Here is a 115,343-nt window from a genome sequence, read left to right as displayed (position 1 = left end):
TAAGAACGAATTTTCCCTTTTTGCAGCATGCTGACATTATGCGTCTCGTAATAAGCTGTATAAACATAAAAAAAGCAAAATCCCGCCAAAATAGCAAGGACAGTTTGATACCGTCTTTTTACTCCTGTATATATCAAAACAGCAAATATGGATGCCAGTCCATAAATGGAAGGCTGAACAGAAAAAGTAATGCCAAAGGCTGCAGAAGCAGCAAAATAAACTATTTCACACTGCAAAAACCTCCATTCCAGGAAGCGGATGATTTATTTTACAAGCTAACTTTTTTAAGCATACTCAATAAGCTCTTAAAATTCAGAAATACTTATATGCAGTCCAAATGCAATTTCATGCATTTTCTGATTATTGTGGCCGCAGCACAGTTTCTTTAAGTTCAACTTGTTCGACTTTTACGCCTGCCTGCTCAAATAACTCAACAGCATAAGGATGATTTTTATAGTCAAGTGCATAATAAACACTTTTGATGCCAGCCTGAATAATTGCCTTGCAGCACTGAAGACAAGGAAAATGAGTCACATAAATCTCTGCTCCGTCAGTGGGAGCCCCAAACTTTGCACACTGAATGATCGCATTCATTTCTGCGTGAATGGTACGGACACAATGATTATCAATTACATAACAGCCTTCATCAATACAATGCACTCCTCCTGCAATCGATCCGTTATACCCTCCTGCAATAATCCGTTTATCCCTGACAATGGTAGCTCCTACTTCAAGCCTCGTGCATGTGCTTCTTAAAGCAAGCAAATGGCTTTGCGCCATATAATATTGATCCCAAGAAATTCTGGTCACGTTTTCCCCTCCGGTACGATTTTAATTGTCTCTCTCTAGTCTAGCGATCCTTTCCAGTCTTCGTCAAAGGTTAATTAATACACTTAATTGACTGTCACCTCGTCTTTTAGCTTTTCAAAGGATTTATCTCCAATACCTGTCACATTCGTAAGTTCTTCAATTTTTTTAAAGCCTCCATTTTCTTCCCTGTAAGCTATTATGGCTTCAGCTTTTGCAGGGCCGATACCGGTCAATGTCTGCAATTCCTCCGATGAAGCTTGATTTAGATTTACCTTATTATTTGTACCTTGAGAAGACAAATTGCCGCTGCTAGGAGGAGCTGCTTCAGGAGAAGAAAGATCTTCACCCGGAACAGGGACATATCATATACGACGGTTCCATCCTGAAGGACTGAAGCAAGATTAACAGCTTTTTTATCTGCTTTTTCAGTCAGGCCGCCCGCTATGGCAACTGCATCATTTACTCTGGATCCTTTTTTCATTTCATACACTCCCGGCGAACGGACAGCACCTTTTACATCAACGACGAGAACACCTGAATCTTTGGAAGCTGCCTCTGCATCTGTTCCGTTCACAGCTGGTTTCGGAAAGGAGGTTTGCTCCTTTTTCCCTTCACCATTAAAAGATATGGCAGATTCCGTTTCCTCCTGATTGGGAGGTACTTGTTTTTTTGTATCATCCGTTTTTGTCATTTGAAATAACAGGACTGCAATGACTGCACCTATAGCAGTCCATAAAAGCCATTTATTCTTTTGAATAAATTCCATAAGAAGCTCCTTTCAGATCATATTTGCGAAATTTGAACATAACTTTTATGAGATAGATTGTTTTAAAAGGAGGGGAAAAACCATTGAATACAGGATTTATTGGGACAGGAAACATGGGGAGAATTTTAATCGAAGCATTCATAGAAGCAAATGCACTTAATCCCTCTTCCATCCGTATAACGAATCGAACGAAAGAAAAAGCCGAAGCAATAAAAAGCATATATCCTGAGATCCGGGTGGAGGAAAGTGCAGAAGAAGTTATTCATCATAGCGATCTAATCTTTATTTGTGTAAAGCCTTTGGATATTCACCCCCTTATTAAAAAAGTCTCTCCGCTCCTCAATAAGAGCAAAATACTCATCTCGATCACAAGCCCGATTTCAGTCAATCAGCTTGAAAGCAGTGCAGCATGTCAGGCAGTCAGGGCCATACCAAGCATCACGAACAGGGCTCTTTCAGGTGTTTCTCTCGTCACATTCGGAGAAAGGTGCAGCGCAGGCACACGTCAAATCGTTCAAACCCTGTTTGAAAAAATTTCCACTCCAGTACCAATTAAAGACGACATTACCCGTATTGCATCTGACATTGTTAGCTGCGGACCTGCTTTCTTCAGTTACTTATTGCAGCGGTTTATTGAAGCAGCTGTCAGCGAAACAAAAATTGATAAAGAAACAGCAGAATTACTGGCAAGTGAAATGCTGATTGGAATGGGAAATCTATTGGAAAGCGACAGGTTTACCCTGCCAGCCCTTCAGCAAAAGGTGTGTGTGAAGGGTGGAATTACCGGAGAAGGAATAAAAGTATTGGAAAAGGAAACAGGGAGAATGTTTGAGCACGTTTTTCAAAGCACCCACGCGAAATACTATGAGGATATCCATGAAATAGAGGAGCAGTTCAGCAGAGAGACTTCATAACTTATTCGGCCTCAAGGACCGATTTCCTCTTTGTCAGAAAAATTTTTTAATGTTTTTTTAAGTTTAGCTGCTCATTGGCATTTCAAGAATTTTTCTGCAATAAAAAACCCATCAATTATTTTTCGATGGGTTTTTTGCCTGCTATAAAAAAAATTCTTTCAGCACGATCTAAAGGAGACTCTTTAAGAAAATCAGCATGAACAGCTATTACGCTGAAGCCTTCTATCGCAAGCATTTCTTTATATTGCTGCACTGTAAACGTCCTTTGCTTATGAAGTTCATCGAACCTTTCGTAGCGCCCGTCTTCTTCCTCAATAAAAAAGGTCAGCTCATGTTCAACTGAGAGCGGATATTCTCCTTCAAAGCAGTTCCAGATATAACTGGCTTCTTCTCCGGCATCCGCAAATGTTGCTCCTGCAAAAATGTTCGACATTTTGTAAGGAGAGTGCACATCAAAAATGAGAAGACCATTTTTTTCCAGATTTCCGAAAGCCTGTCTAAAGGCAGCCTGTACATCGTCCTCCGTTAGAAGGTAATTCAAAGAATCACAGCAAATGAAGATGCCGTCAAATAATGGGGAAAAGCCGGACATATCCCTCATATCCATTTGATAAAATGGTATGCTAAATCCCTTTTCAACTGCTTTCTGGTGAGCTACAGAAAGCATTTCTTCGCTCAGGTCTGCTCCTGTTACGTCAAAGCCTGCTTCTTTTAACAGTACTGCAATTTCGCCTGTCCCGCAGCCCGTATCCAAGACCCGTTTACCGCCATTTCCGTACCTGTCCATGCAGGACTGCAAATAGTCTCTCCATTGCCCATAAGGAGCCTCTGACATCAGCTGATCATATACAGAGGCAAACCCGCGGTAAATCATTGGTTTAACTCACCCGTGAAGTCTTCTTGCGGGGCATCTCCCCAAAGCTTCTCAAGATTGTAGTAGCTTCTTTCGTCTTTATGGAAAATATGGGCAACCACATCTCCAAGGTCGACAAGAATCCATCTGGCTTCGTCAAAGCCTTCCATTCTTTTAATTGTGATGCCATTTTCATCAGCCACATCTTTGATTTCTCTGGCAATGGCCTGTACTTGTTTGTCTGAATTCCCGTGGCAAATGAGAAAGTAATCGGCAATAAGCGAGATCCCTTTCATTTTTAATGCAACGATATCTTCCGCTCTCTTATCATCAGCTGCTTTTACAGTGATCGTCAATAATTCTCTTTCATTCATTCTGTTTTCATTCCTCCTGTTTTATGCTTGCATGTTAATGGCTTCAAGTCCGATTGTCTTTATTTAAAACCAGATCATTATAGGTTTCGATCGTGTCAGGATAAACAGCCTGATTTTTCTTCAGCAGAAAAACAATCGTGTTTTTCAGCGCCAAAATAAGGGCTTCATCAAGGTTTTTTTCTGCAAGCTTCCTCGCTTCTTCCACTCCCGGAAAATGACGTCCTGGCTCAATATAATCCGCTACAAAAATAATCTTATCTAAAAGAGACATTCCTTTTCTGCCTGATGTATGGTACCTTATAGCATCCAAAATTTCCGGATCATTGATGCCCGCTTCTTTTTGGACAAGATAAGCTCCAGCTGGTGCATGCCAAAGTTCTCCATTATAAAGAAGAAGATCCTTTTTCATATCTTGCTCTTTAATGATTTCTATCATTTCTTCTTTCGGCCTAAATTTTGCGTAATCATGAAAAATGGCAGCCGTTTCTGCCTTTTTCGTGTCCCCCCCATATTTATCCGAAAGCTTGATGGCTGTTTCCATTACTCCGACCGTATGCTTGTAGCGATGTTCTGTTAAGTGTTCTTTTACAATCTCTAATGCCTTAGAACGTTCCATACAATCGCTTCTCCTCTATATATAATTTTACCTTTTCCGGAAGAAGAAAATCAGTTACGTACCCTTCACTGAATCGCTCCCTGAGCATAGTGGAAGAAACCTCAAACTGAGGAGCTTCCACTTCTATGACTTGAAAATGGCTAATGGTCTCATATCCAGGCCGCTTGACCCCTACAAAACGAAGCATAGAAACCAATTCATTTATCTTATACCATTTTGGCAAATATTCAATCATGTCTGCACCGATAATAAAGTAAAATTCTTTATCCGGATGCCTTTCTTTCAGCAGCACAATGGTGTCATGCGTGTAAGAGGGTCCCTGCCGTTCAAGTTCAATAGGTTCTGTTTTAAAGCCCTGCTGACCTTTAATGGCGAGTTCCAGCATCCGAAGCCTGTGGTGGCTGCCTGAATGGTCCTCATCCTGTTTATGGGGAGGAATTTGATTTGGCATAAACCATATCTCATCCAATTCCAGAGCCGCTTTCACTTCATTTGCCATGAGCAAATGCCCGTTATGCGGGGGATCAAATGTTCCTCCAAAAATGCCTATCTTTTTCATGATGTCAGGTCCCACCTGTTATTTGGGAAGTACAATCTGTTTGTTTTCCCTGGATTCTTTATAAAGTATAATGGTATTGCCGATTACTTGGACAAGATCTGCTCCAGTTCCTTTCGTCAGTTTATCTGCTACTGTATTGCGGTCTTCTTCGCAATTTTGCAGTACGCTCACTTTAATTAATTCTCTAGCTTCCAAAACATCGTCAATTTGCTTGACCATATTTTCGTTTACCCCGCCTTTTCCTACTTGAAAAATAGGGTTCAAATGGTGTGCTTCTGATCGTAAAAAACTTTTCTGTTTGCCTGTCAGCATAGTGTTCCTCCTAATTTCTTCATGACAATGTCATGCATTTCTTTAACATCAGGGAATAGGCCTGTCCAGTGTTCAAAGGCAAGAGCTGCCTGATGAACAAACATTCCAGTCCCATCTAAAATTTTGCATCCTTTTTCTTCAGCCTCTTTCAGAAAAGCTGTTTTAATCGGGTTATAAATAATATCCGTTACAATAGCTGATGATTTTATGTTTTCGAGGCTTAAAGGCTTTGCTTCCACATGAGGATGCATACCGATTGAAGTTGTCTGTACGATAATATCATAGTTATTCAGCTCTTTTTCGGCATTCTGCAATGATAATGCCCGGCTTTTGGCTTTTACAGGGCATTCCTCAATAAGCTTTTCCGCTTTCAAAACAGTCCTGTTGCACAAATCTATTTCTCCGGCACCATAAGCAGCCAGTGAGAAATAAATAGCTCTTGCCGCACCTCCAGCCCCGATAATTAAGATTCGGCTATCATGAAGCGAAGCGGACAAATAAGGCCTCAGAGAAGAAATAAAGCCTTTCCCATCTGTATTATACCCAATCAGTTTTCCGCCTTCATTCACAACCGTATTAACCGCACCAATGGCTTTTGCTGTGCTCTCGATTTCGTCAAGCAGCGGAATTAAGGCTTCCTTATGTGGAATCGTTACGTTAAATCCTTTTACCCCAAGAGCTTTTATTCCTGTTACAGCATTCTGAAGATCCTTTTTTTCCACATGAAATGCGTGATAAGATGCATCAATATGTTCAGAGCGGAATGCTTGATTTTGGATGGCAGGAGACATGGAGTGGCCGACAGGGCAGCCGATCACTCCGAATACATTTGTTAACGTTCGGCTATTTGTCATATTAACGACCTTCTTAATGTAACATGAACCCCTTTAGGTGCATAAGCAACGACTTTTTTCCCTGGATCATTGACTGTAATCCAGCCAAGCCCCGAAAAAACAATATCCGTTTTTTCTTCTTTAATCATAAATGGATGGGGAATAAGCTCAGGAAACTCCGCAGCCTTTTCTCCGCGCGGCGGCTGAAGCAATTCTCCTTTATGTTTTTCATAAAATTCATCCGCCTGCTCCTGCTTCGTGCGGTGAATATAAAGTTCATTTGGAATATAGCAAACAAAGGAAGCTCTTCCTCCGCTTATGTAGTCAAAACGGGCCAGTCCGCCGAAAAAGAGAGTTTGCTGTTCATTCAGCTGAAATACAGCCGGCTTTATTTCTTTTTTGGGAGATAGCAATTTCAGATCCTGCTTTTCTATATAATGGGCCATCTGATGATGGTTAATAATCCCCGGTGTATCATATAGAGCAGAGCCATCATCAAGGGGAATTTCGATCAGATCAAGTGTTGTTCCCGGAAAATGGGAAGTTGTGATGACTTCTGCTTCACCGCTTACTTCTTTAATGATCCTGTTGATGAAGGTCGACTTTCCTACATTGGTGCACCCAACAACATACACATTTTTTCCCTCACGGTAATGCTCAATGGCGTCAGCAATTTCTCTGACTCCTTGTCCTCTGGAAGAACTTATCAGAAAAACATCAAGCGGCTTTAAGCCGTTTTCTTTTGCTTCTCTTTTCATCCATTGAATAAGCTTCGGTTTCTTTACAGATTTCGGCAAAATGTCTGCTTTGTTTCCAACAAGCAAAATCGGATTGCCTCCAACAAAACGCTGAATGCCTGAAATCCAGCTTCCATTAAAGTCAAATATATCAACGATCTTCACAATAAGTGCATCCGTTTGTCCGACTCCATGCAAAATTTTCAGGAAATCATCATCGGTTAAGGGCACGTCCTGAATTTCATTGTAATTTTTCAGACGGAAGCAGCGCTGGCAAATGATCGGATCTCTTTCAAGGGCTGCTGGGGGGGCATATCCCGGTTCATCAGGGTGCTGTGTCTGAATATGAGCACCGCATCCTATACATACAAGCTCTGTCACTTCGTTTGTTCCTCCCATTGAATCATACCTCTTCGCTTTAGCGTATTCATGATTCTTCTTTCAATTTTTCTATTAAACCTTGTTATCGCGCCATCAGAAGATGCTACAGGAACTACGAGAATCGTATGAAAACCGTTTCTGTTTCCGCCCAGTACATCTGTGAGCAGCTGGTCTCCAATGACCACAACGTCATCTTTAGTCAATTGCATATCTTTAACAGCTTTTCTAAATGCTTTGCCCATGGGTTTTCTGGCTTTATAGATAAAAGGAATGGTTAAAGGGTCAGAGAATGATTTTACACGTTTTTCAACATTATTGGAAACGATTGTTACCTGAATGTTGTTTTCTTTCATTCCTTTAAACCATTCAATCAGCTTGGGGGTTGCACTTGGGCGGTCCCATTCAACAAGCGTGTTATCCAGGTCAGTAATAATTCCCTTAACATTTCTTTCTTTAAGCTTTTCAGGCGTAATTTCAAATATATCTTTAACAAACTCACCCGGCAAAAAATACTTTAACAAGAGCACACACCTCAATAATGATATATTTCCGGAGCGCTTTATCCTTTCGACAGCTATCGGCAGCTTTTGATTTACGCTGTATTCTCAAAGCTGCTATTTCCAAGAAAAGAGCCTTTTTTAATCCAGCAGACCAATCTCATCATAAAAATTTTTCGACAGATAATGGGAATTTTTAACACCTGTGGATAAATTTATACACATTATCCATCCTTCTATTACACATTATTGTCCCATTTATAAACATGATACTCACAAGTTATCCACTATAGGCTGTGGATAAGAGAACGGTTGTTCTGGAAAATTATTCATGTTAGATTAAATACAGAAAGATACAACCTATCAAATTATGATGAAACTTATTCCTATAGAACCGGAACGGAGGTGAGTTGCCAATTATTTGGCTATCCAGTATGCGAAAATTATCGGACGAGCTGCTCATAGAATCCTATTATAAAGCAACAGAGATGAAGTTAAGCCACGATTTTATCGAATTAATTGAATGCGAAATCAAACGCCGCTCACTTATTCACGTATTGAGAATGTCACACTAGAACTCAATGCATGAAAAAGCGGTTTTTTTCTTGCATTTTTTATTGAATAAAATTTTCATACGCTGTTGATGTTTGCTATTATAACATGCAAACTCTCTGTACTCCATTGCCCTTCAAAAGACACTTATTATATTGTAACCTTTTTCTATTTTTGAACTGAATCAAAAGCACTGCTTGATTTGATATTCTCATACAGCAGTCTCGCGCCCTTAGGGGTCATATGATAGCCCGAACTGTCAATCATACGTGATTCAATAAGGGTCTTATCAGTTGCACCGCCAGCTTTTTTGACCATCTTGCTCCAATTGTCAATCAGAAGAACCCCTTCTTCTTTTGCTGTTTTCTTCATAACGCTGTTATAGGAGTTATGCCAGTTTCTTGCCCCGCCCTTTGGCAGATATAATGCAGGGTTGTGAGTGCGGTAATAATAAAGCTTGTCTGCCCCTGTTCCCTCAATAACAGGAAGACAGGTCATTAAAACAGGCTTTCCTCCGTTTTCCCTTATTTTATGAATAAAATATAAAAGGTTTTCCCTGTAGCGTTCCTTCGATACCCAAGGTTTTTTGTTTGATTGTATTAACGCATCATTTGTTCCAAACATGATGAAAACAACCTTAGGCTTTCTATTTATGACATCATTCATAAACCTTTTTCTTGCATGCTCTGTTGTTTGTCCGCCAATCCCCTCATTATATATAAGCATCTTTCCCTTTTCTGATACCGAAAGCAAATTTACCCATTTTTCATTTGCAGGAAACTTTCTTACTGCCCAGTTGGCTTCTTGCGTATTGCTATCACCAAAAGCGACAGCTGAAGGAAGATTATCTGCTCTTGAACAGCCTGCAAACTGCAGTATAAAAAGAAAAAGAACTATACTTCTTTTCAATCGATGCACCTCCATAAACTATCAAAACTATAATACAGCCAGGCCAATGTTTCAAGATGATTTCAATCTGCAGGGAAAAGAATAACAGTTAGCCTATTATTGGCTGTCTATAAAATGCTGACAGACACGTACATGCTTCTCTTTACATACACTTGATTAATGGGCTGTCGCCTACATAAAGCCGTGGAGGTGGAGAAATGTCAGGACTCTTAACTGCATTAGGATATGTCATTAAGGAAATTGTTTTTCTTGTCAGTTATGTGAAAAACAATGCCTTTCCACAACCGTTATCTGCAGCGGACGAAAAAAAGTATTTGCTCCTTATGTCAGAGGGAGATGAATATGCCCGCAATCTTCTCATTGAGCATAATCTTAGGCTGGTTGCGCATATTGTCAAAAAATTTGAAAACACTGGGGAGGATTCAGAAGATTTAATATCGATCGGTACCATCGGTTTGATTAAAGCCATTGAAAGCTTTTCTCAGGGTAAAGGAACGAAATTGGCTACTTATGCTGCGCGCTGTATAGAAAATGAAATTTTGATGCATCTCAGAGCTCTTAAAAAGACAAAAAAGGATGTATCCCTTCATGATCCGATCGGCCAGGATAAAGAAGGAAACGAAATTTCCCTTATTGATGTTCTGAAATCTGAAAGTGAAGATGTGATCGATACGATCCAGCTTAATATGGAGCTTGAAAAGGTAAAGGAATTTATTGATGTGTTAGACGAAAGAGAAAAAGAAGTGATTACCGGGAGATTTGGACTGAATCTGCAAAAGGAAAAAACACAAAGAGAAATTGCCAAAGAACTGGGTATTTCCAGAAGCTATGTATCGAGAATTGAAAAAAGAGCTCTGATGAAAATGTTCCACGAATTTTACCGGGCCGAAAAAGAAAAGAAAAATCTGCCTAAAACCGAATAGGAATCTCAAAAAAAGAAATCGCCTCAACCAGGAGGCGATTTTTCCACTCTTCACAAAACTACGGACCGTCCTTCTCCACTGCAAGGCATGCTAAAATTCGTTCGCTTCTCATCTTATACTCCTCCTTTTTGATCATATTAAAATGTTCATGAAAAATTATAACCTGCTCATCACTTGAATCTGACGGTCCTTTGCTTTTTCCATTAATTGATGAACCTCTAAATCCCGATTAAATTGCTCTTCAGATCTTACCTTCTGACTGATTGATATTGTTATAAAAAATAAATTGATTGTCATATTAAATCACCTCCTTTAACTGAAACAAACAAAAAACGCCACAGGGAAATCCCCGCAATGGCGCTGTTTGATTTGTTCAAAATAAAACGCCATGAATTGAACATTCCTGTTCAGCCCATGGCGATATTCTTCAAGTTTAAAAGAGATGAAAAACATCGTTCGGATGAAGATTAAAAATGCTTCACCATGGCCGAATGGAAAATGTTCATATTAAATTGATCTTGTGATGCAATGCCATAATTTTTCGTCATTTGAATCGGCCTCCTTGGTTTCATTTTTCTTCACTTGTAAAGTATATCCAAAAATGGAATTTTTGTAAACAAAAAATGGAAAATTAGATATTTAGCCCATTGGTGGGCAAAACAAAACCCGCTGAAAATACAGCGGGCTATTCAGCTTCCTTATGAAGAAGCTTATTATATTTTATTGATTGCAAAAAACAAGACAGGGACCCTGCAAGTAGTAAGCAAGTCGTTCCCATCAGCATGTGCTGTTTAAAAAGTTCGTTTGAGGAATTCATAAAATGATAGCTGCCAGGGATTAAAATACCGACATATAAAAACACACCAACACACAATAACGCAAATCCATAATACTTAAAATCAGACATAAGTGCATTCAGTTTTTTCTTATACAATCTGTTCACCTGCCAATAAATGTTTTCTACTTAATACGATAACATATATTTGCAGTCTCTCAATCTTGTAAATAAAGGAAATCACTATGAATGCTGTTTTCGAGAGAGATTGTTGTTTTCCTTACATGCTTTTATCACGCATTTAAACTAGCATCAGGGCATCTTTTCCTCAAGTTTTTAACATGCCAATGGTTTCGAGTACTAAATATAGAGTCATGAGCAGCAAAGTTTAAGAAAAGAGCCTTTAAGAAAGAGCTCTTTTCAAGTCCTCTATTAAATCGTCTGCATCTTCAATGCCTACAGAAATACGCATGAGTCCGTCAGTAATCCCAAGTTCCTTCCGGCGTTCAGCAGGAATGGATGCATGTGTCATTTGGGCAGGAACAGAAATCAAGCTTTCTACAGCTCCAAGACTTTCAGCAAGGGTGAAATAATGGATCTTTTCAAGAATTTCCGCAGCTCTTTCCGCACTTCCCACATCAAAAGAAACCATGCCGCCAAATCCTCCGGATTGTTTTTTGGCAATTTCGTGGTTGGGGTGATTTTCAAGCCCTGGGTAATATACTTTGGAAACACTCTTGTGGCCCACAAGGAAATCTACAATTTTATGAGTATTTTTCTCAGTAGCCTCCATACGAAGACCAAGTGTTTTAATACCTCTCATCAATAACCATGAATCCTGCGGTCCAAGGATTCCGCCTGTGGAGTTCTGAACAAAATGGACTCTTTCTGCGAGTTCACTGCTGTTAACAACGACTAGTCCTGCAACGACATCACTATGTCCGCCAATGTATTTTGTTGCACTATGCAGAACAATATCTGCCCCTTGCCTGATTGGTGTTTGCCAGTACGGCGTACTGAACGTATTATCCACTATAGTCAGCAGGCTGTGCTTTTTGGCAAGATTTGCTGCAGCTTCAATGTCTGTTATTTTCAGAAGAGGATTGGTCGGTGTCTCAAGATAAATCGCTTTTGTATTTTCCTGAATGGCCTCTTCGATTGTGGAGAGATTGCTTGTGTCAACAAAGGTTGACTGAATGCCCAAGCGATTCAGCACTTTTGTCATTACACGGTAAGTACCGCCGTATACATCATCTGTCAGAACAACATGATCGCCGCTATTAAACAGCATCATTACTGCTGTAATAGCTGCCATTCCAGATCCGAAAGCAAAGCCTGCTTTGCCTTCCTCAAGATCAGCAATCAGCTCTTCCAGCGCGTGGCGTGTAGGATTTCCTGTACGGGAATATTCAAATCCTTTATGTCCGCCAATGCCTTCCTGCTTATATGTGCTTACTTGATATACAGGAATACTTACAGCACCTGTATGTTCATCTCCTACAATTCCGCCATGGATCATTTTTGTAAGTTTTTTCATGTTTAAATGCCTCCCTCATAAATCTTTTTACTCAAATAGCGTTCACTGCTGTCTGCAAAAACAGTCACAATGTTTGTTCCAGTTTTGGCATTTTCAGCCTCTATTAACGCTGCTTTCAGAGCAGCACCGCTTGAACTTCCTGCGAGCAGCCCTTCTTTTTGGGCCAGCTCTTTCACAAGAGTAAATGCTTCATGATCACTAATTGTATGAATAGCATCAAAATATTCTGGTTCCATATAATCTGGAAGAAATTCCATTCCGATTCCTTCTGTTTTATGAGGACAAGATTCGCCTCCGTTCAGGATGGAGCCTTCCGGTTCAACGATAACAGTCTTCACATTTTTGTTCTGTTCCTTTAAATATTTCGCTGTTCCCATAAAAGTCCCGCCTGTTCCAGCACCAGCAACAAATACATCAACATGCCCGTCAAGCTGTTTCCATATTTCAGGACCAAGCGTTTTATAGTAAGTATCAGGATTCCAGGGATTTGCAAATTGCTGAGGGCAATAGGAGCCTGGAATTTCTTTTAATAGCTCCTGGGCCTTCTTGATTGCCCCTTTCATGCCTTCCTCAGTCGGGGTTTGAACAACAGTGGCACCGAAAGCTCTCATTATGTCCTGTTTTTCCTGGCTGAATTTCTCCGGAACACAGACAACAACCTTCAGATCCCGGTGAATAGCAGCAAGTGCCAAGCCAATTCCTGTGTTCCCTGCTGTAGGTTCAATGATCGTTCCGCCCTTTTTTACTTTTCCTGTTTTTAATGCCTGCTCGATCAATTCTACACCAAGCCTGTCTTTAATGCTTCCGCCAGGATTGTAATACTCAAGCTTGGCAAACAGCCGCACACCCTCAGGCAGAGAAAACCTTGTGAGTTCAAACAAGGGGGTGGAGCCGATTAATTCTTCTATACCACGAACAATTTGCATATTTTCACCTTCATCAGCTAATCTATGAGCTTCCTTACCTGTTTTTCAGCTGCTCGACAATGCGCAGCACATGAGCAGCAGAATTGACAGCTGCTTTTTCAAGAAACTTATCAAACGAAACATCTGATTCTTTGCCGGCAATGTCAGAAAGTGCTCTGATCACTACAAAAGGAACCTGGAATTGATGGCAAACTTGAGCTATAGCAGCAGCTTCCATTTCCACAGCATAAATGGAATCAAATTTCGTTCTAACATATTCAACACGCCCAGGGTCGTTCATAAATGAGTCTCCTGTCACAATCAAACCTTTAACAATTTGAATGCCTTCTTGCGCATGAGATTCAAGAGATGCAATCTCAAGTAAGGATGTATCAGGCAAAAATGCAGGCGGAAGGCCAGGCACCTGGCCATATTCATAGCCAAATGCTGTTACGTCTACATCATGGTGGCGAACTTCAGTTGAAACGACAATATCGCCTACATTTAACTCACTGTGAAAACCTCCGGCAGATCCTGTATTAATGACATAGTCAGGTTTATATCGGTCAAGCAGCAGGGTGGTACTGATGGCGGCGTTTACTTTTCCGATTCCCGATTTGAGCAGCACAATTTCTGTTCCATTATAAATACCTTTTGTAAACTCGCTTCCCGCGATTGTTTCAGTACTTTTTTCTGTTAATTTATCACGCAGAATGGTTACTTCTTCTTCCATTGCTCCGATGATTGCTATTTTCATTTTTTACCATTCCTTCCTGAAGCTTTCCCCTTTTTACCTGTCAAAACAAGGCAGATGGATAAGCATTACTCCTTCACCGCTTCTATTATCCAGACAAAGGCATTCATCTGCACAAAGGAAACAGAAAACCCATTTTTCTCAAAAATGGTTTTCAACACATCTTGAGTTGAGTAGTATTCTGTTTCAAGGTCCTTCGCAAGATTAACGTATTGGCGCCTTCTGGACTCTTCTATTTTAGATTGATAAGCATCCTTATCAATGAACACAGTATCAGCAAAGACTATTTTACCACCTTTATCAAGAATGCTTCCATACTTATATACAGCCATCTCTTTTTCAGGGTCTGTCAGGTGATGAAAGGCATAAGTGCTGACGATTGAATCGATCTTTCCATCCGGCTCAGCAAATGCCAGAAAATCTCCATCAGTAATTTTAATATGAGCAGGCAGTTTTTTCAAAGATTGCTGCCTCATTGCCTGAGAGGGCTCCACACCATATACCGTCTTGTTTTTTTGTACCAGCTTTTCAGTCAAGTTCCCAGTACCAACACCAAATTCAAGAACATGGGTGCCTGATTTTTCAGCAACTGTTTCCAGAATTTGTTCATATCCCCGAAAAACCTCTCTGTATTCCTCATCATGCCCCGTAACAGCTGAATCATATGAATCTGCCCAAACTTCAAATACATTCAGAAATTCTCTTCCCATTTTTGCCACTCTCCACTAATTTATATAATTCCTATAAGTATAGTATGATTTTAAATTTGAACTGTTCCCAGATTACCATACAACAGACGATTTAAGCAAGAAATCAATATTCTTTTTCACTAATAATAGGCTTTTGATAAAATAGGATGGTACATAAAGGAGGCTTTGTGAAAAATGAACATTCAGCTGGATTTCATTAAAGATAAAATTGAGTTTTTTGAGGGGGAAGATTTAAAAGCACTTGAAAAGAAAGTGAACGAACAGATTGAGTTAAATAAAGCCATTTTGCTTGAAGTATCTTCTGTTTCCCACCAAATGCATCTGGCCGAGAACGGCCGCCGCTTTTATAGTGCAGTGGTTCACTTCAAAGCTAAGTAATCTAAATGGTAAAGGCTGTTTTTCGATTGTTGCTATTCGTAAGGGGCGGGATCTGGCTGAATGGAGATAATCTATTCGAGTAGGGGTGCTTCCAATAATGAGGTCTGATTGGCATGGAAATGCAAGGAGCCATGGCCATATTTACCGTCAATCTAGAAAGAATAATGAAGCTGGTGGGGGAAAAATAGGGTAAAAAAGAGAATTGAAAACATGAAAAAAGCCGTACTCATTCCAAATATATGGAATAAATACGGCTTTTTTGCTATTTAGGCCTACCAGGAAATCATCAAAAATCGGCAGATTTTCAGTGGCCTCATAAATAACGGGAAGTTTGTTAACAATTCCTTTGCACTTGATTAGAAACGCAATGATTAATTTGCTTTTTCTACATTAACAGGCTCCCAGCCCTCGTTTGTTACCCAGTGAAGAGTAACCTTATATTTTTCGGAGGTCGTTTTATCAGAAACGGTTCCTTTCGCATCATTAGGTGAACCATTGTTTCCAATAAACCACACTGTCATATTGTCTTCAGAGATGCCAGTGGCCATGCTCATAGCTTTTTTCATTTCAGCCCAATCCTGAGAGCTTTTCTCATATTTCGTAGTGTGAGGTTCAGATTGGGAAGTTCCCACAGGTTTCCAATCAGACTTTGGAGCTGGGCTTCCGCTCGTGCTATCGTCTTTTTTAGCCGCATCATCCTTAGCTGGATCATTCGCAGCCGATTTATCTGATTCAGTGTTTTGCTGATCGGATGTATTGTTATCGGATGCAGTTCCCGATTGCTTGTCTTCCTGATTGGTGCTGCTTCCTGAATCAGAGGATGGCTGCTTATTTGAATTCGTTTCAGAATTAGAAGTCTGCTGATTATTGTCAACCTTAGATGCCTGCTGTTTCCCGCTGCCTCCGAAGATAAGCTGTGAACCCACAACTATAATGAGGACAAAGATAACCCCTATTAAAACATTTAATATTACGTTTGTTTTTCTTCTCTTATCGCGTTTATCATATCGCGATCCCTTCATTCAATTCCACTCCTTTATTCACCTATCTTCTGTATCATTCTAACATCACTTCCCCATTCTAGCCAGAATGACCTTGATCACTGTTAAATATTTCCTTTACCATATCATAAAATACTTGATTTGCAGAGGTTTTATTGCCAGTCACTTCAAGCTCTGTTACGACCAGAGCATACCGTGGATTATCAGATGGGAAATACCCGGCAAACCATTTATTTATTAGAGACTGACCATTGGCATCAGCTTTTCCCGTTTCTGCTGTACCTGATTTCCCTGATACGGCGTAAGGAAGAGACTGGAATTTTCTGCCCGTTCCATTCTCACTCGTCACGACTGTTCTTAAAAGCTTTTGCAGCTTTTGGGCTGTATAGGCATCAATAGAAGAACCCTCTAAGTTCTGAGAAGGAAAATGAAACATAACGGTTCCGTTTTTGTACCGGATGTCCTCGACAATTTTGACCTCTTTCTTTTGTCCTCCTCTAGCAATCGTTGCCATCATGTTAGCGATGGCAAGCGGGGAAACTCTGACGCTTTTTTGGCCAATGGCTGTTTGAGCTATTGCTTTTTTTACCCGTTTATCCGCCTTATCACTCCAAACAGTTCCTTTTTTTTCATGAGGAAACTGCTGAAAGTTCTGGTAATGATAAACACTTCCAGTCCATCCTGCAGTAGATAGCAAACCGAGCTCGTCTGCTGTCCTCTCAATACTGTCTGGATCCTTCTGGATAAGTTCAGCGGCAATGGCGGAAAAAGTATAGTTACAGCTTCTGGCAAAGCTCTCAGAAAAGGAGAGAGGTCCTTCTTTGTGCTCTGGATTGTGTCCTCCATAAAGATCCAGGTCGCAATTATAGCTTTTAGAAGGATCATCGAGCCCATCTTCCACCGCAGCTGCTGCAAGTACTGTTTTAAAAACAGAGCCAGGAGTGAGTGGCTCCAGCATATAATTATGCTGGGTGTTTTTATCCGAAAGCTTTAAATCCGGCTTAGAAACCATGGCAAGAACACTGTTATTTGCAAGGTCTAAAAGGACGAGTCCTCCTTTTTGGAGACCATCCGAAGTTAAAATTTTTTCTGCCATCGACTGCATTTTTTTATCAAGGGTCGTCGTTATGGAAACAGGGTAGTAGGGACTCTGATCGGCAATGTATTTTACGTTTACGCCAAAAAGAGGATCTCCGATAGCATCCACATGATAAAGGAGCTTTGTTTCAGCTTCCGGGAGCAAAAATTCGTCAAAGGATTCTTCAAGTCCCATGGCACCGAGTTTTACCGAAGAAGGGAGATGTTTATCGGCATATTTTGATTGGAGTTTTTGGGGAAGCTGGGCTGTAAATCCAACTATATGGGGAACCTGAGTGACTTCAGGCCGGTGTTCCATGAGCACACCAAATAAACCAGGCACCTTCCACTTGTTGATTTCCTGAAGTTCCTGCTTCGAAAGTGAGGCGCCATCCTTTTTTCCAATAATGACAGGTTTAATAGCTGAAGCAAGCTTGTTATCGATTATTGATGGAGGCAAATGAAGCATTTCAGCAAGTTTTGATTCAGGCCAGTTGTAGTCTTTTAAAAAAGGAAACAAGATAACACTTGGTTCATTGGAAGACGTAAGGCTTAGACCATTCCTGTCAGTAAAACTTCCTCTGCCATCGTTTATCATAACCTCCTGTGTCCGCTGTTTAACACTTTCTTCGATCAAGTTGATATGATGTTTGGAGAAAGATTCGGTATTAAATAGTTGAATTTCTGCGAGGCGGCAAAGAAGAAGCAAAAGGAAGAAAAATATGAGTACACCAGAAAATTTGATCCGATTAAACGGTTTCATAAAAAAAACACCTCATCCATCAATATGGACGAGGTGTTTATTCACTAAACATCTTATTTGATATTTACGATTCTGACTTGCATTTCTCCGCCAGGAGTTTGAACATTTACTTCTTCCCCGACTTTTTTGCCCATTAGGCTTCTCGCAATTGGAGAGTCATTTGAAATTTTCCCTTCAAACGGATCAGCTTCAGCGCTTCCAACAATGGTATAGGACTCTTCATCACCATTTGGCAGTTCTTTAAAGGTAATCGTTTTACCCAAAGAAACCTGGTCCGAGCTTCCTTCATCCTCCTGGATGATTTTTGCGTTGCGGATCATGTTTTCAAGTGTGGTAATACGTCCTTCTACAAATGCCTGCTCTTCTTTGGCAGAGTCATATTCAGAGTTTTCAGAGAGGTCGCCGAAACTGCGTGCAATTTTAATCCGTTCTACAACTTCTTTACGTCTTACTGTTTTTAAATATTCAAGCTCCTGCTCAAGCTTCATTTTACCTTCTTCGGTCATTGGAAACACTTTTTCTTGCGCCATTATCAACCACTCCTTCAAGATACTTACTGTCCCCCACAAAGGTCTGTATGTAAAGTACTGTAAATAGACAAGAGCGAGGACAAGTCCTGTCCTCACGCTGCTAGATTCATTATAAAATGGATGTCAGCTTGCACATGTGAAAAAGGCAAGCGGTTTAAGCTTGCTTCTCCATGTGAATCATTTGCCATGAAACCTTTAACAGTCTATACATAATATGGTCACAGTACTCTTTATCTATGCTATGTTATTACAAAATAGCGTTTTGTTCAAGAATTGTTTGAATTTTTGTTACCATTATATCAATTGCCACATGATTTTGCCCGCCCTCAGGGATAATAATATCCGCATAACGCTTAGTGGGTTCAATAAATTGATTGTGCATGGGCCTTACAACAGACACATACTGCTCGATGACAGAGTCGATTGATCTTCCCCGTTCTTTAATGTCCCTTAGCAGTCTGCGGATAATCCTTAAATCTGCATCTGTATCAACAAAAAGCTTAATATCCATCAAGTCACGGAGCCGTTCGTCTTCAAGTATTAAGATTCCTTCTAGAATGATAACATCCTTTGGTTCTACTGAAATGACCTCTTCTGCCCGAGTATGAATTTGATAATTGTAGACAGGCTTATCAATCCCCTGATATTGCAGGAGCTGTTTCAAATGATCGATTAACAGTTCATTATCAAATGCCAGCGGATGGTCGTAATTCGTATTCAGCCTCTCTTCGAACGGAAGATGGCTTTGATCCTTATAATAATAGTCCTGCTCGATCATTAAAATGGAATGCCCTTTAAAATGTTCATAGATGGCTTTGGTGACACTTGTCTTACCAGAGCCTGAACCGCCGGCCACTCCTATTACTACGGGCTTCTTCCCCATATGTTCAGTACCCCTCTCACATCTTGATGTACCAGAATGCCGTTTGCAGTGTGCCTAGGCTTTACGCAGCAGCTTTTATTCTGTCATTTTTTTATACTAAGAGCTATGCCGTCACCGACCGGGATGATCGATGTATCATAATCGGGGTGGGCCATCAGCCACTCGTTGTAATAATGAATTTTTCCAACCAGACTTCGAATTCTTTTACTTTCGATCTTATCCTGTTCTTCAGCCACAAGCCCTTTAAACAGGACGTTATCCGTAAGAATCAGACCCTTTTCCCCAAGCATGAGTTCATATAAATTAAAAAAACGTTGATATTGGCCTTTAGCTGCATCAATAAATAGAGCATCAAAAGGTTTCTCAAGGGCAACCTGTTCAGATAGCTCAAGTGCATCTCCAAACAAAACCTTTATCCGATTAGAAAGGCCAGCTTCTTCTATTCGTTTGATTGCTTCTGAGTACCTTTCTTCATCCCGTTCAATTGTGATAATTTCAGCTTCTGGAAGTACTGAAGCCATTCGAATTGCTGAATATCCAATTGCCGTGCCGATTTCAAGAATTTTAGCCGGGCTATGAAGGCGCAAAAGCTGAAGCATGACATGGATTCCTGACTTTTCCATAATCGGAACCTGGTTCTTTTTTGCGTACTCTTCCATATCACGAATCCCTTCAGACTCAGCAGGGATCAGACTTTCGAGATACAGTGTTAATTTTTCCTCGTGCAAGACAATTTCCTCCTTGCGCAAAAAGAAGAGCTCTTTTACAAAGGCTCTTTTCTTAAACTTTGTTTTTTCATTCATTTTAATTGAATTTAAAGCCTTAATACAACTGAGAATTATAAGAAAAGATGCGGCGAAGCCAGTCTTTATGCGTGTTCTAAACTTATACGAATCGCAACAATCTTTGTGGAAACAGCCTTTACAAAAGAACTCTGCACATACTTTTACTCTGTTTAAAATAACAACTCGATATATTTTAGCATAAAAACAGGGGATTTAAAATACTGAGCATCCCCCGTTCCATTATTTTTGATTAGTAATTAGCTTTTCTTTCACTTTGTTATGATCTTTCAACGTTTTTGTAAAGATCACCTTGCCATCCTTAGCTGCGAGAAAATACAGATAATCTGTTTTCTCCGGATTTATCGCAGCATCAAGTGAGGTAGTACCGGCATTTGAAATTGGACCAGGCGGAAGCCCCTTGTTTGTATAAGTATTGTAAGGTGATTTTACCTTTAAATCCTTGAGGAAGACCTTTGATTTGTGAGCTCCAAGAGCATAAAGAACGGTCGGGTCTGTCTGAAGGGGCATTTTCTTTTCAAGGCGATTATAAAAGACACTTGATATTTTTCCCCTGTCCACTTTCTGGGTTGCTTCTTCTTCTATAAGAGATGCCATGGTCAGAAACTGATGAACGGTCAGCTTTTTTTGACTGATTTGGCTGCTGTATTGCCGGACAACTTCATCTGTCGGCTCTATCATCGTTTCGATAATTTTCTCAAGCGATGTATCTTTTTTGTCAAACGGATAGGTAGCTGGATACAAATAGCCTTCAAGAGGGTATTTGATTTTTTTATTATCTATATCCTTTTTCAGCGTTTCTGGATATTTTTTTCTAAGCTGATTGATAAACGTTTTATCCTGAAGCTTTTTCATAACCGTTTGCTCATTATAGTTTGTATTTTTTGCAATCAATTTTGCTATTTGCGACAGCTGCTGCCCTTCAGGCACTGTGATTTGAAAAGCAAAATTTTGTGATGCTTTACCTGACTCGAGCAAGGTAATCATATCATCCATTGTCATACTTTTATTCAGGATATATTCACCCGCACGAAATCCGGAGGCATTTTTAAACTTCACGTAATACTTGAAAATCTTTTCATCCCTGATTAATCCAGCTTCTTTAAACTTATGCGCAATATTTCCAACTGAAGATCCAATTGGTATCGACACTTTCACAGGCTTATCATTTGCTGAATCTACAGGTTTAAGACCTTGCTGTATGTATACATAAATTGCTCCTGCTGCAAGCACAAGTAAAATGACTGCGGCAAGAAGGACTCGGAAAACAATTTTTCGGATGGTTTTTGCTTCTGATTGTTTATTCAGGAGCATATTTTGATAGTCATTTTTATTTTTTTTGTTTTTCGGCATATTATGCCCCCTTTCCCATTCCGTCTATTATAATACAAAATTTGAGCTGTTTCGGCAAAAAATTCTTTTTCCTGCTTTAAAAGTCCCTGTCTTTTAGCTTTAATTAAGCCAAAAAAAATATAAAAAGCTGAGTGTACAGACACTCAGCTTTTCATAAATATCCTCTTTCCGCAAGTGCAGACCGTTTATTCTTCTTCCTCATTCTCGAAGAAAGTATTCAGCATTTCTTCAACCATATCCCATTCTTCTTCCGTTTCGATTGGTTCAAGATCTCCATCTTCACCATTATCATTCGGCACAAAGCTTGAAGCGTGGATTTCAATTTCATCTTCATCTTCATCTTCATTTTCGCTGCTGATCGGATAATAAAGCACATATGATTTACCGAAGCGATCTGATTCAAAAGTAAAAAGTATCTCGCAAAGCTGTTCGTTTCCTTGTTCGTCTACTACTGTAATTTGTTTTTCGCCATTTTCCATTTTATTCACCTCTTATGAACGTTTATTATTACGTATTATTCTGCTCAAAACAGAATGCTTCAATCCTGCAAGGTCAGCCCCTGCTGCTTACCTGAGGCTGTCCAAAAACCCTTGTAAAATCATGACTGCCGCCATCTTATCAATGACTTTGCGGCGTTTTTTTCTGCTGACATCCGCCTCAATAAGCATCCGTTCCGCAGCAATGGTAGTCAGCCGCTCATCCCAGAGAACAACCGGCAATTCGAAAGATTCCTTCAGCATTTCTGCGTAGCGCTGACAGGCTTCCCCCCGCGGACCGATTGTTCCATTCATATTCTTTGGCAAACCGACAACAATTTTTTCAACTTCTTCATTTTTAAGTATTTCGGAAAGTCTTGTAAGTCCGAATTCTCCATTTTCTTCATCAATCTTAATCGTTTCCAGTCCTTGCGCAGTCCAGCCCAAAAGATCACTGACGGCCACTCCGACTGTTTTTGTTCCATAATCAAGCCCTAAAATACGCATTTTATCCCTCGCGATGATGTTTAAGATACGATTTGACCAATTCCTCTATCAATTCGTCCCGCTCCAATTTTCTAATAAGATTACGCGCATCGCGGTGGCGCGGAATATAAGCAGGATCACCGGATAACAAATATCCAACGATTTGGTTGATCGGGTTGTAGCCTTTTTCTTCAAGTGCACTGTATACCGTAAACAAGACCTCTTTAACGTCCGTCTCAACCGATTCTTCCGAAAAGTTAAATTTCATTGTTTTATCGAACGAACTCACGCTTGCACCTCTTTCCCGGATTCTTGCATGATGAAACTGCGTGTCCAATCTTATTTAACATTTTACACTACAGAGGGAAATTATAAAACGGATTTTACCCATTCCTCCGCATAATTCAAAGCAGCATCCAGTTTTTCCGGATCTTTTCCGCCAGCCTGAGCCATATCAGGGCGTCCTCCGCCGCTTCCTCCGCAGCGCGTTGCCACTTCTTTGATCAGTTTGCCGGCATGATAGCCTTTTTCAGTTAAATCCTTTGTTACTCCGGCAGCAAGATTTACTTTACCATCTGATGCAGCTCCCAAAACGACGATGGCAGAGCCAAGTGTATTTTTGAGTTCATCCATCATTGTGCGCAGGCTGTTCATATCCTTTGCGTTGACCTTGCTTGCAAGAAGCGTCACACCATTGATCTTAACTGCTTTATCAACAAGTCCTGTCACTTCAGCATTTCCGAGCTTAGCTGTAAGAGATTCATTTTCTCTTTGAAGGCTCTTCATTTCAAGCAAAAGACTGTCTACACGCTGAGAAACTTCTTTAGGGCTTGTTTTCAGTTTAGCTGCTGTGTCTGAAAGAATAGCCAGCTGACCGTTCATTAACTCATAAGCGCCTTTTCCTGTAACGGCTTCAATCCGCCTTGTGCCTGCTCCAATTCCGGACTCTGAAACAATTTTAAAGATTCCGATAGAGGCAGTGTTCTCAACATGACAGCCTCCGCAAAGCTCAAGGCTGTAATCGCCAACTTGCACAACCCTTACAATATCTCCATATTTTTCTCCAAAAAGAGCCATTGCTCCCATGGCTTTTGCTTCTGCAATGGGTTTATGTTCGATGCGGACATTGATGGATTCCCAAATTTTTTCGTTTACGATTATTTCGATTTGCGTCAATTCATCTTCTGTTACCTGGCCGAAGTGGGAAAAGTCAAAACGCAGACGGTTCTCTGTCACAAGCGAGCCAGCCTGATTGACATGCGTTCCAAGAGTATCTTTTAAAGCCTGATGCAGCAAGTGAGTTGCTGTATGGTTTTTAATCACGCCTGTACGGCTTTTCTTGTTTACAGTTGCTTCAACAAGATCATTTGTTTTTAGAATGCCGCTTTCAACGATGACACTGTGAAGATTTTGTCCATTTGGAGCTTTCTTGACGTCCTTAACTTTAGCCGTTACTCCTTCATTCACCAAATAGCCTTCATCGGCAATTTGTCCGCCGCTTTCAGCATAAAAAGGAGTCTTATCCATAATCACTTGAACTTCCTGACCTTCATGGACTTCATCCACTAGCTGTCCTTCCTGCACAAGAGCAAGAATGCTCGAAGAGTGAACAGTTAGAGTATCATAGCCGATAAAGCTGCTTTCAACTGTCAGGTCTCCCAGAACGCCGCCTTGAACCTGCATGGAGCCAACTTCCTGGCGTGCCGCACGGGCTCTCTCACGCTGTTTTTTCATTTCTTCTTCAAAGCCTGAGTGATCGAGCTTCATTTCTTCGTCTTCCGCATACTCTTCTGTCAGCTCAACAGGAAAGCCGTACGTATCATAAAGTCTGAAAACATCTTCCCCTGGAATAACAGAACTTCCAGCTGCTTTTTGTTTTTTTACAACTTCAGAAAGAATAGCCAGGCCATCATTTAACGTTTCATGGAAACGCTCTTCTTCGTTTTTAATCACCTTTTGAATAAACGCGGATTTCGCTTGAACTTCCGGGTAAAAATCTACCATTATTTCACCGACAACAGGAACTAGCTCATACATAAACGGACGGTTGATGTTCAATTTTTTCGCATACCGGACTGCACGGCGAAGAAGGCGGCGAAGCACGTAGCCTCTGCCTTCATTAGAAGGAAGAGCACCATCCCCGATTGCAAAAGTCACGGTACGGATGTGGTCTGCAACGACTTTAAAAGCAGTGTCCTCTTTATCTGTTCTGTATGATTCACCCGAAATAGATTCTGTTGCTTCAATAATCGGCATAAACAGATCCGTATCGAAGTTTGTTGGAACGCTTTGAATAACAGAGCACATGCGCTCAAGACCCATGCCTGTATCAATGTTTTTCTTCGGAAGCGGCGTATAGCTTCCATCTGGATTATGATTGAATTCAGAGAACACAAGGTTCCACACTTCCAAATAACGCTCATTCTCTCCGCCAGGGTAGAGTTCTGGATCAGCTGGATCATTTCCATATTCCACGCCGCGGTCATAGAATATTTCAGTGTTAGGTCCGCTTGGGCCTTCACCGATATCCCAGAAGTTTCCTTCAAGTCGGATAACGTTTTCTTCAAGCACACCAACCGTTTTAGTCCATATTTCAAACGCTTCATTATCTTCCGGATGGATTGTTACAGAAAGCTTTTCAGCTTCAAACCCGATCCATTTCTCACTCGTTAAAAATTCCCAAGCCCAAATGATGGCTTCTTCTTTAAAATAGTCTCCAATGGAAAAATTTCCGAGCATTTCAAAAAAGGTATGGTGGCGTGCGGTTTTCCCCACATTTTCAATATCATTTGTACGTATGGATTTTTGAGCATTTACGATTCTTGGATTGGCTGGGATCACTCGGCCGTCAAAGTATTTTTTCAGCGTAGCAACTCCGCTGTTGATCCATAAGAGAGACGCATCGTCCTGAGGAACAAGCGGCGCACTCGGCTCAATAGCATGTCCTTTTTCCTTGAAAAAATCAAGGAACATTTGGCGGACTTCAGCAGATGTTAAAACTTTCATCAAAGATTCTCCTCCTTGCAGATATCAGGGTTTAATACAGGCAGAATGCAAAAAAACTCCCGTTCCTGTATAAATAGAAATTCTATTTGCACAGGGACGAGAGTTTCTCGCGGTACCACCCTGGTTATGGATTTATCCATCACCTTCATTCGGCCGTAACGCGGACCACACGGCAGGTATTAGCTGCACTCCGGATGAGCTTTCTGCAAAGTCTCTTTTAAAGGTTCTTTCAGCCTAAGGAACCTTCTCTCTTAAAAATAGACATCAGCATACTTTTTCCGTCATTGTGTTTACTATGTATAGGTGAATTATAGCTATTGGAAGCGGTTATGTCAATGCTGTCTAATTACCCTGATCCCGTGTTCTACAACAACTTTCAGAATGGCTGTAACCGGAACGGCCAGAATTAAACCAAGCACTCCGCCAAGCTCCCCTCCTGCAGCAAGAGCAAGCATAATAATGATCGGATGCATATGAAGGCTTCTTCCCACGATAAACGGTCCCAGAATATTCGCTTCAATAAACTGAAGAACCATAATTAAGATCACTACGACAATGACTGTATTCGTTCCCATGCTTGCAGCAATGATAAGGGCAGGTATGGCCCCAATAATCGGACCGAAATACGGAATAACATTGGTTACGCCGATGATCAGTCCAAGGATAAGAGCATATTGAACCTTAAAGAAAAAGAAGCCGATAAAAGCCAGCAGCCCGATAATAACACAAACAAAAAATTGCCCTCTAATATAGTCTCCAAGAGAATGATCTGCATCTCTTATAAACTCTTTGGCGGGTGAGCGCCATCTTTTAGGTGTCAAATACCAGGCTGTTTTTTTGATTTGTTCCACATCCCGCAGCATATAAAACACGAGGAAAGGGATCAGTGTTAAAATAACCACATAGTTAAATAAGGCCTGTATGCTCTCAATCAGCCTGTCAATAAGCTGTGCCAGCCATTCCTCTGATTTTGCAACAAGCCCTTCTATACGGTCATGAATGCCATCTGGCCAGTGATCCGTATGGTCGCGTATCATGGTCAGCCACTTTTCATAAATCCCCATGAGCTGAGGTATATTGCCTGAAAGCTCCATTAGCTGATTAATCAGAATAGGGATGCCTCTGTAAAAGCCATATCCGATCAAACCAAAAAACAGAATGTAAATAATGAAAATCGAAACGGAACGAGGAAGTCCCGTCCTGTGAAGTCTTTCAATAATGGGATGAAGCAAATAGGTGATAAAGGCGGAAACAATAAATGGAATAAAAATGGCTTCTGCCATCAGCCATAAAGGATTCCATAATTCGCGCAGCTTTAAGAAAAAATAAACACACAGCAGGATCAGCAAAATGATGCCTGCCCGCAATAAAACCTGTTTCTCCTTCACGATCATCCCTCCTGGAGATTATTGTTAGGGAAACAAGAGAGAAATATTCATGGGTGTTCCAGTAAGCAAAAAAATCCCCGTCATTTTGACGGGGATTACGGATTTTAAGAAAACATTCTTCTCATGCGCTTCTGCATTTTTTTCCAGTCACGCTTAGAGCCCATCCCATTTTTCAGATAATGAGCTGCAGCAGCTCCCACACCCATTGAAATTAATGAGGTCATCATTCGGTTCACGACGTATTCCTCCTTTAATTCCCTACATATTGACGGAACGATCTTCCTCACTGAACAGGTCGTCAAGGGAACTTAATGTTCCATCTTCTTCGACTTGATGGGTGAAAATTTTCCCTTTGGCAACGGAAAGCTCAATAAAGCAATTCCAGCAGTAATATTGGTTCACGCCAATTTTTCCGAGGTCCTTGTTTTGGCAATTTGGACATTTTAGCAACCAGGGCACACCTCACTCGATAATTGCATCCATGACGATGGCATCCTTGCTGACTGTAAAGCCTGAGTCAAGAGGGTGAGCTCTTTTTTTGCCCTCCGAAAGATCAGCAAAGAATCCGTCTGTCAGTTCATATGCTTCGATTGTGCCCAGTTCTGCTGAAAAATATACATCATTCAAAAGCCCAAGCTTGTCACCGCTGGAATTATATACAGCCCTGTTATATAGCGGTTTATGGGTTTCGAGAAACAGGTTTTCCCGAGAAGCAGCAACTGGCTTCAAATCTTCCCTGTGTGTAATGATGACTCCATCTGTACCAATAGAGTGAACAGCTTCATGCGGTATAAAGCGGTCTCTCTTTAAGAACCCTTTCCCCTCCATCAGAAAACCAGTTACCTGGTTATTGTGGCTGATGGCCAAATCGGAAATGCTTCCAATGATTTCTGCTGTAGCCAGTTCAAAAACAGGAAGACCCTTGATTTGTCGATATGTTCTCAAAGTGATCCCACCTTTCGAACACTAATAGGATTCATCCTTCTCCATGAAGTCATACGGCGTAATGTTTCCCATTCCAATATTTGCATCACCAATGTCAAAGGGCAGTTCTTTTTGCAGTTCATCCTCTATTTCTTCTGATTTTACAAGCCTTAGCGTGAGAGAAGTCTGCCTTCGAGATTGCTCTCTGTTTTCGATCCCGCGGCGAAGAGCTTCCTCTTCACCGCACAGAATAAGAAATTTTTTACTTCTTGTTATTCCGGTGTATATTAAATTTCGTTTCAGCATCCTGTAATAGCTTTTTACAATCGGCATGACCACGATCGGAAATTCGCTTCCCTGTGATTTATGGATTGAACAGCAATAAGCATGAGTAAATTGAAGAAAATCCTTCTTTGTATAAGTAACTTCCTTGCCGTCAAATGAAATAACGACCATATCTTCTTTTTCCGTATTTTCTTTTGCATAGAAAATGGAAACCACTTCACCCATATCTCCATTAAAGACATGCTCCTCCGGCTGATTAACCAGCTGAAGCACTTTATCTCCAACCCTGTAGGCAATATCGCCAAAAAGAATTTCCCGTTTATCCGGTGATTTTGGGTTAAACATTTCCTGCAGCAATTTATTTAGCTGATCGATTCCAGCAGAACCTCTGTACATTGGAGCAAGCACCTGAATATCCTTCGAAGTGAATCCTTTTTTCCTCGCATTATCAATGACTTGCTGAACCACTTCTTTAACATGCTGGGTAGAGCAGCGGATAAATGACCTGTCTTTCGTCGGCTTCAGGATGTTCTCTGGAAGCTTGCCTTCTTTTATTTCATGAGCCAGTTCAATAATAGATGAACCCTCTGCCTGGCGGTATATATCAGTCAGTCTTACAGTCGGGATGATTTCTGAAGCAAGCAAATCCCGAAGAACTTGCCCTGGTCCGACAGAAGGAAGCTGATCTTCATCACCTACCATTACTACCTGAATGTTCTTCGGAAGTGATTTTAGCAAATGATTGGCAAGCCAAATATCCACCATAGAAACTTCATCAATAATCAGAAGTTTTCCCTGAATGGGGTTGTCCTCATTTCTTTCAAATCCTTCTGCACCATTCCATCCCAAAAGACGATGTATCGTTACAGCAGGCAAACCTGTTGCCTCACTCATCCTTTTTGCAGCTCTTCCTGTAGGTGCAACAAGCAGCACAGGAAAAGGCTCATCTTTTTTATAATCTGATGGTTCAAGTGAGCAGCCGTGCAAATCAGAGTAGAGTTCGACAATACCTTTAATAACCGTCGTTTTTCCTGTACCAGGACCGCCTGTCAAAAGGAGCATCGGAGACATTAAAGCTTTTTGAATGGCATCCTTTTGAGAAGGTGCATATTGCACATTCATGCGTTCCTCAAGCTTTCCAAGGGACAAAAGAAATTCAGATTCAGGAAAAAGCTCGTCATATTCTGTTTGCTGAAGAATTTTTTCGATGTGTTTAGCTGTATTATTTTCAGCAAAATAAAGAGAGGGATAATAAACCCGGTTCTCTTCAATAATAATTTGTTTATCCTCAGCTAGATTGATCAATTCAGCTGAAATGTCGGTTTCAATCACTTCTTCCTGTTTTGACTGATCAAGGAGCTGCTTCGTTTCAATAATCAGCTGCTCAAGCTTTAAGTACACATGCCCATCCTGCAGAGAAGAGCTTTCAAGTGTATAAAGGCAGGCGGCTTTAATTCTTTCCGGATGTTTGCCTGACATGCCGACCTGGCTGCCAAGCTCGTCTGCTTTCACAAAGCCGATTCCTTCAATTTCTTTTACAAGCTGGTAAGGATTTTCTTCGATTTTTTGCAGCGTTTGATCTTGATAAGCTTTGTATATCTTCATGGACAGCTGAGGCCCAAATCCGAACTGGGCAAGTGAAATCATAATTTGCTCAAGACCCTGATGCTGACTTAAGGCTTCTGATAGCTGTTCTGCCTTTTCCTTTGTCAGTCTTGGAATTTTACTCAGTACGGATGGATCGGCTAGTATTTTATTTATAGCTCCGACCCCAAGCTCTTTGACAATCGTTTCGGCCGTTTTTTTCCCAATACCTTTAAATAGATCACTTGCCAAGTATTGAACGATTCCTTCTTCTGTATTCGGCATTTCTTTTTTGAAATGTTCTGTTTGAAATTGAGGACCGAATTTCGGGTGGACTTTCAGTGATCCATAGAAGGTATAGGTTTCTTCCTCCTGCAAAAGAGGGAAGTAGCCTGTTATTGTAATGTCTTTTTCTTCATATGAAATGTTATTTTCGTTCACTTTTAATTTTAGGACTGTATATAAGTTTTGTTCATTATGAAAAATGACGGCTCTTATCGTTCCTTTTACGAATTCCTTCTTATCGAATTCACCATCCATAGACAGCTGCAAAGGAGCTCCCCCCTTTCTTAAGGAATAATTATGTATGTATAGGGAAGCAAAAAGCTGCCCTGTTTCAATCTTATTGCATATTTTCGTTAATACTCTTTATCGCATTAAGGGCCAGCAAATGATCCGGCTGAACATTGAGTGCTTTATTCAGCATTTCTAAAGCCTCTTTTGGCTGATCTTTGAAAGCATAGCATATACCTAAATTATACCAGGCATCTGAATGGTTTTCCTCAAGCTGCGTCACCTTTTCAAGCTGTTCTATCGCTTCGTCGTAGCTTTCTGAAGAAGCAAGACTAAGTCCCAGCTGAAAACGGGCTTCTGTATCCTCCTCATTAAGCTCTGCAGCTCTCTGCAAATAAGGCAGAGCCAGTTTTGGCGAACCAGCCTGCATAAAGCTCATGCCAAGCATATAAAAAGCATCAGAGTGAGACAGTCCTTTATTGATTGCCTGCTGAAATTGATTGGCTGCTTCCTTATAATCTTGTTTGTCATAATAGATGGTTCCTGCCCCATAATAGGCTGTTGCTGCCTTTTCATCAAGCTCAATGGCTTTTTTATAAAATCTCATTGCTTTATCACTTTCTTGTACAAATGCAAGCAAATTTCCAAAGTTGATATAAATTACTGCATCATCAGGCCGTTCTTCTAGAGCCTCGGTAAAAAACTTCGCAGCTTCCTCAAGATTTCCTTCCTGCATTGCTTCAATTCCAAGCTGGTTCAGATCTTTCATTGTCTGCCTCCGTTTTTTCATTTGCTGTTTTCGCAAAGATTTTTGCTATTCGTAAGAGTATAAAACACTCAGAAAGAAAAGATAAGCTTCGTGGCATCTTTTCTTAAAGTTTTTGTCTAGATTGTAAGAAAAGAGCTTTTTCATTTGAAAAAACCTCAACTTAGTTGAGGTTTTTATATAGGTTTATCCAACATACCACAATTTTTCTTCTTCTTTAAATACTTCATCAATTGTTCCCCCGCCAAGACAAACATCACCATCATAAAAAACGACAGCTTGCCCTGGAGTAACGGCACGAATCGGCTCTCTGAAAGTAATACGAGCATTACTGTCATCAAGCATCGTTACTTTGACCTTGTTATCAGCCTGGCGGTAACGGAATTTTGCTGTGCATTCCAGATCACCCTCCGGTGCTTTTCCGGAAGTCCAGCTGATGTTGACTGCAAGAATGGATGTTGAGTATAAAGAATCATGATGAAATCCTTGATCAACAAACAATACATTTTTTTTCAGATCTTTTCCAACGACAAACCAAGGATCACCGCTTCCTCCTATACCAAGTCCATGACGCTGACCGATCGTATAGTACATCAAGCCATCGTGTTTTCCCATTACTTTTCCGCTGAGGGTTTTCATTTCGCCAGGCTGTGCAGGCAGGTAATTCCCAAGGAACTCTTTGAAATTTCGTTCGCCGATAAAGCAAATGCCAGTACTGTCTTTCTTTTCAGCAGTAGCAAGTCCTGCTTCTTTAGCCAATTCCCGCACTTTTGATTTTTCAATGTTTCCGATTGGGAACATGACCTTTGACAGCTGATCCTGATTCAGCTGATTTAAAAAGTAGGTTTGGTCTTTATTTTCATCTACTCCACGGAGCATTTTGAATTCTCCGTCCCGGTATTCAACTCTTGCATAATGGCCAGTAGCCAAATAATCTGCACCGAGCGAAACGGCATGTTCAAGAAAGGCTTTGAATTTAATTTCTTTGTTGCACATGACATCAGGATTTGGCGTTCTGCCTGCTTTATATTCATCAAGGAAATAGGTAAATACCTTGTCCCAATATTGTTTTTCAAAGTTTACTGCATAATACGGAATGCCGATTTGGTTGCACACTCGAATCACATCGTCATAATCTTCTGTTGCTGTACAAACGCCATTTTCATCTGTATCATCCCAGTTTTTCATAAAGATTCCAATCACGTCATATCCTTGTTCCTTCAATAGAAGAGCTGCAACTGATGAGTCTACTCCTCCTGACATCCCAACAACAACGCGAGTATCTTTTGGTGCTTTTTGCATGTAGTTTCACCTCTTTTCTTTCTAAGCTGTCAGGCTTTTTATGACCTTCGAAATATTTCCGGCAGCTGTTTTGATCTCTTCCACCGTATTTCCGAACCCGAAGCTAAAACGAATAGAAGAAGCAATTTTATCAGATTCCTTGCCGAACATCGCCACCAGAACATGGGACGGATCAATGGAACCAGCTGTACATGCAGACCCGCTGGATGCTGAAACTCCTGCTAAATCAAGGTTTACAAGCAAGGATTCAACATTTGTTCCTGGAAAATAAACGTTCAGCACATGGGGAAGATTGTTTTCCAGGCTGCCGTTTATTTCAAAAGCGATTTTGTTCGATTTAAACGTTTTTATCATCTCTTCTTTCAAACTTTGATATAGGTCAGCTTTTTCAGCACGGTTTTCTTCTGCAAGCTCAACAGCTTTTTGCAATCCGATAATGCCAGCTGAATTTTCCGTACCCGCCCTTCTTTTCAATTCCTGTTCGCCGCCGAACGCAATCGGAGATAATTTCACTCCGTTTTTAATATATAAAAAGCCTGCACCTTTAGGCCCGTTGATTTTATGGCCTGAAACGGAAAGCAGGTCTACCCCAAGGTCGTCCACATTAATAGGAAGAAGCCCGAATGCCTGAACAGCATCTGTATGAAAATTGGCCTGATGACTTTTTAACAGCTTCCCGATTTCGGCTATAGGCTGGATGCTTCCCACTTCATTATTTCCATACATTACGGTCACAAGAATTGTGTCTTCTGTTAGCGCAGATTTCAATTCACTAATTGAAATTCTGCCCTCGAGATCAACAGGAAGGTAGGTTACCGTGAAGCCCTGTTTTTCAAGGTAGGCACATGTGTGAAGCACAGCATGGTGTTCAATCTGAGTTGTGATAATATGATTGCCTTTTTCCCGGTTGGCAAAAGCTGTCCCGATGATGGCCAGATTATCAGCTTCTGTACCTCCGCTCGTAAAGACAATCTCTCTTGGTTTGGAATGGATGGCTTTAGCAACTGATTCCCTCGCCTTGTCCAAAAAACGTCTGCTTTCACGCCCATGGGCATGGATGCTGGACGGATTTCCGAATGTATCAGCCATAAACTGGGCCATGGATTGAATAACTTCAGGATGCATGGGTGATGTTGCTGCATGATCCAGATAAATACGTGACAAGCTGCGTCACTCCTTCATAAAAAATTGCTTCCGTATATAAACGGCGGATTAAATATAGAACATGTAAGATTCCTGATCTCCGTCCGTATAGCTTGCAAGATCTTCAAGAGTTGTGCTGTCAAGCACTCCTTTGACAGCATCCCTGATTCTGATCCATAACTCTCTTTTTGCAGGTTCTTCATCTTCAAGCACTTCAACAGGACTGATAGGACCTTCAAGCACTCTGATGATATCTCCTGCTGTAATCTGATCTGGTCCATTGCCCAGTATATAACCGCCGTATGCTCCGCGGATACTCTTCACAAGACCGGCGTTTCGAAGCGGTGCGATCAGCTGCTCCAGGTAATGCTCAGAGAGATCATGGGTCTGTGCGATGCTCTTTAACGAAGTTGGACCTTCCCCATGCTTTCTGGCAAGTTCTATCATAATCGTAAGGCCGTAGCGGCCCTTAGTTGAAATTTTCATGCATAACACCCCTATTTTTCCACAAACCAATCAAATGTATCATCTGATTTTCGTCTGTTACAAATTTGAATTTTGAATAGCTGTTTTATTTTCTGCACATTTTTATCTGATTTTTTTCCGATCAATTAAATAAGCCTTAGTTATTATAACATATAAGGGGTATTTCTAGCATGCCAGCCATTCAATCTGTAGAATTATAATGAATTCAGGTAAGGATTTCAAATTATTTGCATTTCAGCTCTTCTTTCAGCATAATAGCCACAATCCTATTATAATGGGAACAAGATTTTTTCAGGGCTTTGCTTAAGGAATAATTGATTGTATTTATATGAAGAGAAACGGTTTAAATAGATAAAAGATGATCCTATTAAATAAGCTCTATGCTGCTGTTTAGGAGAGATGAGATTGAAGCCATTAGCATTACGTATGAGACCAAAAAAATTAGATGAAATTATAGGACAACAGCACCTTGTCGGAGAAGGCATGATCATTAACCGGATGGTGAAAGCACGGCACTTGAGCTCTATGATTCTATACGGACCTCCTGGAATCGGCAAAACCTCCATCGCTTCAGCTATTGCTGGAAGCACCGATACAGCTTTTCGTATGCTGAATGCTGTTGTGAATAATAAAAAGGATATGGAGATTGTCGCAGAAGAAGCAAAAATGTCCGGGAAAGTCATATTAATTTTGGATGAGGTGCACCGCCTCGATAAAGCCAAACAGGATTTTTTGCTGCCATACCTTGAAAACGGGAAAATTGTTCTGATTGGCGCGACCACAAGCAACCCCTATCACGCAATCAATCCTGCCATAAGAAGCAGATGCCAAATATTTGAACTGAAACCATTAGAGCCAAAAGATATAGAAAAAGCTCTGCAAAACGCCGTTGAAAATAAAGAGGATGGTCTCGGAAAAGAGCAGATTGATCTTGCAGAGGATGCAAAATCCCACCTGGCCTTAAGCTCCGGCGGAGATGTCAGGTCTGCCTTAAACGCCCTAGAGCTTGCGGTCCTTTCTTCTGAAAAAGATGAGAACGGAATCATTCACATTAGTCTGAAGGATGCAGAGCAGTGCATTCAGAAAAAAAGCTTTGTGCACGATAAAGACGGTGACGCCCACTACGATGTTCTATCAGGCTTCCAAAAATCGATCAGGGGATCGGATGTTAATGCCGCTCTTCATTACTTATCACGTTTGATCGAAGCAGGTGATCTGGTCAGCATTGCAAGACGTTTGCTGGTTATTGCCTACGAGGACATTGGACTTGCAAGCCCGCAAGCAGGTGCAAGAACACTAGCTGCGATAGAATCCGCTGAAAGGCTCGGTTTTCCTGAAGCGAGAATTCCACTGGCGAACGCGGTAATTGAGTTATGTCTGTCACCTAAATCCAACTCTGCCTATTCTGCTCTTGATCAGGCACTCAATGATTTACGGAGCGGCGCTAGCGGTGAAATTCCGGCTCATCTTCGGGATGCTCATTATAAGGGAGCAAAAAAACTCGGGCGCGGACTGGATTACAAGTATCCGCATGACTATGAATCAGGCTGGGTCCAGCAGCAGTACCTGCCAGATAAATTAAAAGGAAAAAAATATTATCAGCCTAAAAAAACAGGTAAATTTGAGCAGGCACTTGCACAGGTTTATGAAAATTTGAATAAGAAACAATAGCAGCATGGTTATGACTGATTTGCTCGTTTTTGAAAAGAGCGAATCAGCCTTTTTAATTAGGGGATTTCTCTGTTAAAGTGCTACGTCCGCTAAATAAAAGTGAAACAAAGATTGATCAAAAATACCCAACAAACCCATATTTTACATGCTCCTCAACCGTGCCCAATAATGGAAGATTACGTAAAATCTTAATTAGTTGGAGATCAAAATAAAAAGACAGTAAAGGATATGCGCTTCCATTACTGCCTGCTCAATCGTTCAATTTCGATTCTGCTTTGCAAACTCAATTCCATTCCATCTCATAAAAAGATTAGCTTCAATTCCAAACTGATCCAATGCCTTTTGTACCGTTTGATTCACAATGTCATCCGTTGTTTTCGGCAGGTGGTAAAAGGATGGAACTGGCGGCAGAATGACACCGCCCATCTGAGTTACGGAGGTCATCAGATTTAGATGACCCAGATGAAGCGGGGTTTCACGAACGAGTAAAACTAATTTTCTTCGTTCCTTCAGACTTACATCAGCTGCCCTTGTCAGCAATTCATTATTATAGCTGTTCGCTATACCTGATAGTGTTTTGATCGAACACGGAGCGATGATCATGCCATCAACTTTAAATGATCCGCTGGAAATGGCTGCTCCCATGTTATCATTATCATATACCACTGAAGCCATTTCCAACACTTCATCTGCCTTATACTCCGTCTCATATTCGATCGTTTGTGCGGCTGTCTTACTTAGGACAAGATGACTTTCAATAGTTAATTGCTTTAAGGCTTCAAGGGTTCGAATGCCATAAATAGCACCACTTGCTCCTGATATTCCTACTACTATTTTCATATTATCCACCAAACCCGGATGCTGGAACCTTCTTACTCCATTCCTTTTCTAAATGTTCGTCTTTCAGCCCTAAAGACTCTGTATTAATGTACTGCTTAACATTCATATCATGATAACCAGGGATACCAATCCTTTTATATCGCATGGGTTCACTGTTTAGAGGGACCGTACAGTCAAATCCCATTTTGGATCCGACTCCATTATTCGCAGACGGATCCAGCTTCGAGCCTTGTGCAGCATGCACCGTAACCAAATCTTTCTCCGCTTGAAATCGTGTAGCAATTGCCCACTCTACTTCTTCCATATTAAAAATATCAACCTCATCGTCAACAACTACTACATGTTTGATATCAAAGCTGTTCGCAAATGCTGCAATAATGGCATTTTTTGCTTCTCCGTCATTTCGCTTCTTAATTGATACGATTGCATGATATCTGCACGTTCCGCCTGGACTCATATGAACCGCCTGGACAGATGGAACGGTTTGGCGGATACTCTGAATCAGACTAGCTTCTCTCGGAATCCCTCCCAGCAGCAGATGCTCATACCCAGCAGGAACAATCGTATAAAAAATCGGGTTGCTGCGATGGGAAATAGCTGTAATTTGAACAACTTCCTTATCCGAGCGGGGTCCATAGTATTTCGGAAATTCTCCGAATGGTCCTTCAGATTCACGGATATGAGGCAATATTTTACCTTCTAATACAATTTCTGCGTAAGCAGGGACATCAATGTCTACTGTCTCGCATCTTACCACTTCAAGCGGTTCTCCCCGAAGAGCACTTGCTATTTCCAGCTCATCTATCCCAAACGGAGTACTGGCCTGTGAGGCAAGAAGGGTAGCTGGATCGACACCGATTACAATGGCACATTCCAGCGGTCTGCCTTCTTCTTCAGCCTGTTTGTACAAGTGGTAGGTATGGCGCGGGAGCAGCAGCACGCCTAATTTGTCTTTCCCCGAAATTTGAAGCCGATGAATCGAAACATTTTGTTTTCTTGTTACAGGGTCCCTCACAATGAAAAGTCCCGCTGTGATGTATTTCCCTGAGTCCTCTTCATGATGTACTGGAATAGGAAAAGACCCCAGATCAATATTTTCCAATATAATATGTTTTTTAACAGGAGCTTCCTGCTGTTCAACATGGCGGCACGCAGCTGGAGCAGATGATGCCTGCTGAAATTTTCCAATTAGTTTGTCCGGATCTGTTTCAAGAGCTTCTGCAAAATGCTCTCTAGTCGAACAAATTCCGGATACTACTGGAATCTCATAATCTTCTACCTTTGTAAAATAGGATGCTTTTTTCCCATCCAGCTTTTTCGTTATGGCAGCTACCTCATATAAAAGGCTGACCTTCTTGTCTATAACCGCCAGTTTGCCGGTATCCTGCAAGTATTTCAGCCATGTTCGAAAAGATTTTGATCTCATTAAAATGCCTCCTATTGGTTAAAGACTAAATTTCAGGAGAAACAAGCGTTTTGAATTAACTTTGCAGCCGATCCCCAATTTTAACTTACTGTACGGATTCCAAAGATATCCTTTAAACGGCGGTCAAATAGTTTCATGACGCGATCACGTCCCTTTACTTCCTGCGGAGTAGGAATCTCACGTCCGTCTACCATAACCGGCTGATCGTAACGAATTAAAATGAATGGAAGGTATTCGTCATAGATTTCCCGAATACGCTTTGCATGCTTCGGATTGTTTGAGAAAATCTTCAGCATGCGCAGACCAAAACCAACATGGCGCCCTTCATCCTCTTTAATTCTAGCAAATCCTTCTGCAAGCCCAGGGAAAAGACCTTTGCTGCCATATACCGCTTCAAACACATCATAGCCTGCCATTGCCTGTACACCTTCAATGATTCCTTGATAATGCGTCAGCCCTTCAACCAAAACTTCTTCTCGCTGTTCAGGTCCTTCCTCCAAAACATCCAGCATCTGTCTGGCACGGTCGTCCAGTTTATGCTGCACTAAATTTTTCACGCCGGGAATCCGTTCAACACCAAGCACTTCTTTAAAATAGCGCAAAAAAAACTCAGTATGCTTAAACTCCTCTACTAATTGTGTACTAAGAAAAGCTTGCTGTTCGGTTGAGGATCCGAGCATTATCCAAGGACAAAATTTTAATGCCACGTTTTCTTCTGCATCAAGAAATCCCGTACAAAAGTGAATAAGGTAGTCTTTTAAATCATCATCGAGTGATTCAAAATCCAGTTTGTCCTTGCTTAAATCAATTTCTGCTGGATCCCATGTACCAAACCGAATAGCCTTCCGATATAAGTTCCATGCCACCTCGTCTGTACTTTTTTCAAGATTTGTCATTAGTTCGTCACTCATTACATTTACCTCCTAAATTTATAGTTTTTGGTTCTAATACAACCGTTTTAATAAATTCAGTACCTCTTCCTCACTAGGCAGACGTGGATTAAATTTCATCATTCCGCTTTTAAAAGAGTCATTTGCAATTTCAGGCAGCTTTGACTCCGGAACATTCACGTCACGCAGCCGGGTTGGAAGCCCTATATTTTTAACCATAGCTGCAACAGCTGAAGCTGCCTTTTCAGCTATAGGCAATTCCGCATCTAGCAGTTCTGCGATTTTCGCTGCTTTATCAGGAAGAACCTTGGCATTAAATTCGACTACATGCGGCAGCAATAATCCGATCGCGATCCCATGAGGAACATGACAATGGCCAGACAAAGCACTCCCAATGGCATGAGTTAGTCCCAGAAAACTATTATTAAAGGCCATACCTGCAAGTAAGCTCCCATGAGACATGCCAATTCTTGCTTCTTTATCCTGTCCATTTTGAACAGCACGCTGAAGATGATAACTTACCGCTGCCATTGCTTCTAAAGCCAAAGCATCAGATGCCGGGCGGGACTTTAACGAAAAATACGCTTCAATTCCATGAGCAAGTGCATCGATCCCGGTTGCAGCTGTCAATTTTTCTGGGAGTTTCATTGTCAACTCCGGATCAACAAGAGCAATAGTGGGTGCCATATAAGGACTGGTGACTGTCACTTTCACGTTGTTCGTCCAATCTGAATAAACGCCGAATATCGTTACCTCACTCCCTGTACCGGAGGTTGTCGGAATCGTTATGAGCGGAATTTCAGGAGCTTGTGTAATTTTGTTCACACCTGCATAATCCCCAATGCTTCCGCCATTACTGGCGATTACCCGAATACCCTTCGCCGTATCCATAGGGCTGCCTCCGCCTACTGCCACGATACAATCATAAGAAAGGGCTTTAAAGCGTTCAGATCCTCTATTAATCGTTTCAAGACTCGGATCAGGCTCGACGTCCAAATAAAGTTCTGACTGAATATTTGAGACCCGCAATGAATCTGTTAGCCGGTTCAATAATCCGGCCGCTTCCACACCTTTATCACTTACAAGAAATACGGTTTTTACTCCTAATTGTTCAAGTCTTTCACCAAGAGAGGATGCTTTTCCAAATCCGAACTCAATCAGTGTCGGAAGATGAAAGGAAAATTCGAAATCAGCGGATTTAACCGCACTGCTTGTACTCATAAAACGAACGCCCTCCTTCCTTTATTCCATTTCAAAGTGGATATGTTTCGTTTCACAATATTCCATTAAGCCTTCTATTCCGCGGGTCCTTCCTAAGCCGCTCTGCTTGTAGCCTCCAAATTCGGCTTCTGGAAAATTTTTATTATAGGTATTAATCCAAACTGTTCCAGCTTTTATTTCCTTAGACATTTTCATTGCACGGTTTAAATTGGCCGTCCAGACACCTGCAGATAAGCCAAAGCTGTTGTCATTGGCCAGTTTAAGTGCTTCTTCATCACTGGAGAATGTTTGCACAGAAAGGACCGGGCCGAATATTTCTTCTTTCACTACCCTGCAGTCGGATGGTAGGTCATCAATGATTGTCGGAGCGAAGTAATGGCCTTTATCGAAATCTCCTCCTGTTAACCGATAGCCCCCTGTTATAATGTTTCCTTCCTGCCTCCCAATCTGACAGTATTCTTCAACAATATTCAGCTGGTTTTGGGATACAAGAGGTCCCATATCTGCGGTTTCCAATAGACCATTTTCAACCCGCAAATTTTCAGCATACTGTTTTAAACGGGAGACTACTTCCTCTTTAATCGACTCATGAATCAGAACTCTTGAACCTGCCATACAAATTTGCCCTGCTGAAATAAAAATCGATTGGCCGATCACTGGAATGGCTTTGTCCAAATTTGCATCCTGAAAGACCACATTAGGAGATTTTCCCCCAAGCTCTAATGCAACCTTTTTGATGTTGCTTGCTCCCATTTCCATAATGGATTTCCCTGTGGAGGTATCGCCGGTAAAGCTGATCATGTCTATTTTTTCACTTGTTGCCATAGCTGCACCGATCGAGCTTCCAGGTCCTGTAATAATGCTGACGATCCCTTTTGGGAATTGATCTGCTTCCGCAATTAGCTTAAATATTTCGACAGAAATAGAAGGGGTCAGGCTTGCCGGTTTTACAATGACCCCATTTCCTGCCGCAAGTGCAGGAGCCAGTTCACGTATCATTAGGAGCGCCGGCCAATTCCATGGTGATATGATCCCCACTACTCCAATTGGCTCTTTGACGATGACTCCAAAGTTATTAGGCTCTAACTGCATCGAACGGCCAAATACCGTGCGGGCAGCGCCGGCAAAATATTTCAGTGTATCAATACAGCCCATTATTTCCATCCGGGATTCGCGTATCGTTTTCCCTTGATCCATCGTTAGGATTCGAGCAAGATCTTCCAATTTCTCTGTCATTTTCTGAGCTAATTCCAATAAAGCATCATAGCGCCTCTTTGGATTCACAGACCAATCACTCTGAAGGAACGCATGGTTTACCGCATCAATTGTTTCAGTCACATCTTTTATATTTGATTTCTGTGAATAGCTGATTAATTCACCGGTTGCAGGATTAAGAGATTCAATTCTCTCATTTGATTTGGTCTCAATCCACTCGCCTCCAACAAAGTTATAGTAAACTGGTATTTTTTGATTAAGTGAAATGGACATCATTTGCTCCCTTTCGTTTTGAATTTAAGAGTGTTGTGTTATGATTTACTTCGTTCTGCCTCTTCCTTCTGTTTATTTCAAGTTTCCTTTTGTTTCAGGTATGATAACGCTCCCAATAATGTACAGAAGATAGATTACAATGGTGAAATACATAAGGGTATGGGGAATATTTCCTACAGAACCGCTTGCTAACGTCACAAATGTAGGCATTATTCCTCCAACTGCAAACCCCATATTCCAAGAAAGCCCGGTACCTGTGGAGCGTATTGAAGTCGGAAAACGTTCGTTTAGGAAGATTAAAACAGGGGCATACGCTGCATTTCCCAAAAAAACGAGACAGATGACATTTAAGTAGATCGCAGATGGAGTGGCGGAATTTGCCAATGCCAGGAAAAAGTAAGGCAGACCCACAATATTAAGTAAACCTATGATCATAAAGGTCTTCTTCCTTCCGATCATTTCACTTAAATGTCCAACAATTAAAGCAGCAATGATGGTTACAATGCTGGCTGTAATTAAAACTCCCGACATCATCCCAGGAGATACATTGTTTACTACTTTTAAGAAGGTTGGAATAAATCCGGCTGTTAAATAATAACCGGATCCCCCGCCTATCACGATCAAAAGATTCACCATTAAGATTCGGAAATAGGATGTGAATAATATTTTCAAAGGTGTTCGTTCTTCAGAGGCGGTCTCTTTTTTTTCATTTTTTTCCTTTTGTAATTCAGCCCATAAAGGGGATTCATCAAGAGTACGGAACACAAAAAGTCCAGCAACCGAACCAATGAGCCCTGTAAAAAACATAAAGCGCCAGCCCCATTCATCAAATGCCTCACCTGGAAACAGTGCAGAAATTAAGGCAAATGCTAGTGAAGCAAACAAAGCACCCAGACCTGCTCCTCCGCCGCCGATCAATCCGGACATTAAGCCCCGATATTTTTGAGGAGCTGATTCTGTACCGATTGTATGGGTAGAGGCAACAACACCACCGACAAAAATACCCTGGACCAAACGCAATAGCAAAAAGATAATCACGGCAGCCACTCCGATTTGCGGAACAGTGGGAAGCAGGCCAAAAACAGCAGAACTTACGCCAACACCTACTATGGCCACTGTCATTGCCTTTTTCCTCCCATGTTTATCAGCATAGGATCCAAATAAAGCTGATCCGAGAGGACGCATAAGCAGCGTTACGGCAAAAGATGCGTAAACCGCCGCCAATGATAGGGTTGAGTTACCTGTTGGAAAGAATAGTGCCCCAATGGTAGGTGTAACGTATAAAAGAATAAAAAGATCGTACAAATCAAATGACCAGCCTAAGAGTGATGCAACCATGGCAGAAACCACTTGGCGATTTTTCACTTTATGATCCGAGATACTTTGTACAATTTCTGTCTGTGCAGTATTCGACATAACTTTTCCCCCTTATTGATTACGCACCTGCCTATGGCATATTTTGAATTTTCCGTAAATTATACTAATAAAAAAACCACGATACATCGTTGTGCTTATAGAAAAGTACAATGTTGTATATCGTGGTAAAGTGGCCAGTCATATGCTTTTAATCAGCTGCTTATCAGGTCAGTCATTATTTACCGGTAAAATTAGGTTTGCGCTTTTCAACAAATGCGTCTACGCCCTCTTTAAAGTCATCCGTGCATCTTAACATTCCATACGCCCTTCCTTCGATCTCCAAACCTGTGCTAAGCGGTCCCTCTTCTGCCGCATGTAAAACTTCTTTGCATACACGCTGTGCAAGCGGAGAGAAACGAGTTAATTCACTTGCCAATTGGTTGACTTCGTTTTCAAGATCGTGCTTTTCAACAACTTTTGTTAGCAACCCCCATTGATAGGCTTCCTCAGCAGGAATTCTTCTTGCTCGCATAATCATGTCTTTCGCCCGTGTAAGTCCAACAGCTTTGGCTACACGCTGTGTACCCCCGCTTCCAGGAATCATGCCTAAATTCATTTCCGGCAGGCCAAGAAGGGTATCATCGGCAGCAATACGGAAATCACACGCCATTGCAATTTCAAAACCTACACCAAATGTATAGCCTTGAAGCTGAGCAATAACTGGCTTTGGTGAGCGTTCGGGTGCAGCAACATTCACTCGCAGGCGGGACAATTCTTCTGGATGCGTTTCCATAAATTGCGGGATGCTGCCTCCTGCACTAAAACACCTATTTCCCTCTCCTTTTATAATTATGACCCGGACCTCATCGTCTTTATTAAGTCCCTCAAAAATCTCCGCAAATTGTTTGCGCGCCAGCATGCTGATATAGTTCATTTTTTCTGGACGGTCAAATACAATAGTAGCTGTTTGATTTTCTGCATTTTTTTCTACGCGAATGTGATCATATTGAGTAGTGGTTGTCATTGGAATTTCCCCTTTCAATTTTAGGAATGGCTGTTTTGTTTTTCGGGCGAGCTTCAATTACGCTTTTAGACTGTTGATGAAATGATAAAGTTAATAGTTATTAGAAATTTTAAGGGAAAGACCCTTAAAAATTAAACTACTTTTTCAGTATGGTACAGCTCAAATTTTCCTTCTCTCAGCATACGTCTGAGAACTTTTCCTACCGGACTTTTAGGTATTTCCTTTACAAATACATATTTCCGCGGGCGTTTATAATTGGATAATTGCGGATGGTTTTTACAAAATTCATCCAGGTCCCCAAAAGTAACACTTTGGCATGAAGGAACGACATAGGCCGTAACAATTTGCCCCCAGTGATCGTCTTCTTCCCCAACTACTGCTACTTCCGAAACTTTGTCATGTTTTGAAAGGACATCTTCCACTTCAATCGGATGGATATTCTCGCCGCCGGAAATAATCATGTCGTCTACCCGGCCTACTACATACAGGTCGCCATCTTCATCGAGCATTCCAATATCTCCAGTAAAATACCAGCCATCCCGAATGGCTTTTTTGGTCGCATCCGGCCGGTTCCAATAGCCTTTGAATGCTTCAGCGGAATCTAAATCGATAATGATCTCACCCACTTCTCCCTTTCCTACGAGATCTTCACAGGTGGAATGGCCGTCCGGGTCGGCCGTTACGATGCGAATTTTCTGATGAAATCCAGGCTTACCTGCACATCCAGGCTTTTCAAATACATTCGAATTAATCGTAAATGTATACACTTCCGTACTTCCATAGTGATTCACAAACACCTCGGGATTCAGCATTCGGATACACTTTTCGGTTAAAGCAGTAGTCATGTAGGCACCGGCATATCCGATCTTTTTCAACGCTGTCAGATCGTATTCATGAAAGTTCTGCTGGTTTAGAATGTCGTGATACAACGTAGGGATTAAGTAGAGACAGGTAATCTCTTCTTTGCTTAATAATTCAAGCGCTTCCTTCCCGTCAAAATCTGGGAGAATAACCAATTTTCCATTCAGAAACGCGATGGACAATAGGGAGCGCATTCCCATCGTATGATACAGCGGCATCGTTCCAAGCGTACTTTCACCTTCTCTGTATTGGTTTTGAATAATGTGGGCAAGTGCAGCTGAATATTCGTTTCTGTGGCTGCGGGGCACGCCCTTTGGCTTTCCGGTGGTACCTGACGTATACAGCATTAACGCAATATCTTCCTCTTTAATGACTGGTTTTTCATACGTTTGCGGACTTCGTGTAATGAGCTCAGAAAAATAAATGTCAGCTCCGTCAACTTCTCCCAAACCAATATAGACCGGCCGTTGATTAAAATTTGCTTTTAATACTGCTTCTTGACTGGCATCTTCGTATACAACCGCTTTTGCTTCCGCATCATTCACACAATACTCCACTTCTTTTGCTGAAAGACGAAAGTTGATTGGTGTATAAATAACTCCTAGCTTTTGCAATGCCCAATAGAGAATGACATTTTCATATCGATTTTTTAGTAAAACCATCACCCGATCCTGCTGTTTTATGCCAATTTTTTGCAGCGAAGCGGCTGTTTTGTCAATTTGCTGGTTTAATTGTGAATAAGAATAGCGTACATCTCCTTGAACAACAGCGGTTTTATTCGGAAAACGCTCGACTGCAAACTCCAGTAACGTCCCCAGCTTCATCGTTTCAACTCCTTTGTAAGACTTCCTCTTTGTTTTCTTGGATCGTTTTTTCGATCGCTTTTACAATTCCGTCATAGCCTGTGCATCTGCACAAATGCCCGGATAATGTCTCTTTTATTTCCTTTGCAGAGGGGCTAGGATGCTTATCGAGAAAGTCTGTCATGGACATTAAGATCCCTGCGGTGCAAAAACCGCACTGTAAACCATGGCATTCCACAAAGTTCTTTTGGAGAGGGGTCATTTCACCGTTACACGAAAGACCTTCGACCGTCTTTATCTCCTGTTGATGTGCCTGAACCGCAAAGATTAAACAAGACCTTACAGCAGTTCCACTCATGATCACTGTACATGCTCCACAGACCCCATGTTCGCAGCCCACATGCGTCCCGGTTAACCCGCATGTTTCCCGGATGAAATCACTTAAAAGCATTCTAGGTTCCACATACTCGATATAAGATTTACCGTTAATGGTGACTTGCACTTCATGTAAGGACATCTGCTCACCCCTTTGCTCTTTCATAAGCCTGTTTTAGAACTCTTGAAGTCAGTATTTTTGCAAGGTGCGTGCGGTATTCTGCTGAAGCATGCAGATCAGATTCAGGCTCCACGCGTGTTTCTACAATTTCAGTTACTTTGTTAATGAGTAAAGGTGATAACTTTTCGCCGCATAGTGCATCTTTTACATCCTCTATAAGAAGCGGAATGGCTTCAACCCCTCCTAGTGCTAACCTGACATCTGAGATCAGGTCACTATCATCCAGCTTTAGCTGGCAAGCTGCTGCAACTAGCGCAAAATCTCCATGGCGCCGTGAAATTTCCTGAAAAGAGCAGCCAATTCTTCCCTCCCAAATGGGGATCTGAATCTCGGTCAGCAGCTCAGTCGGCATCATATCGGTCGTTAAATACGTGAGGAAAAAATCCTCCGCCTGTACAACTCGTGTTTCATCTGCAGAAGCTATTTTTAATGAACCATTGAGCGTCATTAAGAGCAACGGCAGCTCAGCACTCGGATCTGCATGGACAATACTTCCTCCAATGGTCCCCCGGTTTCTCGTTTGCAAGTGGCCGATATACGGAACAGCCTCACTTAGCAAACCGCATTTTTCTTTAACAAGAGCAGACGTTTCGACCTTGCTTTGACGCGTCAGTGTTCCAATCCTTAATGTTTTATCATCCGCTTCAATAAAATTAAGATCATTTAACCCATTAATATCGATAAGACATTCAGGAGCCGAAAGCCGCATATTCATAATGGGCACCAAACTCTGGCCGCCGGCAATGATTTTCCCGTCAAAACCTGCTGTTTCCAGCAGCGAAAGAGCTTCCGGAACGGTTGTTGGGCGATGGTAGTCAAACTTGGCTGGTTTCATAAGACTACACTCCCCCTTTCTTTATGCATTTTGTTTGCTGCGTTTTAACTCTTTGCCTAATTTCTTGAAAAAGTCTTGAATAACCAGCTTGGCTACACCGCCTAGCATACGCTGGCCGACCATTGCCACTTTCCCGCCAACTTCTGCTTCATAAGAGTAGCTTAACAGCGTCGTATTCTCGCTCTCAGCCGACAAATCAATAATTCCTACAGCCTCAACGTTTCCTGGGCCGCCTTCACCTTTTACCGCTAATTTATAATGGGCAGGCTTCTCCAAATCTAAAATCTGAATCGTTGAAGAGTAATTTCCTTTAACGGCAGCAATTCCGATTGACAGCTCTGCTTCATACTTGTTCTCATCAATCAAAACTAATTTTTTGCAGCCCATAATGCACTTTTCCAATACTTCTGGATTAAGCAGCACCTCATAGGATCTTTCAATTCCAGCATCAAGAACTAAACTTCCTTTTCCTTCCATTACACATTCACCTCTTTGTATTTTGAGAATTCTTCAGAGTTAGTAAGCAGATTCCAAATTCGGTTAGGACTTAGCGGAAGTGTTTCAATCACCACATTATAAGGTTTAAGCGCATCACTAACAGCATTCGCAACCGCTACAGGAGCGCTCATTGTATTTCCTTCTCCAAGCCCTTTAGCACCGAGTGGCGTTATAGGCGATGGCGTTTCAATATGCTTGATCGTGACATTCGGAATTTCCGGTGCGGTAGGACAGAGATAATCCATAAACGTTCCTGTTAAAAACTGCCCTTTGCTGTCATAGACAAGCTCCTCATATAAGGCACCGCCTAAGCCATGGGCGAGTCCTCCAAAAATCTGGCCGTCTACAATCAGAGGATTTAATAGTTTTCCAGCATCATGAATCGTAATATAATCCATGATGTTTACCTCGCCCGTTTCCGGGTCTATCTCAACGGTTACCATATCAGCAACAAATCCATAGGTTACCGATGAATTAATTAAATCATTTTCATCTGGAGCCTTTGCGTCTTGTACTGTATAGTAATACGTTTCATAAATACCGGGCTCCATTCCCTCCGGCAGAGACAGCGGATTCCAGTGAGCCGATCCCGCTGCCCTTTTCAGAGGATACTTTTTATCAGAATGGCCTTTTACATAAAAAGCTCCATCCTTTAATTCAATATCCCCTTCATCCACTTGCAGATGATGCGAGGCAATTTTCATCAGCTTGTTTTTCACTTTGTTCGCTGCATAAAAAACGGCGCTTGAGCCTAATGAAGCAAATCGGCTGGAGTAGCTTCCAGATGCAATGGACCAGGCACTTGTTGAAGTATCCAGTTCCGCAACCACCTTAATTTGTTCTGTTGGAATGCTCAGAATTTCCGATACAATTTGAGCAGCAACCGTTTCATGCCCCTGTCCAGAAGGAGTCGTGCTAATTCGAACATTTACACTTCCCATCGGATCCATCGAGATAGTTGCAGCCTCCGCGCAACCCGATTTTGGAAGGGACTTCGCCCTTTCCTCGGGTGTTAATGCGACTGTAATATACCCCATGTTAGAACCAGATGGTTCTACGATACAGGCAAGCCCAACGCCAAAAATCTTGCCGTTCTTTCTGGCTTCCTCTTGCTTCTGTCTGAATTCCTTGTATTTACCGGTTTCTAATGCAAGCTCGAAGCCTTTTTCGTAATCGCCGCTGTCATACTTGCCCCCAGAAGCCGTTTGATATGGAAATTGATGTTTTTTGATTAAATTGGTCCGTATGACATCTGCAGGATCCAAATTCAGCTCGAAGGCTGCCTTCTGCATGATTCTCTCAAGCGGAAAATAGAGTTCCTGTCCTCCGTACCCGCGAATTAAGCCGGTCGGCAGTTTGTTGGTCATAACAGCATATGCATCAATAAATAGATTAGGTATGTCATAGGCTCCAGTTGAATTGGCATGTGTACGGTAAAGACAGGCAGGTTCAGGAGCCCTAATGTAGGCGCCAACATTATCGATCATTTTCATTCGCAGTCCTGTGACTTTACCATTGTTTTTCACTGCTGCTTCGATATAGGTAACCCGGTCCGTTCCGCTGGAACTGGCGGATAAATGCTCCTGACGGTCTTCAATCCATTTCACAGGACAGCCTGCTATCCGACTGGCGACCGCCATCAGGACCATATAAGGAAACGTGCCTGCTTTAATCCCATAGCTGCCCCCAATGTCTTTTGGAACAATGATTCTGAGTTTATTGCTTGGGATTTTCAATGCCTGGGCCATAATTGCCTGAATAACGAAGGGACCGTGAAAATTGGCATGGACGGTATATTGGTTTTCGCTGGATTCATAGTTTGCAATGATGCCGTATGTTTCTACTGGAGTCGCTGTATATTTAGGGAAGAAATACTTATGTTTTACGATCGTATCCGCTTCCTCAAAAGCCTTGTCTACATCTCCATAATGAAAGGTTCGATTATTGGCAATATTCGATCCTACATTTTCGTGAAGAATGGGTGCGTCATCTTCAAGCGATTTTTCAATATCAACTATTGGTTTCAGAGGACTGTATTTAACTTTTATTAATTCCATTGCATCTTCTGCAATATAGCGGTCCTTTGCGAGTACTACAGCTACTGGTTCACCAACATAGCGTACTTTTTCAATGGCAAGCGGATAGTAATGGACAGGCGCACTCACCCCTACACTGAAGGGTTTCACATACTCTTTAACCTGTTTGCCGGTAATAACGGCTTTAACTCCTGTGACTTGTTCCGCTTCTGCTGTATCGATCGAGGTAATATACGCATGAGGGTATGAACTTCTTAAAATTGCTGCATGCGCTGTATTCGGAGGTGTTCCCAAATCGTCAATGTATTTCCCTTGACCGGTCAGCAACCTCTTATCTTCTACTCTTGTAACCGATTTTCCAATCACTGAACTCATTTAAGAAACCTCCTTTCTCAATAAGTTCTTATAGTCTTTCATCGTATCGATATCAAACGGATACTCTTTATCCATTTCAACGTATTTCACAGACCGTGGATATTGCTTCATAACCGCTCTGCCTCCTTTATCCCCTCTTACATTGAGAAGATGGCTGAACATTTTTCTTGGAAACAAAACAGGATGTCCGATTTCGCCATGATACATAGATTGATAGATATATGGATATTCACCTTTTGCATATTCATCAATTAACCTGTTTATCTCATCCTCTGTTATTAGCGGCTGGTCCCCAAGCAGAAAAATCACTGCCTCGGCTTCGGCCGGTAATACGCATAGCCCTGCTTTAACGGAAGAAGAAAGACCATCGCCCGGGCACGAATTTAAGAACACCTTACTGACTCCTGGTACCATTGCCTCTTGAAGCAGCCCATCAATTTCAGAATTAATGACAACGACCGCTCCGTCCAATTCCGATGATAGAGAAGCTTGGATTACATTTCGGACCAGTGACTTTCCTTTGTACTTCAGCAGCATTTTGGGAACTCCCATTCTTTCAGACATTCCCGCCGCAAGAATAATGGCCCATATCTCTTTTTTTACGCTTGAAATGTCAATTCACCAGCCTTCGTGTAAATTGAAAAGTCTGTGCCCTTTACTGCTTTTAATGATTTACCGCAGCCGCCATGATGGATCATGACCATTTCTGACAGTACACTCAGGCCAATTTCCTCTGGTGTTTTTGAACCAATATCGAGCCCGATTGGACTATAAAGCCGATCAAGCGTCTTTCTTGAGAGATTTCCTTCGAGCGTGTCCAATAATTGATACGTTCTTTTTTTTGGCCCAAGAATGCCAATATAAGCGGCATCAGAGTCCAGCAAGTGTTTTAAAAGCATTTGATCCTGTTCGAAATGATGCGTCATAATAACAACAAATGAATTTTCTGAGATCGTCACATCAGGTTCTTTTCCTTTGGGAATGCAATATAAATAGTCAGCCTGCGGAAAGTAAAGTTTATTCACATATCCCGGACGATGATCCATGACAGAAACTGTCCAGTTTAATAGCTTTGCTCCATTTACGAGCGGAACCGCATCAGGTCCAGCCCCAAAAATCATCAAATGAGGATTAGGCGAAACAGCATCGAAGAACACTTTTACCGGCTGGCCGTTATAAATGATGGTGGAAAGTCCTTGAGTCCCTGTTAACTGATTGGTTTCATATTCCTGTTCTAATTGAGCTGGAATGTTATCTTCTATTCCTGGTGACAGTATCCATTTCTGTCCAATAATCTCTTGATTTTCGGCATCTACAATGGTGGCTGTAACCGTAAATTGAGTAAGTGCCAAATGAACAGCTTTCTTCATCAATTCTGCCTTCATAGGCATTTCTTTAGGATCAAAAGGTTCAAGAAAAATCTCCATCGAGCCGTTACAGCCTAGACCTAACCCCCAAAGGTCATCGCCATTATCTCTAAAATCATAATATAAGCGCTTACAATTTGATTGTTGTAAAAGCTCCTTAGCATGTTCGCCTAAATCACTTTCCACACAGCCTCCGCTCAATAGACCCGTCAGCTTGCCATCTTCAGAAATGAAACATTTTGTCCCCGGCTTTTGATAAGTTGAGCCTTGGGTTTGAATAATTGTTCCAAGCACACCTCTTATCCCGAATTTTTCACACCTCTGCAATTCATTATAAATAGGAAGCATTTATGCACCTCCTCTGGTAACCGTGACCGGCGATTCTGTACCTAAATAAAATTTATCCCTGTACTCACTTGGGGTAATACCGAGTACCTTTTTAAAAGTAGTAGCAAAATAGCCCGAATTTGCAAATCCGGTGTTGTTGGCAATGACATCAATAGGCAGAGATGACATTCTTAACAAGTCTTTTGCTTTCTGGACCCGTAAAAATGAGAGGTACTCCACAAACGTCGTTCCAGTTTCTTCTTTAAAAATCCGACTGAAGTAAGAGGGGCTTAAGTATACCTTGTCAGCCAACGCCTTTAGGGTTAGGGATTCACTATAATTAAGCTGAAGGTACTGAATGGCACTGCCTATCGGATTTTTCAAATCAGCTGTAAACTCCTCTTTGCCATTCTTCATCATGTGGTCCACCCGTTGACTGAGAACCGGGATCAAAACCCGGTCGAGCGTTTTGATCCATTCATTTTTAGAAAGCGGTTTCAATAAATAGCCCGCAAAACCCGCGTTAATGGATGATTGAACCAATTCAAACATCTTTAACTGGGTAACAACGATGATTGGTAACTCCGGATACAATTGAAGGGCGGTTTTGCCGAATGTCAATCCATCCATATCAGGCAATGACAAATCAATAATTAGGGCACTCGGTTTACTCTGCTTTAACAGTAATAAACCGCGATGGGCTGAACTGGATTCATAAATTGATAGAAAGCTGTATTTACTCTCTTCGATTAGGGATTGAATCTCCTTACGGCTTTCCTTGTCGTTATCTACAATGAGTAACTCTGACAATGCTGCCCCCCCTCACATATTAAGCTTAAGTGATATCTCTTTTTCATAGTTTTAAAATTGTCTTTTCATTTTTATAATATCTTTAATTTTTCGATTATTCATATAATAGGGTATAAATTTTATGATAGGTTTTAATTTCTTGTTTTCAAATGTATAAAATCTTCTTTTTATAGGTGTTAAAGGCCTTGAAGTAATAATTTTCCATGCAAACTTATAAGCAGAAAATTGCAAGTATGGTGACAAGAAAAGTTCAAAAAAGGCCTAATAAAAGAGGAATCTATTTGATACCTATATTATCCCTCAATCATTAATACTGCAAAAGCTGGATTGGAGTTTTGCCCCTGTTGAAGAAAATTTAGAAGAAAAAAAATTCACAGCAACTTCTTTATTTCACTCTTACACCCGATTGTTGGATGATCCCTATGACTTTTATTCATCAATATTATCAGAGATCCGTTTTTACCAATTTCTCACTTTTTCATGTATATCCCCCCTCCTGACTCGTTTTCTCCTCTAAAAAACCATATCCTTCGTATAATTGTCCGAATTATTATACAATTATCGTGACTATAAGGAGAGGGATGATGAAATGGAACGGCGAACATTTGGCAAAACGGATATGAAGGTGAGTGTGCTTGGTTTTGGCGGTGCAGAAGTCGGTTACTCAGAAGCTACTCCTGAAACAGTTGACCGCCTGCTTGGTACAGCACTGGATGCGGGACTGAATGTGATTGATACGGCTGAATGCTACAACATCAGTGAAGAATTAATTGGCAGCACAATGTCTCATCGAAGAAATGACTTCTATTTATTTACGAAATGCGGGCATTCATCTGGACTTAGCAGAGAAGACTGGGATCCAAGAATGCTTGAACTGTCGATTGACAGAAGCCTGAAGCGGCTGAAAACAGACTATGTTGACACCATCCAGCTTCATAGCTGTTCTGAAGAAATCCTCAGAAAAGGGGATGTTATTGAAGTCTTGGAGCGTGCCAAGGAAAAAGGAAAAACCCGCTACATCGGGTATAGCGGGGACAGTACTGATGCGCTTTATGCGATTAAAACCGGGGCTTTTGATACCTTTGAAACGTCTGTCAATATTGCCGATCAGGAAGCAATTGAACTTACCATTCCAGAGGCGGTCAAACGGGGGATGGGAATCATCGCTAAACGGCCGATTGCAAATGTTGCCTGGAACTATGATTCAAAACCGGATAACGATTATTATCATGAATATTGGGAGAGGTTCAAAGAGCTTCCCTACAATTTTCTCAAAGGGGATCTGACGGAGGCGGTTGAAAAAGCCCTGAGATTCACCCTTACTGTTCCAGGTGTTCATACAGCCATTGTCGGAACGGCGAAGGCCAACAGATGGATTGAAAATGCAGAGCTTGCGAATAAAGGGAATTTATCAGAGGATGAGTATCATAAGATCCGCTCTATTTTTCAGGAAGCTGTCCAGCCTGATTGGGTGGGGCAGGTTTAAAGACTGATTCATATAGCGATGAAATGGATTATTAAGATCAGCAAAACTTAGAAATATCCATAAAAAAGCAGGAGCCTCAACATGAGCAGCTCCTGCTATTCTCTATTAATCATTTACCCTCGCAATCGGTATATCTTTCAGCAGATCCATAATCACATGTCCGCCCATAATGAGCCCTGCTACAGAAGGAACGAAGGCATTTGAGGATGGAGGCATTTTAGCTTTTCTGATTTTTGCCTGGTCATTTCCAACCTCCTGGCGAACCTCTTCTCTAATTACAATCGGGCTCTCGTCAGAGAAAATGACAGGTATCCCTTTTCTTATGCCTTCTTTTCTAAGGCGCGTTCTGATCACCTTTGCAATCGGATCGGTATGTGTTTTTGAAATATCAGCAATTTTAAACCGTGTTGGATCCGTTTTATTTGCTGCTCCCATACTGGAAATGATCGGAATATTTCTCTTCAGGCATTCCTTCATTAAATGAATTTTGTATGAGATTGTATCAGATGCATCAATGACATAATCCAGCTTATGGCTGAAAAATTCTTCATACGTTTCTTCCGTATAGAACATTTTTAACGAAACGACTTCGCAGTCCTGATTAATGTCTTTGATTCTCTCCGCCATTAAGTCAACCTTAGGTCTGCCTACTGTTGATAATAAGGCATGAATTTGTCTGTTCACATTTGTAATATCCACATCGTCCTTGTCAACGAGAACAATTTTACCTACTCCGGATCTTGCAAGCGCCTCAGCTGAAAAGGATCCTACTCCGCCGACCCCAAGCACTGCTACCGTACTTTTTTTTAGTAATTCAAGCCCTTGTTTTCCAATGGCTAATTCATTTCGGGAAAATTGATGCAGCAAAATTCTCACTCCATTGTGTTCATAGTTTTTCTGCTCATCTAACAGAAACGTTTTTCTCCGAGTAAAAATATAACATAACTGAGGGAAATTGCAAAATGGCTTGTTCTTCTGCAATCAGTGTAAAACAAAAAGCCTGCATAAGCTTATCCACTCATGCAGGTTGTATTTATCGTTTGCTAAAAGTCCCAATCGTGCCGTCGCTGTAAATGCCTTCGCTTTGAACCCGCACCCAGCAAGTGGGTGCCCTGTTCCGCGGAATTGCAAGTCCCCTTTAAAGGGCGTTCGCTCACCTCGGAAACCTGGGCTCCCGTTTAAAAAATGTTCGGTCAAAACTAGGTGAACAACGTACACATCAGGACTTCTTTTGAATGACTTTAGAAAAGAATACCATAGGAAAAAAATTCTTTCAAGCCATATCCTTTTTCTCACTTTTGTTCTTGAAGAGCAAGACGAAGATGAAGCTCATCAAGCTGTTGGCTGCTTACCTCGCTCGGCGCATCGGTTAACAGACAGCTTGCACTTGCCGTCTTCGGGAAAGCGATTGTATCTCTTAAGTTGCTTCTGCCAGCAAGAAGCATCACAATTCTGTCCAGTCCTAGTGCGATTCCGCCATGAGGAGGAGTACCGTATTCAAAAGCTTCAAGCAGAAAGCCGAATTGTTCATAGGCTTCCTCTTTGCTGAACCCTAGGAGTGAAAACATTTTTTCCTGAATATCTTTTTCGTAAATACGGATAGAACCTCCGCCAAGCTCATAGCCGTTCAGAACAATGTCATAGGCTTGGGCTTTTATCCCTTCAGGATCATTCTCAAGCTTATCCAGATCTTCTCTTGCCGGCATTGTGAACGGATGATGCGCCGCATAAAAGCGGTTTGTTTCTTCATCAAATTCAAGCAGCGGCCAGTCTACAACCCATAGAAAATTAAATTTGCTTTCATCAATTAAACCTAGCTCTTTTCCAAGCTTCAAACGAAGAGCACCTAGTGAATCAGCAACGGTCTTTTCTTTATCGGCAACAAACAGAAGAAGGTCCCCTTTATCAGATCCAAGCACATCGATAAGTGCCTGCTGCTCACTCTCATCAAAGAATTTCGCAATTGGTCCTCTTAAGCCTTCATCTTCATGCTTCAGCCATGCGAGTCCCTTCGCTCCGTAAGTTGCAACAAATTCTGTCAGGGCGTCAATATCTTTTCTTGAATATTGATTAGCCGCATTTTTCACAGTAATCGCTTTTACTTTCCCTGCCCGTTCAACAGTGCTTGCGAACACTTTAAAACCGCTGTCTTTAACAAGCTCCGACACATCGGTCAGCTCCATTTCAAAACGGGTATCCGGTTTATCAGATCCATAGCGGTTCATCGCATCTTCATAAGTCAAACGCGGAAGAGGAAGTGAAATTTCCATGCCTTTTGTTTGCTTTAATACGTGAGCCATCATTTTTTCGGTTAGCTCCATAATGTCATTCTGGCTCATAAAGGACATTTCCATATCAATTTGGGTAAATTCCGGTTGACGGTCAGCACGCAAATCTTCATCACGGAAGCAGCGGGCAATTTGATAATACCGGTCAAAACCGGAAACCATCAGCAGCTGTTTAAAAATTTGCGGTGATTGCGGAAGGGCATAAAATTCCCCTTCATGAACCCTGCTTGGAACAAGATAGTCCCTTGCTCCTTCAGGTGTGCTGTTTGTCAGAATCGGTGTTTCAACATCCATGAAGCCATTTTCATCTAGAAAGCGCCTTACTGAACGCGTTACATCATGGCGCATTTTAAGCGTTTCAAATAAAGCAGGTCTTCTAAGATCAAGGTAGCGGTGCTTTAACCTTACATCCTCAGAAACTTCTTCTGATTTGTTTTCAATTTGAAAAGGAGGTGTTTTGGAAGCATTTAAAATCGTTACCTTTTCAGCCTGCACCTCAATCTTTCCTGTTGAAAGCTTAGTATTGATTGTTGCCTCATCTCTTGCAACAACGATTCCTTCAATATCAAGCACATATTCGCTTCGGACCTGTTCAGCTGTATTCAATGCTTCTTCAGAGCCTTCAGGATTAAAAACAATTTGCACAATTCCTGTGCGGTCTCTTAAGTCAATAAAAATCAGTCCTCCAAGATCCCGTCTTTTTTGGACCCATCCTTTTAATACTACTTTTTGCCCTATAGCTTGCTCAGTTACTTCACCGCAATAAAATGTACGTCCAAACATTTTCTTCTCTCCTTGCATCATGTATTTATACCTTTTCTTTCAGATAATCAGCCAGTTCATTAAGTGAGACATCTTTTTGTTCTCCAGTTTCCATATCCTTTAAAGCGCAAGCGTTCTTTTCCAGCTCGTCATCACCAATAACGGCAACGAATCTTGCCTTCAGCCGGTCAGCTGATTTAAATTGGCCTTTCATTTTTTTATTCTCGTAATCTTTTTCAGCCGTAAGGCCTGCTTTTCTGAGGTCCCGCAGCAATGATACGGAACGGTCTTTTGCCTGATCGCCCATTGTTACGATGAAGCAGTTAATTCCTTCAGCTATAGGAAGTTCAATGCCTTCTGCCTCGATTGCCGCAAGAAACCTTTCAATACTTAGTGCAAAACCGATACCCGGAAGTGCAGGGCCTCCCATTGATTCTACTAAACCGTTATAACGGCCACCTCCTGCGAGAGTCGTAATCGCTCCAAATCCTTCTGCATCACTCATGATTTCAAAGGCTGTATGATTGTAATAATCCAGTCCACGAACAAGATTTTTATCAACCGTAAACGGGATATTCAGATCGGTCAGATAACTTTTCACTTTAGAAAAATAACTGTTTGATTCTTCATTTAAATATTCCAGGATGGAAGGTGCTGCAGCCATCAGCTCATGGTCCCTGTCCTTCTTGCAGTCAAGAATCCGAAGAGGATTTGTTTTAAGACGGTTTTGGCAATCAGCGCAAAATTCTCCGATTCTCGGTTCAAAGTGACTGACAAGTGCTTCCTTATGAGCTTTTCGGCTTTCAGGGTCTCCAAGACTGTTAATCACAAGCTTCAAGTTTTTTAAGCCGGTACTTTTGTAAAGCTCCATTGCCAGAGAAATCACTTCCGCGTCAATTGCAGGATCATTGCTTCCGATCGCTTCAATTCCAAATTGCACAAATTGGCGGTATCTTCCCGCCTGAGGACGTTCATAGCGAAACATCGGTCCGATGTAATAAAGCTTCGTCGGCTGTTCAGGTGCAGCAAACATCTTCTTTTCGACAAAAGAGCGAACAGTTGAAGCAGTTCCTTCCGGGCGAAGAGTAATACTTCTGCCTTTCCGGTCTTCGAATGTGTACATTTCCTTCTGCACTATATCAGTTGATTCTCCGACACTTCTTAAGAAAAGCTCTGTATGTTCAAAAATTGGCGTTCTTATTTCTTTATATTGATAGGTTCTGCAAATATCACGTGCTTTCTTTTCAATAAACTGCCACTTTTCCACTTCTCCAGGCAGGATATCCTGTGTTCCCCTTGGTATTTGATACGCCATATTTATTACCTCCTTGATGCATTATCCTTAATCTATAGCCACTTCCATTTGGCGATGGCAAAAAAAGCAAATAAAAAAACTCCCATCCCTGCATTTTGCAGGGACGAGAGTTTGCTCCCGTGGTTCCACCCTAGTTGAAGCCTGAATACAGCTCCCACTCAATTCCGTTAACGCGTGACGCGTCCGCTTCCTAATAGGCAAATGCTTTTCAGAAGGGAACCTAAGAAGTGTTCTTTCACAAGGTCATTCTGGAGAAATGCTTTCAGCTATGGCATTTCCTCTCTTTCCAGCTGTATTCCCCGCTACTCTTCTTCCTCATTGGTTCATAAAGTATGTATTGCCTTTCGGCATGATTTTTTTATATAAGACTCTAATCTTACATTAATTTAGCATGTTCAGCCGTTTCTTATCCAGCTTTATCTAATCATACGAATCCACTGCCATTATGTCAAGAACGAGAAAGACGTTTCTTCCATTTTCTTATATCTCTTGAAGATGGAGAAAATTCTCCAGATAGTTCTAAAGGCTCGTTCTCAAAATCCCGAATCATTTTTTCGTGGAAATCTCCGCCAAAAAAGCCGTTCCCTTTTCCCTGAAGAAATTCTCCTTTTTCACTGTACCTCACATGGCAGCCCCCTTTATAGCAGTATTTGATGTTTATTGTAGCCAAAAAGCGAAAAAATATTGCAAAAGATTCAAGGGATGACAGGAAGGAAAAGAGAATTATATATATCGTTCAAAAAGTCTGGATAAAAAAAGGGACAAAAAAGAACCCGTCATTCCAATATACAGGGGGTAAAATATGATAAAAAAAGGACTTACAATCCTGGCATGCACAGCCATTATGGCTGCAGCGGCACCTGAAATGCCAGTAAAAGTGCATGCAGTTTCAAAAGAAGCGATTGTATCTGCTGATCATCTGAACATCAGGTCAGGACCTGGACTCGGCTATCCTGCAAAGTTACATGCAAAAAAAGGAGACCGATTTGAAATTCTTAACAGAGAAGGTGATTGGCTTAAAGTTCTGCTTCCAGGAAATCGTTCCGGATGGGCGGCTAACTGGCTTGTTAATGTTGAATCATCTAAAAAAACAAAAGCATCTGTTATATCGGATGCTGATGGCTTAAGAATGAGAACAGGCCCAGGCACGAATTATTCTGTAGCTGGCACTTTTCCAATGGGAGAGAAAGCAAGTGTTTTGGATATGAATGGCAGCTGGGTGAAGGTTTCTTATAATGGATTAGAAGGATGGATTTTATCTGACTACATCAGATCTTCTTCCGTTAAAGGGGCTTACACTGAAAATTCTGTTCAGAATGAAAACAAAACCGGTACGGTCACTGTACCTACTCTTAATGTGCGTGATACATACTCCATAAATGGCCGGATTATCGACACAATCGCTAGCGGAACAGAAGTAACCATCCTTGAAGAACAGGGCAGCTGGTCTAAAATTTCATACGGCAGCGGACAGACTGGATGGACTTCGAGCCAGTATATGCAAGGGTCCGGGAATGGAGAATCGAATAGCACTGATCAAAAACAATCGCTTAGTATCCGTAATGACGGAACGAATATCCGTTCCCTTCCTTCAACATCAAGCAGTGTGATTGCGAGCGCCAATGAAGGAGAATCTTATACAATCATCCAAAAAGAAGGGGACTGGTACAAAATTACCCTTACTGATGGAAGAACAGGATACGTCGCAGGCTGGCTTACTGATACTCTCGGAAATGATAGCGGATCAGCGGGACAACATTCAAGGCATTCATTAAGAAATAAAACAATTGTGATTGATCCCGGTCATGGCGGATATGACAGCGGAACAATCGGTTACAACGGAACACTTGAAAAATCAGTAACGCTTGAAACAGCCACCCTCCTTTATAATAAACTGAGAGCCGCCGGTGCAAATGTTATTATGACAAGAAGCACGGACACTTATGTAAGCTTGCAGTCAAGAGTTGAAACCTCTGATGCAAACCGTGCTGATGCGTTTGTAAGCATGCATTATGACAGCACTTTAGATTCAAGTGTTAAAGGATTTACCTGCTATTATTATAATACGGAAAAAGATCAAGCTCTTGCAGAAGCCGTTCATAGTGAACTCGCTTCACAGTCACCGAGTTCCGACAGAGGAATCAGGTTTGGCAACTTTCATGTACTGCGGGAAAATCACGAGCCTTCCATTCTTCTTGAACTTGGGTACTTAAGCAACAGTACAGAAGAAATGATTCTTTCCTCTGACCAATATCAAGAACAAGCAGCTCAGTCTGTTTTTGAAGGCTTGAATGATTATTTCAAGTAAGGATTTAAGAAAGAAAAAGGAAGCGCGGTATATTGCCGGCTTCCTTTTTTAGCCCTATTTACTTTCAACGATGAGCGTAACAGGTCCTTCATTTGTAAAAGAGACATCCATCATAGCACCAAAAACACCTGTTTCGACGGTAATGCCCTTTTCACGAAGAAGATCATTATATTTTTCATACAGCTTCAGAGCCTCATCAGGCCTTGCAGCAGCCATATAGTTCGGTCTTCTGCCTTTTTTCGAATCACCGTAAAGGGTGAATTGCGAAACGGAAAGAACGGCTCCGCCGACATCTGCAAGCGAGTGGTTCATTTTGCCATCTTCATCTTCGAAGATTCGCAAATTCACTGTTTTATCTGCCAGATAAATGGCATCCTCTTCTTTATCTTCATGCGTGACACCAACTAAAACCATCAGGCCACGATCAATTTTCCCTGTTATTTTGCCATCAACTGTAACTTTGGCTTCTTTTGCCCGCTGTATGACAAGTTTCACTTCATTGTCTCCTTTAGTTCATCATTCTTCGAACAGAGTAAATATCGGATAATTGCTTAATGCGTTCGACCACTTTATGCAGATGGCTGACATTATTAATGGAGATTGTCATATTGATGGTTGCTACCTTGTTGCGGTCAGATTTGCCTGAAACGGATGAAATATTCGTCTTCGTTTCATTCACTGCCTGCAGCACCTCATTAAGAAGCCCGCGGCGGTCATATCCGAGAATTTCAATTTCGACATTATATTCTTTTCGTCCGGTAATCTGGTGCTCCCATTCTACTGGAATTAGCCGTGCCTGTGCGTCAGCGGTTTTAACATTCGGGCAATCCTCCCGATGGACAGATACACCCCGGCCTTTTGTAATAAAGCCGACAATATCATCCCCAGGAACCGGATTGCAGCATTTCGAAAGCCTGATTAAGAGATTGTCGATACCTTTTACTCTTACACCAGCATCTCGTTTGCGTGGTGAAGGATACTGCTTGACCTCTGTTACAACTTCGACTAATTTCTTTTCCTGTTCAAGATCGCGAATTTTCCGCTGCTTTTCTGTCAATCTGTTAGCAACCTGAAGCGCCGTAATTCCGTTATAGCCTACGGCAGCAAACATATCTTCTTCATTAGCAAAATTGAATTTTTCGTAAACCCGCTTAAGGTTATCACTGCCAAGAACTTCTTTTAAATCAAAATCCATGTTTTTAATTTCTTTTTCTATCAGTTCACGGCCTTTTTCCACATTCTCTTCGCGTCTTTGCTTTTTAAAGAATTGCCTGATTTTGTTTTTCGCCTGTGACGTCTGGGCAAGCTTCAGCCAATCCTGGCTCGGACCATAAGAATGCTTGGAAGTGAGAATCTCTACAATATCTCCCGTCTTCAGCTTGTAATCAAGAGTCACCATTTTTCCGTTCACTTTGGCGCCAATGGTTTTATTGCCTATTTCAGAGTGAATTCTGTAGGAAAAATCAATTGGAACCGATCCCGATGGAAGTTCAATGACGTCTCCCTTTGGAGTAAAAACAAATACCATATCGGAAAACAAATCAATCTTTAAAGATTCCATAAATTCTTCGGCATTGGTGGTTTCGTTCTGGAATTCGAGAATTTCCCTGAACCAGGTCAGTTTTTTCTCAAGTGCCTGATGGTCGTCCATTTCCCGGCCTTCCTTGTATGCCCAGTGGGCAGCAACCCCGTATTCAGCGATGGTATGCATTTCAAGAGTTCGGATCTGAACTTCAAGCGGATCTCCTTTAGGCCCTATAACCGTCGTATGAAGGGATTGATACATATTAGGCTTCGGCATAGCAATATAATCTTTAAATCTGCCAGGCATTGGCTTCCAGCATGTATGGATGATCCCAAGCACTGCATAGCAATCTTTAATGCTGTTTACAACGATTCTGACTGCCAGAAGGTCATAAATTTCATTAAATTGTTTGTTTTGCAGCACCATTTTTCGGTAAATGGAATAGATGTGCTTAGGTCTCCCTGAGAAATCAGCATGGATGTTCACTTCATTCACTCTGTCGCGAACCTCATCAATGACTTCATCAAGATATTGCTCGCGTTCGGCCCTTTTCTTCTTCATCAGATTGACGATCCGGTAATATTGCTGCGGATTCAAATACCGCAGAGCTGTATCCTCAAGCTCCCATTTGATTTTTGATATCCCTAGACGATGCGCAAGGGGCGCAAAAATTTCAAGTGTTTCATTTGAGATTCTGCGCTGCTTTTCCTGAGGAAGATGCTTTAGCGTCCTCATGTTATGCAGCCGGTCTGCTAGCTTAATCAAAATAACACGAATATCTTGAGCCATTGCGATGAACATTTTTCGATGATTTTCAGCCTGCTGCTCTTCATGTGACTTGTATTTAATTTTACCGAGCTTTGTCACACCATCTACAAGCATGGCTACTTCATCACTGAAAGCTTCACTTATATCATCAAGAGTTACTTCCGTGTCCTCCACAACGTCATGCAAAAAACCGCCGGCTATTGTAGATGGATCCATTTCAAGATCCACCAGTATGCCGGCAACTTGTATGGGATGTATAATATATGGTTCTCCTGATTTGCGGAATTGTTCCTTATGAGCGTCTTCTGCAAATTCGTAAGCTTTTTTTATAAATGCCAAATGGTCATCTGAAAGATAGGATTTAGCCTTCTCTATGACCTGTTCAGCTGTTAATACTTGTTCATTAGCCATGAAATCACCTTTTTTTAAGAGAAAACTGTATTGTACCTATTATCAAGAAAAATTTTGAATATGTAAAGAGGCAGAGCGCGAAAGCACAAGCCATTTCTTGGAAGTTCAAAAATTCCTGCACGCATTTGAAAAATATTCCTTTTTGGCAGGCTTATTTTCGGACAGATCTAATAACATCTATAGAAAAGAGCACTCTGGCTGAGTGCTCTTTTCTTCATTCATTAATATTTCATTAACGTCATAATGTCGTAGCCATCTAATTTTTTGCGTCCGTCCAGATAGCCCAATTCGATAAGGAAAGCGATTCCAGCAACCACTCCGCCCAATTCTTCCACCAATTTAATGGTTGCTTCAATCGTTCCGCCTGTAGCAAGCAGATCATCTGTAATTAATACACGCTGCCCTGGGCGAAGCGCATCCTTGTGAATGGTTAAAACATCTTTGCCATATTCGAGGCCGTACTCTACTTTTACCACTTCGCGGGGAAGCTTTCCTTCTTTGCGCACTGGTGCAAATCCTACTTCAAGGGCATAAGCAACAGGGCAGCCGATAATAAATCCGCGAGCTTCAGGTCCTACAACAAGATCAATTTGTTTTTCTCTTGCATACTCAACGATTTGGTCTGTTGCATACTTGTATACTTCCCCTTTATCCATAAGGGTCGTAATATCCTTAAATTGAATGCCGGGTTTAGGATAATCCGGAACAATCGTTACATACTGTTTCAAGTCCATCTTTCTTTTGTCCTCCTCATACGTTAACAAGCGGTGCAGATCGCCGTAAGCGGTCATCGAACCAGGTTTTCAGTTCGCTATAGGAAGAATAAAGCAGCCTATTTTCAAGTTCAAGCTGTTCTTTTTTCCTTTGATAAGTAACCGATTCAGATAAATCACGCTTAGATGTTTCCCGTTTAACAGAAATCATGCCATCGTCTATTGTAACAAAATCCAGTTCAAAAAACACCTTAGACATAAATTCTATCGTATTTTTTGTCCAGCCCTTATGTTTAGCCAGCTGATCCCCATGCTTTCTGATATCAAAAGGACCTTTTTTTATCAAAAACGCATAGAACCACTTAAAATGCTCCCTCGTTGGAAGAGTCGAAAAGAAATGCTGTTCATCCTGACGAAAAACAGTATAGATCCGGTCAGGCAGTCCGTTTGAAAAAACGCCCTGCAAATCATTCATATGCTTGGGTGTGTCCAAAAAGACAGCAAACTTCCCTTCTAAGCGGACCATTGCAGCGTCACCATTATTCAAAACAGAATGAATTTCGGCCTGAAGTCCCTGGCTTTCGATAAATGCAGCCGTTTTATTCTGAAAGGCAATAAGGATTGCTTTTTCATCTGGAATCTGAGCAAGCAAAGCAGGAAGCTTTTGAGCGCCGCGGAAATCAAAAAGCTGCCATTCTTTTATGGATAAATCCTTCAGCATCAGCTGTGGTTTCCTGAAATTATTCCACTCATTAATGGATAATTCCCCGATTAAGGAGGCGGTTGACAAAGGCGCGATTTCATCCTTTAAGTAGCCGAATCCAAATCCGACACAATCGAGCTTATCCTCTTCACTCTGAAGAATCATTTTAATATGAGTCTGATTTGAACCTATTTTACGCATTCCTTCAAGCGAAATATCTTCAATCATGATGACTGGTTTTGGATTAGTGGCGCCAAATGGAGCAAGCATATTCATTTCTTCTATGGCAGATACACTGATTTCTTCAAGCTTGCAGACCCTGTCCACCATCGTAACCGGTTTAAAATCTTCTTCTGTCAGGCGGGAGTAAGCCAGTTCGTTTAATTTGCGCCTTAGTTCCGGAATATTTTCCATTTCAAGTGTCATCCCGGCTGCCATCGTATGACCGCCAAAATGAGGAAGCAAGTCTCTGCATTCTGAGAGATTTTCAAAAAGATCAAACCCTGCAATACTTCTAGCCGATCCCTTTGCAAGGCCCTTCTCGCTGTCAATGGAAAGAACGATTGCCGGACGGTAGAATTTCTCTACAAGCTTGGAAGCTACAATACCTACAACTCCGGCGTTCCAGCCTTCTTTAGCTACTATGAGTACAGAATTGTTTTCAGGGGGATACATTTCCTGCACCTGGAAGATCGCTTCCTTCGTCATATCACTGACCATCTTTTGCCGGTCGCGGTTAAGTCTGTCAATTTCTTCTGCTAGAAAGACAGCTTCAGAGGGATCTTCCGTCATCAGCAGTTCTACTGCAGGATCAGCATTTTCAAGCCTGCCGGCAGCATTGATGCGGGGAGCTAGAGCAAACCCGATCGTCTCTTCATTGATATCTGTTTTTTTGGCAGAAGCTATTTTCAACAAAGCTATAAGGCCTTCCCTTTTTGTTTGCTTCATCTGCTGAATCCCTTTTTGGGCAATCAGCCTGTTTTCTCCTTGAAGAGGAACAAGATCGGCAATCGTTCCAATAGCCGCTACCTCTAAAAGGTCTTCCTGGACCTCGCCGAGCAACGCATGAGCGAGCTTAAAAGCAACTCCTGCACCTGCGAGCTCTTTAAACGGGTAGGTGGTGCCCCGTTTCTTCGGATGTACAATAGCCAGAGCTTCAGGAATAACAGGCCCTGGTTCATGGTGATCCGTAATAATCAAGTCAACGCCGATTTCTTTTGCAAGAGCAGCTTCCTTCACAGCAGAAATACCGGTATCAACTGTTATGATCAGTGAAACCCCGTCCTGCTGAAGCCTTTGAAACGCCTCTTCATTTGGTCCATAGCCCTCTGTAAACCGGTTTGGTATGTAAAATTGTACAATTGCACCTGCCCGTTTAAGAGCTGTCATCAGCACGGTTGTACTGCTGACTCCGTCCGCATCATAATCACCGTAAATACAGATTTTTTCGCCTTTCTCTATTGCCTGCTTGATTCGAATAATAGCCAGGTCCATACCATCAAGCAGAAACGGATCATGGAAATCCTGATCTTCGGTATATAAAAAAGCCTTCGCTGTTTCAACTGTTTGAATACCCCGGTTGACAAGCAGTGATGAAACAAGAGGAGTCAGTTTCAATCCCTCTGCCAATGCCTGTACCTTTTCAGGGTCTCTGTCAGCAACTGACCATCGCGTTTTTGCTTTCAGCATAAATTCACCCCTTAATCTCTCTATTATACTAGAGGTCCTAAGGGGTTTCAAACAGCCTTACGATCTGTTAACTATTACCGCACAAGCTTTTTTCCGCTTTCTCCCGCTTTCTGGAAGGCTCTCTGCCCCGCACCGATCATACCTGCATTTTTTCCGAGCTTGCTAACTTCCAGTCTTCTAATTATTTCTTTGGATATAGGAGATTGATAGCGGATTATTTCTTCAGAAAACAAGTGAAGGAGTTTTTTATTTCCATGAATCACTCCGCCCCCAAGTACGAGCGTATGCGGATCTATTATACAAAAGAGAGAATAAATAGAGCTTGCAAGAATACTAATTTTTTTCTGCATTTTTTCAGATGCGCTGCTCCCCTCTGCGAGAAGCATGTCGATCACTTCACCTTGCTGTCCTTTTTCTTGATGAGCCTGCACAAATGGAAGCAGTGCTTTACCTGAAGCTGTTTGTTCGAGTGTGATGTACTCCGCCTGACAGTTTGGCAGTTCATTTTTTCCGCACACTGTCATTCCTATTTCTCCGGCAAAACCTGCTCCCCTCATAAATTCTCCTTGGTGAATAATACAGCAGGAAATGCCAGTGCTGATCGTCATATAGATAAATGTCTCGTTCTTTGCTGCTTGACTTCCTTTGTATTCAGCAAAGGCCGCCATATATACATCGTTATCAATGATGCAAGGAAGATTAAAATCGCTCTTGAGCCTTTCCGCCAGCGAATAATTCACCCAAGGAAGATTGTTTTGGTACAGCACAACCCCGTCTTCGATATTAAGTTTTCCCGGGACGCCCGCCCCAATAGCGGTAATTTCGCAGTTTTCGGGTTTATTATTCAGTACTTCGCTCACTGCATGATGCACCTGGAGATACATCGCTTCCGCATCATCAGGCTTGCTTTTTAGAACAGTATTCCAAAGGCACGCTCCATTTTCTCCAATCAGGCCAGCAGCAATTTTTGTTCCGCCGATATCAATCCCGACCGCTGATTTCATTTTTAATGGATCCCGATGGAAGGAAGTTTGACTACCTGTGAAAGATGCCTTGGCTCATCAGGGTTCAGGCTTAACGCTAGTGCTCTGTAATAGGCGAGCATTTGGAGGAAAGGGAGATACAGGACGAGCTGATTAGGGGCTTTTGTCTCAGTATGAAGCGGTATGAAAAGATCAATGGCAGAATCCGCCTTTATAATACAGTCGCTGATCAGAACAGTGTAAGCTCCATGCTTTTTCACATCATATAAAAGTGCTGCATCCAAATCCTTTGTTTTTTCGCTCCCCATTATAATAATGGCGGTTTTTTCATCCGTAATAGAAATTGGGCCGTGCCGGAATTCAAGTGTTGAATAGCTTTCGCAAATCGTTTGGGTCATTTCTTTCAGTTTTAAACAGGATTCTTTTGCTGCTCCCTGATAGACCCCGCAGCCTAGAAAGATAAACCTTTTGAGTTCCAGATTTTCCGCCAGACTCTTAATGGCGCTTGTACTCTTCACCACGTTCTTCATCTCTTCCGCCGCTGCTTTTAATTGAGCCGTTTCATCTATTGACTCTGCTATATTTGCCGCATAAAGCTGTAAAGCATACAGCATGTTTGTGAAAGATGAAGTCATCACAACGCTTTTTTCCTGCACATGGGAAAGCACGATTTTTTCCGATGACCATTCAAGCAATGGTGAATGGTCATTGCAAGTGACGGCTAGAATGTCAACATTTTCTCGATCTTTCACACTTTTTACTGCTTCTACTGCTTCTGATGTCGTGCCTGAGCGGGAAATAGCAATGACTTTTACCTTCTTATCAATGGGTATAAAATTTTCCGGATAAAGAAAAAGCTCTGAAGAAGGTGCTGCCTGTGAAGTTATTCCTGTTAAGGCCTGAAAATACTTCGCAGCGCTATGCGCCAGATAAAAGGATGTCCCGCATCCTGTAAATACATAAGATTCCGATGCTTGGAAGGTTTGATTTTTAAGCAAAACAAAGGTCTTTTCAAGCGTGTTTCCCTGACTTTGAATTTCGCTAAATGTATATGAATTCTCCATGTTTCTTCCCCCTAAGTTTCTTGTATTTTTTTCAGCTGCTCCGTTATCTCCTTTATTGAAACTGATCCTGCCGCCAATTGAAGAGCGTTCGCAGCTGAAGAAGCGATGGCAAGGTTGAGGGCTTCAGCAGGATCTTTTTTCCGATAAAGGCCCGCAAGCATTCCTGCAAAAAAAGCATCCCCGCTTCCAACAGCATTAATAGCTTTTATAGAAGGCGGTGCAGCGGCAAAAATCTTTCCAAAATGAGATAGAACAGCTCCTTCCTTTCCAAGTGTTACACAAACATATTCCGTTCCTTTTGTATGAAGATCATCTGCAAATGAGATAAAATCACTCATAACAAATTCCTCTTTTTGAATAAGGGCAAGAAATTCATGACGGTTTGGTTTAATGAAATGCGGAACTCCTTCTATTCCTTTTATAAGAGCAAGCCCGCTTGAATCGAGCACTGCTTTGCTGCCTGCCTCATTTACAATCTTAATGCTTTCCTTATAAGCGTCAGATGAAAGCCCTTCAGGTAAGCTTCCAGAGAAGACAACATAACGGCTTTTTGCTGCATACCCCGAAAGCTTTCCCATCCATTTCAGCCAGTCACCTTCTGTAACATGCGGCCCCTTTTCAAGCAGCTCCGTTTGTTCCTGTGTGCTCTCATCTTCAATAATTGAAATGCACATTCTTGACTCTCCTGCAATTCGGATAAAATCATGCTGTATTTCCTTTTCTTCAAGCAGCATTTCAATCCATTGACCATTTATGCCTCCTGCAAAACCGGATGCGGTTACCGGAATGCCAAGGACTTTCAGAACTTTGGCTACATTGTTTCCTTTGCCGCCAGGTTCTAAGATGACTTTTCCGGCCCGATTCACTTCATTCTTTCTGAAGCAATTTATCACATAAGTCTTATCAATTGCAGCATTGAATGTTACAGCTGTAATCACTCAGGACGCCTCTTCTTTTCGCTTTTCACGCAGCAGGGAAATTTTGCGGGAAGCGATTTCTTTCACTGTTTCACGGGCTGAGAGAAAATATTTGCGGGGATCCGATTCCTTATCATTTGCAAGCAAATAGCCTCTTAGCTCCTCAGCAAAACCAATTTTCAGCTCAGTTGAAAAATTCACTTTGCTGATGCCGTATTTTAATGAATTTCTCATCTCTTCTTCTTCAAGTCCTGATGCCCCGTGCATTACAAGAGGGATTCCTGTCTTATCGGCGATTTTTTTCAGCCTTTCAAAATCAAGATTTGGCTTTCTTTGATAGACGCCGTGAATAGTTCCAAAGGCAGGTGCCAAAAAATCGACCTCTGTTCTCTGCACAAACTCATCGGCAAGATCAGGATCTGTAAAATAGGCACTTGCGTCTAAAGCCCCCTCTCCGTCGTTCCGGAGAATAGAGCCAAGCTCTGCCTCAACCGGAATATCAAGCGGTTTGCAGGCTTCCACTACCTTTTTTACAAGGAGAATGTTTTCTTCGAAATCAAGATGAGAGCCATCTATCATAATCGATGTATATCCGCCCCTGATACAAGCCATTACGGTTTCAAAGCTGTCGCCGTGATCCAGGTGAAGAGCAACCGGAATCTCTGATGCATCTGCGAGCGTTTTTACCGTTTGAACAATATAATTCATACCAAGATATCGAATCGTGCCTGGAGTTGTCTGCAAGATGACGGGTGATTCACATTGTTCTGCGGCAGAAATCACCGCCTTCATGATTTCCAAATTATGAACAGCAAATGCGCAGACAGCGTAACCTTTGCTGTAAGCTGTTTGAAGCATCTCTTTTGACGTTACAAGCGGCATTATTCCATCCTCCTTTACGTAACTTTTTGAAGCCAGCTGCCGATTTTCTCTTTTACAAATGCATCATCATTTAATTGAGGGTAAGCTCTTAAGACTCGATCAATCTCCTCTTTTTGTCCGGGTGATAAGATTTCGCCTTCGTCAAGACACCATACTCCTGAAAGAAGTCCCTGCCTCCTAAGTACTTCATGAATGCCGGGGATGCTTCCTTTGAATCCATTAGCAGCATCAAAAAAAGCGGCATTTGCATCAGTAATTTGCATGGCTAGTGTTAAGAGTTCTTCCGGAATACCCCTGTTCAGTCTTTTAATTTCTTTTACTCTCTCCAGTAATTGAACGGCGTTTTTCGTCCAAACAGCCCAGTGTCCAAGCAGCCCGCCAGAAAAGGATTTCACAACCTTGCGTCCGTTCACTTGAAATTCATAGGTTGTAAGAAGATCCAGCAAAATATTATCATCGTTCCCGGTATAAAGTGCGATTCTCTCATTCCTGAATGATTCACAAACAGCCCTCACTACATCAAGTGTCTGATAGCGGTTAAATGGTGCGGTTTTAATGGCCATGACATTTGGAATTTCAGCAAATTCCCTCCAAAATGAATAGCTTAATGTTCTTCCTCCTACAGCGGGCTGAAGGTAGAAGCCAAAAACAGGCAAAATGGAGGCAATTTCCCGTACATGTGCTAAAAGCTCATTTTCACCGAAACTGTTTAAACCGCCTAAACTGACAAGGACCAGATGATATCCAAGCCTTAACGCTGTTTCTGCTTCATTGATCGCCTGTTTCGTATGTCCGCAAATACCGGCAATCTTAAGAAAATTTCCTTTTGCTCTTTTTTCTGCTTCATCCGCAGCAAGTGTCAGAACCTTCTCATAGAGCCCTTTTTCGCGTATTTGAAATTGTGTTGTATGAACGCCTACCGCCAATCCCCCTGCACCTGCGTCCATATAATAGCGGGTAAGGGCTCTTTGCCGCTTTTCATCAAGCTCCCGAAATTCATTCAGCGCCAAAGGATGAGCTGGGATGACCGTCCCTTCATGCAGGAGTTTTTCAAGGTCCTTTTTCAGCACCATCGTCATCTTAAAAAGCTCCTTTTCTTTCCTGAAAATGGGATGGCTTATCAAGAAGAATGCCGTCCTCAAGCAGCCATTTTGCCGTCCAATCCATCATGTTAAAAAGCGGCACTTTAGGATAGCCAAACAGCTGATTTGCTTTGGAGGCATTGCTGAGCAGGGCTGTTTCTTGTTCTTCTCCAACAAAATGAGGTGACGTTTGAAACTTTTCTCCAAAATACTCTGCTGCGAATCGGACAGATACCGTTTCAGGCCCTGTAATATTCAAAACAGCCGGAGGACTTGAGGCATGAAGGAGAGACCTTATGGCCAGTTCATTTGCATCCCCTTGCCATATCACATTCACATGGCCCATTGATAGATCAATCGGCAAATGATTTTTTACGGACTTTGCAATTTCAAGAAGTACTCCATAACGTAAATCATTGGCATAATTTAAGCGAAAAAAGACCATTGGGATTTCATATTTTCTTGAAAAATACTCAAGAATTCTTTCTCTCCCAAGACAAGACTGGGCATATTCCCCAATGGGATTAGGCTGCATTGTCTCAAACGCTCCTCCTCTTCCTACAGAGGTGAGCGGATAAACATTTCCTGTAGAAAAAGCCACAATAGAAGAGTTTCTGAATTTCTCTGCTACTCTTCCGGGTACATACGCATTCATTGCCCATGTAAAGTGTTCATTGCCTGTTGTACCAAACTTATTGCCTGCCATATAAATAATGTTCGGTGTATCTGGAAGTCCTTCAATTTGGCTGTCGTCCAGAAGATCCGCTGAAATCACATTGGCACCGGAAAGCTCCAGTTCCTCTTTCAAAGTGCCTTTTTGAAACCTTGATACGGCAGTTACCTTTTTTTGTAAACCTGCTTTCCGAATAGCTCTTACAGCCAGTTTCACAAGGCTCGGCCCCATTTTCCCTCCTGCTCCAATGATGAGCAGATCACCTTTTATCCTGCTAATGTCTTCAACAAGAATATCAGAAGGTTCTGATAATTTATCCTCCAATTCTTCTATCGTTCTCATGTTTGAATCCTCCTAACGGATCTGATAATGCAGAGCCACTTTATTGACTGCTGCTATCGTTTCTTCTATATCTTTTTCCGTGTAAAATTCACTCATTGGAAGTTTAATAGCCGTTTCCAATATCTCCTCTGCTGCAGGGCAAATTCCTTTTTCATAGCTGATATCTGATAAGTGAAAAGGAAATTGGCTGCCTTGATAAGCAGACTTATTTTGAAACATCGGTGATAAATAAAGAGGCTTGCTAATATATCCAGCCTGGCTGGAAATTCCCTCTTTACTCAAAGCCTCAGCAAATTCATTTCTTGTGCAGCTCAGCTGCTTTGTTTGAATGCGAAACATATAAAACCAATAAGTACAGTAGCTGTCTGAAGCAACTTCCATTGGCACGATGCCCGGAATATCCTTCAATCCCTTTGAAAGCATATCTCCAAGATCGTTTCGCCGGCTGCAGATCAAGGGAAGCTTTTTCAGCTGTGCAATGCCGACAGCGCCTTGGAGTTCGGTCATTCGGTAATTCGGTGCTAGATAATCACAGTCCCTCATTACACTGTTTTCAAAGCGCGAATAATTTTTATCAGCAAAAGCATGGACCCGCTCATATACCTCACGGGAGGAGCTATTAACGGATACAATACCGCCGTCGCCAGTAGAGATGTGCTTAAAATCATTAGTGCTGAAGCAGCCGAAATCTCCCATTGTACCCGTAAGCCTTCCTCTTTGTTTTGCCAGATAGCTTTGCGCACAATCTTCTATGACAATTAACTGATGTTTTTTTGCGATCTTCATGATTTCATTCATTTTGCATGGGTTCCCTGCCAAATGAACCGCAATAATGGCTTTCGTTCGGGGCGTAATTTGTTTTTCAACAGATGCAGGATCCAAATTGAAGGAATTGATTTCAAGATCTGCAAAAACAGGGATAGCATTTTGATAAAGAATGCCTATAATGGTCCCCTGATCAGTGATGGGACTTGTGATGACTTCATCCCCGACCGATACACCCGCTGCTCCAAGTGCTATATGAATGGCTGCAGTACCAGAGGAAGCTGCTGCGCTATATTGAAGGCCATATAAGTTATTGAAGTCTTCAAGAAATGTTTTGACCTTTTTTCCGAAATGGTAGAAAAGCGTTTCCTGTTCAAGGGCTTCCAGAACTTCTTTTGCCTCTTCTTCTCCAAACCTTTTTCCAGTGCCATAAGGGCTTTGTTTTGCTTTTGGACCTCCAAACAGAGCAAGTTCAGCTATTTTCTGCCTATCCATTATTAACTCCTCCCTAAATGAACCCGTGCTTTAGGGTGTGAAATAATAGTCTTATTGCATAATAGACCATATACTTCTACTGCCTGCTGATGGGGAATCCTTTGACCATTCGGTATAAGCGTATAGATCACTGCCCCATCAGCTTCTGACGTATTTTCAGCAATCGGCTTTCCTGACTTTGAAACACCGATAATTTTCAGTTTGCGCCTTTTTCTCTCCCAGCGGTTTATTTCTTTTGAGGTCCAAAAAGTGAACCCTTCGGCTCTGGATTCCCAGATTACTTCTCTTAATGCTTTTTCTACCAAGGGCTGCTCGCAGATATGGTTTTGGTGAAAAAGAAAGTGGGCTGCACCTCCGACTGTTTTGACTGCCTTTAAAAATGGCCTGATCACGGAAGTGTCAGCAAGGGCATGATGGTTCAAATCCTGTGTCAAAAAGCCTAGCTCAAGAACGCCGAAAAGCTGATTATGCCCTGTATGCCAATCTATAGGGAAATATGGCAGGCATGTGCCGAATAAAAAGCCGATATTCCCTTTTTTGCTTGGTCCTCTGGACTGATCAAGCTCAATTCCCGTCTTTTCACACCATTTAAAAAGTTCTCCCCAGCCTTCAAAAAGCGTATAGTGATTTTTATTTGTCGTAACATCGTTTAATCCCGAGGATTTTTTCAATGATTCCAGCTGTCTTATAAACTCATGTTCACCCCATATCCCCTGCTCCTTCTCTAAGGCATTATAATGAAAGGCAAGTTCGTGGCCATCCTTTATGATTTCTTCATAAACTTTCCCGCTATATCCTGGTTCAATCATGCACCATGTAGTTTGGACAGAAAGCTCTCTTAATACATCTGCTGTTTTAGTTGCCGCAGCATCCAAATTCCCATCACTGTCATGGGAAATGGTTGCAACCTGGTTGATTCCATCCGGCCATTGTGCAACAAAGGGAAGCGATTTGCCGGTTTTTATAGCTTCATTCAGCAGCTGCTTTAAAAACACCTCTTTCCAGTAGTCTGCATAGGGATGGGCAAAGTAAAGCATTCCCGTTTCTGTTGGAATTCTGTCAATCTCCCAATCAAGTTCAAAGCTATCGTCCGCTTTCAGCAGATCATCATCAATGGCCGCAGACCCGTCAGGAGCAGGAATCCCATCCTCTGTAACTGGTTTAGTCCCTTGCTGCAGAGCAACAATTGTATAAGGGATATCAACATTCCAGTGAATAAGCCTCCCTGAACCTGATGAAAAGCTTCTCACTGCATTGGCATGGAACTGGCTGTCAGGGCTTCTCAGCATGAGGGAACCCGCCTCAGCCTCCCCTTTAACAATACCGTCTTGCCAAATAGAAGCACGGAGGAAACGGAGCGGTACTTGCTGACGGAAAACTTCAGGCATAGAGGCGTAGCCCGTTCCCTCTTTTTCAACAGAACAGTTAAAATGGGCGGCAAGTCTGCCTGAATCACTGAAATTAATAAGTCTGCCTCCGCCATTTATATAGGATAAAAGCATACCGGCACTTCTCTCTGTATCTTCCAATACACCGCACAAAATAAGATCATATTTTTCAAGATTTTCATCTGCTGAAGACACGATCTCATAAGGAATTCCTTTCTGATTTAACATTTCAATTAAATAGAATGAAAAGACATTCTCTTTTTCCGTCCATCTTCTGACGGCTTCCTTTTGGTCTAAAAGGAGGCCGAGTGCTGCCATTGCCATGCTCATCTCACCTTTTTTAGCGTATTTGTTACAGGTGAATCCACTTGCCGTCTTTTTCCCTGCTTTCATTGGCGGCTTCAAGAAAGCGGATAACCTCTGCCGTTTCGTTGAGTACAGGATCTGCTTTGCCCGTTTCTGAAAATACGACCATCTTCTCTAACAGAGAAACATAGTAGGGTTTTTCTGTTTTTTGAATTTCAATTAATCTAGGCTGATCTTCATAATGCAGCAGCGCTCCGAAAAATCCGTGTCCTTTTCTTGCCCCTCTCATCGTGCCGAATCTTCCATCCTTCCATTCTCCTGTTATTGTTTCAAAATCAGCTGAGCAGCGTGCTGAGACTCTAACACAGCCTGCTCCAAGAATTCGGTAAAGCATTTCTGCTGTATGAATCCCATACCAGAACAAGCCGCTCTGCGTTTCCTGCAATTCCATCGGACCGTAACAGTCCGCGCCTATCAGCTTTTCTTTTGCACCGTCAAGCGCATTGTTCAGTGTTTCATCAAAACGCAGCGAAGAGGAACTCATTAGAGGAATTCCTTTTTCTTTTGCAAGACGGATCATTCTGTTTGCTGCATCTGAGCTTAATGCAAACGGCTTATCAATAAAAACCGGCTTCTTAAAATGACTGATGCTTTCAAATAGCTTCTCATGTACTCTGCCATCAACAGCTGTTATCCAGATGGCATCTGCATTTTCCGCTGCAGCTTCCGGTGTTTTAAAAATACTTACACCATATTCCTTTTTTAAAAGCGAAGTATACCGATTAACGCGATTCCTGCTTAACGGAAAATCCTCAGATCCTCCCGGAAAGGCCGCTGTTATTTTCGCTCCTTTTACTTTATGGGGCTGCTCTTTGTCCAAAAGCAGTTTGGTGAAAATTTCTGCATGGGAAGTATCAAGCCCGATCATCGCAATGTTCAAGTTACTCATTGAAGCACCTCCTTCCTAAAAGGGGTATTTCATTTGTACAGGTAATATACAGGACTAAAAAAATAATTTGGAAAGCAGGTTTAAGGACTGCTTTCCCCGAAAAGTCTATTTCCAGTAGTTTTTCTCTTTAATCTGGCTGTTGTATTCATCAATCATTTGCTGTCCGCCTCTAGTTAAAAACTCTTGAACCATTTGGTCCCATTCCGAAATCGGGCGCTGCCCTGAAATCATTTTTGTCTGTTCATCAAGCAAATATTGGTTCAGTTCATCTTTTTTCTGCTGAGCGGTTTCTGATACAAGCCCATTGACAGGGTTCAAGTAATGGTTTGAGCTTTTATGCATGTTTTCAAGATCCTGAGCGAGCTGTTTTAAGACTGGATTTTTATAATCTTTTGCATATTCCATGGCATCATCGCTTGGCGCCCACATGGCGTTATCAACATAATAGGTAGAAGGAGTCAGGCCGTCATTAGCGAAATTGGCAACAAGCTGAGCGTTGCCATTTTGAACCGTATATCCTTTACCTTCATGACCCCACCACCAATCAAAATCCTTGTTGTCTGCATTTCTTTCGTTGCGGGGATAAAATTTCCGCCCGAAATCAATCATTTTTAGAATGCGATCAAGCTTTTTCGGGTCTTGTGCATCCTTCGCAGAGATTGCCGTCATACCGCCATACCCTGTTGTCGCTGCAAATCCAGTATGCCCATCAGGATCTTTAAATGGAGGTATTGGAGCAAGTTGAGCGTTCGGCTGAATTTTCAGCAGGCTGTCCATATAAGGGTCTGCCATTCCGAGCGGTGCTCCAAGGAAAATTCCGGCTTTTCCGGAGAAAAACTCTTTGTTCGTATCAGGCCATGTCATAACAGCATAATCCTTTGTTATGGCGTTTTCTTTATACAGCTTTTGAAAATTTTGAATCAGTTCTTTTCTTGCATCTGAAATCAAGCCTGGAATGTATTTTCCGTCTTTATTTTTATGAAGCCATACATCTGAATTCCAATATGCGCCCATATCGTAATCAGGGTTAATATTTTGTCCCATGGCAAACCCGTACGTATCTTTTTTGCCGTTTCCGTCAGGATCATTATTTGTAAAAGCTTCAGCTACCTTCATCAGCTCTTCATAATTCGCCGGCATTTTAAGGCCAAGTTTATCGAGCCAATCTTTCCTGAGCTCTGGAGTAAGATCATACATCGGGTAATAGGTTGGAATTCCGTATATTTTTCCGTTTACTTTCATAGAATCCCAAACATAAGATGGAACATTTTTCAAAGAGTCATATTTTTGAATATAATCGTCAAGCGGGAGAAACGCCCCCTGGCTTGCCCATTTTGAAAAACGGTTATCCGTTGCTTCGAATCCGACAATATCAGGAACGTCGCCAGAGGCTATGACAGCTGAAAGCTTCTCTTTATAGTCTGCTTGAGGAACAAATTGCACTTGATAATCAACATTGAATTTCTCGTTGATCATTTTCAGCCCTTTTCCATCCTTTGGCGGCGGATCGCCGTAGCGATAATCAATGGCTGTTACAGTAAACTTTTGATTCGGATCTTCTTTAGCCTCTTTCTTCTCTCCTCCGGCCGTCTGGTTGGATGAACATCCTCCTGCAAGGATTAGTGCGGACATGAGTACTGCACTTAACCGTTTTGCTTTCATTTTTTTCCCCTCCATATCTCGTATTGACCCTCGATACAAACCACTATGATTTCAGATCATATATCATCCTTTAACTGATCCAAGCATCACCCCTTTTGCAAAATGTTTTTGAAGAAACGGATAGACGAGCAAAATTGGCAGGGTTGCAAGTAAAATGGCTGCCATTTGAATGGTTTCCGGCGGAGGCGGATGCTCCATAAATTGAGCCGAGTTTCCAAGAGCAGCATTCGGCTCATTAACTATGACGATTTGGCGAAGCACGACCTGGATAGGCCAAAGAGCCGGGTCATTTAGGTACAGAATGCCTGCAAAATAATTGTTCCAGTGAAGCACGGCATAAAAAAGCCCGAATGCTGCCAAAGCCGGTTTTGATAGCGGCAGAACCACTCTCCAAAAAATTTGAAACTCATTTGCCCCATCCATGGTCGCAGCATCATGCAGTTCTTCTGGAATGTTCATGAAAAACTGCCTCATGACAATTAAATAAAAGGGGCTTACTGCAGAGGGAATGATCAAAGCCCAGATGGAATTTAAAAGCCCTGTTGCTTTTACAACTAGATAGGTAGGAATCATTCCGGCATTAAACAAGATGGTAAACAGAACAAACAATAACAAAAACTTCTGTCCTTTAATTGGTCTAGAAAGACCGTAGGCCATCGTCGAAGTGAAAAACAAGTTGACTATTGTACCTGCGATTGTAATAAAGACTGTCACCCCAAGCGAACGAATGAAATTTTTGGAATCAAGAATATAAGCATAAGCATCTGTTACCCATTGTTTTGGCCATAGAAGGAAATCACTGTTCATATAGTCAGTTAAAGAAGAAAAGGAAACGGAAAAGATATAAAAAAATGGGAATATCATGATAATGCCGATGATCAGAAGGAAGAAATAATTCATACTGCTGAAAACCCAATCCCCTGCAGATTTATGATGCATCATCCATACTCCTTTCGAAAAAATTGGTCATCTCAATACAGCCCCTCTTCTCCAAATTTTTTGGCAAGACGGTTTGCGATCACAACTAAAATCAAACCGACAACCCCTTTAAATAATCCTACAGCTGTGGCAAAACCGTAATCCGCCTGCTGAATGCCTTTAAAATAAACAAAAGTATCAAGAACATTGCCGACTGGCATGTTAAATGGATTCAGCATGAGAAAGATTTGCTCAAAACCCGTATCCAGCACACTGCCAAGTCTTAAAATGAAAAGCAGAATGATCGTACTTTTTAAGGCCGGCAGTGTAATATGCCACATTTGCTTAAAACGCCCGGCTCCATCCATTGTTGCTGCTTCATAAAGCTGAGGATTTACACCAGCGAGTGCTGCAAGAAAAATAATCGTCCCCCATCCAGCTTCCTTCCAAATCACTTGAAGAATAATCAGCGGCTGAAAAAAATGAGGATCTGTTAAAAAGGGAATATCCGGAAGCCCCATAAACTCAAGGACCTTGTTAATCAGCCCTTCACTTCTTAGGAAAATGACTGTAATGCCTGCTACTACAACCCAGGATAAAAAGTGAGGCAGATAAACAACCGACTGGATGAGGCGCTTGAAGGTCTGGCTTCTTGCTTCATTCAGCATAAGTGCCAGAACGATAGGAACTGGAAAAGCAAATAAGATTTGCAGGAAGGAAATACTTAAGGTGTTCCAGATAATCTGAATAACGTCTTTATTTGAAAAGATCGTTTGAAAATGTTTAAATCCGGCCCATGGACTTCCCCAGATCCCCTGAAAAGGATTGTAATCTTTGAAAGCAATAACAAGACCGAGCATTGGAACATACTTATAAACCAAAAAATAGAGAATTCCGGGCAGCATCAGCAAGTACAGATATCGCTGTTTGCTGAAGTTGCGCCTCGCTTTCTTCAGCAGGGTAGGATTTTGCACTTCTATTGAAGAGGAAACAGGCGCAACAGCTTTGGCAGGATGATTTTCCATTTTTATTCCTCCTATTAGATACAGGTATACAACTTGTATATAAACGACCGGGTAAAGACTGAATCAGCCTTCCATTGAAGTCTCTATTTTTTTGAATTTACGGGTGCAGACAAAGTGGCAGAAGTATGAGGGGCCGCTGATCAGATAAAACGGCATCAAACCAGGGATATAAAACATCGCAGTTCCGATGAGTACGAAACCAATCAGGATCAGAAGTGATAAACCAGGATAGCCGAGTGTTATCCTGAAACTGTTTTTTAATGAGTTAAGCAAACTTCCTTCGTACCGAACCTGCAAAGGAAAAAGGACGAGAAATGCTGTAAAAAGGATCACGAATAAAAGGAGACTGAAATACGATAAAACAAGTGCCCCTATATTCCCGAAGGAATGGAAGAAATGGTAATCAACATAGAGAATAAATAGGACACATGTGAATAAATAGCCGCTGGCGTTCGCTTTTTTAAAGTTCTTTACAGCAGCATTTTTAAATGCTTTCCCAATCTGAACCTCCTCTTTCCGAAAAAGTCGGGCAAGCACCTCGTGAAGGGCAGCTGCAGCAGGAAAAAGTCCAAAAAGGATTCCCCCAGCCAGGGTGCAAACTAACCACAAAAGATTCAAAAGGGCGAGCTTTGCAAGCATCTCAAAAATGACATTCAGCCGGCCATATACACCTGTCAAATCCCCTCTCCCCCTTTCTCTTTACTTGAAAACTCGTAACCTGTCTTTCTTTGATATTCTCTTTTCAATGCTTCTTGACTGTAAGGGAATGCAAGCTTTTCCGCCCATCCTTCTTTCAGATGGTGAATGGTGATAATTCCTTCTGATTCGGTTTCATGAAAATCGAAAACAAACGGTGACGGCTGATGAGCGATCCTCGGTACCAGGATAGTTAAAAGTTCTTCTTCTGCATACACTTCAAGACAATATTCCTCTTCATTTGCACCAGCGAATTTCCTTAAAAATGCGGGCCGTTTTTGTGGGAAATGAATGTCTAAAGAGTGGCTTTCTCCGGTGATCGTCAAAAAATGGTCATGGATCTTTCCTGGTTTCTCAAGTTTACCGGCATGATTCCAAAAGCTTGATTGACTATGAAAAAGGAGACTTGCCTGATCCGCAGCATTTCTTTTTTCTATGTGATCACAAATGAAATAACATCCTGAAAAATGATAGATAACCGTTCTAGTGAATGTGCAAACCCGTCCGCTATAGCTTTTGCCTGCCTCAGCCTGTAAAATAGCCATCTTCGAATTGGTTCCGTTCCAATGGATACCACCGCCGCCTCTAGAGCTTTGCCCTTCCCCGTTTATCAGCAGGGTATTATGTCCAATACTTCCGAGAGTATATTGGTTTTTAGGGCCTGGAACATAATCCTGATAGCCTGGATCGGTGATCAGCCATTCCCCCCCTATGTTCACAATGAAATGATTTTGATCAAAATGATTATGATCTCTATCAGATGGACTCGAACAAAGTGCAAGCATATGGTCATTTTCTCCCCAGCCGCTTCTCATTGAAGCCCAGCCGATTGATTGAAATACGTGTATGTAATGGTTTTTGTATACTTTCTCGGGAGAAAGAGGCTCAATTTCATCTTTTTGAAAAAGGAAACTCTCATCATAGCCCCCTGCATGCTCCTCCATAAACCAGGATACTGCCTGATTGTCATTATAGTAGGAGAGCTGCCCCATCATAGAGGCAATATCGATTGAATAATTGGCATCTGAAAAATTGGCAAAAGACGTGTCTTTTCCAGGAGCCATAAAAACCAGAAAAAGTTTAGGAAGGATTTCAGACAGATAGGGATGCTTGATCAGCGAATCAATCTTTAACACTCTCAGGTATACAGCAGAAGCAAACAGGATATGTTTGGCTGCCGCAGCAGTATAAAGGAGTCCTTCTGTTTCTTCTGCCAGAAACCTTTCATCAAGATAATCCTTTATATAGCTTGCCGCTCTTGTAACATATTTCTCTATATAGGGCAGCTCCCCCCAAACAGAAAGAGTGCCGACAAGCAGGGCGCACTGTTTAGAACAGATGATATTGTGCCTGTCCTGATTATGAAGATCTGCTGCAAGCGGCCGCAGTCCGTGAGTCAGAATTGTGTTTCGGATAATTTTCCGCTCGCGTGCTGTCAAAATCAGAAAAACAGAGTCATAGCCTATTCCTGCTGCCATAAGAAAATGAGCATTGCTCAAATTTCCTTCCGCTGCTCTGCTGGGATACTCATACCATCTTGTGAATGTGCTTAGCGATAACAAATACTCTTTTACTTTCAAAGCATAAGACAGCACTCCTGTAAGCAAGAAAGCAAGGGATAATACCCTGATGCGCTCTTCTACTGCCCTGGAGAGCATGGTCCAATACGGGTAATCTATGAATCCTTCAGGGCTCTTTATCCATTCTGGCTGTTTGAGCGGAATCGTAATGAGCAGCTGATTCGGAGCATTTCCATAGGTGACAAGGAATTCTTTTTCCTCCCGGTAGGTATTGGCCTTGCCCAGAAAAGCATCCCAGTCTTGGCGGTTTTTCCCTTTATTACTCTGAATTTTTTTCAGCTCATTAGCTGTAAAAAGAATGGAAGGTCTTTCGATTGAAGCGCTTTCATAAATTGTTTTTTCATTAGGCAGGACGTTTACCTTCTTCTGAATTTGCTGTTCACCGTTTGATACAGTGATGACAGTTGTTCCATTCTTGTGCCCTATCAGGAATCCTTCACTGAAAGATGCGACTTCAGGATGAGTGCTTCTTACATTTACATTCTCTTTTAATAAACTTGGAAAAATCTTAACCTCTGCCTTTTCTCCTGTTTCAATGACGGAAAGATCCAACACTTCAAGCCGGGATGCTGACATTTTAAAGCCACCTTTGCATACCTGTATTTAACTTGTATATGAATACCTGCTGATCTTCAGAACTGATTAATTGGTTATACAAAAATTATCATAATTTACAGACTTTTTCAATAATTAATTTGGAAAGTATTGTATAAAAAGAATATATAGTCCTAATTGATGAAGTTTTTCCGTTCGTTAGACCTACTCTTTTAATAGATCTATTATCGCGAACTTTGTTGTAATTCGTAATGATTTACTAATAGTATTTAATTGGCTTCGTAACCACTTTTTCTGCAGGTTTCCGATTAAATGTTTGGTTAGTTCGTGAAAAATAGGAATTAGTTTAAGAGTTGAGGCTTAAATAGGAAAGCGGCCCTGTTTGGACCGCTTTAGATTTATTTAGCTTTCTACTTTAATTTCTGCTGTCTTTTTTATTCTCCCATCCTCTGTTTGCACAGTGACCGTTGCGGTTCCTTCTGATACTCCTGTTACTAGACCAGTCTGGTCTACCATCGCAACCCCGCTGTTGCTTGATCTCCAGGTGACATTTTTATTTGTTGCAAACTCCGGAAGAATTTTTACAGTCAGCTGGGTTATTCTCCCCTGACTGAGTGTAACATTGGTGCGGTTCAGAAGAAGGTCCTCAATACGAATAATGGGATCCTCGATTGTATATCGCCAAATATTATTTCCATTTGAAAGTTCATTTGCTTCAATAAAATAAAAATTTCCGAGTGCATCCTTTGCAATTTTGCTGGCATGATCTTTTAAAACGGTAACGTCCTTGGAAGTCATATTGATTCTGAAAAATTTCTGATTCAGGGTGCCATACAAATACCCGTCATTTCCTTTTATCAGTTCTGTTCCAATTCTCATGGCACCTGAATCCGGAAACTTCACTTCCTGATAAACGGTTTTTTGTGATACCGGATCAAAGATAAATAAGGTGTCCTGGGCGATTCCCCACAGCATGCCATTTTCATCCGAGTAGAGCGCTCCGATCGATCCTTTTCCGGGAACAGGGGCTGTTTCAAATAATTTCTTTGAAGAAGAAGGATCCCAGCCAATCAGTTTTGCTTCTTTTGCCGCAGGCAGAGAACCTGTCCCTCCATAAATTGATGAACCTGCATAAATGAAGCCGTTCATTTTAGCAACGGAAATAATACTTTGGTTTTCTACGATATTCCGATGGATGGAAACTTGGCCAGAGTCTAAATTGTAGGATGAAAGCGATCCGCCAATTTTGCCGTAATCCGGTATCGTTCCTGCATAAATTTCATTTCTTTCAGGCAAAGACGTCATGGCAACGGGTCTGTTTTGCTCATTTTCCCCATGCAGATTAAACAGTTCCTTTAAATTGGTTTTCTTATTCCATGGCTTTGCTGTGTCATATTCGAAAATTCTTGCCATGGGATATACACCAAAAAACATTTTGCTTCCAATGGAAGTTAATCCTTCTACTTGTCCAAGTCCTGTTTGCTGTTCTGTTTTTCCAGTCATCGGTGAATAAATGCCCAGATCTCCTCCAATAAATCCGCTGCTGTAAATTTTCCCATCAGGCCCTGAGCCGATATTATATATCGTTGTTGATTGAGGCGGAAGCGGTATAAACGTATTTTTCAAAGCACCTGTATTCAGATTGTATTTAAAAAACCTTCCTTCGTAGTTTCCGCTATAACCGACAAGTGTTTTCTCTCCAAACGGTGATTCTTGGAGGTCTGAGTAACCGAAGCCGATAACAGGCCCTTCCACGTTCACATTTTGATTGCCGGTCATGACTTCATGTGCATTTTTTTCTTCAAGGTCATACTCATAAAGAATGTTGTTGGCTGTGTAATAAACTTTCTTCCCATCTGGTGAAAGCGGTGAAACTCCTCTTGAATGAATCAGTGTTTCGAATTCCACTTTCAAGGTTTTTTGATCTACCACTAGCAGTTTAAACTCAGGTTCCAGCTTGATAAAAAGCTTTCCACCTTCAGCTTGAAGATCATAAACAGAAATATATTTTTTGTAGGCTTCAGGCAATACATCCGTTTTTTTGCCTGTTCCAAGATCATACTTGATCAAATGAGCATGCGCGCCCACACCGGCATAGAGAGCGTTCTCATTTTCATCGTAAGCAACACTCCTGACATACTCTTCTTTCGGAACCATTTCTCCAAAATCGGTGAAGCCTTTTTTTGGATCGTATTCAAAAGTATGGCCGTTATAATACGTGCCGCCGTATACTTTTCCGTCCTTTCCAGCAGTCAAATCCCAAATAACGGTTTGATTCGGGACAGGCTTCCCGAGATTAATGACGGCATCACTGCCTGGAACATATTTATAAATACTTCCATTAGGAGTGGAGCCTGCATAAACAGTTCCGTCTGAAGCCACTGTTACCGCCCAGGCAGCTTCTGCATCAGGCAGAGGAAGCACTTTTGTTACACGTTCTGTCTCAACATCTGTCACAGCAAGCATGGCTGGTCTTCCAGCAAGAACTGTGTAGGCAGCAGCACGGCCATTCTCATCTCTTCCGTAAGCTCCCCTCATTGCCATCAGTTTTTTGATTTGGACGCCAAGATCCTGGAAGGAAGGCTGAACAACTACGTTTGAAACCGATCTTGATAAAAAATCTCCATTTACAGTGCTCATCTCAAGGGTAAGCTTATATTTTCCAGATTTCGTAAATTTCATTTCTGTCGGGATTGTTTGATCATAGTCAGGGGACAAATCTGCAGGTGACTCCAGAAGTTCTCCGCTGTTTAACAGCACCCTTTTCGGCTCAGATTGTACGGCTGCCACAACATCCCCAGGCCCCTCCGCTTTGACGAGTTTGAAATAAACATCATCATATCCTTTTTTCCGTACCTCCTTCGTTTCTATGGATACCGGTACGGGGACATACACGCCTGCAGACACTTCTTCTGGAAACACCATAGCTGATTCATATACAGAATGGTTTCCTTCTCTCTTTTTCACTTCCACAATGCTCTCATCCTTTACTCCTTCATAATCCGTACGAACAATTGTTTTACCAGGTTTATTTGCAAATAATTTCCCTTGCTTAACAAACGCAGTCTCTTCATCATCCACAAGAAAGGAAGGCTGGGGCAGCAAGAAAGGGCGGCATTCTTTCTTTTTCACAAGAACCGAAAGCGGTACAGCTTGTCCTGCTTGGGCTTCGATTTTCTCCGGCAGAATTTTCACCCACTGGATGTCATTATCTTCTGAGGCAAGTGCATGCATATTCCTTCCATTCATCATAACTAAGATACCCATGACAAGTGCAGCGAGAACCTTAAAGCTTTTTCTTTTCATGCTCTTCTCCTTTATACTTGTATTTTACTTGTCTATTAATCTAAAGGTATCGGTAATTTGAATATATTGTCAATGATTATTATCAGACTATTCTAAAAATAAGAACACCGAACCAGATTATGATTCGGCAAGCATCCTATTGAGTGTTTTTTCAATTCTATAGCACGCATCATGAGGTGTCTCCATATTTGCCCAGACAAGATTCAGTTCATTTTGAAGAACGATTGTTTCTCTGCTGGTTAAATTCAAATCGTTAACGGTATGAGAATAAGGAAGAACTTCTAAAAAAGCATTATAGTTCTCTGGATGGATCCCTTCTACGAGCAAGTCATCATTTTCTGCCGTTTTTCTAAGAGCTGGAATAGTACAGCCGTTTCGTTTCACAATAGACTGCGCTTCTTCTGAAACCATAAATTCAATAAGAGATTGAGCAGCTCCCTTATGCTGGCTGTTTTTGTTGATTGCCACTCCTCCTCCAATCAGCAGGGTTGCTTTTCTTTCTTTCTTAGGGACGGGGAGAATATCCCACTTTATGCTGCTGCCTCTGAATTCATTTAAGTAATAGTAGGTTGTCAAAATCATACCGGCCTTTTGTTTCTTAAAAATGTCTTCAGCCAGATGATCACTCCCATGTGTAAAAATAGGTGATACATGGTGTTTATAAATAAGATCAGTGCAAAACCTCAGGGCTTCAATATTCGCTTTGTCAGCTATTGTGAAACGGCTGCGGCTTGAAGTCATCAGCTTTCCGTTGTTTTGAAGCATAAAAACAGGCCAGCGATGATAAGATGAGGAAAAACAAAATCCGTATTGCTCTACAAGGTGTTCGTTTTCTGCTGATTTGGTGCATTTTTTCGCCAGGTACAGCAATTCTTCCCAGTCTTCAATTTCGTTAAGCTCTGATACACCTGCTTTTTCCAATATGGATTTGTTGTAGCAAATGACGACAGGAGAAAAAATAAACGGAACAGCATGAATTATTCCTTGATAAGAAAACATTTCAAAAACCTGCCGATAGCTTTTTTCCTCCGTCAAATTGTCAGATTGATAAGGTTCAATATGGTCAATTTTCCCCTTCTCTGCAAACTCACGAAATTGAGAATCGGAAACCATAAACAGATCTGGTCCTTTTTCCTGTTCCATACTATTAATAAGCTGGTTTACGTATTCTGCTTCCGGCAAAATATCAAGCTCTACTTTTATATAAGGATGGACCTTTTCAAATTCCTCCAGAATCAGCTTTACACTGTTCAGTTCATAGGAAGAAGAAAACCACGCTAGTTTAATTGTGGTGACACTGGAAAGTGAATCGATGATCACCTTGTTTCCTTTGCCTGGTATTTTTTCTATATATCCTTCTTCCACAAGCTCAGCAAGTCCTTTGCGTATGGAAACCCTGCTGATATCATACTTCTTTGAGAGGCTGTTTTCAGGCAAAAGAAAATCTCCTTCCCTGATTCTGCCGCTTAAAATTTCATCTTTCAATTCAGCAATAAACACATTGTATTTTTTTTCAAAATCGCTTTCCCTGCGCAATTGCATGGCAATCTCTCCTGCTTCATCTCTTTTTTATTCTCTTACTCTCTGGAGCTAGTCTTTATCAGCTTTCTTCATCCGTTTTAAAGCCACTTATTCAAAAATTCATAAGAAAACTCCCGAATATCGCTCGGAAAATCATGCCCTTTGTTCCCAATTAAGCAATCAAACTTTTCGTTTTCTCCAAGCAGTCTGTAAAGCTGATCAATATGGCCCAGGCCTTCCGCTATCCTCTGCCAATGAGGAAAAATAGCATCATTCATGGTCATCCAGACAAAAAGCGGCCGGGGAGCATGTAAAGAAAGAATCTCATGAAATTCAAATGGTATTTCTCCTGCCTCTGTTAAAGGAGTTAGCTCTGGAAAATGGCTGAACCAATCTCTTTTTCCCCAGCGGTTTTGTTCAGGATCTCCCGTGAAAACGCTCAAACCGCAGCTGCAGACAACTGCTTTTACCCGAGAATCCAAGCTTGATAGAAAGAAAGAATTATAGCCTCCTAAAGAATGGCCGATAGCCCCTATTCTTTCACTATCCACTTCCTCTAAATTGCATAAAAGCTCAATTCCTTGGATATGGTCTGAAATCATTTTTCCTGCTGCAGTCCATTCAGGATGGTCCGCGTAAAAGAATCTCGTCTGAAATGGCTCTGCACCGGCTTTCACACGTTCTCCTGCTGTTATGCAGTCAGGTGCAAGCACAATATACCCTCTGTCAGCAAGCTCCATTCCATAACGCCTGCTCTTTCGGCCGCGAGGATGAGAAATATCATCCTTACCAAGCGGTTCTGTCGGATGCAGGGCTAAAACTGCCGGGCAAGGAAAAGCTGTATCCAGCGGAATGAGTAAATTGGCTGTGACTTGATCACCATCTCCAGTCTGATAGATGATTTTTCGCCGTACATGCTTTTTTTCCTTTTCTTCGCTAATGATTTGATAAATAGGATCGAGTGGAGATGCTAATTCTTTCACTATGTTTTTCCATGTTTTTTTAATTGCAAGCATCTTTTGTTGCCAATTTTTTTCGTTTTCTGATTGACTAATAAGAGGAGGAAGCCCGGCCTGCTCCAATTTTTCAAGTAAATATGGCATTACTTTCCTCCTCCTTCTTCTAAATTCAATGAGCAAAAAACGCTGCCGGAAGCAAAATATAGGTTGTTTTGCCAAATTGCTCCGCCGCTTGTAATGGGCTGTGACACAGGAATCACCTTATAGGAAAGCGTTTTAAGGTCTATTTTTATAACTGCTTTTTTTAATAAACAAAGGATCGATCCATTCATCTTCAGAAACCCATTTCTTGCAGGCTTGCCGTATTTTTTCAGAGAGATGATTTTTTCAGGTACAAGCTTTTCAGGACTGAACAGAAAGAACTTGGAGCTTCCAGTAAGGCCATAAATTTTACTTTCTTCTGCTATGATGCCTGAAATTTCTTCCTCGGCTTGAAAAGGAACAGTCTCAGCATGAAAACGGCTGTTTTTCCAATTTAATCGAAAAAGACACGCATGCCGTTCGGTTTGGGCTGCTCCACCTGGTGTATGCACACTTGTTCCGCCGATTACATCACCATTTGAGAGGAAATCAAAAGAAACAATGCTTTGATTTGGAATAAGCTGTTCATTTGGAAAAACTTCAAGCTTATTGGAATAAACATTTAATTTTGCAAGACCTCCCCCTCTTTTTCCGTAACCCGGGAACCCTGCAAAATATATATGCTCCTGATCAGGATGAGCTGCCATGCATCTTGGTCTGTGAACAAGCTCTGCACTGCCGATCAGCTTAGGATTTATGAGAGGCTCCGTTTTCTTATTTGTATCCAGTACGTAGATCTTTCCGCTTGTGTAAGCTGCTCCAATTAGCTTGCTCCCGGCAGTGGCATAGGCACAGATGTTTCCGCCTTCCCCTTTTTCAAGAGGGCCGAGGTTCTCAAACTCCAGTTTTTCCGGATCAAACGAAAAGAACTGCATAGGATGCATGGAGGTTCCATAAATTTTACGATCCGGCCCCAAGGAAAGCGTACTGAGTTCCGCTCCCGCTGCTTCATATTCCAAATCTATTTTCAAAGCGCTTGTTGTGACTTCCTTCTTTACGAGATCGAAAGAGTGAATGTTTTCCTTTTCTGAGAGCTGGCCATGACAGCTGAAAAATCCTTTTCCCCAATAATTAGAAGGAGGAACATCTTCTTCTTTAACAGGCATTGCCTGACCGCCCGAGAAGGTGTACCATTCTTCACCAGAAGAAGAGTGCCTGAGCTGGCTGCTTGCCATCTGGCCGTATACTTTGCCATCTGTTCCTTTCATAACATAGCCTGTACCCCTCTTTTTCTTCGGATAAGGATGCCATGTTCGTTTTTCTTTCGTCTCCGGGTGAAAAGCTGTAACCAATCCCGCTTCAGTACCGATTCCTATATAAATCCATCCTGATTCATCTGCAGCCATCGACCCTGCATATTTAGCAGCCGTATCTATTCTTCCATACTTTTTGAACCGCTGTTTCTTTGGATCAAAACGGATTAAATAAAGCCTTGGGTATGTACAGAAAAATAGATATCCTTCGCGATTTTCACAAATGCTGAAAACAGCTGCGTCTTCTTTGATTGGTGATTTAGCAAAAAGAATTTTTTCTTTAAATGGATCAGCTGCCAAAAACGTCCTGTTATAACCGGTATAAAACAAGCCGCTTTTTGAAGAAAAAGACACGTACGGATAATCAGGCTTGCCTGGAAAAAACAGCTGTTTGGATATTCCTGTAGAGGGATTGACGATCAAAATAAACCCCTTTGCTGCTATAACAAGCCGTTCTTCACCCGATTCATTTTTGCAAACGGCGGCTGTACGGGTTTCTGTAAGCCGTATAGGAGAGCCATATATTTTAACCATGCGGTTGGATCACCTTCCTTAACCTGTTTTTTACCTGTATACTATTATTCTAAAAATTCTAAACTTTTGTCAATCGTAAACTTTCTATTTTGAAGTCTCTTTTCTTAAACTTTGTTGCTCATGACTCTATATTTATTCCTAGAAACCATTGGGATGGCAAAAACTTTAAGAAAAGATGCCCCGATGCTAGTCTAAATGCGTGATAAGAACATGTACGAAAAACAACAATCTCTGCGAAAACAGCCTTGCGAAAAACAGCCTTTTTTGAAAAAACCGGAATTTACCTTTTCTTCAAGGGATAACCTATTAATGAACGTTTAGAAATAGTTCTGTTAAAGAGTGTTGTTGGTATATAATAGCAAATTCCATCTTTGTCCATTTTGGATTTACATATTTTTATTTACATAATGTGTACTATCTCTTAATTAAGGTGGTGACACACTATGGGTAACGATGGCGGATATGGGTATGGCCGCAATTTTGCTTTAATCGTAGTGTTTTTTATTCTTTTAATTATTGTTGGTGCATCCTGGTACGGAGGGTACTATTAATTAATTTTAGAATGACGGAAAATAGATAACATAGCATCAATAATTATTTGAAGCGTTGTTCTGACGCTTTTTTTTTTCTATAAGTGAATAAGAAAATAAACAATGCTTTTACGGGTCCTTTTAAATACAAGAAAAGACACTAGGTTACTAAGCGAGTTTAATAATGGTATTAGTATATTAATTGGTGTGGATCTTGATGCTAAAGATCAGAATCAAACGGCAAATCTTTAAAAGTCCAAATACCAAAAATTTTTTATAATTCATAAACACTATTTAAAATCGATATCAGAACCAACATCTATATAAAGAGACTTTCATAAGTACTTTGATTGCTAGGATCCTCTTAAGTTTCCGGGTAAGAAAAGTCAAAAATCCGCCCTTTATCAACAAAAAAAGGAAGCTTATCATTCCTTAGTCTAAGGAATTTCTGTTCCCTTTTTTCATGAAACTTAAACCAATATTCTTCAGAAAAATAAAAATAACCTCTTGCGGATATAATCCAGAAGAGGTTATTTTTTATCAAACATTATTATAAACTATCAATCTTTTACTACTTCCGTATTACGTGTGGGAAACAATAATTTCGCATACCCCATCTATTTGAAACTCTCCATACCCTGCTGGAATAATAAGGTGGGTTCCTTTCGCCAATGAATAGGCCTCTCCATTATGAAGAAGTGTCCCTTCCCCCTTAATGACACTTAACAGCAGATATTGTTCATCAAAAAATGTTGCCTCTCCTTTCACATCCCATTTATACACAGAGAAAAATTCAGATTTTACATAGGTTGTGATCGCGACATTGTTCTTTTCTTCAACCATCGGCTTAGTCAAAATATTTTGATGCGGAACAGTAATCACATCAATTGCTTTTTCAAGGTGAAGGTCGCGGAAATTTCCGTTGTCATCTCTGCGATCATAATCGTAGACACGGTAGGTGGTATCAGAGCTTTGCTGCGTTTCAAGTACAAGGGTACCTTCGCATAAAGCATGGATGGTGCCGCTTGGAACAAAGAAGAAATCTCCTGGCTTAATCTTTACCCTGCGTAGCAATTCATTCCATAAACCTTCATCGATTTGCTCAATTAACTCTTCTTTTGTCCTGGCACTGTGGCCGAAGATCATGTCAGCATCCTCTTTACAGTCGATGATATACCAGCATTCGGTCTTTCCCAATTCTCCATTTTCATTTACCTTGGCATAGGAGTCATCCGGATGAACCTGAACGGATAAATCCATGTTTGCATCCAATATTTTTGTTAATAGAGGAAAGACTTCTTCCTGTGGATTTCCAAAGAGCTCAGGGTGCATGCTCCAAAGCTCATCAAATGCCATACCGGCATATGGTCCATTTCCCACAATGGAAGGTCCATTTGGATGAGCGGAAATGGCCCAGCATTCCCCAGTTTTATCCGTTGGAATATCGTAACCGAATTCCTTTTGCAATTCTGTTCCGCCCCAAATTCTTTCTTTAAATACGGGTTTTAAAAATAATGGCTGCACTTTTATTACCTCCATCAGTATGTTACTTTACCGGCCTATTTACCGGCCGCCACTGCATGGCCCGGTTTTTTCCAAACAATATACAAAGTCGGAATCATCAATACATATACAATCGGAAAAATGCTAAACGATATAGGCAAAAGATGATCTATATTAAGGTATTTCCTCATAGTCAGGAAAAAAATAACCCCAATTATCCTACCAACTCCGAGTGGAATCTCCCGAATGATAATATAATCCAGACGCCTGTTTTTGTAATCAGGGTCTCTTTCGATTGATGCGTAAATCATAGCATTCATTGAAGTGTTTATCATATTTCCGGCAACAGGCTGGATAATCGCAAAAATGATCAAGGAAATCAACACAGGAGACACTGACAACAAAACGGAACCGAGTAATATGCTTACTGATCCTATTGCAAATATCCCAATTCGATAGTCAGGATTGGAGAATTTAGCGAGCATCATAAAAGCAAGTATCGATACAACCTCTGCAGCTGTATTAAAAACGCCAAGGTTCAATTCTCCGCCGGCTACTTTGAAGGTAATCATTGTAATTAAAAAGGTTGAGTATACTCCCGATACGATTCCATCCGCAAACATTACGGAGTACATTTTTTTCCACTCACGCGATGGTTCTTTAATAACTTCCCAAAAGTAACTTTTGGATGAAATCGGGCTACCCTTCACCTTTAGAGAAATTAAAAATGAAATAAAGAAGAAAACACAGGTTGCGATGAACACAACATAATATCCAATCATTCCATTGAATTGCGAGATTAAAATTCCTGCTAAAAGCGGGGCAACGACCCCTCCAACTGTATTTAATACTCCCTGTATATACAAAAATGAATCCCGTTTTTCATTTGTAGTCAAGTCCAAAACGGCCATATGGACACCTATATAATAGAGGCTCATTGCCAGGCCCGTGGTTCCACCCAGCAGCATGATATGATCCTGCAAGTTGTTATGAAAAATAAGGATGATCAAGTACGTAAACAAATAAAAGAGAAATCCAAAACGCAATGTAATAATCGGGCTTGTTTTTCTGGCAATCCAAGAACACACAATAGAACTAATAATAATGGAGGCAGACCAATACAAGCTGTAATGGGCAAGCAAGGAATAGGTTTTGTCCAATTTCCAAAGAAAAACGCTTTGAAAAACGCCAGACAGAGCACCCCCAAAGCAGAAAAAAGCGTTCATAATTAAATAAAACTTCAATTCTGTGGAAAAGGACCTAAATACTTGAAACATTTATTTATTCTCCTTTTGGGAAAACCAAGCCCTAAAGGGGAAACGTAGCCGTCCCCTTAAACCGGTTAGTTAATATCACCCTTTGAAACTTCAAGATTTGGGTAGCTAGACATTGCCTCCGGCTGCTCTTCGATGTTAATCGGCGGGAAATCAGCGGCTTTACACCTACCGCCTTTTTTGCAATCAGCCTAACGGCTTCTTCCAGGTTATATGGATTAATAAACGATCCCTGTGCAGGATAATTCCAATCCTGAACCTCAATTATGTTTAATTCATCCCTCTGCTAATATAGTATTCACACTATTGATTGCTTTTACTTTTAATGAACCCCAAGGAATGTCCTTTCCCTGAGCCTGTTCAACCTTCAGCTTTTTCTTTCCTCCAGGCAGCAGATCAAAGAAATTATCATCCAGCACGAGCTGCTCGATATCCATTTCGATCGTTACCATGCGTGCTGCCACATCTGTTGAAATGATAAGTTCCTGGTTCACCCGGTCAATTTCGACCTTTAATTCCGCTGGGCTAAAATTCAAATCCTTCTGGTCACGGAAATAATAGATATTTTCATAGTCTTTGGAGCGGATAACCATTACAGCTTCTTCAGGGGGCATTCCGGATAACACATCAACTTCAGGCAAAGTATCCAGCCGTTTCCCCACATTAGCTTCAATCTCAGCCTGCCACTCCCGGGAGAAGACTTTTTCCCCTCTTAAATTGTAGACAGCAAGATCAACTTTATCCTGATAAGGCTCCAAGAGGTCATTGAGAACCCACACATGAATGTCCTTGCCGGGCTCATGATCAAGCGTTAATAATACCGGACTGAAGAACTTCCTTGCATAATGGTAGGAGGCCTTTGGCAATAAATAATAATCGATCACCGACCAGCTTGTACCCGGCCAGCAGTCATTCAGCTGCCAAAATAACGCCCCGCTTGTATGCTGCTTGTTGCGGCGGTAATGCTCGATGCCATATTTTAATCCTTCCGCCTGCGTCAGCATGGAAAAGGATATGTACTCGTCGAGATCCTTTGGTATTCCGGTATATCCTTCCATTAACAAGATTCCCTTTGGATGGTGGATATCTTTGTTGCGGTAAGCCATCTCTTCGCTTCCCCAAAAAAACTGATCCTTGGGAATGTTTCGTTCCAGTGTATAACGGTTGGAGGAAGCATGCATTCCAAACTCACTGGCAAAAAGGGTCGTATCATTTTTAAAATTTTTAAAGGACAAACCTTCAATGCTGTAGTTAACTTCTTGAGGGTCTCCAAACACCCGCGGCTCAATATTTCCGTGCCACACCTGCCAGTTATGCGTGTCGCCCTCTTTCCGTGAATTATGGTCATTGCCGCCAAATGGCGAGCTTGGCCAGAACAGTCGGGTCGGATCCAATTCCTCCAGTAATTCCGGCATCAATTCATGGTAAATTTTTTCACCGTAAAAGGGATGAGGAATTTCACCAGAAGATGCCAGAGCTTCATACAGCCAGTCATTTTCGTTGTTTCCGCACCAAATAGCCAGGCATGGAAAATTTCGAAGCCGTTTTACAACAGCAATAATTTCCTCGCGCACATTGGCCATAAAGTTTTTATTGTAGTCCGGATAAAGAGCGCATGAAAACATAAAATCCTGCCAGACCAGTATTCCAAGCCGGTTGCATTCTTCGTAAAAAACATCCTTTTCATAAATCCCGCCGCCCCAGACACGGAGCATATTCATGTTGGCGTCTTTCGACATCCTGATCAGATGCCTGTAGCGGGAATCCGGTACAGAACCTATGAAACTATCAATCGGAATCCAGTTGGCTCCTTTGGCAAACACCTTTTGTCCGTTTAAAACGAAGGTAAAGCTGTTGTTACCAGCCTCATCCTGGCGCATTACTTCAATGGTTCTTATTCCAAATTCCTCGGTGCTTTCATCAATCTTCTTGCCATCTGCAAATATTTCCACAAATAACTGATAAAGATTCGGCAAGCCAATATCATGCGTCCACCATAGCTTTGGATTTTCTACTTCCAGTACAGCTGCAGCCTTGTTAATGGAAATTTCCGCACATGCCGCAAAACGCTCATCCCCTTGAACCAAACTTATTACAGCTTCATAGCTCTTTTCCCTATCAAACTTCTCAATTGCAACTTCCACTTCAATAACTGCTTTGTCTGAAGCAATGGAAGCGGTTTTAGCAAAAACATGATCTATTTTGGCAAAGGTTCTTTTCTCCAGCCGGACATCCTTCCAGATTCCTGATGTAACGAGGCGTGGGCCCCAATCCCAGCCAAAATGGCTTTGAGCCTTCCGTGTCCAGATACGTTTTTTACTGAAGCCCGACCAGTAATATTGAACCTTTTCCTTCACATGTACATGAACTGGGTCAAATCGTACCGCGAGAACATTTTTCCCTTTTTTCAGCTCACGTGCCACTTCAAAGGTGTGACTGATAAACATATTCTCCGTTGAACCAAGCTCCACACCATTCAGGTAAACTGTCGCAAAGGTATCTAGTCCTTCAAAAATAAGTTCATACCTTTCTCCCTGTTGAATATCATCGTGGAATTCAAAGGTGCTTCGATACCACCAAACCTTTTCCTCTACCCACTGGCACTTCAAATCGTTATGTCCGTAAAAAGGATCATCAATCAAATTTCGGTCTATTATCGTTGAATGAACATCACCAGGTACGGTGGCAGTCATCCAAAAATAGTCAATATACTCAGGAGAAGCCACTTCAAGGTCCCGGGCTCCTCCGACGTCAAATTGCCGGATTTTCCAGTTGTCATTCAGTTTCATTGAAAGTCACCTGCCATTTAATAAACTTTATAAGAATCGAGTAGAATGGGTGATTAACCCCCAACTTCTCACACAACTGTAGATATTATTCGATTACGGAGGTTTGAAAGTTTTATGAAATAATTGAAGAGCATGATTTTAACCCTAAACGAGTTCAGCACCTGTTATATAAGGCTATATGAATTACTTCGGTTCAGGACTTCCTCCAATAACCATTCCTGAAGTTGGAATATTTCTTAGCTTCTTCCTCAGAGATAGCTAATTTAACAGGGTTTTTTATTTATTGGTTGAGTCTTTTTCCCCGACAAGCTCTAAAGTTCTCATCTAATGTGGGCATCCCTGTCACGCGCACATCTTTTCAAAAGGCAGTTCCCACCCCTGAATTAGTTAATTGCCCCTGGTTGATGAACCTGCCTGGCAAACTAAAAGGCCAAAATCTCCTGCGATTTTGGCACTCTATTCTGTCTTAATTATAGATAAGTCAATGAATCAAGAATTTCCTGTACACTTAATTCCGCACAAGCCATAGAGGTATCAGCAACACCGTAGTACATTTTCACAACATCGCCTTCAACTACCGCGCCGCATGAAAAGACAACATTCCCAAAGAAGCCTTCCACTTCATAAGGAGCTTCCGGTTCAAGAATTGGGTTATCTGAACGGGCAAGGACCTTAGTTGGATCTTCCAAATCCAGCAAGACAGCGCCCATGCAATATCGGTGATCCTTGGATGCACCATGATAAAGCTCAAGCCAGCCTTTTTCTGTTTTGAAAGGCACTGCTCCTCCGCCCATGCGGCCGCTGTCCCACATGCCATCGCGCAATCCTAGAAGGAATTTATGATTTCCCCAGTGTACTAGGTTCGTAGATTCGGCAATCCACATTTCAGGGTTCCCATTGCTTTTTGGAACCGGACGGTGAATGGCATAGTATTTGCCGTTTATTTTTTCAGGAAAAATTAAAACATCCTTATTTTCCGGCGCAAAAATCATTCCAAGATGCTCTTTAGCAGCAAAATCTTTCGTGGAAACCAAGGATTCGCCAACGCCAACAGGTGAAACAGCACTAAAATAGATATAATAGGTATCGTCTATTTTTGTAATCCGGGGGTCTTCGATTCCATAGGTTTCCAGTTCATTGGCTGGATAAATAAAAGGCTGGTCATCAACGGTGAAGCTGCGGCCGTCCTTGCTGCGCGCAATCCGCAAATAAGAAAGAGAGGTCAAATATTTAAAGCCTTGGGAGGAGCCGTTTTCCCTGATGACACGCGGATCAGAAAAATCATAGGCGGGGTCATCAAGCTTAAATTCAAAAATCTCAAGTTGATTTGTCTGCGGGTTATAAATAGGCGCTTTAACAATCGCTGAGTCCTCGCTTATAGGGCGCTCCGCCACACGAAGAAGCATAATCGTTTCATCATTAAAGGTCGTTACCCCTGCATTGAAGGCCCCGATAACTTCAAAACCATCATGGTAAGGTTTTACATCTGCCGGTGCCATCAATGGGTTTTGTTCATATCTGTAAACGTTCATTTTTCATTTCCCCTTTAGTGTTCGAATTTTAAAAATGGATCAGCAATCGTAATTTTCTGTGCTTCAGCGTCACTAATTCCTGCATACATATCAGCCGTACCATCGGATTTCCGCACTAAACCGCCGCTAAACACGACATCAGCCAGATCAGGGCGTTTAAACGGCCCAGGAAGGAAATGGCTTCTTGTTGCAATTAATTCAATATCCGAAAGTTCCCCTTTTTCAGGATTAAGCGCAAAAACCATTGGATAATAATGACGATTGCCTTCTTTATCAAAATTGGCGATATGCCCCAACACTCCAACAAGACCATTTGCCAGCAAATGAGGCTCGTTCGCTCCGCCCCATTCTTCGTCAATGAACTGGCCTTCCAGTAATGCCGCTCCGTCGATCACATTGATGTTCAACTCTCCCAACGAAGAAATACGCGTCCAGCCGATTTTTCCTCTGCCGCCTTTTTCTCCCTGAGGTCTTGTCAGTACACCTATAGTTCCGTCATTCAGTTCCACAAGGCGAAGGTCCTTCATTCCATCCGGCCCCTTGGCAAACTCCTTCAAACCGGAAATGCATTTCCCTTTATAAAACACAGTGCGCCAGCCAAGTGCTCCTTCAATGGTTGGGTGAGTAAATATTTGCACTCCGCCCAGAACAAGCTCTTCTCCTATTCTTGTAAAAAAAGGATCCTGGAGCTCGAGAACAGGTGCATTTTCTCTTGGAACCCACTCCCCGTTTCGTTTGACAAAAAAGTATACATTAGAATGCTCACTGTCACGTGACTCCACGCGGCCGGCGATTACTCTTTCACCTTCATCTTCAAACGGTGCGGAGATATTATAGACATCTCTTTCACCAATCCCGTAGAAAACAATTTTCTCTGGGTTAACTGGTTTCCCGGTGAACGCCTGCAAGAGCTGTTCGCAGGTTTTTACCTTTCCCTTTGTTAAAACTGCCATCTCATATATACACTCCTTTATTAGCATGGCTTCATTTGCCAGTATTTTTCCGCTGTCAAGGACAACCTGCCTTTTTACGAGCAAGAACTTAGCATCATTCCCCACATTTAGTACCTGTTCCTGGTTGCTGAAATTGAGCATAACTCGTATTCTCTTTAGAATGATCCTTTCTCACGTAACTGATCATTTCCCCGTCAAAACCCAATTCCTCGTATTCTCCCAGACTCAAAGGAGATTGTTCCTTGCGAAGCTTTGATTCTTTAGGCTCTTTTCTTATACTTTATTGCTAACTTATTTTAAGTAAATAAACCATTATTTTAGTAAGAATTTTAAGAAAAGCTGCTCCGAATGCAGTCTATAAGCGTGATTGAAGCTTATACGAATAAACGATCTTTGCGAAAACAGCCTTTATTTAAGCGTAAACTGCATACCTTCCTGGAATTTCTTCGAGAAAATCAGGAAGATAATGATGATTGGAAGTGTTAGTAGCACAGATGCCGCATACATTGGGCCTGGATAACCTCCGTACGGTCCGAACATTTGGCTTAAAAGAACGTTCAGCGTCAGCATGCCATCGCTCTTTGTAACGATCATATCCCATAATAGCTCTGTCCATCTTTCCATAAACAGGAACAGGAAGATAACGGTTGTAATGGATTTGGACATCGGCAGAACGATTTTGAAAATAATTTGCAGATCTGATGCACCATCAAGCTTGGCCGCTTCAATGAAGGTATCCGGAATTCCCTTAAAGAAGTTGGTATACATGAAGACCGCCCACAAGCTGAGTGCTTTCGGCAAGATCATTCCCCAGTAAGAGTCATACATACCAATCCTTTGAATCACAAGGAATGTTGGGATTAATAGAATGATAGCCGGGAAAAACATCTGGAATAAAATCACGTTGTTAACCGTGTCTCTTCCTTTAAAATTGATTTTTGCCAGTGCATAAGCAACCATTACGCCAGTCACCATCATTAGCAATGTTGAAGCCGCAGAAACGATAAAGCTGTTAAAAAAGGCATGAAGCCAAGGCCTTGGGATAAACGCTTCTCCTCCGCCCAGCAGCCACTGATAGGATTTCAGGCTAAAATGGGTAGGAATGAGCTTTTTATCCACCTGGTCCCAATCCGCAAAGGAACTTAACACCATATAGATATAGGGAAATACCATAATGAGCAAGAGAACAGTCGCAAGCAGATATCGAAACCATAATCCTTTTTTCTTATGTCCACCCATTTCGTTTCCCCCACAATTCAAGCAGTTTTCGAATGATAAAGATTGATATAAACGTTACAATTGAAGCAATAATCGCAATGGCTGAAGCATATCCAGCCTGCAGATTGGTAAAGGCGCGTGTAAAAATTTCCATCTGCCATGTATTGGTCGCATAATTTGGTCCCCCGCCTGTTAATTGGTATACCTCTGTAAAGATACCGAATGTAACACCGATTGATAATATCAAAACGGTAAACAATGCCGGATACAGGAGAGGAAGAGTGATTTTCCAAAAGCGCTGCCATGGCGTTACACCATCGATCATGGCTGCTTCATATACTTCAGTACTTATGCTTTCAAAACCTGATGTTAAAATAAGCGCATAATAGCCGGTGAATTTCCAAGCGATTATCAGCGCAACCACAAACAGTGCTGCAAACGGTGATCCAAGCCAGTCAATATCCAGGCCAAAGGATTTCCGTAAAAATTCATTCACCGGACTGTTGTAAGACAGAAGCCCTTTCACAATCAGCGAAGCTACAACGCCTGATGCCAAGTATGGAAGGAAGAAGCCGATTAAAAATAAACCCTTAAATCTGGGCAGCCCATGAATAATGAGGGCTACAATAATAGAAGAAGCAATAACCAGGGGAACAAATACAATCATAAATTTAAAAGTAACAAAAAACGCTGCCTGTACCCCCGGACTGTTAAGAGCATCCATATAATTTTTAATGCCAACGAAATTAAACGTTGGTGCAATCAGATTCCAGTCTGTAACTGACAGAAACAGTGACCAAACGAGCGGAATCAAGAAAAAAGCAAGTGCATATATAAGATAAGGACTGGCAAAAAGCCAGCCCAATCTTCCGTTCCTGGTTCTCATTACTTGAGAGCCCCCTCAATTGCCTGTTGCATGTCCTTCCAAGCAGCTTTCGGAACCTTTTCTCCCTTAACCACTGGATTGAATGCCTGTTGGCCGATTAGAGTTTGAATATCATTATATTTCGCATTGTCCATTGGCGGAATTGCAGTTGGTACGGCTTCTGCATAAGGCTGTAAGGCCGGATTTTTGTCAAAGAACGACTTAAAGGAATCATTGGTTGTCAGGTCATCACGTGCAGGCGGCAGGTTAGTTTTTTCAAGCCATTTCAAATCATTCTCAGGTTTTGAATATACCCAGTTGATGAACTCCATAGCCGCTTTCTGCTGTTCTTTTGTAGCTGAAGCGTAGACGACCAAACCTTTTGTATCAGCAAATGTATGGACATCCTGTGACTCCATGCCATCTGGAACAGGCGGCAAGGCCAATGTGTACGTTTCGTTCAATTTCATATTCGGAAATTTATCTTTCCAGTATCCAATTGTCCAAGGGCCGATATCAGAAAAGATTCCAAGACCGCTTTCAAATGGATCCTTTGACTGCCTTGTTAAGAGAGCCTTTTCCTTGCGAAGGTCATCAACAAAAGCAAGTGTCTGTTCCCCTGCTTTAGCGTCACCAGTGAACTTGCTGCCTTCTACAAATTTGTTGCCGTTAGATGCTGCATCATATAGCATGAAGAAGTCGAACCATCTTTTCCAGGAGGTTGGGTCAGCAAGGTCTGCTTTTGCCCATACATATTTGTCAGGATATTTTGCTTTTAGTTTCTTGGCAACATCCAGCATTTCGCTATAGGTTTTAGGCGGCTCGTTATAACCAAGCTCTTTCAAGATATCGAGTCTCCAGCCAAACAGCATCGCATTGGAGTAGATTGGCAATACATATTGGTGTCCGTCAGCAAACTTCCAGCCCTTCATAGTATTTTCCATATTGCGTTCTTTTTTAACTTTATCCCAGCCTTCTAATGTATCCAGTGGGACAAGCGCTTTACTATCTGCTAATTGTGCAGCAAAGCCGCGGTTGATATTTTCAGACATGGTTGGAGCACTTTGTCCTGCTATAGCAGATTGAATGCTTGCCTCTGACGTTGGGCTTTCCTTCATCGGACTGACATTTACTTTGATTTTCGGATTTTCTTTTGTAAACTCATCCGCTATTTCTTTCCAATAAACCTGTTGAGTCGGGTTTGGAGCAGCCCAGAACTCAATCGTTGTTACACCGTTTTTGGTACTGGCTGTTTCTGTATCCGGATTTCCCGTCGAGCAGGCTGCAAGGCCGGAAACAGTTAAAGTAGCTGCAAATAAAGCAGATGCCACTCTTTTCATATTCATCCTAAATCCCTCCGATATAAATATCTTGAAAAAGCAATATGACAAAAATTATGAATCTACGAAACAGAAATAAAATTGATAACGCTATCATTTTCTGTCAAAAAAATATTTCAGTAGCAATGTGATAAAAATCTCTATCTCTCATTCCGCAAGATTTACATTACAATATTTATTTTGTAATGTTTAAATATTAATTACAGATAAATTATTGCATCTTATTTTTGTACTGTCAAACTATTTTTACGAAAAATTAATCTAAATACCTAGAATTTTGTAAAAGTGATCTATTGTAAAATTTTTATTGTCACGTTACAATAAAATTACAAAAATCATTACTAAAGTACTCTGCAGAATGATTAATAAAGGGAGAAATATATATGGTAAAGAAAATATCAATGCAGGATATAGCCAATCAGTTAAACATCTCAAAGAACTCTGTTTCGCAGGCATTGTCGGGGAAACCGGGGGTTAGCGAAGAAACGAGAAGGCTGGTGAAGCAGGCCGCTGACGAATTAGGCTACCAATATTCAGCCGGCCGCATGCATCAACAAGGGTTTAAAAAAGCTCCAAAAAATATTGCCTTGATCGCATCTGACTATGCCTTTTCTTTAAAAAGTTTTTTCGGAGAAATTTATTTAAGTGTAGAAAAAGAGCTTCGTGAGCGGGGAATGAATTTATTTATTGAATCAATAAGCGGTGAGGCCAAAGAAAGTTTAACTTTGCCTGCCTTGCTATCGAATCATGAAATTGATGGTATTTTAATCCTATCGCATATCAGCACAGACTATACAGAGAAGATCATCAGCACTGGGATTCCGACCGTACTGATTGACCACCATTCCCCTTATTTGCAAGCAGACTCGATATTAACAAATAATCGTTTTGGTGCTTTCACAGCTGTTGAACATTTAATTTCATTGGGACATAGCAGCATAGCCTTTGTTGGCGATGTGGAATTCTCGCCAAGCTACCAGGAACGCTATGAGGGGTATCTGCTTGCTTTAGACAAATATGGTATAGAACCAATTCCGGAATTTATTTTTAAAAATGCACATGAAAACCAGGATGAAATAGGGCAGAATATCGAAAATATTAAAACCAAGCCATCCGCCTGGTTTTGCGTGAATGACGGCCATGGCTTCAACGTTACAGCTGTTCTGCAGCAAAAAGGCTATAAAGTACCAGAAGATGCCTCTGTCTGCAGCTTTGATAATGGCCAGCTATCACAAATTGCAACTCCAAGGATCACCACCATGGAAATTGATTTAAATTATTTTGGAAAAAAAGCAGTCGAGCAGCTTTGCTGGAGAATCGGCAATATAAATGAACCTATTCATGAAATCCTTCTGCCTACGAAGTTAATCGTCCGAGAATCCACAGCACAGAGAAAATTGGATTTTCTTAAAAACTAAGCTCAGTGAACACAGAACAAAGAGTTCCAGTACATCAGACGGCACCTGGAACTTTTTTATTTTGAAACAGAATCCGGGGCGTGACAGGCGCAGCTCCGATAATTTGCCGGTGAAAACCCTTGGTAAATAAAGAAACTGACGTATACCAATTTACACGTCATTGCATATGTCAATATAAAGAAAGCACCCGAAAACGGAACCCTTTAATTAACGGGACCGAATGTTTACTTTTGGAGCTTTTTCTTTTTTAGGTGTCTTTTTTTCTCCTTCAGGAGCCTCCTCTTCATCTTCAAGCTGAAAAGGAAAAAGTTCTCCGTAAGTTGCCCCTATATTTAGTTTTCCTTTGAGTTCTTTTATTCCCAGCTGGCCCATGTGGATATTGTACTCTAGTTTTTCAAGAACGAATTTATCCACTTTAATATGAACTTCTTCTATTGTTGTTCCTTTCTCGACAGCCTGCTTGCCATTTTGCTTGAGCAGATCTTTCAGTTCGTCCAATTTAGTCAGCTGCTTTTCGAAGGATGATATTTTAACTTGCATTTGGGCGATTTGGTCATCTTTCGCAAAAAAGGAGAATAGGTTTTTTAATGACATGAGATCACCGCTTTATTCAGTCGTTTGTATGCTTGTCCTATTTTTATGTTAAACAAACTGGTTATATGCCGAAGGGAGTTTTCCTGATGCTTTTTGGAGGAAGCAAAGTAAATCTTGCGGGGATGAAAATCAATTCGGTTGGGAAAGGGTGCAGCATGAACATCGGAAAGGCTCTTATTCGAAACCATGCTTCTTCTGTTAAGAGAAATCAAGGCTTTGGGGAGCAAAACGCTGATCTTGTTTTTGTCTATAATCCCATACAAATTGTGATTGATGAAGATATTTTAGATGCAACCGCCAGGAAAAATGATTTTTTTAATCGATCGGAATAATGTCTCCTCTTATGATCGCTTTTGAATAGCTCACATAGAGGATTCCGTTTAAAAATTTTGCTGATGCTTCTGCAGGCACAATATAGTCAGGAAGCTTCAGTTTCCTTTCAAAATCCCCGTAATGGCTTTCTATATTCCGGTATGCCTGTTCCGGAAAAGGGAAAGGCTTTGTTCCTTTAATGACAATGTATTCTCCATAGGAAGCGAGCTGAACATTGTTTTTTTCCACTCCTGGAAGATAGATAATCAGCACGAGTTCCTTTTGCGATTCCACAATATCAATTTCAGGAAAGCCCTTTTTTGTGTCAGGCTTACTGGCATTGGCGGATTCCATAAACGGGAGGTCCTGCATAAACTGTTTCATCGTATCATCGTCAAATATTCCTTTCCAAAAGTCCCCTCCATACATGTTTTTGGAAAGGTTCATCCATTGCTTTAGTTTTTCTGCGTCCATATTGGATTCCCCCAGGAGTCATCATATTCATCTTCTAAAAAACATAAAATGGAAAAGGAAAAGGAGGGAAGATATTGAAAGCACCTTCGCCTTATATAAATATTAATATTTTTATGTTGAAAATTAATTCCTTTGAAAATGCTTCAGCCGTTAATGTGGGGCAAAACCTCTTGGCAGAATGGTACAATTCTGATAAAAAAAATCAGGGATACGGCCAGAACTTCGGAGATCAAAGCGAATTTCTTCAAACAAGAAGCCTTGTTGATGACCGCGATCAGTTTGATTCCCTTTCTTCATTTGATTCAAAACCTTTTCCTTTAAAAAAGGAGGAGCATAAATAATGATTTTTTCCCCGATGGTCCTTAACGTAATGGGCTTCAAAGTAAATGTTATCGACCGCAGCGGCACCTTGAACATCGGTACCCTGCAGCAGATTGATTATTTCTTGTCCGTTAAACAAAACCAGGGTTTTGGCGAGGAAAACGGAGATATTGCACCGATCTACCTTCCAATCAGTTCTGTCTTTGATCCTGATGTTTCCGATTCCAATTCATGGAAAAACAGCGTTGTTTAACAGGTGCTTTCCCATAAAACCAAAAAAGAACCGCTTGAAAAAAGCGGTTCTTTCCTTGTTATTTTGGATTCGGGAATATTCTTCTGACCATTTCTGTAAGCTCATCAACCAGTCCGCTGACAGGTTTGCCTTCCTGAAGCTTTTTGGTATAATCCGCCATACGGTCCACAAAATCAGGATTGGCAGAGACATACACATTGCGGATATTAGGATTAACCGCCTTGACTTGCTTTGATATCCTGCTTTTCAGTTCATCAGTCAGCTTTCCTTTTTTATCATCCTTTAATACAACAGCCACATAGGCGTTATAGTTCGTCGCGATCACATAGGCATGCTTTATTTCTTTTAATGCGGAAACATTTTTTGCTTCTTTGTCAGCGAGCTTCATTTTATTCCCCGCATTGTTAGCCATATTATTTGGAGCCTTTTTTACATTGTTGGTGAGATTATTCACGTTGTTGTTCATATTATCTTTCATATTGTTTTGCTTGTCATAGGACGTGTTTTGAGCCTGATTTGGCTTATTATTGTTCGACTGGCTCATACCGCAGCCTGCACTCAAAATGCTTCCTAAAAGGATCACAAATATAATTTTACAGAGTTTCATTTCCTTTACCACCTTTCCGTTCTTATGGTTAATTTGTGCCAAATACCCATATTTATTCACGGAAAGCTGTTTTAAGTGTACATGACAAAAGGCTGTCCGGGTGGACAGCCTTTAATAAGGAGGGTATTATTTATGCCGCTCCATTCGGCTTTTTCGTGTCTTATATTCTGAAGGCTCTTCCGTTTCATAGGCTTCTCTTTCACCTATTGGCTCTTCATGAGCTGGTATTTCTCTTTCAACTGGATATTCTCTTTCTTCTTTTAGCAGAGGATCTCTTTCATCTGAGCTTGCAGCCCCCTCAGAAATACGATGTTTTTCAGCTTCTATTTTTAAAGCATCGTTTTCTTTTTCAAGCTCCTTTACACGGCGTTTAAGGGCATAAGTTCGAAACATTCCAGTCGAACCGAGCAAAAGACCGCCCATTAGGACAGAACCTAAAATAATTAAAATCAGCGGCCACTGAGTTTGGCCGAAAAGAAAGTTTACCTTCACACTATCAACATTGTTCACTGCAAATATGGCGACTATAAGAGCAAATACAATTGTTAAAATAATACTCCATTGCCTTTTCAAGCAAACTCCCCTCTCCTTCATCATACGATTGTTTTTATTAGAATGATGTAATTTTCATCACATTATGTATAACTACCCTGTATCAGCAAAAGTTGAAACTCGGTATGAAAAGAGCACACCGTATTTATATGGTGTGCCCTAATTGCTGTTTATACTTGGGGATTGCTGTTTTTCTCGATCGTCTTCGTTTCATGTGATTTTGTAAGCTGCTTGCCTTTCCAATACATCCAAAGCTGGGCCGCAATGTATAGGGAAGAGTACACGCCAGAAACCAAACCGACAAGAAGAGCAATAGAGAAGTTGCGAATCGATTCGCTTCCGAAAACCAATAGACAGATAACCGTTACAAGCACAGTTAACACAGTATTAACGGATCGTGTAAAGGTCTGCTGAAGACTTTTGTTTACAATGATTCTCAAGTCTTCTTTTGTCTTCATGCGTTTTTTCTTTTCAAGTTCTCTGATTCGGTCGAACGTAACGATTGTATCATTGATGGAATAACCAATGATCGTCAGAACGGCTGCAATGAAGGTAACATCAACCTCTAGTCTCGTCACACTGAAGAATGCGACGATAAAGAATGCATCATACAAAAGCGATGCAATTGCCGCGACAGCCATATAAAACTCAAACCGGATTGCGACATAAATAATAATCCCTATGGAAGCAATAATTATTCCAATCAGAGCATTTCTGGCCAGTTCAGCCCCAACTTCAGGAGAAACTGTACTTACACTGATTCCTGAACCGTATTTCGTTTTAAACTGGTCATTTATTTTGGCTATTTCCTTCTTATCCAGAACTCCGACAAACCGGGCTACACCTGTTGTATTGTTGTTTCCGGCCAATACCACCTCATCAGGCTTCAGTCCAATAGAGTTAAATTCTTTATTCACGAGTTCAGCAGTTAGTGGTTTACTGCCATTGATCTGAACACGCGTACCGCTCGCAAAGTCTATGCCCAAGTTCAGCTTAAAGATGAACAGGGCGATAATTCCAAGCACAACAGCTGTGGTGGAGAAGATTGCAAATGGTTTGTTGTATTTCAAGAAATTAACCTTATCATATCTCGTTGGCGGATCTGTTTGCTCATTGGCTTTGTTAATATCCAGGATCTGATTCTTTTTAACTCCAAACAGACCTGGTTTTTTATCAAGCCAGCGGCTTTCTACCAAAAGGAATAATAAAAGCCTAGTAAGGAATACAGCCGTTATAAAGCTTGCAATGATACTGACAATCAGCATGGTAGCGAATCCTTTAACAGCACTTGTTCCGAAGAAGAACAAAACGGCACCAGCTAGGATGGTTGTTATATTGGAATCAAAAATGGTCGCAAAGGAACGTCTATTACCCGCTCTGAATGCAGATCTGATTGACTTTCCTAGCCTGATTTCCTCTTTAATCCGCTCATAAGTAATAATATTGGCATCTACTGCCATACCAACTCCGAGAATCAATGCTGCAATTCCTGGCAGTGTCAGCACACCGTTCATCCAATCAAATACTTGCAGGATGACGTAAATATAGGTGCTTAGCGTGATAATCGCGATAATACCAGGCAGACGGTAGAAGAACAGCATAAATAGGTAAATGATGGCGATCCCGATTATGCCCGCAAAAACAGTGGACTGCATCGCTTCTTGTCCAAATTTAGCGCCGACAGAAGTAGAATACGCCTCGTCAAGTTTAACTGGCAATGCTCCTGCGTTTAAAAGATTAGCCAGATTTTGAGCTTCTTTTACAGTAAAGTTACCGGAAATTTGAACATCTGTGGTGTTTAATACTTCACTTACTGCAGGATCTGAAAGGAATTTAGGATTCGGTTTTCCTGCTTCTGTTTTATATTTATCACCTGGCTTATAGTCAAGCCAAATAACAAGCTTGTTATCAGGAGCCATCTTTAGGATTTCCTGGGTAATTTTCTTGAACTTCTCTTTGTCTTTCAGTTTTACAGATACAACTGGACTGTTGGTGTTCGGATCAAACTGCTGCTTGGCAGCTCCTTCGACAAGGTCGGAACCATTCATTCTTTCTTTGTCATTCACATCCCTGAAGGTCAGCTGAGCCTGAGTTGAAAGAATTTCGCGCGCTTTATTCTGGTCCTTAACACCTGCAAGCTGGACGCGAATACGGTCGTTGCCTTCTATTTGGATGTTCGGTTCGCTTACACCGAGAACATTTGCACGGCGCTGTAAGGCATCAACCGTACTAAGGAGCGTGCTTTTATCAATTTTGTCTCCGGGATTCGCCGGCTTTACCTTATAAAGAATTTCAAATCCGCCCTGCAAGTCCAATCCCAGGGGGATATTTTTTGTTGCATTGTTTGTAAAGAGGCCTACCATCAGGCCTAAAATTATCGTAATCAGAAAAAACGCTGCCACGCGTCCTTTTTTTATCATCTATGTATCCTCCTTAAGTCTCCATAGCAGCTGTTAAATAAGATCATTCAATAGTTGTTTGCCCTCTTCTGAGTCAAACCATGCAGCAGATTTATAAGTTTCCACTGTGGCATGATTCATGAACTCTCCAGCCTTAACAGACATGATGTCTCTTACCAGCTCATGCACAAGTGGTTCCTGCATGGCCTTCCACTTTTTCTTAGTTAAATAGACCCACAATTCTTTTTCCGTTACATGATTATACCCGAGTATCCTGAACTCTTCCAGCTTGCTTTTTATAAAAGGCATCACATGCTGCCGATATAAATCTGCCGGATGTTTCTCCATCGCTACACGCTCCTCAGCCATTTTCCCTTAAACCATCTCTTACATCATGGTGCGTCCTTTAGTAAACTTGTCATGCTTGGACATATGCACCGCATATAGTAATTGTATATGAAAAGAAGCTATTTGAGAAGGTAGGTTGAGTGATGTCCAAGCAAACTTTTTTAAAAGGAACCCTGATTTTGATTGCTGCCGGCATGATTACGAGAGTGCTTGGTTTTATAAATAACATTGTGCTCGCAAGATTTGTCGGACCTGAAGGCGTTGGCTTATATCGCATGGCGGTTCCCACCCTTGTTCTGGTCATTACAATAACCCAGTTTGGGCTTCCAGTTGCGATCTCTAAGCTCGTAGCTGAAGCGGAAGCGGAAAACAATCAGAAAAAGATAAAAAAAATCCTTGTCGTTTCGCTTAGCATTACAGGGGGCCTGAGTCTCATTTTTACCCCTCTCATGATTGTACTGGCTCCCTTTCTTTCGAATAGCCTTCTGACTGATTCAAGGACTTTTTTCCCGCTCCTCGCCATTGCTCCGGTTGTCCCAATTGTCGCTGTTTCTTCTGTCCTCAGAGGCTACTTTCAAGGAAAACAGAATATGAAGCCTGCTGCTTATTCACAGGTGCTGGAACAAGTCATCCGAATTTCGCTGATTGCCTTACTGACAAGTGCATTTTATCCTTACGGCATTGAATATGCTGCGGCAGGAGCGATGTTTTCTTCTGTTATTGGAGAAATGGTTTCACTCGTTTATTTATGGGTTTCTTTTAAACGAAAAAAGACGATAAAGATACGAAAAAATTTTTTTCATGCTGCTAAAGGGGGAAAAGAAACATTCAGCCAGCTGATGGAAGTGGCCCTTCCGACAACCGGAAGCCGTATGATCGGTTCTGTAGCCTGGTTTTTTGAACCCGTCGTAGTCGCGCAAAGCCTCGCTCTTACTGGCATTACAGCCATTGCCGCAACAAGGCAGTACGGAGAGCTTGCAGGGTACGCGCTTCCGCTTTTAATGCTGCCCTCTTTTATTACTTACTCGCTCTCCACTTCTTTAGTTCCTGCAATCAGTGAGGCGATCGCGAAAAAAAATAGCGTACTTGTTGAACATAGATTACGTCAGGCCCTGCGGCTCAGCATTGTAACAGGAGGACTTGCCGTCGTTATCTTATACCTTTATGCCAAACCCCTTATGAGCATTATGTATGGAAATGATGATGCGGCAGGATTTATCAGGCTGATGGCTCCATTTTTCATTTTTCAGTATATCCAGGGTCCTTTGCAGGCGGTTTTGCAGGCGCTTAATCTAGCAAGAGCTGCCATGATCAACAGTCTGATTGGTTCAGCAGTAAAAACCGGATTGATTTTTATTCTAGCCTCTAGACCTTCTCTTGGAATCACTGGGGCGGCACTTGCCATCGTTGCAGGTATTATGCTTGTTACTCTCTTGCATATGGCGACTGTTGTTAAAGTGGTTTCGCTCTCTATTTATGTAAAGGATTATGTAAAAAGCTTTCTGGTTATGGGTTTTACAGGGGTTTTGGGTTATTTTGCAGGAAAAGCCTTTTTTTCTGGCTTTCCGGCTGTCTCTAATCTCCTTTTATCCATCACGCTTAGTTCTTTTATCTATTTGTTTTTCCTTTTATTATTCAAGCTTGTTGCTAAAGAGGAGCTCTCGCGAGTCCCCCTGTTTGGCAAACTGATCAAGCTTTTTCCAGCTTCAAAAAGATAGTTGCGGCTACTGCTCTCCTTTTTCATTCTTCCTATCAACAAAAAAAACACCATTTCCATATGTGCATAACGAAATATTCTTAATGTTGCCATAGCCATGCTTTTTAAGCTGCTCTCTAAGCCAAAACTCTGTTTTATTCAATGTTTTCAGATTCTCAAACTGTATGACCCCATCAACAACAAATGGAAGCTGCAAGTCTTCCCGTTTCTCTATTTTCTTATTAATAACGGAAAGTTTTCCTGAAGGCTCAAGAATAGCAAACTCTACATCAGAGGGCTTGTTAATATCATGTTCCCTAAGCTGCATCATCAGATCATCAAAATTATACCGCTGGCTTTTCATTGCCCTTTCATCGATCTTCCCATGATTGATAATGATCGTAGGCTTACCATCAATCCACTGCCTTACCTTCTGTGATTTAAGTGACAAAGCAGCGAGACCCATCTGAATTCCCAGCAATAAAAGCATTGGAATGAGCGTATGCCAAACCGGATCGTCTGTGTTTTCAATAGCCATAACAGCCATTTCTGCAATCATAATAAAAACAACAAGATCCAATATGCTCAGTTCGCCAATCTCACGTTTTCCCATGATGCGAAAAATAATGATGATTAAAAAATAAAAAAGAATGGTCCGGACAATAATCGCAAAATAAGTTTCCACGAAATGGTCTCCTTTGCTGCTTTTTTTTAGTGTTTACAGCAGGTAAAGAAGCATTCAGCGAAATTCTTCCATTTCATTTCCTGGAAAGATTCTAATTTTTTTTGCACACGAATATGCTTGTATAAAACAAAGGGATACAAGCTCCAATTGTATTGGTTATCCATGAAAGGAGAGATGGATCATCGAAACTCGAAGATGGGGAAAAGCCATTATGCACGGGCTTATCACAATTTTTGCGATGGCCCTAATAATCAGCTTTATATTTTCAATGCTATTGAAATTTACCGGTTTAACCGAAGACTCTGTGAAGTGGGTGATTATGGGATTATCCTTCGTGACACTTTTTATAGGCGGATTTGTTTCCGGGGGAAAAGGAAAGGAAAAGGGCTGGCTGATCGGCGGCCTTACCTCTTTGCTCTATACCTTGATAATACTCGTTTTTCAATTTTTAGGCCTTGGCTCCTCTTTTTCATTAGAACAATTGGCCTTTCATGCAGGATTTCTTTTAATCGCCATGCTTGGCGGCATTATGGGAGTGAATCTTTCTTCCTCTCGCTAAAAAAGGCTATGACTGCAATAAAAAAGGAAGCAGCATTTTAGCCGCTTCCCTTTTTTCCATAAGAGGAAGAACCTTCTATGTATTTTTTACGCTTTATCAAGAGTTGGAGCTGCTGCTGCCTTTTTCTGAACTTCGCGGATCGCGCGGCGGTCAAAAGTCAGACGGGAACCATCTCCTGCTTTAAGAACAAATTGGTCTTCGTCAATTGCATCAACAGTGCCGTGCAATCCTCCGATTGTCACAACTTTATCTCCTTTTGCCAGAGCCTGCTGCATTTGTCGAACATTTTTCTGCTGTTTTTGTTGAGGACGGATAAGCAGAAAATAAAAGATTGCAAACATCAGGACAAGCGGTCCAATTGTAGTCAATAAAGAATTCATTTAGTTTCACCCCTTTCAAATCAATTTAAAATGCTGTATTATCATGCAAGCCTAAACTCAATGCTTTTATTTCTTCCTCATTTTTAAGAGGCTAAATCAGCTATTAAAAAGTTTAGTTAGAAGTTCCTCGCGTTTGGTTTATTAAAACCATAGCGTTCAAAATATTCATCGCGGAAATCACCAAGACGATCTTCACGGATTGCTTCTCTCACCTGCTCCATCAATTTTAACAGAAAATGCAAGTTATGATAAGAAGTTAGACGAATACCAAATGTCTCATCACAGCGAATTAAGTGTCTGATATAAGCTCTTGAATAATTCCGGCATGTATAGCAATCACAATTCTCATCAATTGGGCCAAAATCACGCGCATATTTTGCGTTTTTTACAACTAAACGGCCATTGCTCGTCATTAGTGTGCCGTTTCTGGCAATCCGGGTCGGCAAGACACAATCAAACATGTCTATTCCTCTAATCGCACCGTCAATCAGTGAATCAGGCGAGCCAACTCCCATCAGATAACGCGGTTTATTAGCTGGCAGAAGCGGGGTGGTAGATTCCAGCACACGGTTCATAACATCCTTTGGTTCTCCTACTGACAGTCCGCCGACTGCATATCCCGGAAAATCGAGTGAAGTTAAGTCTCTTGCACTTTGTTTTCTTAATTCCTCAAACTCTCCGCCTTGGACGATTCCGAAAAGTCCCTGATCTCCCGGACGTCCGTGCGCCTTCAAACAGCGCTCTGCCCATCGGCTTGTCCGTTCAACTGATTTTTTCATATAATCATATTCCGCCGGGTAAGGAGGACATTCATCAAATGCCATCATAATATCTGAGCCGAGAGCATTTTGAATTTCCATTGCCTTTTCAGGAGAAAGGAAAAGTTTATCCCCATTTAGATGATTTCTAAAATGAACGCCTTCTTCCTCGATTTTACGGAACTCGCTCAGGCTGAAAACCTGAAATCCGCCTGAATCCGTCAGAATAGCTCTGTCCCAGTTCATGAACGAATGGAGACCGCCTGCTTCCTTAACAATATCATGTCCTGGACGAAGCCATAAATGATAGGTATTGCTTAAGATAATGCCTGCTCCCATTTCTTTCAAATCTTCTGGTGCCATTGTCTTTACTGTTGCAAGCGTGCCGACAGGCATGAACACGGGTGTTTCAAATGAACCATGAGGTGTATGGACTTTTCCAAGCCTCGCCCCTGTCTGCTTGCATGTTTTGATTAATTCGTATCGAATTGGTGAAGAATTGGTCACCAATTTCCCCTCCTTTTGGATAGGCTGTAAGAAAAGCGCAAGCGCCTTGTTCAGCCCCGACAAGCATAAGACGGTCAGCCGGAGAAAGGCGATCTTTCCTTTCTCTGGATGGACGGCTTATGACCTCGAGGGGCTAGGCGCTGGAGCTGGACAATGAAAAGCGCAAGCGCCTTGTTCAGCCTAAGGCAAGCATAAGACGGTCAGCCGGAGAAAGGCGATCTTTCCTTTCTCTGGATGGACGGCTTATGACCTCAGATCGGGCTAGGCGCTGGAGCTGGACAATGAAAAGCGCAAGCGCCTTGTTCAGCTAAGGCAAGCATAAGACGGTCAGCCGGCGCCTTGTTCAGCCTCGACAGCTGCTTACGGAAAATCATCCCTCAAAGTCCGGTTTTGACTTTGTGGGATCTTCTAAAGAGATCCGAGAGACTAGCAAATCAACTTATCCAACCTTTGATTATTCAGTGAAAATTTATACTTATCCTCTGGAAAGCCTATAAAAACCTATATCCTATATAATCAGCATTGCATCACCAAAGCTGAAGAAGCGATATTCTTCCTGTACAGCCGTTTCATAAGCCTTCATGATATGATCTCTTCCAGCCAGCGCACTCACCAGCATAATTAATGATGACTTTGGCAAATGAAAATTGGTTAACATCCCGTCAATGGCACTAAACTGATACCCTGGGTAGATAAAAATATTCGTCCACCCGTTTTCCTCTTTAAATACCCCGTTGTATTTTGCAATAGACTCAAGCGTGCGGGTCGAGGTTGTGCCGACAGCTATTATCTTTCCGCCGTTTTCCCTCACTTGGTTCAGAAGCCTCGCTGTCCCTTCACTCATTTGATAAAATTCGGAATGCATCTCATGATCCTCAACCGTATCAGCGCTTACTGGACGGAATGTACCAAGACCTACATGCAAGGTAATATACGCAATGTGGACCCCTTTTTTTTCAATTGTCTCAAGGATCTCTTTTGTAAAATGAAGACCAGCTGTAGGCGCAGCAGCTGAGCCTACTTCACGTGAATAGACAGTCTGATACCGTTCCTGGTCATCAAGCTGCTCCTTTATGTATGGGGGAAGCGGCATTTCTCCAAGCTTGTCGAGCACTTCGTAAAAAATACCTTCATATTGGAAATTCAGCAGTCTTCCTCCATGCTCTGATGTACCAACGCAATTTGCTTCAAGCAGGCCATCGCCAAATGAAATCATAGATCCCTCTTTAATTCTCTTTGCCGGCTTAACAAGCGTTTCCCATGT

The 115,343-nt window shown here is 41.5% G+C and carries 111 protein-coding genes, 1 other RNA gene and 2 other annotated features (2 of these 114 only partly in view); of the genes, 14 read left to right on the top strand and 98 right to left on the bottom strand.

Features of this window, described 5'->3' with window-relative positions:
- The 4 genes from ACOT8F_RS07030 to ACOT8F_RS07015 all read right to left on the bottom strand — a co-directional run.
- A protein-coding gene (locus tag ACOT8F_RS07030; protein ID WP_421650845.1) for a DNA internalization-related competence protein ComEC/Rec2 crosses the window boundary here: on the bottom strand, positions 1 to 236 show its 5' end (the start). Its footprint begins 2,092 nt before the window's first position; the window shows 236 of its 2,328 coding nt (coding positions 1–236); its start codon is at positions 234 to 236; the stop codon falls past the left edge of the window.
- A gap of 124 nt (positions 237 to 360) precedes the next feature.
- Positions 361 to 810, bottom strand: a complete 450-nt coding sequence (locus tag ACOT8F_RS07025) for a ComE operon protein 2 (protein WP_421650844.1) — start codon at positions 808 to 810, stop codon at positions 361 to 363.
- 83 nt (positions 811 to 893) lie between these two features.
- Positions 894 to 1,052, bottom strand: coding sequence for a ComEA family DNA-binding protein (locus tag ACOT8F_RS07020; RefSeq protein ID WP_421650843.1), 159 nt, complete (start codon positions 1,050 to 1,052; stop codon positions 894 to 896).
- A gap of 26 nt (positions 1,053 to 1,078) precedes the next feature.
- Positions 1,079 to 1,576 carry an SLBB domain-containing protein gene (locus tag ACOT8F_RS07015; protein ID WP_421650842.1) on the bottom strand — a complete coding sequence of 166 codons (498 nt, stop codon included), beginning with the start codon at positions 1,574 to 1,576 and terminating at the stop codon, positions 1,079 to 1,081.
- An 83-nt stretch (positions 1,577 to 1,659) separates the two neighbouring features.
- On the opposite strand from ACOT8F_RS07015, the gene comER reads away from it, so the two are divergent.
- Positions 1,660 to 2,490, top strand: a complete 831-nt coding sequence (comER, locus tag ACOT8F_RS07010) for a late competence protein ComER (RefSeq protein ID WP_421650841.1) — start codon at positions 1,660 to 1,662, stop codon at positions 2,488 to 2,490.
- 115 nt (positions 2,491 to 2,605) lie between these two features.
- Here comER and ACOT8F_RS07005 read toward each other — a convergent pair whose 3' ends face one another.
- From ACOT8F_RS07005 to ACOT8F_RS06970, 8 genes are read right to left on the bottom strand one after another with little or no spacing between them, the layout of a single operon-like run.
- Positions 2,606 to 3,364 (bottom strand): class I SAM-dependent DNA methyltransferase, encoded by a 759-nt coding sequence (locus ACOT8F_RS07005; RefSeq protein WP_421650840.1) that lies wholly within the window; start codon positions 3,362 to 3,364, stop codon positions 2,606 to 2,608.
- The gene (gene rsfS, locus ACOT8F_RS07000; RefSeq protein ID WP_421650839.1) at positions 3,361 to 3,717 is read right to left on the bottom strand and encodes a ribosome silencing factor; all 357 of its coding nucleotides are present in this window, start codon (positions 3,715 to 3,717) and stop codon (positions 3,361 to 3,363) included. Before rsfS ends, ACOT8F_RS07005 begins: the two co-directional genes overlap by 4 nt.
- A gap of 43 nt (positions 3,718 to 3,760) precedes the next feature.
- Entirely contained in the window at positions 3,761 to 4,333 is a 573-nt protein-coding gene (gene yqeK / locus ACOT8F_RS06995; RefSeq protein ID WP_421650838.1) for a bis(5'-nucleosyl)-tetraphosphatase (symmetrical) YqeK, read from the bottom strand.
- Positions 4,320 to 4,892, bottom strand: coding sequence for a nicotinate-nucleotide adenylyltransferase (locus ACOT8F_RS06990; protein ID WP_421650837.1), 573 nt, complete (start codon positions 4,890 to 4,892; stop codon positions 4,320 to 4,322). The genes yqeK and ACOT8F_RS06990 overlap by 14 nt, the downstream gene beginning before the upstream one ends.
- 18 nt (positions 4,893 to 4,910) lie before the next feature.
- Entirely contained in the window at positions 4,911 to 5,204 is a 294-nt protein-coding gene (gene yhbY, locus ACOT8F_RS06985; protein WP_421650836.1) for a ribosome assembly RNA-binding protein YhbY, read from the bottom strand.
- Positions 5,198 to 6,058 carry a shikimate dehydrogenase gene (aroE, locus tag ACOT8F_RS06980; RefSeq protein ID WP_421650835.1) on the bottom strand — a complete coding sequence of 287 codons (861 nt, stop codon included), beginning with the start codon at positions 6,056 to 6,058 and terminating at the stop codon, positions 5,198 to 5,200. Before aroE ends, yhbY begins: the two co-directional genes overlap by 7 nt.
- Positions 6,055 to 7,155 carry a ribosome biogenesis GTPase YqeH gene (yqeH, locus tag ACOT8F_RS06975; protein WP_421650939.1) on the bottom strand — a complete coding sequence of 367 codons (1,101 nt, stop codon included), beginning with the start codon at positions 7,153 to 7,155 and terminating at the stop codon, positions 6,055 to 6,057. The genes aroE and yqeH overlap by 4 nt, the downstream gene beginning before the upstream one ends.
- Positions 7,152 to 7,691, bottom strand: a complete 540-nt coding sequence (locus ACOT8F_RS06970) for a YqeG family HAD IIIA-type phosphatase (RefSeq protein WP_421650834.1) — start codon at positions 7,689 to 7,691, stop codon at positions 7,152 to 7,154. Before ACOT8F_RS06970 ends, yqeH begins: the two co-directional genes overlap by 4 nt.
- A 395-nt stretch (positions 7,692 to 8,086) precedes the next feature.
- Here ACOT8F_RS06970 and ACOT8F_RS06965 point away from each other — a divergent pair, with 395 nt between their 5' ends.
- A complete protein-coding gene (locus ACOT8F_RS06965; protein WP_421650937.1) occupies positions 8,087 to 8,227 on the top strand; it encodes a sporulation histidine kinase inhibitor Sda in 141 nt (46 codons plus the stop codon).
- Positions 8,228 to 8,372: 145 nt separating this feature from the next.
- Here ACOT8F_RS06965 and ACOT8F_RS06960 read toward each other — a convergent pair whose 3' ends face one another.
- Positions 8,373 to 9,113 carry an SGNH/GDSL hydrolase family protein gene (locus ACOT8F_RS06960; protein ID WP_421650833.1) on the bottom strand — a complete coding sequence of 247 codons (741 nt, stop codon included), beginning with the start codon at positions 9,111 to 9,113 and terminating at the stop codon, positions 8,373 to 8,375.
- A 197-nt stretch (positions 9,114 to 9,310) separates the two neighbouring features.
- Between ACOT8F_RS06960 and sigK the strand changes: the two genes are divergently transcribed.
- Positions 9,311 to 10,036 (top strand): RNA polymerase sporulation sigma factor SigK, encoded by a 726-nt coding sequence (gene sigK / locus ACOT8F_RS06955; protein ID WP_421650832.1) that lies wholly within the window; start codon positions 9,311 to 9,313, stop codon positions 10,034 to 10,036.
- 156 nt (positions 10,037 to 10,192) lie between these two features.
- Here the strand turns inward: sigK and ACOT8F_RS06950 are convergent, their stop codons facing one another.
- The 6 genes from ACOT8F_RS06950 to ACOT8F_RS06925 form a co-directional block, all read right to left on the bottom strand.
- Positions 10,193 to 10,333 carry a YrzI family small protein gene (locus ACOT8F_RS06950; RefSeq protein WP_421650831.1) on the bottom strand — a complete coding sequence of 47 codons (141 nt, stop codon included), beginning with the start codon at positions 10,331 to 10,333 and terminating at the stop codon, positions 10,193 to 10,195.
- Positions 10,334 to 10,721: 388 nt separating this feature from the next.
- Positions 10,722 to 10,979 (bottom strand): YrhC family protein, encoded by a 258-nt coding sequence (locus tag ACOT8F_RS06945; protein ID WP_421650830.1) that lies wholly within the window; start codon positions 10,977 to 10,979, stop codon positions 10,722 to 10,724.
- Positions 10,980 to 11,214: 235 nt separating this feature from the next.
- Positions 11,215 to 12,348: a bifunctional cystathionine gamma-lyase/homocysteine desulfhydrase gene (locus tag ACOT8F_RS06940; protein WP_421650829.1), complete on the bottom strand. Its 1,134-nt coding sequence runs from the start codon at positions 12,346 to 12,348 to the stop codon at positions 11,215 to 11,217.
- A gap of 2 nt (positions 12,349 to 12,350) precedes the next feature.
- The gene (locus ACOT8F_RS06935) at positions 12,351 to 13,274 is read right to left on the bottom strand and encodes a PLP-dependent cysteine synthase family protein (RefSeq protein ID WP_421650828.1); all 924 of its coding nucleotides are present in this window, start codon (positions 13,272 to 13,274) and stop codon (positions 12,351 to 12,353) included.
- A gap of 34 nt (positions 13,275 to 13,308) precedes the next feature.
- Complete coding sequence (gene mtnN / locus ACOT8F_RS06930; protein WP_421650827.1) at positions 13,309 to 14,010, bottom strand: 5'-methylthioadenosine/S-adenosylhomocysteine nucleosidase; 702 nt, start codon at positions 14,008 to 14,010, stop codon at positions 13,309 to 13,311.
- 65 nt (positions 14,011 to 14,075) lie between these two features.
- Positions 14,076 to 14,717, bottom strand: a complete 642-nt coding sequence (locus ACOT8F_RS06925) for a class I SAM-dependent methyltransferase (protein WP_421650826.1) — start codon at positions 14,715 to 14,717, stop codon at positions 14,076 to 14,078.
- A gap of 174 nt (positions 14,718 to 14,891) precedes the next feature.
- Between ACOT8F_RS06925 and ACOT8F_RS06920 the strand changes: the two genes are divergently transcribed.
- Entirely contained in the window at positions 14,892 to 15,095 is a 204-nt protein-coding gene (locus tag ACOT8F_RS06920) for a YrzA family protein (protein WP_421650825.1), read from the top strand.
- Positions 15,096 to 15,466: 371 nt separating this feature from the next.
- On the opposite strand, the gene ACOT8F_RS06915 is transcribed toward ACOT8F_RS06920, so the two are convergent.
- The 19 genes from ACOT8F_RS06915 to cymR form a co-directional block, all read right to left on the bottom strand.
- Positions 15,467 to 16,117 carry a DUF1510 family protein gene (locus ACOT8F_RS06915; protein WP_421650824.1) on the bottom strand — a complete coding sequence of 217 codons (651 nt, stop codon included), beginning with the start codon at positions 16,115 to 16,117 and terminating at the stop codon, positions 15,467 to 15,469.
- A gap of 58 nt (positions 16,118 to 16,175) precedes the next feature.
- A complete protein-coding gene (locus ACOT8F_RS06910; RefSeq protein ID WP_421650823.1) occupies positions 16,176 to 17,936 on the bottom strand; it encodes a peptidoglycan D,D-transpeptidase FtsI family protein in 1,761 nt (586 codons plus the stop codon).
- A gap of 53 nt (positions 17,937 to 17,989) precedes the next feature.
- Complete coding sequence (gene greA / locus ACOT8F_RS06905) at positions 17,990 to 18,466, bottom strand: transcription elongation factor GreA (RefSeq protein ID WP_421650822.1); 477 nt, start codon at positions 18,464 to 18,466, stop codon at positions 17,990 to 17,992.
- Between the two features lie 247 nt (positions 18,467 to 18,713).
- On the bottom strand, positions 18,714 to 19,349 hold the full coding sequence (gene udk / locus ACOT8F_RS06900) for a uridine kinase (protein WP_421650821.1): 636 nt from the start codon (positions 19,347 to 19,349) through the stop codon (positions 18,714 to 18,716).
- A gap of 83 nt (positions 19,350 to 19,432) precedes the next feature.
- On the bottom strand, positions 19,433 to 20,083 hold the full coding sequence (locus ACOT8F_RS06895; protein WP_421650936.1) for an O-methyltransferase: 651 nt from the start codon (positions 20,081 to 20,083) through the stop codon (positions 19,433 to 19,435).
- Between the two features lie 291 nt (positions 20,084 to 20,374).
- Positions 20,375 to 21,466: an endolytic transglycosylase MltG gene (mltG, locus tag ACOT8F_RS06890; RefSeq protein WP_421650935.1), complete on the bottom strand. Its 1,092-nt coding sequence runs from the start codon at positions 21,464 to 21,466 to the stop codon at positions 20,375 to 20,377.
- Positions 21,467 to 21,690: 224 nt separating this feature from the next.
- Positions 21,691 to 21,984: a DUF1292 domain-containing protein gene (locus tag ACOT8F_RS06885; protein WP_421650820.1), complete on the bottom strand. Its 294-nt coding sequence runs from the start codon at positions 21,982 to 21,984 to the stop codon at positions 21,691 to 21,693.
- A gap of 87 nt (positions 21,985 to 22,071) precedes the next feature.
- The gene (gene ruvX, locus ACOT8F_RS06880; RefSeq protein WP_421650819.1) at positions 22,072 to 22,488 is read right to left on the bottom strand and encodes a Holliday junction resolvase RuvX; all 417 of its coding nucleotides are present in this window, start codon (positions 22,486 to 22,488) and stop codon (positions 22,072 to 22,074) included.
- Position 22,489: 1 nt separating this feature from the next.
- Positions 22,490 to 22,756, bottom strand: a complete 267-nt coding sequence (locus ACOT8F_RS06875) for an IreB family regulatory phosphoprotein (RefSeq protein ID WP_421650818.1) — start codon at positions 22,754 to 22,756, stop codon at positions 22,490 to 22,492.
- Between the two features lie 80 nt (positions 22,757 to 22,836).
- Positions 22,837 to 25,473 (bottom strand): alanine--tRNA ligase, encoded by a 2,637-nt coding sequence (gene alaS / locus ACOT8F_RS06870; protein ID WP_421650933.1) that lies wholly within the window; start codon positions 25,471 to 25,473, stop codon positions 22,837 to 22,839.
- An 89-nt stretch (positions 25,474 to 25,562) separates the two neighbouring features.
- Positions 25,563 to 25,767: a binding site (T-box leader), on the bottom strand.
- A gap of 38 nt (positions 25,768 to 25,805) precedes the next feature.
- Positions 25,806 to 26,867, bottom strand: coding sequence for an AI-2E family transporter (locus tag ACOT8F_RS06865; protein WP_421650817.1), 1,062 nt, complete (start codon positions 26,865 to 26,867; stop codon positions 25,806 to 25,808).
- Positions 26,868 to 26,965: 98 nt separating this feature from the next.
- Positions 26,966 to 27,088, bottom strand: coding sequence for a YrzQ family protein (locus ACOT8F_RS06860; RefSeq protein WP_421650932.1), 123 nt, complete (start codon positions 27,086 to 27,088; stop codon positions 26,966 to 26,968).
- A gap of 31 nt (positions 27,089 to 27,119) precedes the next feature.
- Positions 27,120 to 27,311, bottom strand: a complete 192-nt coding sequence (locus ACOT8F_RS06855; protein ID WP_421650816.1) for a hypothetical protein — start codon at positions 27,309 to 27,311, stop codon at positions 27,120 to 27,122.
- A 12-nt stretch (positions 27,312 to 27,323) separates the two neighbouring features.
- On the bottom strand, positions 27,324 to 27,806 hold the full coding sequence (locus ACOT8F_RS06850) for a PRC-barrel domain-containing protein (RefSeq protein WP_421650815.1): 483 nt from the start codon (positions 27,804 to 27,806) through the stop codon (positions 27,324 to 27,326).
- Between the two features lie 21 nt (positions 27,807 to 27,827).
- A complete protein-coding gene (recD2, locus tag ACOT8F_RS06845) occupies positions 27,828 to 30,194 on the bottom strand; it encodes an SF1B family DNA helicase RecD2 (RefSeq protein WP_421650931.1) in 2,367 nt (788 codons plus the stop codon).
- 82 nt (positions 30,195 to 30,276) lie between these two features.
- Positions 30,277 to 30,936 (bottom strand): tetratricopeptide repeat protein, encoded by a 660-nt coding sequence (locus ACOT8F_RS06840; RefSeq protein ID WP_421650814.1) that lies wholly within the window; start codon positions 30,934 to 30,936, stop codon positions 30,277 to 30,279.
- A 183-nt stretch (positions 30,937 to 31,119) separates the two neighbouring features.
- The gene (mnmA, locus tag ACOT8F_RS06835; RefSeq protein WP_421650813.1) at positions 31,120 to 32,235 is read right to left on the bottom strand and encodes a tRNA 2-thiouridine(34) synthase MnmA; all 1,116 of its coding nucleotides are present in this window, start codon (positions 32,233 to 32,235) and stop codon (positions 31,120 to 31,122) included.
- Positions 32,236 to 32,256: 21 nt separating this feature from the next.
- On the bottom strand, positions 32,257 to 33,399 hold the full coding sequence (locus ACOT8F_RS06830) for a cysteine desulfurase family protein (protein WP_421650812.1): 1,143 nt from the start codon (positions 33,397 to 33,399) through the stop codon (positions 32,257 to 32,259).
- Positions 33,400 to 33,447: 48 nt separating this feature from the next.
- Complete coding sequence (gene cymR, locus ACOT8F_RS06825; RefSeq protein ID WP_421650811.1) at positions 33,448 to 33,864, bottom strand: cysteine metabolism transcriptional regulator CymR; 417 nt, start codon at positions 33,862 to 33,864, stop codon at positions 33,448 to 33,450.
- Between the two features lie 399 nt (positions 33,865 to 34,263).
- Here cymR and ACOT8F_RS06820 point away from each other — a divergent pair, with 399 nt between their 5' ends.
- The gene (locus ACOT8F_RS06820; RefSeq protein WP_421650810.1) at positions 34,264 to 35,535 is read left to right on the top strand and encodes a replication-associated recombination protein A; all 1,272 of its coding nucleotides are present in this window, start codon (positions 34,264 to 34,266) and stop codon (positions 35,533 to 35,535) included.
- A 258-nt stretch (positions 35,536 to 35,793) separates the two neighbouring features.
- Here ACOT8F_RS06820 and ACOT8F_RS06815 read toward each other — a convergent pair whose 3' ends face one another.
- The 15 genes from ACOT8F_RS06815 to ACOT8F_RS06745 form a co-directional block, all read right to left on the bottom strand.
- The gene (locus ACOT8F_RS06815; protein WP_421650809.1) at positions 35,794 to 36,375 is read right to left on the bottom strand and encodes a UbiX family flavin prenyltransferase; all 582 of its coding nucleotides are present in this window, start codon (positions 36,373 to 36,375) and stop codon (positions 35,794 to 35,796) included.
- A gap of 1 nt (position 36,376) precedes the next feature.
- On the bottom strand, positions 36,377 to 37,801 hold the full coding sequence (locus ACOT8F_RS06810) for a UbiD family decarboxylase (RefSeq protein ID WP_421650808.1): 1,425 nt from the start codon (positions 37,799 to 37,801) through the stop codon (positions 36,377 to 36,379).
- Between the two features lie 80 nt (positions 37,802 to 37,881).
- Entirely contained in the window at positions 37,882 to 38,712 is an 831-nt protein-coding gene (locus ACOT8F_RS06805; protein ID WP_421650807.1) for a R2-like ligand-binding oxidase, read from the bottom strand.
- Positions 38,713 to 38,745: 33 nt separating this feature from the next.
- A complete protein-coding gene (locus ACOT8F_RS06800; protein WP_421650806.1) occupies positions 38,746 to 39,912 on the bottom strand; it encodes an iron-containing alcohol dehydrogenase family protein in 1,167 nt (388 codons plus the stop codon).
- A gap of 21 nt (positions 39,913 to 39,933) precedes the next feature.
- Positions 39,934 to 41,403 carry an aldehyde dehydrogenase family protein gene (locus ACOT8F_RS06795; RefSeq protein WP_421650805.1) on the bottom strand — a complete coding sequence of 490 codons (1,470 nt, stop codon included), beginning with the start codon at positions 41,401 to 41,403 and terminating at the stop codon, positions 39,934 to 39,936.
- A gap of 69 nt (positions 41,404 to 41,472) precedes the next feature.
- Positions 41,473 to 42,816, bottom strand: a complete 1,344-nt coding sequence (locus tag ACOT8F_RS06790; protein WP_421650804.1) for an MFS transporter — start codon at positions 42,814 to 42,816, stop codon at positions 41,473 to 41,475.
- 175 nt (positions 42,817 to 42,991) lie between these two features.
- A complete protein-coding gene (locus ACOT8F_RS06785) occupies positions 42,992 to 43,780 on the bottom strand; it encodes an enoyl-CoA hydratase/isomerase family protein (RefSeq protein ID WP_421650803.1) in 789 nt (262 codons plus the stop codon).
- A 131-nt stretch (positions 43,781 to 43,911) separates the two neighbouring features.
- Entirely contained in the window at positions 43,912 to 45,465 is a 1,554-nt protein-coding gene (locus tag ACOT8F_RS06780; RefSeq protein ID WP_421650802.1) for a class I adenylate-forming enzyme family protein, read from the bottom strand.
- 4 nt (positions 45,466 to 45,469) lie between these two features.
- Positions 45,470 to 45,961: a (2Fe-2S)-binding protein gene (locus tag ACOT8F_RS06775; protein WP_421650801.1), complete on the bottom strand. Its 492-nt coding sequence runs from the start codon at positions 45,959 to 45,961 to the stop codon at positions 45,470 to 45,472.
- A 4-nt stretch (positions 45,962 to 45,965) separates the two neighbouring features.
- Positions 45,966 to 46,835, bottom strand: coding sequence for an FAD binding domain-containing protein (locus ACOT8F_RS06770; RefSeq protein ID WP_421650800.1), 870 nt, complete (start codon positions 46,833 to 46,835; stop codon positions 45,966 to 45,968).
- Positions 46,836 to 46,856: 21 nt separating this feature from the next.
- On the bottom strand, positions 46,857 to 47,312 hold the full coding sequence (locus tag ACOT8F_RS06765) for an SRPBCC family protein (RefSeq protein WP_421650799.1): 456 nt from the start codon (positions 47,310 to 47,312) through the stop codon (positions 46,857 to 46,859).
- Entirely contained in the window at positions 47,312 to 49,744 is a 2,433-nt protein-coding gene (locus tag ACOT8F_RS06760) for a xanthine dehydrogenase family protein molybdopterin-binding subunit (RefSeq protein ID WP_421650798.1), read from the bottom strand. Before ACOT8F_RS06760 ends, ACOT8F_RS06765 begins: the two co-directional genes overlap by 1 nt.
- Positions 49,745 to 50,323 (bottom strand): nucleotidyltransferase family protein, encoded by a 579-nt coding sequence (locus ACOT8F_RS06755; protein WP_421650930.1) that lies wholly within the window; start codon positions 50,321 to 50,323, stop codon positions 49,745 to 49,747.
- A gap of 20 nt (positions 50,324 to 50,343) precedes the next feature.
- Entirely contained in the window at positions 50,344 to 51,459 is a 1,116-nt protein-coding gene (locus ACOT8F_RS06750) for an XdhC family protein (RefSeq protein ID WP_421650797.1), read from the bottom strand.
- Complete coding sequence (locus ACOT8F_RS06745) at positions 51,460 to 52,248, bottom strand: response regulator transcription factor (RefSeq protein ID WP_421650796.1); 789 nt, start codon at positions 52,246 to 52,248, stop codon at positions 51,460 to 51,462.
- Between the two features lie 589 nt (positions 52,249 to 52,837).
- On the opposite strand from ACOT8F_RS06745, the gene ACOT8F_RS06740 reads away from it, so the two are divergent.
- Positions 52,838 to 53,734, top strand: a complete 897-nt coding sequence (locus ACOT8F_RS06740) for an aldo/keto reductase (RefSeq protein WP_421650795.1) — start codon at positions 52,838 to 52,840, stop codon at positions 53,732 to 53,734.
- A 105-nt stretch (positions 53,735 to 53,839) separates the two neighbouring features.
- Here ACOT8F_RS06740 and ACOT8F_RS06735 read toward each other — a convergent pair whose 3' ends face one another.
- The 5 genes from ACOT8F_RS06735 to ACOT8F_RS06715 form a co-directional block, all read right to left on the bottom strand.
- Entirely contained in the window at positions 53,840 to 54,601 is a 762-nt protein-coding gene (locus ACOT8F_RS06735) for a tRNA threonylcarbamoyladenosine dehydratase (protein ID WP_421650794.1), read from the bottom strand.
- Positions 54,602 to 54,779: 178 nt separating this feature from the next.
- A non-coding RNA gene (gene ssrS, locus ACOT8F_RS06730) (6S RNA) lies at positions 54,780 to 54,963 on the bottom strand.
- Between the two features lie 63 nt (positions 54,964 to 55,026).
- Complete coding sequence (gene aspS, locus ACOT8F_RS06725) at positions 55,027 to 56,805, bottom strand: aspartate--tRNA ligase (protein WP_421650793.1); 1,779 nt, start codon at positions 56,803 to 56,805, stop codon at positions 55,027 to 55,029.
- Between the two features lie 25 nt (positions 56,806 to 56,830).
- Positions 56,831 to 58,099 (bottom strand): histidine--tRNA ligase, encoded by a 1,269-nt coding sequence (hisS, locus tag ACOT8F_RS06720; protein ID WP_421650792.1) that lies wholly within the window; start codon positions 58,097 to 58,099, stop codon positions 56,831 to 56,833.
- A 96-nt stretch (positions 58,100 to 58,195) separates the two neighbouring features.
- Positions 58,196 to 58,427 (bottom strand) — a binding site (T-box leader).
- A gap of 120 nt (positions 58,428 to 58,547) precedes the next feature.
- Positions 58,548 to 58,724, bottom strand: coding sequence for a hypothetical protein (locus ACOT8F_RS06715; RefSeq protein WP_421650791.1), 177 nt, complete (start codon positions 58,722 to 58,724; stop codon positions 58,548 to 58,550).
- Between the two features lie 177 nt (positions 58,725 to 58,901).
- Between ACOT8F_RS06715 and ACOT8F_RS06710 the strand changes: the two genes are divergently transcribed.
- Complete coding sequence (locus ACOT8F_RS06710; RefSeq protein ID WP_421650790.1) at positions 58,902 to 60,407, top strand: N-acetylmuramoyl-L-alanine amidase family protein; 1,506 nt, start codon at positions 58,902 to 58,904, stop codon at positions 60,405 to 60,407.
- Between the two features lie 54 nt (positions 60,408 to 60,461).
- On the opposite strand, the gene dtd is transcribed toward ACOT8F_RS06710, so the two are convergent.
- From dtd to ACOT8F_RS06600, 22 genes are all read right to left on the bottom strand, one after another.
- Positions 60,462 to 60,902 carry a D-aminoacyl-tRNA deacylase gene (gene dtd, locus ACOT8F_RS06705; RefSeq protein WP_421650789.1) on the bottom strand — a complete coding sequence of 147 codons (441 nt, stop codon included), beginning with the start codon at positions 60,900 to 60,902 and terminating at the stop codon, positions 60,462 to 60,464.
- A gap of 13 nt (positions 60,903 to 60,915) precedes the next feature.
- Positions 60,916 to 63,111: a RelA/SpoT family protein gene (locus tag ACOT8F_RS06700; RefSeq protein WP_421650788.1), complete on the bottom strand. Its 2,196-nt coding sequence runs from the start codon at positions 63,109 to 63,111 to the stop codon at positions 60,916 to 60,918.
- 221 nt (positions 63,112 to 63,332) lie between these two features.
- A complete protein-coding gene (locus tag ACOT8F_RS06695; protein ID WP_421650787.1) occupies positions 63,333 to 63,845 on the bottom strand; it encodes an adenine phosphoribosyltransferase in 513 nt (170 codons plus the stop codon).
- 16 nt (positions 63,846 to 63,861) lie between these two features.
- Positions 63,862 to 66,216, bottom strand: coding sequence for a single-stranded-DNA-specific exonuclease RecJ (recJ, locus tag ACOT8F_RS06690; RefSeq protein ID WP_421650786.1), 2,355 nt, complete (start codon positions 66,214 to 66,216; stop codon positions 63,862 to 63,864).
- A 74-nt stretch (positions 66,217 to 66,290) separates the two neighbouring features.
- Positions 66,291 to 67,220 carry an ROK family protein gene (locus ACOT8F_RS06685; RefSeq protein WP_421650785.1) on the bottom strand — a complete coding sequence of 310 codons (930 nt, stop codon included), beginning with the start codon at positions 67,218 to 67,220 and terminating at the stop codon, positions 66,291 to 66,293.
- Positions 67,221 to 67,222: 2 nt separating this feature from the next.
- A complete protein-coding gene (locus tag ACOT8F_RS06680; protein ID WP_421650784.1) occupies positions 67,223 to 68,263 on the bottom strand; it encodes an SIS domain-containing protein in 1,041 nt (346 codons plus the stop codon).
- An 11-nt stretch (positions 68,264 to 68,274) separates the two neighbouring features.
- On the bottom strand, positions 68,275 to 69,201 hold the full coding sequence (locus tag ACOT8F_RS06675) for a 1-phosphofructokinase family hexose kinase (RefSeq protein WP_421650783.1): 927 nt from the start codon (positions 69,199 to 69,201) through the stop codon (positions 68,275 to 68,277).
- Positions 69,202 to 70,062 carry a class II fructose-bisphosphate aldolase gene (locus tag ACOT8F_RS06670; RefSeq protein ID WP_421650782.1) on the bottom strand — a complete coding sequence of 287 codons (861 nt, stop codon included), beginning with the start codon at positions 70,060 to 70,062 and terminating at the stop codon, positions 69,202 to 69,204. It abuts the gene before it with no gap.
- Between the two features lie 14 nt (positions 70,063 to 70,076).
- Entirely contained in the window at positions 70,077 to 71,141 is a 1,065-nt protein-coding gene (locus ACOT8F_RS06665; protein WP_421650781.1) for a dihydrodipicolinate synthase family protein, read from the bottom strand.
- 1 nt (position 71,142) lies between these two features.
- Positions 71,143 to 72,159 carry an NAD-dependent epimerase/dehydratase family protein gene (locus ACOT8F_RS06660; RefSeq protein ID WP_421650780.1) on the bottom strand — a complete coding sequence of 339 codons (1,017 nt, stop codon included), beginning with the start codon at positions 72,157 to 72,159 and terminating at the stop codon, positions 71,143 to 71,145.
- 12 nt (positions 72,160 to 72,171) lie between these two features.
- Positions 72,172 to 73,419 (bottom strand): DegT/DnrJ/EryC1/StrS family aminotransferase, encoded by a 1,248-nt coding sequence (locus ACOT8F_RS06655; protein WP_421650779.1) that lies wholly within the window; start codon positions 73,417 to 73,419, stop codon positions 72,172 to 72,174.
- 2 nt (positions 73,420 to 73,421) lie between these two features.
- Positions 73,422 to 75,131: a polysaccharide deacetylase family protein gene (locus ACOT8F_RS06650; RefSeq protein WP_421650778.1), complete on the bottom strand. Its 1,710-nt coding sequence runs from the start codon at positions 75,129 to 75,131 to the stop codon at positions 73,422 to 73,424.
- A 28-nt stretch (positions 75,132 to 75,159) separates the two neighbouring features.
- On the bottom strand, positions 75,160 to 76,062 hold the full coding sequence (locus tag ACOT8F_RS06645; protein ID WP_421650777.1) for a Gfo/Idh/MocA family protein: 903 nt from the start codon (positions 76,060 to 76,062) through the stop codon (positions 75,160 to 75,162).
- Between the two features lie 105 nt (positions 76,063 to 76,167).
- Positions 76,168 to 77,724 (bottom strand): extracellular solute-binding protein, encoded by a 1,557-nt coding sequence (locus ACOT8F_RS06640; protein ID WP_421650776.1) that lies wholly within the window; start codon positions 77,722 to 77,724, stop codon positions 76,168 to 76,170.
- 63 nt (positions 77,725 to 77,787) lie between these two features.
- Complete coding sequence (locus ACOT8F_RS06635; RefSeq protein WP_421650929.1) at positions 77,788 to 78,663, bottom strand: carbohydrate ABC transporter permease; 876 nt, start codon at positions 78,661 to 78,663, stop codon at positions 77,788 to 77,790.
- A gap of 32 nt (positions 78,664 to 78,695) precedes the next feature.
- Positions 78,696 to 79,547, bottom strand: coding sequence for an ABC transporter permease (locus tag ACOT8F_RS06630; RefSeq protein WP_421650927.1), 852 nt, complete (start codon positions 79,545 to 79,547; stop codon positions 78,696 to 78,698).
- A gap of 183 nt (positions 79,548 to 79,730) precedes the next feature.
- Positions 79,731 to 80,345, bottom strand: a complete 615-nt coding sequence (locus ACOT8F_RS06625) for a YesL family protein (protein WP_421650775.1) — start codon at positions 80,343 to 80,345, stop codon at positions 79,731 to 79,733.
- Positions 80,342 to 82,519 carry a heparinase II/III domain-containing protein gene (locus ACOT8F_RS06620; protein ID WP_421650774.1) on the bottom strand — a complete coding sequence of 726 codons (2,178 nt, stop codon included), beginning with the start codon at positions 82,517 to 82,519 and terminating at the stop codon, positions 80,342 to 80,344. The genes ACOT8F_RS06625 and ACOT8F_RS06620 overlap by 4 nt, the downstream gene beginning before the upstream one ends.
- A gap of 381 nt (positions 82,520 to 82,900) precedes the next feature.
- The gene (locus ACOT8F_RS06615) at positions 82,901 to 85,804 is read right to left on the bottom strand and encodes an Ig-like domain-containing protein (protein ID WP_421650773.1); all 2,904 of its coding nucleotides are present in this window, start codon (positions 85,802 to 85,804) and stop codon (positions 82,901 to 82,903) included.
- Between the two features lie 117 nt (positions 85,805 to 85,921).
- A complete protein-coding gene (locus ACOT8F_RS06610; RefSeq protein ID WP_421650772.1) occupies positions 85,922 to 87,346 on the bottom strand; it encodes an extracellular solute-binding protein in 1,425 nt (474 codons plus the stop codon).
- Between the two features lie 77 nt (positions 87,347 to 87,423).
- Positions 87,424 to 88,428: an alpha/beta hydrolase family protein gene (locus ACOT8F_RS06605; RefSeq protein WP_421650771.1), complete on the bottom strand. Its 1,005-nt coding sequence runs from the start codon at positions 88,426 to 88,428 to the stop codon at positions 87,424 to 87,426.
- Positions 88,428 to 90,212, bottom strand: coding sequence for a ligand-binding sensor domain-containing protein (locus tag ACOT8F_RS06600; RefSeq protein ID WP_421650770.1), 1,785 nt, complete (start codon positions 90,210 to 90,212; stop codon positions 88,428 to 88,430). The genes ACOT8F_RS06605 and ACOT8F_RS06600 overlap by 1 nt, the downstream gene beginning before the upstream one ends.
- Before the next feature lie 443 nt (positions 90,213 to 90,655).
- On the opposite strand from ACOT8F_RS06600, the gene ACOT8F_RS06595 reads away from it, so the two are divergent.
- Entirely contained in the window at positions 90,656 to 90,763 is a 108-nt protein-coding gene (locus tag ACOT8F_RS06595) for a YjcZ family sporulation protein (RefSeq protein WP_421650769.1), read from the top strand.
- A 561-nt stretch (positions 90,764 to 91,324) separates the two neighbouring features.
- Here ACOT8F_RS06595 and manA read toward each other — a convergent pair.
- The 8 genes from manA to ACOT8F_RS06555 form a co-directional block, all read right to left on the bottom strand.
- Positions 91,325 to 92,281 carry a mannose-6-phosphate isomerase, class I gene (manA, locus tag ACOT8F_RS06590; protein ID WP_421650768.1) on the bottom strand — a complete coding sequence of 319 codons (957 nt, stop codon included), beginning with the start codon at positions 92,279 to 92,281 and terminating at the stop codon, positions 91,325 to 91,327.
- Positions 92,282 to 92,301: 20 nt separating this feature from the next.
- Positions 92,302 to 93,522 carry an MFS transporter gene (locus tag ACOT8F_RS06585; protein ID WP_421650767.1) on the bottom strand — a complete coding sequence of 407 codons (1,221 nt, stop codon included), beginning with the start codon at positions 93,520 to 93,522 and terminating at the stop codon, positions 92,302 to 92,304.
- 272 nt (positions 93,523 to 93,794) lie between these two features.
- A complete protein-coding gene (locus ACOT8F_RS06580; RefSeq protein WP_421650766.1) occupies positions 93,795 to 96,308 on the bottom strand; it encodes a beta-mannosidase in 2,514 nt (837 codons plus the stop codon).
- Positions 96,309 to 96,778: 470 nt separating this feature from the next.
- Positions 96,779 to 97,840: a BtaManbiosPhlase gene (locus tag ACOT8F_RS06575; protein ID WP_421650765.1), complete on the bottom strand. Its 1,062-nt coding sequence runs from the start codon at positions 97,838 to 97,840 to the stop codon at positions 96,779 to 96,781.
- A gap of 14 nt (positions 97,841 to 97,854) precedes the next feature.
- The gene (locus ACOT8F_RS06570) at positions 97,855 to 98,793 is read right to left on the bottom strand and encodes an MTP-1 family protein (protein WP_421650926.1); all 939 of its coding nucleotides are present in this window, start codon (positions 98,791 to 98,793) and stop codon (positions 97,855 to 97,857) included.
- Positions 98,794 to 99,201: 408 nt separating this feature from the next.
- Positions 99,202 to 100,032 (bottom strand): carbohydrate ABC transporter permease, encoded by an 831-nt coding sequence (locus ACOT8F_RS06565; protein WP_421650764.1) that lies wholly within the window; start codon positions 100,030 to 100,032, stop codon positions 99,202 to 99,204.
- Entirely contained in the window at positions 100,019 to 100,897 is an 879-nt protein-coding gene (locus tag ACOT8F_RS06560; RefSeq protein ID WP_421650763.1) for a carbohydrate ABC transporter permease, read from the bottom strand. Before ACOT8F_RS06560 ends, ACOT8F_RS06565 begins: the two co-directional genes overlap by 14 nt.
- On the bottom strand, positions 100,897 to 102,216 hold the full coding sequence (locus ACOT8F_RS06555) for an extracellular solute-binding protein (protein ID WP_421650925.1): 1,320 nt from the start codon (positions 102,214 to 102,216) through the stop codon (positions 100,897 to 100,899). Before ACOT8F_RS06555 ends, ACOT8F_RS06560 begins: the two co-directional genes overlap by 1 nt.
- 383 nt (positions 102,217 to 102,599) lie before the next feature.
- On the opposite strand from ACOT8F_RS06555, the gene ACOT8F_RS06550 reads away from it, so the two are divergent.
- The gene (locus ACOT8F_RS06550) at positions 102,600 to 103,634 is read left to right on the top strand and encodes a LacI family DNA-binding transcriptional regulator (RefSeq protein ID WP_421650762.1); all 1,035 of its coding nucleotides are present in this window, start codon (positions 102,600 to 102,602) and stop codon (positions 103,632 to 103,634) included.
- Between the two features lie 207 nt (positions 103,635 to 103,841).
- On the opposite strand, the gene ACOT8F_RS06545 is transcribed toward ACOT8F_RS06550, so the two are convergent.
- Positions 103,842 to 104,228 (bottom strand): hypothetical protein, encoded by a 387-nt coding sequence (locus tag ACOT8F_RS06545; RefSeq protein ID WP_421650761.1) that lies wholly within the window; start codon positions 104,226 to 104,228, stop codon positions 103,842 to 103,844.
- Positions 104,229 to 104,314: 86 nt separating this feature from the next.
- Here ACOT8F_RS06545 and ACOT8F_RS06540 point away from each other — a divergent pair, with 86 nt between their 5' ends.
- On the top strand, positions 104,315 to 104,560 hold the full coding sequence (locus tag ACOT8F_RS06540) for a hypothetical protein (protein ID WP_421650760.1): 246 nt from the start codon (positions 104,315 to 104,317) through the stop codon (positions 104,558 to 104,560).
- Here the strand turns inward: ACOT8F_RS06540 and ACOT8F_RS06535 are convergent.
- Positions 104,544 to 105,014, bottom strand: coding sequence for an Hsp20/alpha crystallin family protein (locus tag ACOT8F_RS06535; protein ID WP_421650759.1), 471 nt, complete (start codon positions 105,012 to 105,014; stop codon positions 104,544 to 104,546). The two genes, ACOT8F_RS06540 and ACOT8F_RS06535, sit on opposite strands and share 17 nt — an antisense overlap.
- A 74-nt stretch (positions 105,015 to 105,088) precedes the next feature.
- On the opposite strand from ACOT8F_RS06535, the gene ACOT8F_RS06530 reads away from it, so the two are divergent.
- Both ACOT8F_RS06530 and ACOT8F_RS06525 read left to right on the top strand, forming a co-directional pair.
- Positions 105,089 to 105,355 carry a hypothetical protein gene (locus tag ACOT8F_RS06530; protein ID WP_421650758.1) on the top strand — a complete coding sequence of 89 codons (267 nt, stop codon included), beginning with the start codon at positions 105,089 to 105,091 and terminating at the stop codon, positions 105,353 to 105,355.
- Positions 105,355 to 105,588, top strand: coding sequence for a hypothetical protein (locus ACOT8F_RS06525; protein ID WP_421650757.1), 234 nt, complete (start codon positions 105,355 to 105,357; stop codon positions 105,586 to 105,588). Before ACOT8F_RS06530 ends, ACOT8F_RS06525 begins: the two co-directional genes overlap by 1 nt.
- Positions 105,589 to 105,646: 58 nt before the next feature.
- Here the strand turns inward: ACOT8F_RS06525 and ACOT8F_RS06520 are convergent, their stop codons facing one another.
- From ACOT8F_RS06520 to ACOT8F_RS06505, 4 genes are all read right to left on the bottom strand, one after another.
- Complete coding sequence (locus ACOT8F_RS06520) at positions 105,647 to 106,195, bottom strand: YhcN/YlaJ family sporulation lipoprotein (RefSeq protein ID WP_421650756.1); 549 nt, start codon at positions 106,193 to 106,195, stop codon at positions 105,647 to 105,649.
- 126 nt (positions 106,196 to 106,321) lie between these two features.
- Positions 106,322 to 106,768: a LapA family protein gene (locus ACOT8F_RS06515; protein WP_421650755.1), complete on the bottom strand. Its 447-nt coding sequence runs from the start codon at positions 106,766 to 106,768 to the stop codon at positions 106,322 to 106,324.
- 149 nt (positions 106,769 to 106,917) lie between these two features.
- Positions 106,918 to 109,164, bottom strand: coding sequence for a protein translocase subunit SecDF (secDF, locus tag ACOT8F_RS06510; RefSeq protein WP_421650923.1), 2,247 nt, complete (start codon positions 109,162 to 109,164; stop codon positions 106,918 to 106,920).
- 36 nt (positions 109,165 to 109,200) lie between these two features.
- Positions 109,201 to 109,494 carry a post-transcriptional regulator gene (locus ACOT8F_RS06505; protein WP_421650754.1) on the bottom strand — a complete coding sequence of 98 codons (294 nt, stop codon included), beginning with the start codon at positions 109,492 to 109,494 and terminating at the stop codon, positions 109,201 to 109,203.
- Positions 109,495 to 109,637: 143 nt separating this feature from the next.
- Between ACOT8F_RS06505 and spoVB the strand changes: the two genes are divergently transcribed.
- On the top strand, positions 109,638 to 111,212 hold the full coding sequence (gene spoVB, locus ACOT8F_RS06500) for a stage V sporulation protein B (protein WP_421650922.1): 1,575 nt from the start codon (positions 109,638 to 109,640) through the stop codon (positions 111,210 to 111,212).
- Positions 111,213 to 111,218: 6 nt separating this feature from the next.
- On the opposite strand, the gene ACOT8F_RS06495 is transcribed toward spoVB, so the two are convergent.
- Positions 111,219 to 111,875, bottom strand: a complete 657-nt coding sequence (locus ACOT8F_RS06495) for a DUF421 domain-containing protein (RefSeq protein ID WP_421650753.1) — start codon at positions 111,873 to 111,875, stop codon at positions 111,219 to 111,221.
- Between the two features lie 178 nt (positions 111,876 to 112,053).
- Here ACOT8F_RS06495 and ACOT8F_RS06490 point away from each other — a divergent pair, with 178 nt between their 5' ends.
- A complete protein-coding gene (locus ACOT8F_RS06490; RefSeq protein WP_421650921.1) occupies positions 112,054 to 112,434 on the top strand; it encodes a TIGR04086 family membrane protein in 381 nt (126 codons plus the stop codon).
- An 86-nt stretch (positions 112,435 to 112,520) separates the two neighbouring features.
- Here the strand turns inward: ACOT8F_RS06490 and yajC are convergent, their stop codons facing one another.
- The 3 genes from yajC to queA all read right to left on the bottom strand — a co-directional run.
- Positions 112,521 to 112,814, bottom strand: coding sequence for a preprotein translocase subunit YajC (gene yajC / locus ACOT8F_RS06485; RefSeq protein ID WP_421650752.1), 294 nt, complete (start codon positions 112,812 to 112,814; stop codon positions 112,521 to 112,523).
- 116 nt (positions 112,815 to 112,930) lie between these two features.
- Positions 112,931 to 114,079, bottom strand: a complete 1,149-nt coding sequence (gene tgt / locus ACOT8F_RS06480; protein ID WP_421650751.1) for a tRNA guanosine(34) transglycosylase Tgt — start codon at positions 114,077 to 114,079, stop codon at positions 112,931 to 112,933.
- 508 nt (positions 114,080 to 114,587) lie between these two features.
- A protein-coding gene (queA, locus tag ACOT8F_RS06475) for a tRNA preQ1(34) S-adenosylmethionine ribosyltransferase-isomerase QueA (RefSeq protein ID WP_421650750.1) crosses the window boundary here: on the bottom strand, positions 114,588 to 115,343 show its 3' portion. Its footprint extends 270 nt past the window's final position; 756 of the gene's 1,026 nt are visible here — the last part of the coding sequence; the start codon falls outside the window, past its right edge; it ends in the stop codon at positions 114,588 to 114,590.

The organism is Chryseobacillus diguaensis, assembly GCF_049220665.1.
In the GTDB taxonomy this organism is placed as follows: domain Bacteria; phylum Bacillota; class Bacilli; order Bacillales; family Bacillaceae; genus Metabacillus_B.
Note: the sequence above shows the minus strand (reverse complement) of the source record. Positions and strands in the feature narration are given on the sequence as shown.

Excerpts from the sequence above, each read along its gene's own strand:
- ACOT8F_RS06610 (WP_421650772.1), bottom strand. The coding sequence starts at position 87,346 with ATGCAATTGCGCAGGGAAAGCGATTTTGAAAAAAAATACAATGTGTTT.
- ACOT8F_RS06605 (WP_421650771.1), bottom strand. The coding sequence starts at position 88,428 with ATGCCATATTTACTTGAAAAATTGGAGCAGGCCGGGCTTCCTCCTCTT.
- ACOT8F_RS06660 (WP_421650780.1), bottom strand. The coding sequence starts at position 72,159 with ATGAGAACGATAGAAGAATTGGAGGATAAATTATCAGAACCTTCTGAT.
- manA (WP_421650768.1), bottom strand. The coding sequence starts at position 92,281 with ATGGAGGTAATAAAAGTGCAGCCATTATTTTTAAAACCCGTATTTAAA.
- recJ (WP_421650786.1), bottom strand. The coding sequence starts at position 66,216 with ATGCTGAAAGCAAAAACGCGATGGTCAGTTGCTGACAGAGACCCTGAA.
- ACOT8F_RS06940 (WP_421650829.1), bottom strand. The coding sequence starts at position 12,348 with ATGAAAAAACTTACAAAAATGATCCATGGCGGAATTGTAGGAGATGAA.
- ruvX (WP_421650819.1), bottom strand. The coding sequence starts at position 22,488 with ATGCGTATTTTAGGGCTTGATTATGGAACAAAAACAGTCGGAGTGGCC.
- yqeK (WP_421650838.1), bottom strand. The coding sequence starts at position 4,333 with ATGGAACGTTCTAAGGCATTAGAGATTGTAAAAGAACACTTAACAGAA.
- ACOT8F_RS06795 (WP_421650805.1), bottom strand. The coding sequence starts at position 41,403 with ATGATGTCCATTTCACTTAATCAAAAAATACCAGTTTACTATAACTTT.
- ACOT8F_RS06585 (WP_421650767.1), bottom strand. The coding sequence starts at position 93,522 with ATGTTTCAAGTATTTAGGTCCTTTTCCACAGAATTGAAGTTTTATTTA.
- mltG (WP_421650935.1), bottom strand. The coding sequence starts at position 21,466 with ATGCTCCTGAATAAACAATCAGAAGCAAAAACCATCCGAAAAATTGTT.
- spoVB (WP_421650922.1), top strand. The coding sequence starts at position 109,638 with ATGTCCAAGCAAACTTTTTTAAAAGGAACCCTGATTTTGATTGCTGCC.
- ACOT8F_RS06775 (WP_421650801.1), bottom strand. The coding sequence starts at position 45,961 with ATGTCCTTACATGAAGTGCAAGTCACCATTAACGGTAAATCTTATATC.
- ACOT8F_RS06910 (WP_421650823.1), bottom strand. The coding sequence starts at position 17,936 with ATGAAACCGTTTAATCGGATCAAATTTTCTGGTGTACTCATATTTTTC.
- ACOT8F_RS06815 (WP_421650809.1), bottom strand. The coding sequence starts at position 36,375 with ATGAAAATAGTAGTAGGAATATCAGGAGCAAGTGGTGCTATTTATGGC.
- ACOT8F_RS06695 (WP_421650787.1), bottom strand. The coding sequence starts at position 63,845 with ATGGACTTGAAACAGTATGTAACGATTGTTCCGGATTATCCTAAACCC.
- ACOT8F_RS06665 (WP_421650781.1), bottom strand. The coding sequence starts at position 71,141 with ATGACGATGGTGCTGAAAAAGGACCTTGAAAAACTCCTGCATGAAGGG.
- mnmA (WP_421650813.1), bottom strand. The coding sequence starts at position 32,235 with ATGCAAAAAGCACCAAAAGATACTCGCGTTGTTGTTGGGATGTCAGGA.
- ACOT8F_RS06820 (WP_421650810.1), top strand. The coding sequence starts at position 34,264 with ATGAGATTGAAGCCATTAGCATTACGTATGAGACCAAAAAAATTAGAT.
- ACOT8F_RS06920 (WP_421650825.1), top strand. The coding sequence starts at position 14,892 with ATGAACATTCAGCTGGATTTCATTAAAGATAAAATTGAGTTTTTTGAG.
- ACOT8F_RS06685 (WP_421650785.1), bottom strand. The coding sequence starts at position 67,220 with ATGAAATCAGCGGTCGGGATTGATATCGGCGGAACAAAAATTGCTGCT.
- ACOT8F_RS06635 (WP_421650929.1), bottom strand. The coding sequence starts at position 78,663 with ATGCATCATAAATCTGCAGGGGATTGGGTTTTCAGCAGTATGAATTAT.
- ACOT8F_RS06640 (WP_421650776.1), bottom strand. The coding sequence starts at position 77,724 with ATGAAAGCAAAACGGTTAAGTGCAGTACTCATGTCCGCACTAATCCTT.
- ACOT8F_RS06750 (WP_421650797.1), bottom strand. The coding sequence starts at position 51,459 with ATGCTTCCTATTTATAATGAATTGCAGAGGTGTGAAAAATTCGGGATA.
- ACOT8F_RS06865 (WP_421650817.1), bottom strand. The coding sequence starts at position 26,867 with ATGATCGTGAAGGAGAAACAGGTTTTATTGCGGGCAGGCATCATTTTG.
- ACOT8F_RS06645 (WP_421650777.1), bottom strand. The coding sequence starts at position 76,062 with ATGAGTAACTTGAACATTGCGATGATCGGGCTTGATACTTCCCATGCA.
- ACOT8F_RS07015 (WP_421650842.1), bottom strand. The coding sequence starts at position 1,576 with ATGGAATTTATTCAAAAGAATAAATGGCTTTTATGGACTGCTATAGGT.
- ACOT8F_RS06595 (WP_421650769.1), top strand. The coding sequence starts at position 90,656 with ATGGGTAACGATGGCGGATATGGGTATGGCCGCAATTTTGCTTTAATC.
- ACOT8F_RS06575 (WP_421650765.1), bottom strand. The coding sequence starts at position 97,840 with ATGAACGTTTACAGATATGAACAAAACCCATTGATGGCACCGGCAGAT.
- ACOT8F_RS06620 (WP_421650774.1), bottom strand. The coding sequence starts at position 82,519 with ATGTCAGCATCCCGGCTTGAAGTGTTGGATCTTTCCGTCATTGAAACA.
- ACOT8F_RS06630 (WP_421650927.1), bottom strand. The coding sequence starts at position 79,547 with ATGCTGCCCGGAATTCTCTATTTTTTGGTTTATAAGTATGTTCCAATG.
- ACOT8F_RS06935 (WP_421650828.1), bottom strand. The coding sequence starts at position 13,274 with ATGCAAATTGTTCGTGGTATAGAAGAATTAATCGGCTCCACCCCCTTG.
- ACOT8F_RS06710 (WP_421650790.1), top strand. The coding sequence starts at position 58,902 with ATGATAAAAAAAGGACTTACAATCCTGGCATGCACAGCCATTATGGCT.
- ACOT8F_RS06680 (WP_421650784.1), bottom strand. The coding sequence starts at position 68,263 with ATGGAGAATTCATATACATTTAGCGAAATTCAAAGTCAGGGAAACACG.
- ACOT8F_RS06790 (WP_421650804.1), bottom strand. The coding sequence starts at position 42,816 with ATGTCGAATACTGCACAGACAGAAATTGTACAAAGTATCTCGGATCAT.
- ACOT8F_RS06600 (WP_421650770.1), bottom strand. The coding sequence starts at position 90,212 with ATGGTTAAAATATATGGCTCTCCTATACGGCTTACAGAAACCCGTACA.
- ACOT8F_RS06580 (WP_421650766.1), bottom strand. The coding sequence starts at position 96,308 with ATGAAACTGAATGACAACTGGAAAATCCGGCAATTTGACGTCGGAGGA.
- alaS (WP_421650933.1), bottom strand. The coding sequence starts at position 25,473 with ATGAAAGTTTTAACATCTGCTGAAGTCCGCCAAATGTTCCTTGATTTT.
- ACOT8F_RS06800 (WP_421650806.1), bottom strand. The coding sequence starts at position 39,912 with ATGAGTACAAGCAGTGCGGTTAAATCCGCTGATTTCGAATTTTCCTTT.
- ACOT8F_RS06760 (WP_421650798.1), bottom strand. The coding sequence starts at position 49,744 with ATGAGTTCAGTGATTGGAAAATCGGTTACAAGAGTAGAAGATAAGAGG.
- ACOT8F_RS06570 (WP_421650926.1), bottom strand. The coding sequence starts at position 98,793 with ATGGCAGTTTTAACAAAGGGAAAGGTAAAAACCTGCGAACAGCTCTTG.
- ACOT8F_RS06565 (WP_421650764.1), bottom strand. The coding sequence starts at position 100,032 with ATGGGTGGACATAAGAAAAAAGGATTATGGTTTCGATATCTGCTTGCG.
- yajC (WP_421650752.1), bottom strand. The coding sequence starts at position 112,814 with ATGAATTCTTTATTGACTACAATTGGACCGCTTGTCCTGATGTTTGCA.
- cymR (WP_421650811.1), bottom strand. The coding sequence starts at position 33,864 with ATGAAAATTTCAACTAAGGGCCGCTACGGCCTTACGATTATGATAGAA.
- ACOT8F_RS06560 (WP_421650763.1), bottom strand. The coding sequence starts at position 100,897 with ATGAGAACCAGGAACGGAAGATTGGGCTGGCTTTTTGCCAGTCCTTAT.
- hisS (WP_421650792.1), bottom strand. The coding sequence starts at position 58,099 with ATGGCGTATCAAATACCAAGGGGAACACAGGATATCCTGCCTGGAGAA.
- ACOT8F_RS06780 (WP_421650802.1), bottom strand. The coding sequence starts at position 45,465 with ATGAAGCTGGGGACGTTACTGGAGTTTGCAGTCGAGCGTTTTCCGAAT.
- ACOT8F_RS06805 (WP_421650807.1), bottom strand. The coding sequence starts at position 38,712 with ATGAGTGACGAACTAATGACAAATCTTGAAAAAAGTACAGACGAGGTG.
- ACOT8F_RS06885 (WP_421650820.1), bottom strand. The coding sequence starts at position 21,984 with ATGGAAAATGGCGAAAAACAAATTACAGTAGTAGACGAACAAGGAAAC.
- ACOT8F_RS06990 (WP_421650837.1), bottom strand. The coding sequence starts at position 4,892 with ATGAAAAAGATAGGCATTTTTGGAGGAACATTTGATCCCCCGCATAAC.
- ACOT8F_RS06505 (WP_421650754.1), bottom strand. The coding sequence starts at position 109,494 with ATGGAGAAACATCCGGCAGATTTATATCGGCAGCATGTGATGCCTTTT.
- ACOT8F_RS06765 (WP_421650799.1), bottom strand. The coding sequence starts at position 47,312 with ATGGAAGGAAAAGGAAGTTTAGTTCTTGATGCTGGAATTGAAAGATCC.
- ACOT8F_RS06785 (WP_421650803.1), bottom strand. The coding sequence starts at position 43,780 with ATGACAACCACTACTCAATATGATCACATTCGCGTAGAAAAAAATGCA.
- mtnN (WP_421650827.1), bottom strand. The coding sequence starts at position 14,010 with ATGAAAATAGCAATCATCGGAGCAATGGAAGAAGAAGTAACCATTCTG.
- ACOT8F_RS06965 (WP_421650937.1), top strand. The coding sequence starts at position 8,087 with ATGCGAAAATTATCGGACGAGCTGCTCATAGAATCCTATTATAAAGCA.
- ACOT8F_RS06670 (WP_421650782.1), bottom strand. The coding sequence starts at position 70,062 with ATGCCGCTTGTAACGTCAAAAGAGATGCTTCAAACAGCTTACAGCAAA.
- udk (WP_421650821.1), bottom strand. The coding sequence starts at position 19,349 with ATGGGGAAGAAGCCCGTAGTAATAGGAGTGGCCGGCGGTTCAGGCTCT.
- ACOT8F_RS06520 (WP_421650756.1), bottom strand. The coding sequence starts at position 106,195 with ATGAAACTCTGTAAAATTATATTTGTGATCCTTTTAGGAAGCATTTTG.
- ACOT8F_RS06840 (WP_421650814.1), bottom strand. The coding sequence starts at position 30,936 with ATGAAAGATCTGAACCAGCTTGGAATTGAAGCAATGCAGGAAGGAAAT.
- ACOT8F_RS06525 (WP_421650757.1), top strand. The coding sequence starts at position 105,355 with ATGATTTTTTCCCCGATGGTCCTTAACGTAATGGGCTTCAAAGTAAAT.
- greA (WP_421650822.1), bottom strand. The coding sequence starts at position 18,466 with ATGGCGCAAGAAAAAGTGTTTCCAATGACCGAAGAAGGTAAAATGAAG.
- ACOT8F_RS06650 (WP_421650778.1), bottom strand. The coding sequence starts at position 75,131 with ATGGCAATGGCAGCACTCGGCCTCCTTTTAGACCAAAAGGAAGCCGTC.
- ACOT8F_RS06545 (WP_421650761.1), bottom strand. The coding sequence starts at position 104,228 with ATGTCATTAAAAAACCTATTCTCCTTTTTTGCGAAAGATGACCAAATC.
- ACOT8F_RS06740 (WP_421650795.1), top strand. The coding sequence starts at position 52,838 with ATGGAACGGCGAACATTTGGCAAAACGGATATGAAGGTGAGTGTGCTT.
- ACOT8F_RS06925 (WP_421650826.1), bottom strand. The coding sequence starts at position 14,717 with ATGGGAAGAGAATTTCTGAATGTATTTGAAGTTTGGGCAGATTCATAT.
- ACOT8F_RS06860 (WP_421650932.1), bottom strand. The coding sequence starts at position 27,088 with ATGATGACCTCATTAATTTCAATGGGTGTGGGAGCTGCTGCAGCTCAT.
- ACOT8F_RS06700 (WP_421650788.1), bottom strand. The coding sequence starts at position 63,111 with ATGGCTAATGAACAAGTATTAACAGCTGAACAGGTCATAGAGAAGGCT.
- ACOT8F_RS06810 (WP_421650808.1), bottom strand. The coding sequence starts at position 37,801 with ATGAGATCAAAATCTTTTCGAACATGGCTGAAATACTTGCAGGATACC.
- ACOT8F_RS06770 (WP_421650800.1), bottom strand. The coding sequence starts at position 46,835 with ATGAAACCAGCCAAGTTTGACTACCATCGCCCAACAACCGTTCCGGAA.
- recD2 (WP_421650931.1), bottom strand. The coding sequence starts at position 30,194 with ATGGATGGTGAATTCGATAAGAAGGAATTCGTAAAAGGAACGATAAGA.
- ACOT8F_RS06915 (WP_421650824.1), bottom strand. The coding sequence starts at position 16,117 with ATGAAGGGATCGCGATATGATAAACGCGATAAGAGAAGAAAAACAAAC.
- ACOT8F_RS06540 (WP_421650760.1), top strand. The coding sequence starts at position 104,315 with ATGCTTTTTGGAGGAAGCAAAGTAAATCTTGCGGGGATGAAAATCAAT.
- ACOT8F_RS06950 (WP_421650831.1), bottom strand. The coding sequence starts at position 10,333 with ATGACAATCAATTTATTTTTTATAACAATATCAATCAGTCAGAAGGTA.
- rsfS (WP_421650839.1), bottom strand. The coding sequence starts at position 3,717 with ATGAATGAAAGAGAATTATTGACGATCACTGTAAAAGCAGCTGATGAT.
- ACOT8F_RS06615 (WP_421650773.1), bottom strand. The coding sequence starts at position 85,804 with ATGAAAAGAAAAAGCTTTAAGGTTCTCGCTGCACTTGTCATGGGTATC.
- aroE (WP_421650835.1), bottom strand. The coding sequence starts at position 6,058 with ATGACAAATAGCCGAACGTTAACAAATGTATTCGGAGTGATCGGCTGC.
- yhbY (WP_421650836.1), bottom strand. The coding sequence starts at position 5,204 with ATGCTGACAGGCAAACAGAAAAGTTTTTTACGATCAGAAGCACACCAT.
- ACOT8F_RS06535 (WP_421650759.1), bottom strand. The coding sequence starts at position 105,014 with ATGGACGCAGAAAAACTAAAGCAATGGATGAACCTTTCCAAAAACATG.
- ACOT8F_RS06655 (WP_421650779.1), bottom strand. The coding sequence starts at position 73,419 with ATGGATAGGCAGAAAATAGCTGAACTTGCTCTGTTTGGAGGTCCAAAA.
- sigK (WP_421650832.1), top strand. The coding sequence starts at position 9,311 with ATGTCAGGACTCTTAACTGCATTAGGATATGTCATTAAGGAAATTGTT.
- ACOT8F_RS07005 (WP_421650840.1), bottom strand. The coding sequence starts at position 3,364 with ATGATTTACCGCGGGTTTGCCTCTGTATATGATCAGCTGATGTCAGAG.
- ACOT8F_RS06555 (WP_421650925.1), bottom strand. The coding sequence starts at position 102,216 with ATGAAAAGAGTGGCATCTGCTTTATTTGCAGCTACTTTAACTGTTTCC.
- ACOT8F_RS06550 (WP_421650762.1), top strand. The coding sequence starts at position 102,600 with ATGGTAAAGAAAATATCAATGCAGGATATAGCCAATCAGTTAAACATC.
- aspS (WP_421650793.1), bottom strand. The coding sequence starts at position 56,805 with ATGTTTGGACGTACATTTTATTGCGGTGAAGTAACTGAGCAAGCTATA.